93 protein-coding genes and 1 pseudogene (1 of these 94 cut by a window edge) are annotated in these 100,334 nt (G+C 71.1%); 38 read left to right on the forward strand and 56 right to left on the reverse strand.

Annotated features, from left to right (window positions below; translation table 11 throughout):
- Positions 1 to 174, forward strand: partial view of an amidohydrolase gene (locus ACYSUO_RS02270; RefSeq protein WP_461774262.1) — the end only. The gene continues 1,470 nt to the left of window position 1, outside the view; 174 of the gene's 1,644 nt are visible here — the last part of the coding sequence; the start codon falls outside the window, past its left edge; the stop codon is at positions 172 to 174.
- 82 nt (positions 175 to 256) lie between these two features.
- Here the strand turns inward: ACYSUO_RS02270 and ACYSUO_RS02275 are convergent, their stop codons facing one another.
- The 4 genes from ACYSUO_RS02275 to ACYSUO_RS02290 form a co-directional block, all read right to left on the reverse strand.
- On the reverse strand, positions 257 to 433 hold the full coding sequence (locus ACYSUO_RS02275; RefSeq protein WP_461774263.1) for a hypothetical protein: 177 nt from the start codon (positions 431 to 433) through the stop codon (positions 257 to 259).
- A gap of 468 nt (positions 434 to 901) precedes the next feature.
- Entirely contained in the window at positions 902 to 1,744 is an 843-nt protein-coding gene (locus ACYSUO_RS02280) for a cytochrome c biogenesis CcdA family protein (protein ID WP_461774264.1), read from the reverse strand.
- Positions 1,741 to 2,505 (reverse strand): DsbA family protein, encoded by a 765-nt coding sequence (locus tag ACYSUO_RS02285; protein ID WP_461774265.1) that lies wholly within the window; start codon positions 2,503 to 2,505, stop codon positions 1,741 to 1,743. Before ACYSUO_RS02285 ends, ACYSUO_RS02280 begins: the two co-directional genes overlap by 4 nt.
- Positions 2,506 to 2,564: 59 nt before the next feature.
- Positions 2,565 to 2,930, reverse strand: a complete 366-nt coding sequence (locus ACYSUO_RS02290) for a hypothetical protein (protein ID WP_461774266.1) — start codon at positions 2,928 to 2,930, stop codon at positions 2,565 to 2,567.
- A 128-nt stretch (positions 2,931 to 3,058) separates the two neighbouring features.
- Between ACYSUO_RS02290 and ACYSUO_RS02295 the strand changes: the two genes are divergently transcribed.
- On the forward strand, positions 3,059 to 3,640 hold the full coding sequence (locus ACYSUO_RS02295; protein WP_461774267.1) for an HD domain-containing protein: 582 nt from the start codon (positions 3,059 to 3,061) through the stop codon (positions 3,638 to 3,640).
- An 82-nt stretch (positions 3,641 to 3,722) separates the two neighbouring features.
- Entirely contained in the window at positions 3,723 to 4,571 is an 849-nt protein-coding gene (locus ACYSUO_RS02300) for an SDR family oxidoreductase (RefSeq protein ID WP_461774268.1), read from the forward strand.
- On the opposite strand, the gene ACYSUO_RS02305 is transcribed toward ACYSUO_RS02300, so the two are convergent.
- The 4 genes from ACYSUO_RS02305 to ACYSUO_RS02320 all read right to left on the reverse strand — a co-directional run bounded on the left by ACYSUO_RS02305 (position 4,550) and on the right by ACYSUO_RS02320 (position 12,890).
- The gene (locus ACYSUO_RS02305) at positions 4,550 to 6,064 is read right to left on the reverse strand and encodes an SDR family NAD(P)-dependent oxidoreductase (protein ID WP_461774269.1); all 1,515 of its coding nucleotides are present in this window, start codon (positions 6,062 to 6,064) and stop codon (positions 4,550 to 4,552) included. The two genes, ACYSUO_RS02300 and ACYSUO_RS02305, sit on opposite strands and share 22 nt — an antisense overlap.
- A gap of 162 nt (positions 6,065 to 6,226) precedes the next feature.
- Positions 6,227 to 7,591, reverse strand: a complete 1,365-nt coding sequence (locus ACYSUO_RS02310) for a wax ester/triacylglycerol synthase family O-acyltransferase (protein ID WP_461774375.1) — start codon at positions 7,589 to 7,591, stop codon at positions 6,227 to 6,229.
- Positions 7,592 to 7,768: 177 nt separating this feature from the next.
- Positions 7,769 to 10,117, reverse strand: a complete 2,349-nt coding sequence (locus ACYSUO_RS02315; RefSeq protein ID WP_461774270.1) for a GH92 family glycosyl hydrolase — start codon at positions 10,115 to 10,117, stop codon at positions 7,769 to 7,771.
- 154 nt (positions 10,118 to 10,271) lie between these two features.
- Positions 10,272 to 12,890 (reverse strand): PA14 domain-containing protein, encoded by a 2,619-nt coding sequence (locus tag ACYSUO_RS02320; protein WP_461774271.1) that lies wholly within the window; start codon positions 12,888 to 12,890, stop codon positions 10,272 to 10,274.
- A gap of 219 nt (positions 12,891 to 13,109) precedes the next feature.
- On the opposite strand from ACYSUO_RS02320, the gene ACYSUO_RS02325 reads away from it, so the two are divergent.
- Positions 13,110 to 14,087, forward strand: a complete 978-nt coding sequence (locus tag ACYSUO_RS02325; RefSeq protein ID WP_461774272.1) for an ATP-binding cassette domain-containing protein — start codon at positions 13,110 to 13,112, stop codon at positions 14,085 to 14,087.
- On the forward strand, positions 14,084 to 14,881 hold the full coding sequence (locus ACYSUO_RS02330) for an ABC transporter permease (RefSeq protein WP_461774273.1): 798 nt from the start codon (positions 14,084 to 14,086) through the stop codon (positions 14,879 to 14,881). The genes ACYSUO_RS02325 and ACYSUO_RS02330 overlap by 4 nt, the downstream gene beginning before the upstream one ends.
- Here the strand turns inward: ACYSUO_RS02330 and ACYSUO_RS02335 are convergent.
- The 5 genes from ACYSUO_RS02335 to ACYSUO_RS02355 form a co-directional block, all read right to left on the reverse strand.
- Positions 14,862 to 17,990, reverse strand: a complete 3,129-nt coding sequence (locus tag ACYSUO_RS02335) for an ATP-binding protein (RefSeq protein WP_461774274.1) — start codon at positions 17,988 to 17,990, stop codon at positions 14,862 to 14,864. The genes ACYSUO_RS02330 and ACYSUO_RS02335 overlap by 20 nt on opposite strands.
- 92 nt (positions 17,991 to 18,082) lie before the next feature.
- Complete coding sequence (locus ACYSUO_RS02340) at positions 18,083 to 19,540, reverse strand: MFS transporter (RefSeq protein WP_461774275.1); 1,458 nt, start codon at positions 19,538 to 19,540, stop codon at positions 18,083 to 18,085.
- Positions 19,537 to 20,757 (reverse strand): M20 metallopeptidase family protein, encoded by a 1,221-nt coding sequence (locus ACYSUO_RS02345; protein ID WP_461774276.1) that lies wholly within the window; start codon positions 20,755 to 20,757, stop codon positions 19,537 to 19,539. Before ACYSUO_RS02345 ends, ACYSUO_RS02340 begins: the two co-directional genes overlap by 4 nt.
- 66 nt (positions 20,758 to 20,823) lie before the next feature.
- Positions 20,824 to 22,023, reverse strand: coding sequence for an acyl-CoA dehydrogenase family protein (locus tag ACYSUO_RS02350; protein ID WP_461774277.1), 1,200 nt, complete (start codon positions 22,021 to 22,023; stop codon positions 20,824 to 20,826).
- Positions 22,024 to 22,046: 23 nt separating this feature from the next.
- Positions 22,047 to 23,597, reverse strand: coding sequence for an acyl-CoA synthetase (locus ACYSUO_RS02355; protein WP_461774278.1), 1,551 nt, complete (start codon positions 23,595 to 23,597; stop codon positions 22,047 to 22,049).
- Positions 23,598 to 23,744: 147 nt separating this feature from the next.
- Between ACYSUO_RS02355 and ACYSUO_RS02360 the strand changes: the two genes are divergently transcribed.
- Positions 23,745 to 24,368, forward strand: a complete 624-nt coding sequence (locus ACYSUO_RS02360) for a TetR/AcrR family transcriptional regulator (RefSeq protein ID WP_461774279.1) — start codon at positions 23,745 to 23,747, stop codon at positions 24,366 to 24,368.
- Between the two features lie 165 nt (positions 24,369 to 24,533).
- Here ACYSUO_RS02360 and glgC read toward each other — a convergent pair whose 3' ends face one another.
- Positions 24,534 to 25,751, reverse strand: a complete 1,218-nt coding sequence (gene glgC / locus ACYSUO_RS02365) for a glucose-1-phosphate adenylyltransferase (RefSeq protein WP_461774280.1) — start codon at positions 25,749 to 25,751, stop codon at positions 24,534 to 24,536.
- A gap of 17 nt (positions 25,752 to 25,768) precedes the next feature.
- A complete protein-coding gene (gene glgA / locus ACYSUO_RS02370; protein ID WP_461774376.1) occupies positions 25,769 to 26,926 on the reverse strand; it encodes a glycogen synthase in 1,158 nt (385 codons plus the stop codon).
- Between the two features lie 316 nt (positions 26,927 to 27,242).
- On the opposite strand from glgA, the gene ACYSUO_RS02375 reads away from it, so the two are divergent.
- The gene (locus ACYSUO_RS02375) at positions 27,243 to 28,247 is read left to right on the forward strand and encodes a DMT family transporter (protein WP_461774281.1); all 1,005 of its coding nucleotides are present in this window, start codon (positions 27,243 to 27,245) and stop codon (positions 28,245 to 28,247) included.
- A gap of 51 nt (positions 28,248 to 28,298) precedes the next feature.
- On the opposite strand, the gene ACYSUO_RS02380 is transcribed toward ACYSUO_RS02375, so the two are convergent.
- Both ACYSUO_RS02380 and ACYSUO_RS02385 read right to left on the reverse strand, forming a co-directional pair.
- Positions 28,299 to 29,399 carry a transglycosylase family protein gene (locus ACYSUO_RS02380; protein WP_461774282.1) on the reverse strand — a complete coding sequence of 367 codons (1,101 nt, stop codon included), beginning with the start codon at positions 29,397 to 29,399 and terminating at the stop codon, positions 28,299 to 28,301.
- A gap of 87 nt (positions 29,400 to 29,486) precedes the next feature.
- Positions 29,487 to 30,458 (reverse strand): acetylxylan esterase, encoded by a 972-nt coding sequence (locus tag ACYSUO_RS02385; RefSeq protein ID WP_461774283.1) that lies wholly within the window; start codon positions 30,456 to 30,458, stop codon positions 29,487 to 29,489.
- 146 nt (positions 30,459 to 30,604) lie between these two features.
- Between ACYSUO_RS02385 and gndA the strand changes: the two genes are divergently transcribed.
- Positions 30,605 to 32,044, forward strand: a complete 1,440-nt coding sequence (gene gndA, locus ACYSUO_RS02390) for an NADP-dependent phosphogluconate dehydrogenase (protein ID WP_461774284.1) — start codon at positions 30,605 to 30,607, stop codon at positions 32,042 to 32,044.
- A 9-nt stretch (positions 32,045 to 32,053) separates the two neighbouring features.
- On the opposite strand, the gene ACYSUO_RS02395 is transcribed toward gndA, so the two are convergent.
- The 3 genes from ACYSUO_RS02395 to ACYSUO_RS02405 all read right to left on the reverse strand — a co-directional run bounded on the left by ACYSUO_RS02395 (position 32,054) and on the right by ACYSUO_RS02405 (position 34,168).
- Positions 32,054 to 32,266 carry a hypothetical protein gene (locus ACYSUO_RS02395; RefSeq protein ID WP_461774285.1) on the reverse strand — a complete coding sequence of 71 codons (213 nt, stop codon included), beginning with the start codon at positions 32,264 to 32,266 and terminating at the stop codon, positions 32,054 to 32,056.
- Between the two features lie 78 nt (positions 32,267 to 32,344).
- Complete coding sequence (locus ACYSUO_RS02400; RefSeq protein WP_461774286.1) at positions 32,345 to 33,142, reverse strand: NAD(P)-binding domain-containing protein; 798 nt, start codon at positions 33,140 to 33,142, stop codon at positions 32,345 to 32,347.
- Between the two features lie 75 nt (positions 33,143 to 33,217).
- Positions 33,218 to 34,168 carry an alpha/beta hydrolase gene (locus ACYSUO_RS02405; protein WP_461774287.1) on the reverse strand — a complete coding sequence of 317 codons (951 nt, stop codon included), beginning with the start codon at positions 34,166 to 34,168 and terminating at the stop codon, positions 33,218 to 33,220.
- A gap of 191 nt (positions 34,169 to 34,359) precedes the next feature.
- On the opposite strand from ACYSUO_RS02405, the gene ACYSUO_RS02410 reads away from it, so the two are divergent.
- The gene (locus ACYSUO_RS02410; protein ID WP_266717285.1) at positions 34,360 to 35,013 is read left to right on the forward strand and encodes a TetR/AcrR family transcriptional regulator; all 654 of its coding nucleotides are present in this window, start codon (positions 34,360 to 34,362) and stop codon (positions 35,011 to 35,013) included.
- A gap of 40 nt (positions 35,014 to 35,053) precedes the next feature.
- On the opposite strand, the gene ACYSUO_RS02415 is transcribed toward ACYSUO_RS02410, so the two are convergent.
- From ACYSUO_RS02415 to ACYSUO_RS02445, 7 genes are all read right to left on the reverse strand, one after another.
- Positions 35,054 to 35,497, reverse strand: a complete 444-nt coding sequence (locus ACYSUO_RS02415) for a nitroreductase family deazaflavin-dependent oxidoreductase (RefSeq protein ID WP_461774288.1) — start codon at positions 35,495 to 35,497, stop codon at positions 35,054 to 35,056.
- A gap of 75 nt (positions 35,498 to 35,572) precedes the next feature.
- On the reverse strand, positions 35,573 to 36,223 hold the full coding sequence (locus ACYSUO_RS02420) for an aspartate/glutamate racemase family protein (RefSeq protein WP_461774289.1): 651 nt from the start codon (positions 36,221 to 36,223) through the stop codon (positions 35,573 to 35,575).
- A 44-nt stretch (positions 36,224 to 36,267) separates the two neighbouring features.
- The gene (locus ACYSUO_RS02425) at positions 36,268 to 36,612 is read right to left on the reverse strand and encodes a GNAT family N-acetyltransferase (protein WP_461774290.1); all 345 of its coding nucleotides are present in this window, start codon (positions 36,610 to 36,612) and stop codon (positions 36,268 to 36,270) included.
- A gap of 32 nt (positions 36,613 to 36,644) precedes the next feature.
- On the reverse strand, positions 36,645 to 37,067 hold the full coding sequence (panD, locus tag ACYSUO_RS02430; RefSeq protein ID WP_461774291.1) for an aspartate 1-decarboxylase: 423 nt from the start codon (positions 37,065 to 37,067) through the stop codon (positions 36,645 to 36,647).
- A gap of 187 nt (positions 37,068 to 37,254) precedes the next feature.
- Positions 37,255 to 37,914: a nucleotidyl transferase AbiEii/AbiGii toxin family protein gene (locus tag ACYSUO_RS02435; protein ID WP_461774292.1), complete on the reverse strand. Its 660-nt coding sequence runs from the start codon at positions 37,912 to 37,914 to the stop codon at positions 37,255 to 37,257.
- Positions 37,911 to 38,273: a hypothetical protein gene (locus tag ACYSUO_RS02440; protein WP_461774293.1), complete on the reverse strand. Its 363-nt coding sequence runs from the start codon at positions 38,271 to 38,273 to the stop codon at positions 37,911 to 37,913. The genes ACYSUO_RS02435 and ACYSUO_RS02440 overlap by 4 nt, the downstream gene beginning before the upstream one ends.
- A gap of 131 nt (positions 38,274 to 38,404) precedes the next feature.
- The gene (locus tag ACYSUO_RS02445; RefSeq protein ID WP_461774294.1) at positions 38,405 to 39,340 is read right to left on the reverse strand and encodes a LysR family transcriptional regulator; all 936 of its coding nucleotides are present in this window, start codon (positions 39,338 to 39,340) and stop codon (positions 38,405 to 38,407) included.
- A 72-nt stretch (positions 39,341 to 39,412) separates the two neighbouring features.
- Here ACYSUO_RS02445 and ACYSUO_RS02450 point away from each other — a divergent pair, with 72 nt between their 5' ends.
- The 3 genes from ACYSUO_RS02450 (at position 39,413) to ACYSUO_RS02460 (ending at position 42,825) form a co-directional block, all read left to right on the forward strand.
- The gene (locus ACYSUO_RS02450; RefSeq protein ID WP_461774295.1) at positions 39,413 to 39,979 is read left to right on the forward strand and encodes a hypothetical protein; all 567 of its coding nucleotides are present in this window, start codon (positions 39,413 to 39,415) and stop codon (positions 39,977 to 39,979) included.
- Positions 39,980 to 39,989: 10 nt separating this feature from the next.
- Complete coding sequence (locus ACYSUO_RS02455; protein WP_461774296.1) at positions 39,990 to 41,396, forward strand: MFS transporter; 1,407 nt, start codon at positions 39,990 to 39,992, stop codon at positions 41,394 to 41,396.
- 169 nt (positions 41,397 to 41,565) lie between these two features.
- On the forward strand, positions 41,566 to 42,825 hold the full coding sequence (locus ACYSUO_RS02460) for a hypothetical protein (protein WP_461774297.1): 1,260 nt from the start codon (positions 41,566 to 41,568) through the stop codon (positions 42,823 to 42,825).
- On the opposite strand, the gene ACYSUO_RS02465 is transcribed toward ACYSUO_RS02460, so the two are convergent.
- Positions 42,810 to 43,670, reverse strand: coding sequence for a fumarylacetoacetate hydrolase family protein (locus ACYSUO_RS02465; protein WP_461774298.1), 861 nt, complete (start codon positions 43,668 to 43,670; stop codon positions 42,810 to 42,812). The two genes, ACYSUO_RS02460 and ACYSUO_RS02465, sit on opposite strands and share 16 nt — an antisense overlap.
- A 71-nt stretch (positions 43,671 to 43,741) precedes the next feature.
- Here ACYSUO_RS02465 and ACYSUO_RS02470 point away from each other — a divergent pair, with 71 nt between their 5' ends.
- The 3 genes from ACYSUO_RS02470 to ACYSUO_RS02480 are packed head-to-tail and all read left to right on the forward strand — an operon-like array spanning position 43,742 to position 46,990.
- Positions 43,742 to 44,464, forward strand: coding sequence for a FadR/GntR family transcriptional regulator (locus ACYSUO_RS02470; protein ID WP_461774299.1), 723 nt, complete (start codon positions 43,742 to 43,744; stop codon positions 44,462 to 44,464).
- Positions 44,465 to 44,487: 23 nt separating this feature from the next.
- Positions 44,488 to 45,738: a DUF3500 domain-containing protein gene (locus ACYSUO_RS02475; protein WP_461774300.1), complete on the forward strand. Its 1,251-nt coding sequence runs from the start codon at positions 44,488 to 44,490 to the stop codon at positions 45,736 to 45,738.
- Between the two features lie 16 nt (positions 45,739 to 45,754).
- Positions 45,755 to 46,990: an MFS transporter gene (locus tag ACYSUO_RS02480; RefSeq protein ID WP_461774301.1), complete on the forward strand. Its 1,236-nt coding sequence runs from the start codon at positions 45,755 to 45,757 to the stop codon at positions 46,988 to 46,990.
- Here ACYSUO_RS02480 and ACYSUO_RS02485 read toward each other — a convergent pair.
- Positions 46,920 to 47,699 carry an IclR family transcriptional regulator gene (locus ACYSUO_RS02485; protein ID WP_461774302.1) on the reverse strand — a complete coding sequence of 260 codons (780 nt, stop codon included), beginning with the start codon at positions 47,697 to 47,699 and terminating at the stop codon, positions 46,920 to 46,922. The genes ACYSUO_RS02480 and ACYSUO_RS02485 overlap by 71 nt on opposite strands.
- A gap of 149 nt (positions 47,700 to 47,848) precedes the next feature.
- Here ACYSUO_RS02485 and ACYSUO_RS02490 point away from each other — a divergent pair, with 149 nt between their 5' ends.
- On the forward strand, positions 47,849 to 49,042 hold the full coding sequence (locus ACYSUO_RS02490) for an FAD-dependent monooxygenase (protein ID WP_461774303.1): 1,194 nt from the start codon (positions 47,849 to 47,851) through the stop codon (positions 49,040 to 49,042).
- Between the two features lie 232 nt (positions 49,043 to 49,274).
- Here the strand turns inward: ACYSUO_RS02490 and ACYSUO_RS02495 are convergent, their stop codons facing one another.
- Together ACYSUO_RS02495 and ACYSUO_RS02500 are read right to left on the reverse strand one after the other, a co-directional pair.
- The gene (locus tag ACYSUO_RS02495; RefSeq protein WP_461774304.1) at positions 49,275 to 52,037 is read right to left on the reverse strand and encodes a helix-turn-helix transcriptional regulator; all 2,763 of its coding nucleotides are present in this window, start codon (positions 52,035 to 52,037) and stop codon (positions 49,275 to 49,277) included.
- 147 nt (positions 52,038 to 52,184) lie between these two features.
- Entirely contained in the window at positions 52,185 to 54,074 is a 1,890-nt protein-coding gene (locus ACYSUO_RS02500) for an ABC transporter ATP-binding protein (RefSeq protein WP_461774305.1), read from the reverse strand.
- Positions 54,075 to 54,266: 192 nt separating this feature from the next.
- Between ACYSUO_RS02500 and ACYSUO_RS02505 the strand changes: the two genes are divergently transcribed.
- A complete protein-coding gene (locus tag ACYSUO_RS02505) occupies positions 54,267 to 56,549 on the forward strand; it encodes a glycoside hydrolase family 3 N-terminal domain-containing protein (protein ID WP_461774306.1) in 2,283 nt (760 codons plus the stop codon).
- A 22-nt stretch (positions 56,550 to 56,571) separates the two neighbouring features.
- Complete coding sequence (locus ACYSUO_RS02510; RefSeq protein WP_461774307.1) at positions 56,572 to 57,351, forward strand: crotonase/enoyl-CoA hydratase family protein; 780 nt, start codon at positions 56,572 to 56,574, stop codon at positions 57,349 to 57,351.
- A 74-nt stretch (positions 57,352 to 57,425) separates the two neighbouring features.
- On the opposite strand, the pseudogene ACYSUO_RS02515 reads toward ACYSUO_RS02510, so the two are convergent.
- Positions 57,426 to 57,923 (reverse strand): annotated as a pseudogene (locus ACYSUO_RS02515) (GNAT family N-acetyltransferase); the annotation flags it as partial.
- A gap of 153 nt (positions 57,924 to 58,076) precedes the next feature.
- On the opposite strand from ACYSUO_RS02515, the gene ACYSUO_RS02520 reads away from it, so the two are divergent.
- The 4 genes from ACYSUO_RS02520 (at position 58,077) to ACYSUO_RS02535 (ending at position 60,573) form a co-directional block, all read left to right on the forward strand.
- Positions 58,077 to 58,901, forward strand: a complete 825-nt coding sequence (locus tag ACYSUO_RS02520; RefSeq protein WP_461774308.1) for an SAM-dependent methyltransferase — start codon at positions 58,077 to 58,079, stop codon at positions 58,899 to 58,901.
- 134 nt (positions 58,902 to 59,035) lie between these two features.
- A complete protein-coding gene (locus ACYSUO_RS02525) occupies positions 59,036 to 59,212 on the forward strand; it encodes a hypothetical protein (RefSeq protein ID WP_461774309.1) in 177 nt (58 codons plus the stop codon).
- Positions 59,213 to 59,504: 292 nt separating this feature from the next.
- Positions 59,505 to 59,699, forward strand: coding sequence for a CsbD family protein (locus ACYSUO_RS02530; RefSeq protein WP_461774310.1), 195 nt, complete (start codon positions 59,505 to 59,507; stop codon positions 59,697 to 59,699).
- Positions 59,700 to 60,045: 346 nt separating this feature from the next.
- The gene (locus tag ACYSUO_RS02535) at positions 60,046 to 60,573 is read left to right on the forward strand and encodes an MmpS family transport accessory protein (protein ID WP_461774311.1); all 528 of its coding nucleotides are present in this window, start codon (positions 60,046 to 60,048) and stop codon (positions 60,571 to 60,573) included.
- Between the two features lie 93 nt (positions 60,574 to 60,666).
- Here the strand turns inward: ACYSUO_RS02535 and ACYSUO_RS02540 are convergent, their stop codons facing one another.
- The 3 genes from ACYSUO_RS02540 to ACYSUO_RS02550 all read right to left on the reverse strand — a co-directional run bounded on the left by ACYSUO_RS02540 (position 60,667) and on the right by ACYSUO_RS02550 (position 62,226).
- Positions 60,667 to 60,822 carry a hypothetical protein gene (locus ACYSUO_RS02540; protein ID WP_461774312.1) on the reverse strand — a complete coding sequence of 52 codons (156 nt, stop codon included), beginning with the start codon at positions 60,820 to 60,822 and terminating at the stop codon, positions 60,667 to 60,669.
- Entirely contained in the window at positions 60,819 to 61,127 is a 309-nt protein-coding gene (locus ACYSUO_RS02545) for a hypothetical protein (protein WP_461774313.1), read from the reverse strand. Before ACYSUO_RS02545 ends, ACYSUO_RS02540 begins: the two co-directional genes overlap by 4 nt.
- Positions 61,128 to 61,314: 187 nt before the next feature.
- Positions 61,315 to 62,226, reverse strand: coding sequence for a YceI family protein (locus tag ACYSUO_RS02550; RefSeq protein ID WP_461774314.1), 912 nt, complete (start codon positions 62,224 to 62,226; stop codon positions 61,315 to 61,317).
- Positions 62,227 to 62,505: 279 nt separating this feature from the next.
- Between ACYSUO_RS02550 and ACYSUO_RS02555 the strand changes: the two genes are divergently transcribed.
- The 8 genes from ACYSUO_RS02555 (at position 62,506) to ACYSUO_RS02590 (ending at position 71,378) form a co-directional block, all read left to right on the forward strand.
- Positions 62,506 to 63,723, forward strand: coding sequence for a hypothetical protein (locus ACYSUO_RS02555; RefSeq protein WP_461774315.1), 1,218 nt, complete (start codon positions 62,506 to 62,508; stop codon positions 63,721 to 63,723).
- A complete protein-coding gene (locus tag ACYSUO_RS02560) occupies positions 63,720 to 64,892 on the forward strand; it encodes a hypothetical protein (protein WP_461774316.1) in 1,173 nt (390 codons plus the stop codon). The genes ACYSUO_RS02555 and ACYSUO_RS02560 overlap by 4 nt, the downstream gene beginning before the upstream one ends.
- 147 nt (positions 64,893 to 65,039) lie before the next feature.
- Entirely contained in the window at positions 65,040 to 66,203 is a 1,164-nt protein-coding gene (locus tag ACYSUO_RS02565; RefSeq protein WP_461774317.1) for an ROK family protein, read from the forward strand.
- Positions 66,204 to 66,236: 33 nt separating this feature from the next.
- Positions 66,237 to 67,502 (forward strand): ABC transporter substrate-binding protein, encoded by a 1,266-nt coding sequence (locus tag ACYSUO_RS02570; RefSeq protein ID WP_461774318.1) that lies wholly within the window; start codon positions 66,237 to 66,239, stop codon positions 67,500 to 67,502.
- Positions 67,502 to 68,470, forward strand: a complete 969-nt coding sequence (locus ACYSUO_RS02575) for a carbohydrate ABC transporter permease (RefSeq protein WP_461774319.1) — start codon at positions 67,502 to 67,504, stop codon at positions 68,468 to 68,470. The genes ACYSUO_RS02570 and ACYSUO_RS02575 overlap by 1 nt, the downstream gene beginning before the upstream one ends.
- Positions 68,463 to 69,299 carry a carbohydrate ABC transporter permease gene (locus tag ACYSUO_RS02580; protein ID WP_461774320.1) on the forward strand — a complete coding sequence of 279 codons (837 nt, stop codon included), beginning with the start codon at positions 68,463 to 68,465 and terminating at the stop codon, positions 69,297 to 69,299. The genes ACYSUO_RS02575 and ACYSUO_RS02580 overlap by 8 nt, the downstream gene beginning before the upstream one ends.
- A gap of 37 nt (positions 69,300 to 69,336) precedes the next feature.
- Positions 69,337 to 70,353 (forward strand): Gfo/Idh/MocA family protein, encoded by a 1,017-nt coding sequence (locus ACYSUO_RS02585; RefSeq protein ID WP_461774321.1) that lies wholly within the window; start codon positions 69,337 to 69,339, stop codon positions 70,351 to 70,353.
- On the forward strand, positions 70,350 to 71,378 hold the full coding sequence (locus tag ACYSUO_RS02590) for a Gfo/Idh/MocA family protein (protein ID WP_461774322.1): 1,029 nt from the start codon (positions 70,350 to 70,352) through the stop codon (positions 71,376 to 71,378). The genes ACYSUO_RS02585 and ACYSUO_RS02590 overlap by 4 nt, the downstream gene beginning before the upstream one ends.
- Positions 71,379 to 71,410: 32 nt before the next feature.
- Here the strand turns inward: ACYSUO_RS02590 and ACYSUO_RS02595 are convergent, their stop codons facing one another.
- Both ACYSUO_RS02595 and ACYSUO_RS02600 read right to left on the reverse strand, forming a co-directional pair.
- Positions 71,411 to 71,839: a DUF4267 domain-containing protein gene (locus tag ACYSUO_RS02595; protein WP_461774323.1), complete on the reverse strand. Its 429-nt coding sequence runs from the start codon at positions 71,837 to 71,839 to the stop codon at positions 71,411 to 71,413.
- 83 nt (positions 71,840 to 71,922) lie between these two features.
- The gene (locus ACYSUO_RS02600) at positions 71,923 to 72,309 is read right to left on the reverse strand and encodes a VOC family protein (protein WP_461774324.1); all 387 of its coding nucleotides are present in this window, start codon (positions 72,307 to 72,309) and stop codon (positions 71,923 to 71,925) included.
- Positions 72,310 to 72,515: 206 nt separating this feature from the next.
- Between ACYSUO_RS02600 and ACYSUO_RS02605 the strand changes: the two genes are divergently transcribed.
- The gene (locus tag ACYSUO_RS02605) at positions 72,516 to 73,334 is read left to right on the forward strand and encodes an IclR family transcriptional regulator (RefSeq protein WP_461774325.1); all 819 of its coding nucleotides are present in this window, start codon (positions 72,516 to 72,518) and stop codon (positions 73,332 to 73,334) included.
- Here ACYSUO_RS02605 and ACYSUO_RS02610 read toward each other — a convergent pair.
- Positions 73,321 to 74,526 (reverse strand): cytochrome P450, encoded by a 1,206-nt coding sequence (locus ACYSUO_RS02610; RefSeq protein WP_461774326.1) that lies wholly within the window; start codon positions 74,524 to 74,526, stop codon positions 73,321 to 73,323. The genes ACYSUO_RS02605 and ACYSUO_RS02610 overlap by 14 nt on opposite strands.
- A gap of 159 nt (positions 74,527 to 74,685) precedes the next feature.
- On the opposite strand from ACYSUO_RS02610, the gene ACYSUO_RS02615 reads away from it, so the two are divergent.
- The gene (locus ACYSUO_RS02615) at positions 74,686 to 75,645 is read left to right on the forward strand and encodes a PDR/VanB family oxidoreductase (protein WP_461774327.1); all 960 of its coding nucleotides are present in this window, start codon (positions 74,686 to 74,688) and stop codon (positions 75,643 to 75,645) included.
- A 48-nt stretch (positions 75,646 to 75,693) separates the two neighbouring features.
- Here the strand turns inward: ACYSUO_RS02615 and ACYSUO_RS02620 are convergent, their stop codons facing one another.
- The 5 genes from ACYSUO_RS02620 to ACYSUO_RS02640 form a co-directional block, all read right to left on the reverse strand.
- Positions 75,694 to 77,358: an HAL/PAL/TAL family ammonia-lyase gene (locus tag ACYSUO_RS02620; protein ID WP_461774328.1), complete on the reverse strand. Its 1,665-nt coding sequence runs from the start codon at positions 77,356 to 77,358 to the stop codon at positions 75,694 to 75,696.
- Complete coding sequence (locus tag ACYSUO_RS02625) at positions 77,355 to 78,851, reverse strand: sodium:solute symporter family protein (RefSeq protein ID WP_461774329.1); 1,497 nt, start codon at positions 78,849 to 78,851, stop codon at positions 77,355 to 77,357. Before ACYSUO_RS02625 ends, ACYSUO_RS02620 begins: the two co-directional genes overlap by 4 nt.
- Positions 78,848 to 79,105, reverse strand: a complete 258-nt coding sequence (locus ACYSUO_RS02630) for a DUF3311 domain-containing protein (RefSeq protein WP_461774330.1) — start codon at positions 79,103 to 79,105, stop codon at positions 78,848 to 78,850. Before ACYSUO_RS02630 ends, ACYSUO_RS02625 begins: the two co-directional genes overlap by 4 nt.
- 149 nt (positions 79,106 to 79,254) lie before the next feature.
- Positions 79,255 to 82,911 (reverse strand): S8 family serine peptidase, encoded by a 3,657-nt coding sequence (locus ACYSUO_RS02635; protein ID WP_461774331.1) that lies wholly within the window; start codon positions 82,909 to 82,911, stop codon positions 79,255 to 79,257.
- Positions 82,912 to 83,059: 148 nt separating this feature from the next.
- Positions 83,060 to 83,530 carry a hypothetical protein gene (locus tag ACYSUO_RS02640; protein WP_461774332.1) on the reverse strand — a complete coding sequence of 157 codons (471 nt, stop codon included), beginning with the start codon at positions 83,528 to 83,530 and terminating at the stop codon, positions 83,060 to 83,062.
- 365 nt (positions 83,531 to 83,895) lie between these two features.
- Between ACYSUO_RS02640 and ACYSUO_RS02645 the strand changes: the two genes are divergently transcribed.
- Positions 83,896 to 84,294: a PPOX class F420-dependent oxidoreductase gene (locus ACYSUO_RS02645; protein ID WP_461774333.1), complete on the forward strand. Its 399-nt coding sequence runs from the start codon at positions 83,896 to 83,898 to the stop codon at positions 84,292 to 84,294.
- 46 nt (positions 84,295 to 84,340) lie between these two features.
- Here the strand turns inward: ACYSUO_RS02645 and ACYSUO_RS02650 are convergent, their stop codons facing one another.
- From ACYSUO_RS02650 to ACYSUO_RS02685, 8 genes are all read right to left on the reverse strand, one after another.
- Positions 84,341 to 85,621: an MFS transporter gene (locus ACYSUO_RS02650; RefSeq protein WP_461774334.1), complete on the reverse strand. Its 1,281-nt coding sequence runs from the start codon at positions 85,619 to 85,621 to the stop codon at positions 84,341 to 84,343.
- Positions 85,618 to 86,124, reverse strand: a complete 507-nt coding sequence (locus ACYSUO_RS02655) for a glycine-rich domain-containing protein (protein WP_461774377.1) — start codon at positions 86,122 to 86,124, stop codon at positions 85,618 to 85,620. Before ACYSUO_RS02655 ends, ACYSUO_RS02650 begins: the two co-directional genes overlap by 4 nt.
- Positions 86,125 to 86,294: 170 nt before the next feature.
- Entirely contained in the window at positions 86,295 to 87,590 is a 1,296-nt protein-coding gene (locus ACYSUO_RS02660) for a hypothetical protein (protein ID WP_461774335.1), read from the reverse strand.
- Positions 87,591 to 87,779: 189 nt separating this feature from the next.
- Positions 87,780 to 87,932 carry a hypothetical protein gene (locus ACYSUO_RS02665; protein WP_266717401.1) on the reverse strand — a complete coding sequence of 51 codons (153 nt, stop codon included), beginning with the start codon at positions 87,930 to 87,932 and terminating at the stop codon, positions 87,780 to 87,782.
- Between the two features lie 189 nt (positions 87,933 to 88,121).
- Positions 88,122 to 88,934, reverse strand: coding sequence for an alpha/beta fold hydrolase (locus tag ACYSUO_RS02670; RefSeq protein WP_461774336.1), 813 nt, complete (start codon positions 88,932 to 88,934; stop codon positions 88,122 to 88,124).
- Between the two features lie 117 nt (positions 88,935 to 89,051).
- Entirely contained in the window at positions 89,052 to 89,951 is a 900-nt protein-coding gene (locus ACYSUO_RS02675; RefSeq protein ID WP_461774337.1) for an NADP-dependent oxidoreductase, read from the reverse strand.
- Positions 89,948 to 90,415 (reverse strand): hypothetical protein, encoded by a 468-nt coding sequence (locus ACYSUO_RS02680; RefSeq protein ID WP_461774338.1) that lies wholly within the window; start codon positions 90,413 to 90,415, stop codon positions 89,948 to 89,950. Before ACYSUO_RS02680 ends, ACYSUO_RS02675 begins: the two co-directional genes overlap by 4 nt.
- Before the next feature lie 31 nt (positions 90,416 to 90,446).
- Positions 90,447 to 90,878 carry a winged helix-turn-helix transcriptional regulator gene (locus tag ACYSUO_RS02685; protein ID WP_461774339.1) on the reverse strand — a complete coding sequence of 144 codons (432 nt, stop codon included), beginning with the start codon at positions 90,876 to 90,878 and terminating at the stop codon, positions 90,447 to 90,449.
- 128 nt (positions 90,879 to 91,006) lie between these two features.
- On the opposite strand from ACYSUO_RS02685, the gene ACYSUO_RS02690 reads away from it, so the two are divergent.
- Entirely contained in the window at positions 91,007 to 91,915 is a 909-nt protein-coding gene (locus tag ACYSUO_RS02690) for an alpha/beta fold hydrolase (RefSeq protein ID WP_461774340.1), read from the forward strand.
- 5 nt (positions 91,916 to 91,920) lie between these two features.
- Here ACYSUO_RS02690 and ACYSUO_RS02695 read toward each other — a convergent pair whose 3' ends face one another.
- On the reverse strand, positions 91,921 to 92,808 hold the full coding sequence (locus ACYSUO_RS02695) for an NAD(P)-dependent oxidoreductase (RefSeq protein ID WP_461774341.1): 888 nt from the start codon (positions 92,806 to 92,808) through the stop codon (positions 91,921 to 91,923).
- Entirely contained in the window at positions 92,805 to 93,734 is a 930-nt protein-coding gene (locus ACYSUO_RS02700; RefSeq protein ID WP_461774342.1) for an NAD(P)-dependent oxidoreductase, read from the reverse strand. Before ACYSUO_RS02700 ends, ACYSUO_RS02695 begins: the two co-directional genes overlap by 4 nt.
- Before the next feature lie 100 nt (positions 93,735 to 93,834).
- Here ACYSUO_RS02700 and ACYSUO_RS02705 point away from each other — a divergent pair, with 100 nt between their 5' ends.
- Entirely contained in the window at positions 93,835 to 94,215 is a 381-nt protein-coding gene (locus ACYSUO_RS02705; RefSeq protein WP_461774343.1) for a winged helix-turn-helix transcriptional regulator, read from the forward strand.
- 43 nt (positions 94,216 to 94,258) lie between these two features.
- Here the strand turns inward: ACYSUO_RS02705 and ACYSUO_RS02710 are convergent, their stop codons facing one another.
- Positions 94,259 to 95,284, reverse strand: coding sequence for a GDP-mannose 4,6-dehydratase (locus ACYSUO_RS02710; RefSeq protein WP_461774344.1), 1,026 nt, complete (start codon positions 95,282 to 95,284; stop codon positions 94,259 to 94,261).
- A complete protein-coding gene (locus tag ACYSUO_RS02715) occupies positions 95,281 to 96,471 on the reverse strand; it encodes a UDP-N-acetylglucosamine--N-acetylmuramyl-(pentapeptide) pyrophosphoryl-undecaprenol N-acetylglucosamine transferase (protein WP_461774345.1) in 1,191 nt (396 codons plus the stop codon). The genes ACYSUO_RS02710 and ACYSUO_RS02715 overlap by 4 nt, the downstream gene beginning before the upstream one ends.
- Positions 96,472 to 96,534: 63 nt before the next feature.
- Here ACYSUO_RS02715 and ACYSUO_RS02720 point away from each other — a divergent pair, with 63 nt between their 5' ends.
- Complete coding sequence (locus tag ACYSUO_RS02720) at positions 96,535 to 97,242, forward strand: response regulator transcription factor (RefSeq protein WP_461774346.1); 708 nt, start codon at positions 96,535 to 96,537, stop codon at positions 97,240 to 97,242.
- A 71-nt stretch (positions 97,243 to 97,313) separates the two neighbouring features.
- Positions 97,314 to 98,678: a sensor histidine kinase gene (locus ACYSUO_RS02725; RefSeq protein WP_461774378.1), complete on the forward strand. Its 1,365-nt coding sequence runs from the start codon at positions 97,314 to 97,316 to the stop codon at positions 98,676 to 98,678.
- A gap of 36 nt (positions 98,679 to 98,714) precedes the next feature.
- On the opposite strand, the gene ACYSUO_RS02730 is transcribed toward ACYSUO_RS02725, so the two are convergent.
- Positions 98,715 to 99,584 (reverse strand): alpha/beta fold hydrolase, encoded by an 870-nt coding sequence (locus ACYSUO_RS02730; RefSeq protein WP_461774347.1) that lies wholly within the window; start codon positions 99,582 to 99,584, stop codon positions 98,715 to 98,717.
- Between the two features lie 132 nt (positions 99,585 to 99,716).
- On the opposite strand from ACYSUO_RS02730, the gene ACYSUO_RS02735 reads away from it, so the two are divergent.
- Positions 99,717 to 100,262: a CGNR zinc finger domain-containing protein gene (locus ACYSUO_RS02735; protein ID WP_461774348.1), complete on the forward strand. Its 546-nt coding sequence runs from the start codon at positions 99,717 to 99,719 to the stop codon at positions 100,260 to 100,262.
- Positions 100,263 to 100,334 lie beyond the last annotated feature (72 nt).

Below are 100,334 nucleotides of genomic sequence, written 5' to 3' on the forward strand. Positions count from 1 at the left end.
TCCGGTAGCGCGTACGTGAACCATCTGGACGCCGATACCGGGGTCATCGCGGGCGGGTGCCTCGCGGACCTCGTGGTCCTGGACCGGGACCCGTTTGCCGGGCCCGCGACGGAGATCGGCGCGACGCGTGTCGAGCAGACCTTCGTCGGGGGTCAGCGAGTGTTTGGCAGTTGACGCCCAACGGGGCTGGGGCCTCGGGGCTCTGCCCCGGACCCCGCGCCTCAATCGCCGGCGGGGCTATAGGTGCCCCACCGAACTAATCCACGCTGGGCAGAATGTGCGGCTCCGCCAGATCGTCCTCGTAGCCCGCGAGGCGAATCGGCGCCGACCTCGCCCAGACGTCGAGACTGCCAAGCTTCTCCGGCCTGCGCCGGCCGGCCCGCTCGGTTCGGTCCTTGAGGCTCTGTTCGCGATTCGTCTTCTCTGGTGTCACCGCGCACTCCTTGTGTGTCGGGTAACCCGCTTCGGCGGTCCGTCCCTGCGTCGCGCGGGGTCGGCGCCCGATCGGGCTGGTGTAGAGGGCCAGTTCGGGCGCGGTGGCGCCGGTTGTCGCTCGTTGGGCCGGCCGTGGTTCTCGGTCTGTCCCTGTACGGCCACCATGGGTCGAGGTGTCGGACCCACTTGCGGTAACCGTGCGGCTACAGCCTAACCATATGAGCGGGGGTCCGCTCACTGGGGCTGAAATCTCTGGGTCTTTCGGAGGTCGCCTGGCGTTCATTCAGCCATGGACTCCCGGCCCGGCGCGACGGGTTTTCGATCGTACGGGGGCACTTCAGGACATCGCGGCGTGTCGCCGCGCGGTGTTGACGCGGCCCCGGACGTCACCCGGGGCCGGCGAGGCGCGTGGGGCGGGGCGGCCGACGCCGGAGATTGGCGTCAACTCGCCCCTTGCCGCCGGGCGCTAATCGCTCTCGACCGGCACGTTCTCCGCGCGCCCACGCAGGGTCCGTACGAGGAAGAACGCGCCCACCAGCACGACGACCGCGACCAGGACGAGCAGATCCGGCACGCGGTCGCCCATGCCGCGCGCCCACTGCTCGGCGGCGAACGAGTTGTCGACGTCGAGGAGTCCGGGAAGCGCCGTCGTCCCGTCGAAGACCAGAAACAGCGTGCCGAGCGCCAGGAAGAACAGACCGGAAGCCAGCGACGTCGAGTGCACCTCGAATCGGCCGATGCGGACGGGGCGGCCGCGCAGCCACCGCTTCCCGCCAAGGTCGAACCGTTCCCACAACAGCGCGAGCAGGAACAGCGGAACGGCCATGCCCAGGGCGTACACCGCGAGCAGCGCTCCGCCGTACACCGGGTGACCGCCGAGCGCCGCGACCGTGAGGACGCTGCCGAGGATCGGTCCCGCGCAGAAACCGGCGAGGCCGTAGACCGCCCCGAGCGCGTACACCGACACCGCGTTGGTGGGGCGGATGCGGCCGGAGAGTTCCGACATCCGGCGGGAGGCGAAGCCGCGTCCCGCGATCTGCAGCACACCGAGCGCGATGATCAGCCAGCCGCCGACGGAGACGAGCAGGTCACGGTTGCCGTAGAAGAAGCGGCCCGCGTACGAGCCCGCGGCGCCGAGCGGGACCAGCGTCGTGGCGAGCCCGAGGTAGAAGACGCCGGTGCGCGCGACGAGCCGCGTCGGGCTGTCGATGGAGTACGCGAAGAACGCGGGCAGCAGCAACGCGCTGCACGGGCTGAGCAGGGCGAGCAGTCCGCCCAGGAACGCCGCGAAGTAGCCGATGTCGCTCACTTGCCGCCGCCGGACTTCGCGGACTGCGCCTTCGCCGCCTCGATGGCCTGCTCGAACGCCGCCTCGGGCTGCGCGCCCGCGATGGGCTGCCCGTTGATGAGGAAGGACGGCGTGGAGGTGGCGCCCAGCGCGTACGCCTCGTCGCTGTCCTGCTTCACCGCGGCCTGCGCCGCCTTGCCGGCGCGGTCGGTGCGGAACCGGTCGATGTCCTTCACCCCGGCCTCGCGGGCGAGCGCGTCGAGGCGGTCGGCGCCGAAGCCCTTGTCCTTGGCGCCGTCGGCGTACGCCGCCTTGTGGAACTGCCAGAAGCGGCCCTGCTGTCCCGCGGCCCACGCGGCGCGTGCGGCGGACTGCGAGTCGGCGCCGAAGATCGGGAAGTTGCGCCACTCGATGCGCAGCGTGCCGTCGTCGACGTACTTCTTCACCAGGTCGGGTTCGGTGTCGCGGGCGAACTTCCCGCAGTAGCCGCACTTGAAGTCGGCGTACTCGATGAGCACCACGGGCGCGTCGGCGCGGCCCTGCGCGAGCGGGTCCTTGGCGTCGCGCCGGGCGAGCTTCACGAGCTTGTCGGTCAGCTCGTCGTTGGCCTCGGTGGTGTCCGCCTGCTGCTGGTCGGCCACGTCGGTACGGGCCTCGGGCCTGGTCGCGGTGTACGAGACGGTGCCGAGGAGGATCGCGGCCACGGCGACGGCTGCGGCGATCGCGGCGGTGCGGCGCTGCTTGGTGCGGGTGGTGGTGGTCGTGGTGGTGTTCTTGGGCATGACGAAGTCGTCCTTGCGTGCGTGAGGAATGCGTGATGACGGGTGGGACGGGGCGTCATCTACACGCGCAGGACGGACAGTTCGACCGGTGAGGGCGGATCGTTGGGCGGTGGCGGGCCGCGGCCCGCCGGGGTCGGCGGCACGATGCCCGTGAGCGGCGCGGTGGCGCCGTGCCCGTGTGCGTACGCGAGCGGGGCGAGGAGTTCGTGGGCGCTCGTGCCGCGCGTGGGCACGCCCTGGCGGCTGTCGGGGGCGTGCTGTCCCTGCGGGGCGCAGTCCGGTGTGGCGGGCGACGCCAGTTGTTGTACGGACGCGAGGGCCGGGGCCGTTTGGACGGGCGGGCCGCCGAAGTCGCTGCCCCATGCCGTGCCCAGCACGGTGACCAGGAGGGTCACCAGCAGAGCGGGAACGGTGAGGCGGCGCATGCGGCAATTCTGCACCATGGGAGAAAGGGGACAGCGTTCACGTCCTGTTGACCGGTGGGTCGGCTCGGCCTCAGTTCGCCATGGTCTGCTTCCGGACAGGCTGCGGAAGAGCTTCGGGAGGAGTCTCAATGGCGAAGTCAACTGCCACGGAACGCGTCGAACTGCGCACCGTCGAGGAATTGATGGCCGCCCTGCATGCCTGCCGGGGCGCGTGGGACACCCCGGACCGCAGCGGCGACCCCGTCGATCTGCACGATCACGCGCTGCAGACGGCGGCGCTGCTGCGCCGTTCCCGGCCCAGCGACAAGGAGTTGCAGGTCGCGGGCCTCGTCCACGATCTCGGGCATCTGCTGTGCCCGGGCGACGACGCGGGGCACGCGGACCGGGCGGCGGACGCGGTGCGCGGGCTGCTCGGCGAGCGGGTGGCACAGCTCGTACGGCTGCATGTGCCGGCGAAGCGGTATCTGGCGACGACCGAGCCGGGGCGTGGCTTGTCCGCGCAGAGCGCGCTGACGTTGGGCGTTCAGGGCGGCGCGATGACGCCTCTGGAGGTGGCGGCGTTCGAGGCGGACCCGCATGCCGAGGACGCGGTGACGGTGCGGCAGGCGGACGACGCGGGCAAGGTGGTGGGCCTCGACGCGGGGGTCCTGGAGGACTGGCGTCCGGTGCTCGAACTCGTGGCGGCCACCCACGCCTCGTACGTCCGCTAGACGGCGGCCTCCACAAACGACCCACGAACCGTGCACGGCTGACACACCGTCACCCACCGGTCGCCCGTGAGACCGTACGCGCATGGCTGCGTCCTCGATGGCTCCCACGGATCACCCGCGTGTGCTCGACGGCAGGGCGGCCGTCGTGACCGGCGCCTCGCGCGGCATCGGCCGCGCGATCGCGGAGGAACTCGCCGACTGCGGTGCCCTGTTGTGCGTGACCGCGCGGGATCCGCACGGCGTGCGGGAGGCCGTCGCGGCGTTGCGGGCGCGGGGCGCGGAGGCGGTGGGTGTGCCGGGGTCCGTGGCCGATCCGGCGCACCTGTGGGAGGTGACGGAGCGGACGATGGCGGAGTTCGGGCGGGTCGACATCGTCGTGAACAACGCCGCGACCAACCAGCCGTACGGCCCGCTCATGGACGCCGACCCCGACGCGTGGCGTGAGGCCTTCACGATGAACGTGGAGGCGCCGCTGCGGCTGGTGCAGTGCGCGTGGCGGGCGTGGATGAGCGAGCACGGCGGCGCCGTCGTCAATGTGTGCACGGAGGGCGCGGGCCATGTCGGCCCGAACGTCGGCGCGTACGGCACCAGCAAGGCGGCACTGCTGCACCTGACCGCTCAACTGGCGGGCGAGATGGGCCCGTTGGTGCGCGTCAACTCCGTCTCCCCCGGCCTCGTCCGCACCGAGATGGCCCGCTTCGTGTGGGAGCGGGCCGAGGAGTCGGTGGCGGCGGGGCTTCCGGCAGGGCGGATCGGGGAGCCGGAGGACGTGGCGCGGGCGGTGCGCTGGCTGGTGTCGGACGAGGCGTCCTGGATCACCGGGGCGGAACTGCTGGTGGACGGCGGTACGCGGGTGCGCGCCGCCTCAGCGGGCGGCGCGTCGAACGACGCCGTCCACCAGCAGCTGCGTCACCACTTGCCGGGCTCGTAGTCCTTCAGGAAGACGCCGTACACGTCGTCGCCGGCCTCGCCGCGCACGACCGGGTCGTAGACGCGGGCGGCGCCGTCGACCAGGTCGAGCGGGGCGTGGAAGCCCTCCTCGGCGAGGCGCAGCTTGTCGTAGTGCGGGCGCTCGTCGGTGATCCAGCCGGTGTCGACGGAGGTCATCAGGATGCCGTCGGCCTGGAACATCTCCTGGGCACTGGTGCGCGTCACCATGTTCATCGCGGCCTTGGCCGCGTTGGTGTTCGGGTGGCCCGCGCCCTTGTAGCCGCGGCCGAAGACACCCTCCATCGCCGAGACGTTCACGACGTACGCGCGTCCGCTCTCCGCCTTCTTCGCGGCGTCGGCCATCGCCGGGCGCAGCGCGCTGATCAGGATGAACGGCGACGTGTAGTTGCAGAGCTGGGTCTCGAGGAGTTCGACCGGGGAGATCTGGTCGATGGTCTGCACCCACGTGTTGGACTCGACGACGTCCGGGACGAGGCCGCCCGCGTCGATCGCGGAGCCGTCGAGGTGTCGCTCGACGCTCGCGTTGCCCGCGACGAGCGCGAGGTCGGCGACCTTCTGGGCGTCGATGCCGCTGGTGCCGATGGGCAGAGCCTGAATGCCGTCGACGGAGCCCGAGTTGAAGGCACCGATGACGTGGTGCGGCGGCAGCTCTCCTGCGGGCAGCGGCGCGCTCTCGCCGTCGACGAGCGCGGCGTAGGCGGAGGGCAGCCGGCGCACGGTCTGCGTCGCGTTGTTGATGAGGATGTCGAGCGGACCGGCGGCGGCGACCTGCTCGGCGAGGGCGACAGCCTGACCCGGGTCGCGCAGGTCGATGCCGACGACCTCCAGGCGGTGGATCCAGTCCGCCGAGTCCTCCATCGCCTTGAAGCGGCGGATGGCGTCCTTCGGGAACCGCGTCGTGATCGTGGTGTGCGCGCCGTCGCGCAGCAGCCGCAGGGCGATGTACATGCCGATCTTGGCGCGGCCGCCGGTGAGCAGGGCGCGCTTGCCGCTGAGGTCGGCGCGGGCGTCGCGCTTGGTCCGGTTCAGGCGGGCACAGTCGGGACAGAGCTGGTGGTAGAAGTAGTCGACTTCCACGTACCGGGTCTTGCAGGTGTAGCAGGAGCGCGGGCGCTGGAGTATCCCCGCGAGCCGCCCCTCCTCGGTCTGCGAGGAGGGCAGGATGCCCTCGGTCTCGTCGTCGATGCGCTGCGCGGACCCGGTCGCCGTCGCCTCGGTGACCGCCTTGTCGTGCGCGGTCTTCGCGGCGCGGCGCTCCTGGCGACGGCGCTGCTTCACGGTCCGGTAGATGCCGGCGGTGGCCCTGCGGACGGTGATCGCGTCGGGGTGGTCGACGTCGATCTCGTCGAGCTCCTCCAGCACACTGAGGCAGACGGCGAGCCGCTCGGGGTCGATGCCGGGGCCGTAGACGACATCGCCGTTCTCGCCGGCCCCCGTGCCGTCGGCGGGCTTGTTGTCCTCTGTCACGGTCATCGCCGCTGCTGTTCCTCGCGTCGCTCGTGCCGCGAGGAATCCGGATGTGCCGCGCGGCTGCCAAAAGGCGGCACCTTACAGGTCCATCGGTTGATCCCGCCAGATCCGGAGGATACTGGCGGGAGCGGCGTCGACCCAAATGACGGCCGTCGGTACCAGCGGCTACGTCACCTTCTCGCACGCCGTCCCGAGCGCGGCCACTTCCTCCCGGATCGCCCGCGCCAGCACGTCGAGATCCTGCACGGCGCTCGCGTCGGCGACGAGCCCGTAGTGGACCCGCCCGCGGTACGTCGACACCGCCACGGCGAGGGACTGCCCCTGCGCCAGCGGCGCCAGCGGGAAGACCTCGGTGAGCGGGCAGCCGCCGAGTTTCAGGCCGAGGCTGGGCAGCGGGACGCTCGTGACCAGCAGGTCGAAGAGGAGGCGCGCGTTCTGGCCGACGACACCGCCGCCGAGCCGGAGGCCGAGCGCCGGCACATGGTCGGCGAGCAGGGCGACGGCGCCCGCGCCGCGCGTGGGCCCGGCGTCCTTGTGGCGGTTCATGGCGGCCCGTACGACCCGCAGCCGTTCCACCGGGTCCGGCTCGGCGACGGGCAGGCGCAGGAGGTAACCGGAGAGCCGGTTGCCCTGCGGGTGGGCGGTGCGCGGGCGGCGCCGGGAGACCGGGACGAGGGCGCGGGGCTCGACGCCCTCGCTGCCGTCGCCGCGCTCGTCGAGCCAGCGCCGCACGGCTCCGGCGACCACGGCGATCAGCACGTCGTTGACCGTTCCGCCGACCGTCTTGCGGATGCGGTGCACGTCGTCGAGGTCGAGCACGACACCGGCGGTGCTCCGGGTGCCGCTGGCCTTCGAGGTGAGCGCGGGCGACGTGCGTACGCCCCAGGTGGCCCGGGCGACGGACGCGCCGATGGACACGGCCTGGGTGGCGCTGGTCGCCAGCGCCCGCACATGGTCGGGGTAGCGGCGCGGGTCGAGGTCACCGAGGGTGATCTCGCGCAGGCCGGGGAACGGGAGGCGCAGTCCGCGGCGCGGGGCGGGCGCGTCCTTCGGGGTGCGCCCGGCGGGCAGGTCGATCGGGTCCATGACGCCGGCGGCGAGGGTCAGGGCGCGCAGCCCGTCGGCGAGGGCGTGGTGGAACTTGAAGAGCACGGCGAACGACGCGCCGTCGGCGGCCGGCAGCACATGCGCCTCCCACGGCGGGCGGCCGCGGTCGAGCGGGCGTTCCATGAGCGCGCCCGCGGCGGCGTGGAAGTCCTCGACGGGCCCGGCCATCCACACGTGGTCGAGCGGGTCGAAGTCGGCGGCGGGCACGCGGGCCGCGCCGCCGACCGGCACGAGCACGCCGGCGATCCGCATGCGCAGGCCCGCCACCCCCGCGGCGCGGGAGGCGAGCAGCTCGAAGGCGTGCCGGGCGGCTCCGGGGTCGTCGGCTTCGAAGACACCCAGCGCCCCGAGGTGCATGGGGTGTTCGGCGGTCTCGATGTTCCAGAAAGTCAGGTCGAGTGGAGCGAGCAAGTCCGAACTCAGAGAGGTCATGAAGGGCTCTCGCGTCGACGACGGTGAGCCCGCAGTCAACCGCCAGCAGTCGATTACGGTCAAGTACGATCATGCCACTCTGCGTTAACAACTGATGAAGACCCGCCCCTCTGGGAGAGGCGGGTCTCATGTGACTCAGAAGTGGACTCAAGTGGCGTGTCGTTTACGTCACTTGAGGGCGGGCGGCGCCGCGTCGGCACCGGTCCCCCACGCCGACGGCTCGCCGCCGACGGTGAAGGACAGGTTCCGCAGGCCCCGCAGGTCCTCCGTGGTCAGATACGTCTTGTCGTAGGCGGCGCCGTCCGTCCGCGCCGACTGGATGTACCGGTTGCCCTCCGAGGTGCCGGGCGCCCGGACGGTCAGCGCGCCCTTCGGGTAGTAGCGCCGGTCGAGCTTGACGTCGACCCGCTCGAAGACGGGCGTCGACAGGCTCCACGTGTCCGTGCCGGGCTGCACCGGGAAAATCCCGATCGACGACAGGACGTTCCAGGCGGACATCGTGCCCAGGTCGTCGTTGCCGGTCATGCCGGTCGGGGTGTCGGTGAACAGGGTCAGCGCGGCGTGCACCACGTCGGTGGTCTTCCACGGCTGGCCGGTGGAGAGGTAGGTGTAGGGCGCGATCAGGTCCGGCTCGTTCTGCGGGTTGTACTTGTCCGCGTTGTAGTAGTCGTACGGGCCGTTGACCCACACCTCGCGGGCGGTCTTCGCGGGGTCCTTCACCAGCTCGTCGTAGGCGAAGAACGAGTCGAGCCGCTTGTTCGCGGCGTCCTTTCCGCCGATCAGACCGACCATGCCGGGCAGGTCCTGCGGGACGAGCCACTGGTACTGCCAGGACGTGCCCTCGTGGAAGCCCTCGCTCTTGGCCGGGTCGGCGGGACCGGTGAAGGCGCCCGAAGCGTCCCGCGCGCGGAAGAATCCGGTCGAGCTGTCGAAGATCTTCCGGTAGTTCTGCGCCCGCTCGGCATACCGCTTCGCGTCGTCCTTGTGCCCGAGCTCCTTCGCCATCTGGCCGAGCATGGCGTCGGACAGCGCGTACTCCAGGGTGGCCGAGGCCCCGTGGTCGTAATCGGAGTCGCCGGGCTTCACGTGCGCGCGGTCCTTGATGTAGGGCGCGAAACCGTCGGCGAGGTACTCCTTGTTGGCCTCGCGGCCCACGGGGGCGGAGTCGGCCGGCGGCACGCCGTCGGCATTCTTCTTCAGCGCCCGGTAGGCGTCCTCCTCGTGCCCCTTGAGCAGTCCCTGCTGGTAGGCGTTGGTGAGGAACGGGGTGACCGGGTCGCCGGTCATGATGTTCGTCTCGACCGTGCCGTAGCCCCACTTGGGCAGCCAGCCGCTGTCCTTGTCGATGCGGATCACCGACAGCGCCATGTCCCGCGACTCGTGCGGGGCGAGCAGCGCGAGCAGCTGCGCCTGGGTGCGGTACGTGTCCCAGAGCGACCAGTTCTGGTAGTACGTGAAGCCCTTGGCACGGTGGATCTTCTGGTCCCAGCCGGTGTAGCGCCCGTCGACGTCGCTGCCGATGTTCGGCGCGAGGAACGAGCGGTACAGCGAGGAGTAGAAGGTGCGGCGCAGAGTCTCGCTGCCGCCCTGCGCCTTGACGTCGTCGAGCCGGTCCTCCCACGCGGACTGTGCCGCGGAGCGCACGGAATCGAAGGAACGGCCGCCCTCCGTACGGAGGTTGAGCGCGGCGCCGTGCGCGTCCACGTAGGAGATCGCGGTCGTCGCCTCGACGGTGCGGTCCTTGCTGGTGTCGAATCGGAGGTACGCGCCGTTGCGCTCGGCGTCCGCGGCCGAGGACTTGGAGCCCTCGGTGACGGTGTCGCCCTTCCAGGTGCCGGAGGTGGCGAAGGGCCGGTCGAACTTGGTGATCGTGTAGAGCGTGTACTGCTTGGTGTCCTGGCAGAAGCCGCTGCCCGTGATGGCGGTGCGCACGGTCCTGCTGTCGAGGATGTCGACCTTGGTGTGCACGGTCTTGTGCAGCGACTGGCCCGCGTTGATCATCACGTTGGCCTTGTCGGTGGCCGGGAACGTGTACTTCTGCACGCCGGTCCGCTTGGTGGCGCTCAGCTCGGCGTCGATGCCGGACTTCAGGCCCACCTTGTAGTAGCCGGGCGACGCCTTCTCGTCGTCGTGGCTGAACTCGGCGGCGTACTTCGCGTAGTCCGTGCTGCCGATGTCGCCGACGGTCGGCAGCACCGGCAGATCGCCGCCCAACCCGCAGCCCACGCCGGACAGATGGACGGTGGAGAAGCCGCGGATGTGGTTCTCCGAGTAGTCGTATCCGGTGTTGTGCCCCGTGTCGGGCGAGAACTGCACCATGCCGAAGGGGACGGCGGCGCCCGGATAGGTGTTGCCCTCGTTCTCCGTGCCGATGAACGGGTTGACGAGGTCGGTGAGTTGGCCGCCGGTGGCGGCGGCCGTGGCGGGCGCCGCGAGCCCCGTACCGAGCAGGGCCGCGGCAGCAGCCAGCACGCCCAGCGTGCGGCGGACGGGTCTTCCTGTGGTGCGTCTACGCATCCTGCATCCTTCGACAACGTTGTCGGCGTGAGCGATCATTCTTCGTGCGGCCCGACGGCCCGTCAAGACTTCGTGGACCGCCACGAGTCCCGGCGGACGCCACGGGAACGAGGGGCGGGCCCGTGTTCACGGGCCCGCCCCACGGGCGTACGGGTCAGGAGCAGTTCGCCACGGTGTCCTGCGAGGCGTCGCGGATCAGCGCCTTCTGGGCGTCGGAAACCCGCTTCACGTCCGGCTTGACGACCCGGCGGTCATAGGTGAGCAGACCGTTCAACTCGCCCTCGACGTCCGAGATCTGCGTGTAGACGGCGCCGTTGCCGCCCTTGCAGGCCAGCTTGTGCACCTCGTCCAGCTTCTCGAGGTAGCCGTCCGTGTACGTCGCCGGGTCCACGTCGACGTAGGACTGCTGGACCGACCAGGCATGGCCGGGAACCGCGAGGCCGAGGCCGCCGTACTCGCCCGCGACCAGGGCGCGTTCGCCGTCCGGCTTCGGTGGCAGGGCGGGGCTCGGGTAGCCGTGTTCATCCATGATGTCGCCGGTGCCGCCGTCCTTGCCGAGGTTGAGGCCCGACATGCCGTTGACGAGGCGGGTCGGGTCCCAGGACTTGGCCTGGGTGGCGAGGCGACCCTCGTCGTACTGGCCCCAGCCCTCGTTCAGGGTGACCCACATGATGACCGAGGGGTGGTTGATGTGCTGGTCGATCATGATCTTCATCTCGCGCTCGAACTCGGCGCGGGCGGCCGTCGACGGGTTCGTGCCGGCCTCCATGGAGGGCATGTCCTGCCAGACCAGCAGACCCAGCTTGTCGGCCCAGTAGAACCAGCGGTCGGGTTCGACCTTGATGTGCTTGCGGACCGAGTTGAAGCCCATCTTCTTGTGCATCTTCAGGTCGTACGCGAGCGCGTCGTCACTGGGCGCGGTGTGCAGGCCGTCGGGCCAGAAGCCCTGGTCGAGGGTGGCCATCATGAAGACCGGCTTGCCGTTGAGGATGGTGCGCGGCGTGCCGTTCACCTTCTCGACGGAGATGGAGCGCATCCCGAAGTAGCTGCCGACCCTGTCCTCGCCGACGCTCACCTTGAGGTCGTAGAGGAAGGGGTCGTCGGGCGACCACAGGTGCGGCTTGGCGATCTTCAGAGTGAGCGGTCCGCCGGAGGTGCCGGTGGCGGTGGCGACCTTCTTGCCGTCCGCGTACGCCGTCGCCGTGACGGGGACGCCGCCGCGAACTCCCGTTGCGGAGACGGACACTTCGCCCGTCTTCACATTCGGCGTCACCTTCAGGTCGGTGGCGTGGTCGGCGGCGACCGGCTCCATCCACACGGTCTGCCAGATGCCGGAGGACGGGGTGTACCAGATGCCGCTGGGGTCGAGGCGCTGCTTGCCCATGGGCGGGTTCTCGGCGTTGTCGGCGTCGGTCGGGTCGTAGACGCCGACGATGAGTTCCTGGGTGCTGCCCGGCTTGAGGGCGTCGGTGACATCGGCGCTGAACTTGTCGTAGCCACCCTTGTGATCGGCGACCTTCGTGCCGTTCACGTAGATCTCCGACTTCCAGTCCACGGCACCGAAGTTGAGGTTCAGCCGCTGCCCCTTGCCGACCTTCCAGTCGGCGGGCACGGTGAAGGTGCGCCGGTACCACATGCGGTCCTCGTGACGCTGGACGCCGGAGAGCCGGGACTCGACCGGATAGGGCACGAGGATCTTCTCGCCGAGCTTCTTGCCGACCGGCGGCTGCTCGCCCTCCTTCGCGGCGGCGAACTCCCAACTGCCGTTGAGGTTCTTCCACTTGTCGCGGGTGAGCTGCGGGCGCGGGTACTCGCGGTGGGCGTTGGCGGGGGTGACGTCGTCGCCCCACTTGGTGGTCAGCTCGTGCGTCGAGTGGTTGGGGCCGCTCGACCAGAAGGAGCCGACGGCCGTGCCGTCGCTGCCGGCCAGCCCGCCCTTGCCGTCGTACGTGACGTCGGCCTGACCGGGGGCGTCGCCGTCCTTGTTGCCGACGACCGGCTCGTCGAGGCCCACGAGCAGCGCGCGCGGGTCGTCGGGGTCCGCCTTCGCGGTGCCGAGCGGCCACTTGGCGCCGCCGATGACGGCCTTCAGGTGATCGTTGATGTCACCGGGGACGGCGCCCAGCTTCTGCGCGAAGTCCAGCTTCAGGGTGCGTCCGTCGCCGAGCACGGTGGTACCGATGGCGCCGTCGTACTTCCAGTCGTCGGGGATCCGGAACGCGGAGGACGGGATGGCCTCCTTCTTCTCACCGGGCTCGGTCCAGCGCAGGTGGAGATTGGAGCCGCCGTAGTGCTCGAAGTACTCGACCTTGATGTCGACCGCCTTGCCCGCGGTCAGGTCGACGGGCTGGGAGGTCTGTTCCTTGTCCCAGTCGTCGACCCAGTGGTCGATGACCAGCTTGTTGTCCACCCACAGCCGGAAGCCGTTGTCACCGATCATAGACAACGTTGTCGGACCGGACTTCTCCGGCACCAGCTTCCCGGTCCAGCGCACGCTCGCGTCGTCCGCCTTGCCCGTCGCGGACGACAGGCGGGACTCGAGGCTGTTGAAGTCGATCTGCGGGTCGAAGCCGGTGGCCTTGAGCTCGTCGAAGTCGAAGGCGCCGGCGGCGGACTGGGTGTAGTACTCGCCCTTCAGTCCGTGCGGCACGACGGGGTCGTCGTCCGCAGCGGTGGCGGACGGGGCCGCCAGGCTGAGCGTGCCGAGGCCCAGGGCCGCGGTGAGGAGCAGGGACAGACGTCTTGCGTGACGTCTGAAGTTTGTGGTGCGCACGGATCCTCCATTGCTGGACGCGTTGAGGAAGAGTGGCGGCTCGCCGCTCGGGTCTGTGCAACTGCGGTGTATTGCGTTGGACTTCGTTGAACATTGTTGAGAGGACGGGCAGTTGGCATCACAGCACGGGTGGGCGTCCCCGGCAAGACCGCGGGACGGGGATGGCGCTGAAACCACGCTGAAACCGGTCTGAGTGCGCCGTGCCGCAGCCTCTGCCGCATGACCACCACGACCACGACACCCCCTCCTCTCGCCATCGCGGCGAAGGGGCTCCGCAAGGCCTACGGCGACAGGACCGTGCTCGACGGCATCGATCTCGCGGTGCCGACCGGATCCGTGTTCTCGCTGCTCGGGCCGAACGGCGCGGGCAAGACCACCGCCGTCAAGATCCTCTCCACGCTCGTCACCGCCGACGCGGGCGAGCTCTCCGTCGGCGGCCACGATCTCGCCGCCGACCCCCAGGCCGTGCGCGCGGCGATCGGGGTGACCGGGCAGTTCTCGGCCGTCGACGGTCTGATCACCGGCGAGGAGAACATGCACCTCATGGCGGATCTGCACCATCTGCCCCGACGCGAGGGCCGTCGGCTGGCCGCCGGGCTCCTCGACCGCTTCGACCTCACCGAGGCGGCGAGGAAGCCCGCGTCGACGTACTCCGGTGGCATGACCCGCCGCCTCGACATCGCCATGACGTTGGTCGGCTCCCCGCGCATCCTCTTCCTCGACGAGCCGACGACCGGCCTCGACCCGCGCAGCCGCCACACGATGTGGCGCATGATCCGCGAACTCGTCGCCGACGGTGTCACCGTCTTCCTGACCACGCAGTACCTGGACGAAGCCGATGAACTCGCCGACCGCATCGCCGTGTTGAGCGAGGGCCGGATCGCCGCGACGGGCTCCGCCGAGGAGCTGAAGCGGCTCGTTCCGGGCGGCCATGTGCGGCTGCGGTTCACGGATCCGGCCGGCTACCGGGCCGCCATCGCCGCGCTCCGCGATGTCACCACGGACGACGACGCGCTGACGGTACGGATCCCCAGCGACGGCAGCCAGCGCGAACTGCGCTCCGTACTCGACTGGTTGGACGCGGCGGGCGTCGAGGCGGACGAGCTGTCCGTGCACACCCCCGACCTCGACGACGTGTTCTTCGCCCTGACCGGCGGCGCCGAGCAGACCTCCCGGCCCGAGGAGGCCCTCCGATGAGCAGCACCGCCCTGTCCCTCGCCGTGCGCGACTCGTCCACGATGCTGCGCCGCAACCTCCTGCACGCCCGCCGCTACCCGTCGCTCACCCTGAACATCCTGCTGACACCCATCGTTCTGCTGCTGCTCTTCGTGTACGTCTTCGGCGACGTGATGAGCGCCGGGATCGGTGGCGGCCCCGCCGACCGGAGCGCGTACATCGGCTATCTCGTGCCGGGGATCCTGCTGATGACCATCGGCGCCACTCCGGCCGGGACCGCGATCTCGGTCACGATGGACATGACGGAGGGGATCATGGCCCGTTTCCGTACGATGGCCATCCACCGCGGGTCCGTGCTGATCGGGCATGTCGTGGGCAGTGTGCTGCAGGCGGTCGCCGGGGTGCTGGTCGTCGGCGCCGTGGCCCTGGCCATCGGTTTCCGGTCGACGGACGCGACGGTCCTGGAGTGGCTTGCGGCGTTCGGCCTGACGGTGCTGGTGGCCGTGGCGTTGAGCTGGGTGGCCGTCGGGATGGGCCTGGCCAGTCCGAACGCCGAGGCGGCGAGCAACAACGCGATGCCGCTGATCATCCTCCCGTTCATCTCCAGCGCCTTCGTGCCGATCGACGCGATGCCCGGCTGGTTCCAGCCCGTCGCCGAGTACCAGCCGTTCACGCCCCTCATCGAGACGCTGCGCGGACTGCTGCTCGGCACGGAGATCGGTCACAACGGATGGCTCGCGGTCGCCTGGTGCCTGGGCCTGACCGCGCTCGGGTTCTTCTGGTCGAGGGCGCTGTTCAACCGCGACCCGGCTTAGCGAGGGCGCGGGCCGCGTCCCGCAGTTCGTCGCGCCCGAGGGCGGCGTATTCGGCCACCGCGTCGGTGTACGCCGCCCGGTCGGCGGTCTCGGCCGCCCGGCGTGCGCGGGCCGCCGCCATCGTGGGCTGGAAGTCCCGCAGCACCCACAGTCGTTCGGCCAGGGCGATGGTCCGTACGGCTTCGGGGGTACGGTCCGTGAGCCCGGCCGCGCCGAGTGCGTGCAGCACGGTGCCGAGGACGGGTAGCGCCAGCTGGTCGGCGGCCGGTCCCGCGAGCACGGCCCGCAGCCGGTCGACCGTGTCGGTGACCGGTGCGAGCCGGCCCGCGTACGCGTGCGCCGTCACGGCCGTCGCCTGGATCTGCAGGGCCCACGGGTCGTGCCACAGCTCTCCTTCGTGCTGTGGGCCGGCGGCGGGCAGCCGGGCGACGGCGCGGCGCCACAGCTCGAGTCCGGTTCCGGTGTCGCCGCGGGCGAGCGCGATCTCGGCGCGTACTCCCAGGTCCGGGCTGTAGAAGGGGTCCTTCTGCGCGGTGCCCTCGGCCTCGGCCCGCCGCTGCCAGGTCTCGGCCTCGTCCGGGTCCGCGCGTTGCAGGCAGGCGAGCGCGAACCCCCAGCGGATGCCGACGTAGTCGTTCTCGTCGCCGAACCGGGGCAGCGCCTCGCGGGCCGCCCCGAGGTAGCGGTACGCAGCGTCACCGTCCCCTGTCGTCAGGCACAGCTGGCTCAGCCGTGAGTAGCCCATGACCTCCAGGGGCGGGCTGTCGACCGCCGCCAGGATGTCGACGACCCGCCGCGCCGAGGCGAGCGTGCGGCCGATGTCGTGCTCGTACTCCCAGACGTACGTGGCGACGCTCTCGGCGACGGAGACGACCAACGGGTAGTCGCTGTCGCAGAGTTCGCGCAGCACGTCGTAGTCGGGAGGGAGCATCTCCGGTACGGCGACGAGTACGACCGCGATGGCGCGCAGCAGCGTGTCCGGCGGGGCCGGCGGCAGCCGGCGCAGGGTGGCGAGGTGACGCAGGACGCGCGGGGCGTGGTCCACGACGAGGCTCGCCGCGCACAACACCGCGGCGGCCCGGGCCACTTCGACGTAGTCGGGTTCGGGGCGGTAGTGCGAGAGCGGGCCGCCGGTGTCGGCCGCGAGGGCGAAGAGGCGGGCGAAGTCCGAGTCGGTGGACCACAGCGCGGCGAGCACGGCGGTGACGGCCGCGGTGGTGGATCCTTCGCCGCGGGCCAGGGCGTACCGGAGGGCGGTCACGAGGTTGTCCTGCTCGGACTTGATCAGCTCCCGGGTCTCGGGCGAGCGCGGGCCGAGGAGTGTGCCGTAATGGGTGACACCGAACTCGCGTGCCCAGGAGCAGAGTTGGCCGACGGCCCGTTCCTCCTCGCCGGATTCCGCGAGCCGGGCCGCGCTGAACTCGCGTACGGTCTCCAGCATCCGGAACCGGACCCCTGACGCGGTGTCGGCGACGGTCAGCAGTGACTGCTCGACGAGCTGCTCCAGTACGTCCAGCACGTCCGGCGCCTTCTTGCCGAGGACCCGCTCCGCCGCGTCGGCGGAGAATCCGCCGGGGAAGACGGACAGCGTGCACATGGCGGCGCGGGCCTCGTCCGCGAGCAGGTTCCAGCTCCACTCCACAACGGCGTGCAGGGTGCGGTGCCGCTCGGGGACGCCGCGTACGCCGCCGCGCAGCAGGGCGAAGCGGTCGCCGAGACGGCGCGCGATCTCGGACACGGACAGGGCCCGCACCCGCGCCGCGGCCAGCTCCACGGCGAGCGGCAGCCCGTCGAGGTGTCCGCACAGTTCGGCCACGGCGCCCGGCGGCAGGTCGACGCCGGGCCGGGCGGCCCTGGCCCGCTGGCCGAACAGTTCGGCGCAGGTGTCGGGGCCCAGCTCCGGCAGCGCGTACACCGCCTCCGACGTGAGCCCGAGCGGCGACCGGCTGGTGGCGAGCACGCGCAGGTCACGGGCGCGGGACAGCAGCGCCTGGACGAGGTCGGCGACCGCCCCGACGACGTGCTCGCAGTTGTCGAGGACCAGCAGCGCGGGCCCGGCACCGAGGGCCCGGACGATGCCGGACACCGGGTCGGCCGGGGCGTGCCCGGCGACGGCGCCGTGCCGTCCCTCACCCACGCCGAGCGCGGAGGCCACCTCCGCGGCGATGTCCGCGTCCGCGGTGACACCGGCCAACGGCACGGCATGCACGATGCGTTGCCCGGCCCGGCGGGTCACGGCGTAGGCGAGCCGGGTCTTGCCGAGTCCCCCGGGGCCGATGACGGTCACGGCACGTGCGTCGCGCAGCAGTCGCTCCACGGCGGCGATGTCCTGGTCGCGGCCGAGGAGTTGGTTCGGTTCGTGCGGTACTCCGTGCCGGACGACGGCCGGTTCATCGCGCAGCAACTCGGCCTGAATGTTGCGGAGTTGAGTACCGGGATCGGATCCCATTTCCTCCCGAAGCCCACGGCGGTACGTCTCGTAGCGGGTGAGCGCAGTGGAAGGACCGGCCGTGGCCGCCTCGGCGCGCAGCAGTTCGCCGAGTACCTCCTCGTCGCGCGGCAGTCGTACGGCCGTGTCCGCCAGTGGTCCCGCCGCCTCCGCGTACCGGCCGAGCCGGGCGAGCGCGAGAGCCCGTGCCCGGACGAGTTCCCGGCGGACCGGGGCGCGTTCGGCGCGCAGCGCGGCCACGGGATCGTCCGTGCCGCCGTCCTCCTCCGAAGCGCCCTCCCACAGGGCGAGCCCGGCCTCGGCCCCGGCCAGCGCACCTGCGTGGTCCCCGGCCCTGGCCCGCTCCGCGCACACGGCGGCGTACCGCAGCAGCGCGGAGCTGTCGACCTGGTCATCGGCGAGGCCGAGCCGGTAACCGGTAGGCGTGCTCACGATGACGTCGGCGCCCAGTTGGGCCCGCGCCCGCGCGACGAGGACCTGCACCGCCTTGCCCGGGTGCTGCGGCAGCTCCTCCGGCCACAGCCCCGCCACCAGCCGCTCCGTGCTGCACCCGGTGCGCGGCTCGCTCGCGAGGAGGGCGAGCAGGCCGCGCAGCCGGGGCGCGGTGACCTCCTGCCCCCGGTGGGCGACGCGGGGCAGGAGGGTCAGGTCGGTGGTCATCCGTGCAGGTTAGCCAAGGGGGTGCGGCACGTCGGCCCGGTGTGTCGAGGCCGACGCGGTCCGCACGTACCGCTTTGTCGGGCTGACACCGGTCAGCCGGACGACGGTGGTCCCGTCACCGCGGTGGCCGGGGCGGCGGGGGCGGGGTCCGTGGGCCGGGGCCCGCGGACGAGGAGTTGGGCGCCCACCGCCAGCACGCAGAGCGCGGCGGCGACCGCCCAGATCGTCACGTACGCGCCGAGCGTCGGGGTGTCCGTGCCCGCCAGGACCAGAGAGCCGAGGACGACGCCGAACGCGGCGCCGCCGCAGCTGCCGCCGAGTGTCTTGAAGTTGTTGTAGACGGCGGTGGCGCTGGCCGTGCGGTCCGCGGCGCTGCTCTCCACGATCACGGTGGGCAGCCCGCCGAGCGCGAGGCCGACACCGAAGCCCACCAGGGCGTTGGCGACGGTGAACGGCACCAGACCCGTGTGCAGCGCGATCAACCCGCCGTATCCGCAGGTGAGCAGCGTGAACGCGAGCAGGAGGAGGCGGCGGTAGCCGATCCGTCCCGCGAGGTTCGCGCACAGCGAGGAGCCGAGGAACGCCATGACGTGCGGGATGGTGCCGCACAGGCTGATCTGCCAGGCCGCGAGGTCGAAGCCGTAGCCCGTGTCCTTGGACGCCGTGGCCATGAAGCTGACCGCGACGGTCTGACCTCCCAGCAGTACGGCGCCGAGCACGAACCCGGAGCCGTAGTACGGGGCGCTCGCACGGCGGCCGAGGGTGCGGACGTCCACCAGGGCGTCGGGGCTGCGGAGTTGGAGGCGGGCCCAGACGTACAGCAGGGCCACCGCCAGGGCGAGGCCGCCGAGCGTGGGCGCCGACGTCCAGCCCCAGGTGGAGCCTCGGGAGGCCGTGCCGAGCAGCAGGACCAGGGCCACGGCGAGCAGGGCCGCCCCCGACCAGTCCATCCGGCCGCTCGCCCGGGTGCGGGTCTCGGGGATCGCGGTGAACGAGAGCGCGACGCACGCGACGGCCAGCGCGGCGAGGGCGAACAGGGTGGGCCGCAAGTCGCCCAGGAGCGCCAGCAGCGGTCCGACGAGGGCGTGGCCGAGGACGGAGCCGAGGGTGAGCGAGCCGACCAGCATGCCGACCGCTTTGCGCCCGCCGTCGACGCTGAGCCGGTCGCGCACCAGGCCGATCTCCAGCGGCAGCAGCGCGGCGAGCGGCCCCATCAGGGCGCGGCCGAGGAGCAGCACACCGAGGTTGGGCGCGCAGGCCACCAGTACGGCGCCGACCGCGATCGTGCCGAGTGCGACGCGGACCATGCGCCGGTGCCCGTACAGGTCGCCGAGCCGGCCGAAGGCCGGAACGCTGACGGCGGCGGCCAGGTACTGCACGGTGGTGATCCATTGGGCCTGTCCCGTGCCGATGCCCTGCCAGCGCTGGATCTCGGGGACCAGGGGCACGGCGGCGCCCTGGAGGAAGCCGCTGATCAGCTCGAAGGCGACGAGCAGGCCGACCACGGCGCGCACATTGCCGCCCGCAGGCGGTGCGCCGGTCGCGCTCATGCGCCGGCTCCCCGGGCGAGGCGTCCATCGGCGAGCGCGGCGAGCAGCGCGGCCTGGCGCGGCAGTACGCGGTCGTCGAAGACGGCGCGCGGCGAGTGGTTCACGGCGGTGCTCGCCGGGTCGGCGCCCTCGGGGGCGGCGCCGACGAGCAGCATGGCGCCGGGCACGCGCTGGAGGACGAAGGCGAAGTCCTCGGAGCCGTTGGCCGGTTTGGGCGACTCGTGGACCTGCTCTGCGCCGAACAGCTCTCGGGCGGTGTCCAGGGCGAAGGCGGTCTCGGTGGGCTCGTTGACGGTGACCGGGTAGGTGACGTCGTACGTCACCTCGGCCTCGACGCCGTGTGCCTCGGCGATGTGCCGCACCAGGCGGGGCAGTCCCTCGATGAGGCGTTCGTGGACGGGCTCGGAGTAGCTGCGCACGGTGGCCTCGAACGTCGCGGTGTCGGGGATGACGTTCTGTTGGGTGCCCGCGTGGAAGGTGCCGACGGTGACGACGGCCGGGTCGAAGATGTCGAAGCGGCGGGTCACCCAGGTCTGGATCGCGGTGACGATCTCGCAGGCCACGGGTATGGGGTCCTTGGCACCGTGCGGGGTCGAGCCGTGGCCGCCCTGGCCGCGCACGGTCACGGTCAGCACGTCGGAGGCGGAGGTGACGGTGCCGGCCCGGCTGGAGACCATGCCGCCGGGCAGCCGGTCGGCGGCGACGTGCAGCGCGTAGGCCGCGTCGAGGGGTTTTCCGGCCGCGTCCAGGAGGCCTTCGTCGATCATCACGCGGGCGCCGCCGAAGCCCTCCTCGCCGGGCTGGAACATGAACACGACGTCGCCCTGGAGGTGTTCGCGGCGCTCGGCCAGCAGCCGTGCGGCGCCGACGAGTCCGGCGGTGTGCAGGTCGTGGCCGCAGGCGTGCATCGTGCCGGGCAGCTCGGAGGCGTACGGGACGCCGCTGTTCTCGGTGATGGGCAGGGCGTCCATGTCGGCGCGCAGGAGCACGGCGCCGCCGGGCCGTCCGCCGCGCAGGACGGCGGTGACGGAGCTGAGCTCCTTGCCGGTGGTGATCTCCAGGGGCAGTCCGTCGAGTGCGGCGAGGATCTTCTCCTGGGTGCGGGGCAGTTGGAGGCCGATTTCGGGCTCGCGGTGCAGGGCCCGGCGCAGCGCGACGAGTTCGGGGTGCAGGTCGTGGGCGCGCTCGGTGTACGAGGGGGCGGTGGTGGGCGGCATGCGGAAGGAACCTCCTGGTGGAGAGAGCACAGCGGAACGTTCGGTGGCGTCGTGGTGCCGCGCCCGTCAGCCCGGCATCAGCAGTTGCCGGGCGATCCCGTTCTTCTGGATCTCGGACGAGCCGGTGAGCACGCGGAACATGCGCAACTTCCGGAAGATGGACTCGACTTCGGCGCCGCGCACGAGGCCCGCCTTGCCGTGGATCTGCACGGCCTCGTCGGCGATCCGGAAGGCGTTCTCGGCGACGAACAGCTTGCACATGAAGGCCTCGGTGCGCGGCTCCCTGCCCGCGTCGAGGTCGGCGAGCGCGTCGTACGTCATGCTGCGCGCCGCGTAGTACGAGGTGGCCATGTCGGCGAGCTTGTGCTGGATGGACTGGAGCGCGCCGAGCGGCGCCCCGAAGACCTGTCGGGTGCGGGCGAAGTCGACGGTGAGGGCGAGGGCGCGGCGGGCCTGGCCGAGGACGGTCGGGCAGTGCAGGAGCCGGTTGGTGGTGACGCGGCCGAGTCCGATACGCAGCCCGTCGCCGACCTTGCCGAGCAACTGCCGCGGTTCCACACGGCAGTTGTCGAGCACGATGTCGCTCTCGATGTGCTCGCCGGACATCGGTGTCTCGCCGGGCAGCACCGTGCAGCCGGGTGCGTCGAGGTCGACGAGGAACGCGGAGAACACCGGCTTGGCGTCCTCGGGTGCGTCCGGCTCGGGCGCCATCCGTGCGATGAGGACGGAGAAGTCGGCGAACGGTCCGGCGGAGGAGAACACCTTGTGCCCGGTGATCCGCCAGCCGTCCCCGTCGGGTGTGGCGACGGTCTTCATCGCCCGTACGTCGGACCCGGCATCGGTCTCGGTGAGCGAGAAGCAGCAGGCCCGCTCGCCCCGGATGACCGGCTCCAGATATGTCTCGATCTGGTGCTCGGTGGCGTACTGGAGGATCGACCCGGCGCGCAGCGGACCGCCCATGTCGCCAAGGACGCTGTGCTGAAGGAGCCGCCCGGAGGCACCCACCTCCTCCTTGAGGGCGGCGAGTTCGGTGTACGTGAGGTCCTGGCCGCCGTGTTCCTTCGGCAGGTGGATGCCGTAGAAGCCGAGTTCGCGGCTGCGCCGCCAGACGGGTTCGAGCTGGGCCCGGGTGTAGCCACTCTCGGGCTCGATCCCCAACTCTGCTTCATAAGCGGCGAGTTCCCCGCCGAGATAGTCACGCAGTCGCTCCACCAGGTCCTGGAGCCGCGGGTTGTCGTCGTACGTGGGGGTGAGGGTGAAGGTCATGGCGCTCTCCTGTGCAAGGGGCTTCAGTGGACGCGGCGCTCGGCGCCGGACCAGTGGCGCGCGCGGACGGCGCGGCGGTCGATCTTCCCGTTGCGATTGACGGGCAGCGCGTCCACGAACTCCACGGACCGCGGCTTCTTCACGCGGGCGAGGCGTTCGGCGCAGAAGTCGACGATGTCGTCCTCGGTGGCCTCGGCGCCGGGCCGGAGCACGACGACCGCCTTGACGGCCTCGCCCCACTTCTCGTCGGGCACACCGACGACGCAGGCCTCCGCGAGGGCGGGGTGGGCGTACAGGACGGCCTCGACCTCACTGCAGTACACGTTGTAGCCACCGGAGATGATCATGTCTTTCTTGCGGTCGACGATGAACAGGTAGCCGTCCTCGCGCAGATAGCCCAGGTCACCGGTGTGCACCCAACCGTCCTTGAACGTCTCGGCGGACAGCTCGGGTTCGTGCCAGTACGCGGTGACACAGTCCGGGCCGCGGGCGACGACCTCGCCGATGCTCCCTGCGGGCAGCGCGGTGCCCGCCTCGTCGACCACGCGTATCTCGGTGTCGAACACCGGCCGTCCGCAGGACAGCAGCAGGTCGGGGTCGGTGGTGGTGCCGGCGAGCACGTCCTCACGCGTCAGCACGGTGATGCCACTGGTCGTCTCGACCTGCCCGTACCCCTGCATGACGATCGGCCCGAACGCCTCGACGGCCTCGCGCAGCCGCTGTGGCGAGACGGGCGCGCCGCCCACGTGCAACGACCGGAGACTGGACAGGTCGGCGGTGGCGGTCTTCGGGTGGGCGAGCAGCATCCCGAGCATGGTCGGCACCAGGAACGTGGCGGAGATCCGCTCGGCCTCGACCGTGGCGAGGAACAACTCGGCGTCCCAGCGCGGCAGTACGACGACGGTGGCGCCGGAGGCGAGCAGGGCGAGGAGCGGCATGCCGGGCGCGTGCGTGATGGGTCCGGCGGCGAGGTAGCACTCGCGGGTCGAGGGTGAGGCGTCCGAACCCATCATCCGCTTGCGCATGTTGGCGAGCCGGTTGCCGTGGGTCTGCACGGCGGCCTTCAGCTTGCCGGTGGATCCGGAGGTGAAGTTGAGGACGGCGGCGTCGTGCTGGTCGACCTCGACGGCGACGGCCTCCTCGCCCCCTTCGGCGAGCAACTCCCCATAGCCGAGCGCCTCTTGATCCCCGTAGTCGACGAGCAGACAATCCACCGATGCGCGCTCCAGGGCGGCTCGGGCGGCTTCGATGCGCTCGCTGTCCACGAACAGGACGCGGACGTCCGCGTCATCGAGGATGTGCGCGACCTCCTCGACGGAGAGCCGCGGGCTGATCGGCACCCGCACGAGGCCGCTCTTGGACAGGGCCATCTCGGTCTCGACGGCCTGCGCGCAGTTACCCGCGTACGTCGCCACGGCCTGCCCCGGCGCGAGTCCGCGCCCGATGAGCGCGGAGGCCAGACGGTTGGTGATCCGCTCCAGCTCCCCGTACGTCAGCCTGCGTTCCCCGCAGATCAGGGCCTCGCGTTCCGGCCAGAAGGTGCTGCTTCGAGTGATGTACGTGCCCAGGTTCACGGATTGCTCCCACGCTCGACGGCTCAAATCATCATGGCGGCCAATAGTGGACAGCGTGTCTACAAACCTTCGAGGTGTCAATGATCCGGTGTACGCTTCCGGCACCGATCCGGGACCGACCGATCTGGGACGCGAGAGGAGCCGGACATGCCGCCGGAAGCGGGCGATCGCCGAGTACGCCGCACCCGACGCCTGTTGCGCGACGCCCTGGTGTCGCTGTCCCTGGAGCGGGGCTACGCGACCGTGACCGTGGAGGACATCACGGAGCGGGCCGACCTGGGCCGGGCCACGTTCTACAAGCACTACACGGACAAGGACGACCTGCTCGACCGCGTGGTGACCGACCTGCTCGACGAGCTGCAGGACCGGCTGCGCCCGCTCGTCCAGGGCTCAGAGGTGGGCTTCACCGGCAAACCGGCGCTGGAGATCTTCCGGCACGCCGAGGAGGAGCGGGACGCCTACCGGATGATCCTGCGCGGCGAGGGCGACGGCCGGGCCCTCCGCCAGTTCACTCGGGCGCAGGCGGAGGCGACGGCCGGGGTCTTCCGAGCCCGCGCCGAGCACGAGGGGGTCACACCCCGGATCAGCGTCGACGTCCTGGCACACGCCTGGGTCGGCGAACAACTCGCCGTACTCGGCTGGTGGTTGGAGGCCGACCCCCGCCCGATGCCCCCGGAGGAGGCCACCCGTATGCTGCTCGACCTCTCACTCCGCGGCCGCTACTGGGCCAACGGCTTCACGGGCGAACCACCGGTCCCCGCCCCTTCCTAGAAAACCCTCACCGGGGCCTCAGCACGCCGGGACCTTCGCTCGTCGTCCCATCAGCCACAGGCCGCACGTCGGCAGGGCGAACACCAAGAGCAGCACGGACAGCACCAGCAGCGCTTTCATGAGCCAAGTACAGCACCGGCCGTCGGCGCACCCTGCCTTTTCTCCTCAGTGCACCGACTGCCCCTTCCCGAGGGCGATCACTCCCGACTTCGACACGGTGTAGAGCTCCGCGTCCCGGCCCGGGTTGACGCCGATGGTCGCGCCGACCGGGACCTCCACGTTCTTGTCGAGGACGGCGCCGCGCACCACCGCTCCCCTGCCGACCCGTACGTTGTCGTGCAGGACCGAGCCCTGGACGACCGCGCCGTCCTCGACGACGACGCCCGGTGACAGGACGGAGCGGGTGACCTGGCCGCGGATGACGCAGCCGGGGCTGACGATGGACTCGGCCGCGATGCCGCCCGCGCAGAACTTGGCCGGCGGAAGCTGGCCGGGATGGGTGTAGATCGGCCAGCGGCGGTTGTCCAGGTTGAAGACCGGAGTGTCCGAGATGAGGTCCATATGGGCCTCGTAGTAGGCGTCGAGGGTGCCGACGTCACGCCAGTAGCCGTGGTCGCGGTCCGTCTCCCCCGGCACGTGGTTGCCGTCGAAATCGTAGAGCTGGGCGACGCCGCGCTCGGTGAGCATCGGCACGATCGAACCGCCCATGTCGTGCGCCGAGTTGGAGTCCTCCGCGTCGGTCGTCAGCGCGTCGACCAGGACCTTGGTGGTGAACAGGTAGTTGCCCATCGACGCGAACACCTGGTTCGGGGTGCCGGGCAGCGGCGGCGGGTCGGTGGGCTTCTCCAGGAACGCGTCGATGCGCGTGCCGTCGCGGGCCGGGGTGATGATCCCGAAGGACGACGCTTCCCCGCGCGGCACCCGGATGCCCGCCACAGTGACGCCCGCGCCCGACTCGATGTGCTGGGCGAGCATCTGCCGCGGATCCATCCGGTACACGTGGTCCGCGCCGAACACCGCGATGTAGTCGGGCTGTTCGTCGTGGACCAGGTTGAGGGACTGCAGGATCGCGTCGGCGCTGCCCGAGTACCAGCGCGGTCCGAGCCGCTGCTGGGCCGGGACCGGCGTGACGTAGTTGCCGAGCAGGCTCGACATCCGCCAGGTGGTCGTGACGTGCCGGTCCAGCGAATGCGACTTGTACTGCGTCAGGACGCAGATGCGCAGGATGTCGCCGTTGACCAGATTGGACAGGGCGAAGTCGACCAGGCGGTACGTACCGCCGAACGTCACCGCGGGCTTCGCCCTGTCCGCGGTGAGCGGCATCAGCCGCTTTCCCTCCCCGCCTGCCAGTACGATCCCGAGCACCGAAGGTCCGCCGCGCATCCCAACCCCCCTGTGATTCACGTACCGTTGAGAATCTCCTGGTACACGTCGACCGTGCGCCGGGCGATCGCGTCCCAGCCGAACTCGGCCGCCGCCCGCTCCCGGCCCGCCTCGCCCATCGCCCGCGCCGCTCCGGGATCGGCGACAACCCGGTTCAGGGCGTCCGCGAGCCCCGCCTCGAACGCCTCGGGCTCCGCGGCCGCGTACGGGACGAGCAGCCCCGTCTCGCCGTGCGCGACGACCTCGGGGATGCCGCCGACCTGCGAGGCGACCACCGGGGTGCCGCAGGCCATCGCCTCCAGGTTGACGATGCCGAGCGGCTCGTACACGGAGGGGCACACGAACACCGAGGCGTGCGTGAGCAGTTGGATGACCTCGGTGCGCGGCAGCATGGCGGGGATCCAGCGCACCCCGTCGCGCGTGGCCTTCAACTCGTCGACCAGCTCCCGGAACTCGCGCCCGATCTCCGGGGTGTCCGGCGCGCCCGCGCACAGCACGACCTGGACGTCCTTCGTCAGCCCCTTTGCCGCGCGCAGCAGATGGGGGACGCCCTTCTGCCGGGTTATGCGGCCGACGAAGAGGATGTAGGGGCGCTGCGGGTCGATGTCGTAGCGGCGCAGCACGTCCGTCCCGGCGTCCGCGTGGTAGAGCGAGACGTCGATGCCGTTGTGCACGACGCGGACCTTCTTCGGCTCCAGGGCCGGATAGCAGGCGAGGATGTCCTTGCGCATCGCGTGCGACACGGCGATCACGCCGTCCGCGGCCTCGATCGCGGTCCGCTCCGCCCACGCCGACAGCGCGTAGCCGCCGCCCAGCTGCTCGGCCTTCCAGGGGCGCAGCGGCTCCAGGGAGTGCGCGGTCATCACGTGCGGTATCCCGAGGTGCAGCGCCGCCAGGTGCCCCGCGAGGTTCGTGTACCAGGTGTGGGAGTGCGCGAGGTCGCGGCCTTCGAGGGCCGCGGCGATGGCCAGGTCCACGGAGAGCGTGCGCAGCGCGTCGTTCGCCCCGTCGAGCGCGGGCCAGGCCCGGTGCCGGCGCACCCCGTCGGCCGCTCCCTCGCCCCACGTGTGCACCTCGAGGTCCACGAGGGGGCGCAGCTCGCGCGCCAGGAACTCCACGTGCACTCCGGCGCCGCCGTAGACATCCGGCGGATACTCCCTTGTCAGCAGTCCCACACGCACGCGCGGCCCCCGTAGTCGTCGGTCGGCGACACTCGCTCCGGATCGCTACCCGCTCTGGATCGCTGTTTCGAAAGCGCACCTCATGGTCACCCATGGAGGGCCCGTGCGGAAGGGCGCGGACGGCAACGGGACCCGAGTCTCCCGGTGGTCCCTGGGGCACCCGCCCTGGGGATGAATCAGGATGCGGCCTACTCCAACGGGAGTAGGACCCAATGCGTGCTCAGGTCGGACGACAGGGAGAGGGGAAAAGCGCGATCGTAGAGAGTATGAGAAGCGACCGTGCGCCACGCCGCACCTCCAGGGGCGCCTCATGAGCGACCTGGTGCTTTCCGTGCTGCTCTCGCTCGTCTCCGCCGTCGCGTACGCGGGCGGGGCGATCGTGCAGGAGCGCGTGGCCGTGACGTCGCCCAAGGCGGCGTACGCCCCCCTGCGCCGGCCCGCCTGGTGGGGCGCCGGATGCCTGAACGGCCTGGGCGCGGTGCTGCACGTCGCGGCGCTCGCCTTCGGCCCCCTCAGCGTCGTACAGCCGCTGGGCGCCCTCACGATCGTGCTCGCGCTGCCGATGTCGGCGCTCCTGGTGGGGCGCAGGGCCGGAGCGACGGCCTGGCGCGGCGCGATCATGGCGACGGTCGGCCTCGCGGGGCTGCTCTCGCTGACCGGGTCCACGACCGAGCAGTCGCTGGACGGGACGCAGCGCCTGTTCGTCGGTCTGATCACCGTGGGCGGCGTACTGACCCTGATGTCGTCGGCCCGTGTGGCGCACCGGCACCCCGTGGTGCGCGCGGTGCTGCTCGCGGTGGCGGCCGGTGGCGCGTTCGGCATGGCGTCGGTGTTCACGAAGTCCGTGACCGAGGACTGGACCGGGCAGCCGCTGGAGCAGCTCGCCACGCTCCTCGCGATCGCGGGCCTGGCCGCGACCGGGATGCTGCTGTCGCAGGCCTCCTACCGGGGCGCAGGGCTCGCCGCGCCGCTGGCGACCGCGACGGTCGTGAACCCCGTGGTGGCGGCGACCATCGGCATCACCATGTTCGGCGAATCGTTCCGGTACGGCACGATCGGCACGGTGCTCGCGCTCACCTGCGGTGTCGTGGCGGCGGGCGGCCTGATCCTGCTGACGACGGAGCGCATCGGGCGCGGCCGCCGGGCGGGCTCCTCGGTCGTCGCGACCGTCCCGCACGGAGTGTCACCGGTGATCCCGCCGGTGGTGCCGGACAGCCCGGCCGGGCTCGACTCCGTGCCACTGCCGCCGCGCGCGCCTGGGCCCCGTCAGGAGCCGCCGTGCGGGGGCTGGACGGCCGAGGACATCCGATCGTGACACCGGCGCCGGGACCGCTCGGACACTCTGTCCCTGAGGCTTCTCGGGCGCTCAGATCCTGACGCCGCGGGCCCGCAGATACGCCAGCGGGTCCACGTCACTGCCGAAGCCGGGCCCCGTCCGCACCTCGAAGTGCAGATGCGGGCCCGTGCTGTTGCCCGTGGAGCCGGAGCGGGCGATGCGCTGGCCGGCCACCACGCGTTGGCCGCTCTTGACCGTCAGCGCCGACAGGTGTCCGTACTGGCTGTACTTGCCGTCGGCGTGCCGGATCACCACTTCGTAGCCGTACGAGCCGCCCCAGCCGGCCGAGACGACGTGCCCGGCGGTGATGGCCTTCACGGCCGTGCCCGTGGGCACCGCGAAGTCGACGCCCGTGTGGTAGCCCTTCGACCAGGAGGAACCGGCGGCGCGGTAGGGGGTGCCGAGGGAGGCGGCGACGGGGGCGACGGCGTTGTGCGTGGTGGCCTTCGCCGTGTCGGACTTCTTGGCGACGGGTTTCTCGGACCTCTTGGCGACGGGCTTCGGCGCCTTCTTCGCGGGCTGCGCCTGCGTCTTGCCCTTCCCCGGGATGCCGAGGCGCTGCCCCGGAGTGATCAGGTCCGGGTCGGAGCCGATCGTGGCGCGATTCGCCGCGTACAGCGCCCGCCAACCGCCCTTCACGGACCGCTCGGCGGCGATTCCGGAGAGGCTGTCCCCGCTGACGACGCGGTACATCTGGGCGCGTCCCGCCCGTGACTGCGGCGTGGCCTGCGGCCGCACGTCCGGCGTCGCGGTCGTGCGGGTGAGGTTCGCGCGCTGCGAGCACACCGGCCAGGCGCCGGGCCCCTGCCCCTTGAGCACCTTCTCCGCCACGGCGATCTGCTGGTCCCTGGTGGCGAGGTCGGCGCGCGGCGCGTAGGCGGTGCCGCCGTACGCGGCCCAGGTGGAGCGGGTGAACTGGAGTCCGCCGAAGAATCCGTTGCCGGTGTTGATGCTCCAGTTCCCGGAGGACTCGCACGCGGCGACCTTGTTCCACGTGTGCGCGTCCGCGGCCTGCGCCGAGCCCGCGCCGACGATCGGGATGGCCATGCCCACGCCGCCCACGGTCACTGTGAGCGACGCCCGGTTGACCCGGCTCGGCTGATACCGGCGGTGCCGGCCACGTAACGCCATGAAAGCCCCCTCAGCCACACGTAGGAGCGGCAAATTAGCCGCTCCTACGTAAGTGGACAAGAGTGCCGCGAGCCACCTTGGCGGGATTCAGTCCCTCAAGTGCCCAGGAATCCAACGAAGTTGCGCGGCCTGCTGGAAGGGGCCGCCGCCCTCGTGGTCGTTGAACGCGTACACCTCGATCGACTTCTCGGCGCCCGCCCAGTGGTTGTACGCGCCGAAGACCGTGGACGGCGGGCAGGTCAGGTCCTCCAGGGCTGCGGAGAACAGGGTCGGCGCCGTGGCGCGCGCCGCGAAGTTGATGCCGTCGAAGTAGGAGAGCGTGCGGAAGGCGCGCTCGTCCTCGCCGATGTGGGCCTTGAGGTAGAGGGCGATCTCGCGGTACGGGTGACGCTCGGTGAGCGTGGCCGCGCGCCGGAAGTCGCACAGGAACGGCACGTCGGGCGCGGCCGCCCGCAGGTCGGGCACGAGGCCCGCCACGGCGATGGTGATGCCGCCGCCCTGGCTGCCGCCGGTGACGGCGACCCGCGAGGCGTCCACGAGCGGGTGCGAGCGGGCGGCGTCGACAGCGCGCACGGCGTCCGTGTAGACGCGGCGGTAGTAGTACTCGTGCGGGTCCTGGATTCCGCGCGTCATGAAGCCCGGCTGGGCCGGCGTGGAGCCGACCGGGTCCGCGGTGTCGCCGACGCTGCCACCGCTGCCCTGCCCGCGGGTGTCCATCACGAAGTGCGCGAACCCGGCGGCCGCCCAGCGCAGGTGGGTGTGCGGGAGGCCGCGGCCGCCCCCGTAGCCGATGTACTCGACAACGGCCGGAAGCGGCTCGTTCGTGCCTGCCGGAAGGACCAGCCAGCCCTTCACGGGATGCCCGCCGAAGCCCGCGTACGTAACGTCGAATACGTCGACTGCCGTGTACGGGACATCGACGGGTTCGAAGCGTGCGTCCAGGTCGTGGTCCCTGGCCTCGACGAGGGTCTTCTCCCAGAAGGCGTCGAAGTCGTCGGGGGCAGTCAACTCCGGCTGGTACGTACGCAACGCATCGAGTGACAGGTCGAAATGAGGCACGCACGGCTCCAAATTCGTAGAGAGTCCACGGTGTAGAGAATCCACGGTGGGGTCGGATCGCCAACCTAACCCGACCACCACCAGAATTGAACAAGATCTTTCATCTTCCGTATGCACAAGCAACAGAAGCGACAGGAGCGGCAGGCATGAGCGACACAGCCCAGATCGGTGTCACAGGGCTCGCTGTGATGGGGCGCAATCTCGCCCGGAACTTCGCCCGCAACGGCTACACGGTCGCCCTTCACAACCGGACGGCGTCCCGCACGCACGCGCTGGTCGAGGAGTTCGGCGAGGAGGGCATCTTCGTCCCGACCGAGACGGCCGAGGAGTTCGTGGCCGCGCTCGAGCGGCCGCGTCGCCTGGTCATCATGGTGAAGGCGGGCGAGCCGACCGACGCGGTGATCAAGGAGTTCGCGCCGCTCATGGAGTCGGGCGACATGATCATCGATGGTGGCAACGCGCACTTCGCGGACACCCGGCGCCGCGAGAAGGAGCTGCGCGAGCAGGGCATCCACTTCGTCGGCACCGGCGTCTCCGGCGGCGAGGAGGGCGCGCTGCACGGGCCGAGCATCATGCCCGGCGGCAGCGTCGAGTCGTACGCCTCGCTCGGTCCGATGCTGGAGAAGATCTCCGCCAAGGCGAAGGACGGCGCGCCCTGTGTGACGCACGTCGGCCCCGACGGGGCGGGCCACTTCGTCAAGATGGTGCACAACGGCATCGAGTACGCCGACATGCAACTCATCGGCGAGGCCTACCAGTTGCTGCGCGACGTGGCCGGGTACTCCCCCGCGCAGATCGCCGACATCTTCCGCACCTGGAACACGGGCCGCCTCGACTCCTACCTGATCGAGATCACGGCCGAGGTCCTCTCGCACGTGGACGAGGCGACCGGCAAGCCCTTCGTGGACGTCGTCCAGGACCAGGCCGAGCAGAAGGGCACCGGACGCTGGACGGTGCAGATCGCGCTCGACCTGGGCGTGCCGGTGTCCGGCATCGCCGAGGCGGTGTTCGCGCGCTCCCTGTCCGGGCACGCGGAACTGCGCACCGCTTCCCGCGAGTTGGCGGGGCCGACGGCGGCGACGCTGAGCGAGTCGGAGGCCGCCGCCTTCGCGGACCGCGTCGAACAGGCCCTGTACGCCTCGAAGATCGTGTCGTACACGCAGGGCTTCCACGAGATCTCCGCGGGCAGCGAGGAGTACGACTGGAACATCGACTCCGGCGCGGTGGCCCGGATCTGGCGCGGCGGCTGCATCATCCGCGCCGCATTCCTGGACCGGATCACGGCGGCGTACGAGGCGGAGCCGAACCTGGTCTCGCTGCTGTCCGACAAGGGATTCGCCGACGAGATCGCCGCGGCTCAGGACGACTGGCGTTCCGTCCTGGTCGCGGCGACCACGCAGGGTGTGCCCACGCCGGGCTTCGCCGCCGCGCTCGCCTACTACGACGCGCTGCGCGCCGAGCGCCTGCCGGCCGCGCTCACACAGGGCCAGCGGGACTACTTCGGCGCGCACACGTACCGCAGGGTCGACCGGGAGGGCTCGTTCCACACACTGTGGGGCGGTGACCGCTCCGAGGTCGACGCGTAGCCGTTTCGGCTAGGCGGGTGACGGCTCGGGCTCCGGCGGATGCGGGTCGGGGTCCGGGTTCGGCCGCGGCGGCACCGGGTCCGGCGGCGAGGGCTGCGGCCCCGGTTCGGGCACCGGCGTCGGGAACGGGTCCGGCATCGGGCCGGGATCCGGCCGGTCCGGACCCGGCCCGGGTCCTGGCGTGGGGGTCGGCGGGACGGGATCGGGGAACGGTTGCGTCATCGTTGGTTCCTCCAACGGTTCGGAGGGGACCTTTCCACTCTCTCCCGGCTCGCGTGCCCACGCCCGCCGAGTCCACGCCTACGACCCGTCGAGTGGCCGACCGAGGTCGGCGAGCAGCTCGTCGAGCGCCTTCGTGAGGGCCTCGACGTTCGCCGGATCGAACCAGGTGGTGCGGATCCGTTCATTGTTCCCCTTCGGCGTCTCGTGGTCGGCCGCGAGCCGGTCGAGGGAGCGGGTCCCGTCGCCCAGCGAGCGGCCGACGCCCTGGAAGAGGCCGCGGACGTAGCGATCGGCGTCGTCGGGAGCGATGCCGTGGCCGACTGCCCATGTGGCGAGCGTCGCGAGATACGCGTAGTGGGTGGTCAACGTGCCGGTGAGCGCGGACAGGACGTTGAAGGCGGCCTCGTCCGCGACGGGCAGCGCGCCGCCCATCCGCGCGAAGAAGGCATCCACTTCCGGGTGCGAGGGGTGCACGACCGTCACGGAGCGGCGTTCGCGGATGGTCGGCAGGGGAATGGCGCGGACCAACGGGACGTCGGTGCCGAGCCTTCGGCGCAGTTCGTCGTTGCCGACGCCCGCCATCACGTTGACCACGACCCTGTCGCCGTCGATCCGTAGTCCGGCCACGGCGTCGTGCCAGTCCCGGCGGCGCACCGCGAGGAGCACCAACTCTGAGCGGTCCACCACCTCCTGGTTGTCGGCGCACACCGTGACACCCGCGTACTGCCTGGACAGCGCCGCGGCCGTGCGGGCTCCCCGCGGGGAGAGGAACACCTCCGGCGAAGCACCGCCCTCGTGGCGCAGGCCCTCGACGACGGCCCGGCCGATCTCGCCCACCCCGATGATGCCGACGCGTCGCACCGTCTCCTCCTCCAACTGTCTCCTCCTCCATAGGTCCGTGATCACGTTGAGGCGGGTGCTGCGCGACAGGCCCGTCGCGCAGCACCTCGTTCAGTCCGCCAGGGCCGCACCGAGGAACTCGCGGATCTCCGTGCGGGCGGCCTCGGCCTGCGGTTCCATGCCCGGCAGGGAGAGGAACGCATGCTTCGCCCCCGGGTATTCGGTGAGCCTCACGGGTGTCCCGGCCTCCCGCAGTCGTTCGGCGTAGCGACGGCCGTGGTCGGCCACCGCGTCCTGGGTCGGCACCACCACGAGCGCCGGCGCGAGTCCGCCCAGGTCGTCCGCGTACAGGGGCGAGTACGCGCGGGCGTCGATCCCCGGCGGGACGGACAGCCGCCTCAGGAACCGCAGTTGCGGCAGGGCGCGGGTCGGGCTGTACGCGTACTCGGCCGTCGAGGGGTGGTCCTCCATCGTGTCGGTCACGTCGACCGCGGGATTGACGAGCACCTGCGCCCTGAGCCCCAGACCGGCCTCGCGGGCCCGGATCGCGCTCAGGGCACTGATCAGCCCGCCGAAACTCTCGCCGAAGACGGCCGTGCGCGCCGGGTCGACGCCCCACTGCTCGTGGTGCCGCACCACGTCCCAGCCGTCTTCGGCGGCATGCGGGAGGGGGCTGTCCTGGGCGACGAGGCGGTGCTCGACCGAGACGACGACCGCGGGGAGCCGGGCGGCGAGGTGGCTGTTGACCCAGTCGCACTGCACCGCCGTGCCCACGAAGCCTCCTCCGTGCACATGGATCACGAGCGGCAGATCGACTCGGACGTCGGCCTCCGCGTCCCGCGTCGCCGCCGGCCGGTACACCCGGACGGGCAGGTCGCGGCCCGGCAGCGGCACGCTCCGCCAGTCGACGACCGCCCCGGGGTCCGACTCGCCGAGGACCGCCCGAGCCGTGCGGGACGCCCTGAAGCGGTTCTCCGCCTCGCGGTAGGCGACCAGTTCCTCGTTGGTGATCGCCGAGAAGTCCGGCTCCGGCGGCCGCTCCACAGCAGTGGTCCCACTCATGTCCCGTCTCCCCTTCGTCTGTTCGCTGCTCCCGATCGGGAGGCCCGACCGGGAGGCCCGGTCGGGCATGCGTCCTCAGTATGCACGCGGTGCGTGCACAACCAAGTGCATTGCTGAGAACTACGCTCAGTGCAGTGCCGGGTGCATGGCCATGTGCATGAGCTAGGCTCGGCCAGGACGAGAGGGGAAAAATGGCAGCCCGAAGGCGCTGGTCGACCGAGGAGATCCTGGACACGGCGGCGGAGCTGCTGCGCACGAGCGACGCCGAGTCGTTCAGTGTGCGCAAGCTCGCCGGCGCTCTCGGGACGGACTCCTCCAGCCTGTACCGGCACTTCCGCAACAAGACGGAGCTGCTGCGCGCGGTCGCCGACCGCATCCTCGCGGCCGCGATGGAGGGCTACCGCCCGGAGGGTGACTGGAAGCAGCGCATCACGGCGACGGCCCTGCGCCTGCGGGAGTCCTTCGGGGAGCACCCTCAACTCGCCGCGGTCTGGGGGCGCTACGCGTCCGGGGGTGCCGGCTCCCGACTGGTCATGGAAGAGGTACTACAGGCCTTGCGGACCTCGGGCCTGCCCGATGAGGAGATTCCGGCCCGCTACCACCGGATCGTGATCCTCGTCGCCTCGCTGATCGCCTCCGAGGCGGGCATCGGCAGCCTCACCCCCGGCGAGTACGAGCAGGGCATGGAGCAGTTCCGGGTCGCGGTGCTGGGTGCCGACCCCGAGCGCTTCCCCGCCCTGGCCCACTTCGCCCGCGAGATCCGCCCCCTCGGGGCCGACCGCGGTGCGGCGTTCGACGAGATCCTCGCCGCCCACCTCGCCCGGATCGAGGCGGCGATTCCCTGACGCGGGCGGGGTGGCGGCGAGTGAGGACCGGGGCCGGCCCTCAGCCGTCGGTGCGGCGCAGCCGTACGACGGGAATGTCGCGGCTCGTCTTCTTCTGGTAGTCCGCGTACTGCGGGAACAGTTCCACCAGCGAGTCCCACACGCGCGCCTTGTCCTGCGGCGACAGGGTCTCGGCGCGCGCCGTGAACCGCTCGGTCTCGACGCGCAGCCGTACATCGGGGTTGGCCTGAAGGTTCAGGTACCACTCCGGGTGCCGGTCCGAGCCGCCGTACGAGGCCACGATCAGGTAGTCGTCGCCGTCCCTGCCGTAGATCAGGACGGTGCGACGCCACTGGCCGCTCTTGCGGCCCTCGTAGTCGAGGAGCAGGCACGGCACACCCTGCATGGTGGTGCCCTTGGTGCCGCCGGACTCCTCGTAGGTGCGGGCCTGCTCGGCGACCCAGCCGGTGGGGCTGATGACGACGTCGGTGTCGGGGTCGGTCATGCGGACTGCCTCCTGGTTCGGGGAGCCGGCCGGTCGTCCCGGCGGGCTCCCGGGTTCCGGGTAACTCCCTTCAACCTAAGCGCTCTTGGCGCTCGCGCATTCCGTGGCGGCGGCGCCGAGTCCGGGGCGCGGGCTGGAGAGCACGGGCAGGGTGGTGTGGGAGCGCTCGGCGGCGTCGGTCAGGGAGGCCTGGGCGAGGACGATCACGTCGGCCCCGGCGATGCCGTCGATGGCGGTGGCGACGAGCGCGAGATACCCGTCCCGGTCCCCGGCGAGGAACAGGTCCCAGGCGCCCTCGACGAACACGGTCCGCACGTCCACCGCGCGCCCGGCCCGCCGGGCCTCCTCCTCGACCAGGTCCAGGGTCGGCCCGAAGGTGCTGCGCACCGTGGCGACCACGGCGATCCGCTCCCCCTCTGCGACGGCCCGCGCGGCCATCGGCCGGTCCACACGCAGCACGGGCACGCCGACGTCGGCGGCGAGATCCTCCGCGACGGCGCCGAGCGTGGAGCACGTGCACAGCACGGCGTCCGCCCCGTCGGCGACGGCCGCCGCCAGCAGCTCCCGGACCTCGTCGGTGACGGCCTCGGGCCCCTCGGCGCCGGCCCGCACGAGCAGTTCCTCGCGTACGACGTGACGCAGTTCCAGGCCCGGGTGGTCGGCGTCGCGCAGGGCGTCAAAGACCGGCACGTGGACGGGCGAGGTGTGCACGAGCGTCAGGTTCATGGCCGGCACCCTACGCGCGGATGATCACCGCGCGCAGGGCCGTCTCACCACTTGTCGGGGTCAACCTCGAGGGCGGCCTTCGCGGCGAGCAGCAGGTCGGCGGAGGCCTCGGGGGCCTCGCCGGGGTGCCGCTCGGCCCACCGGACGACGAACGGGCACAGCGGCGCCACGGCCATCGGCTCGGCGGCGGCGATGGCGTACAGCTCGCGGGTGAGCGAGCCCGCGATCCCCTTGCCCTCGTGCGCCGGCTCCACGACGGTGTGCACCGGGACGAGGGCCCGCTCGGGTTCGTCAAGGACGAAGTACTGGATGCGGCCGACGACTTCGCCGCCGGAGCGGGCCTGCAGCAGCCCGTGCTCGCGGTCGTCGCGGATCTCGATGTCGCTCATGGGCTCTCCTGCGTCGTGGGCGGAGCGGTGTCTCAGCCCGCGGGTACCGCGTGCGGGCCGCGTGTCACCTCGCCGCCGGGCAGTGGCGCGGAGGCGTCGGCGCCGAGCGCCACGATCCGGTTGTCCCGGTCGACGTGCACGATGTTCGGCCGCAGGGCACGCGCCTCGGCGTCCTCGACCTGACAGTAACCAATGATGATCACGAGGTCGCCGGGATGCACGAGGTGGGCGGCCGCCCCGTTGATCCCGATGACACCGGACCCGCGCTCGCCCTCGATGACGTACGTCTCCAGGCGGGCGCCGTTGTCGATGTCGACGATGTGCACGAGCTCGCCGGGCAGCAGATCGGCGGCGTCGAGCAGTTCGGCGTCGATGGTCACGGAGCCGACGTAGTGCAGGTCGGCGTGGGTGACAGTGGCGCGATGGATCTTGGACTTGAGCATGGTGCGCAGCATCAAGGCACTCCTCAACTTCGGCTCCCTGCCCGCGTTTTTGCAGGTCAAGGGCTGTCCGGACAGCTTACAACGCGTCGCGGATCCGGTAAGGCCTCACCAGGTTGTTCAGGACTCACAGCGACCAGTCGGCAACAGCCGAGCCGAGCCCACCGGTCGGCGAGCCGTTGAAGGGCGCGACGACTGCCTCTCAGGCGTTCTCATCATGGATCCGCGCGGCCAGATCCTCCGCCCACTCCAGCGCCCACGCCTTGAGTTCTTCGGTCTGCGCGGAGGTGAGGCCGTACGCGGTGTAGTCCTCGTCCTCGTACCAGTCCGCGCCGGTGAGCCGGTCCCGCAGGTCTTCTAGGCTGAACTCGTCGCGGGCGCGACGGCGGCCCAGGGACTCGAGGTCGGCTGTGGAGCGGTGGCGAGAGGCAGCCTGGACATCGATGAGGTCGCGGACGGTGCCGCGGTCGGCGAGGGCACGGACCTTCGTGCCGATCACGTCATCGAGCGAAAGAACGGGTCCGTAGGGGGTCTGGGCAGGCGGAGCCCAGAACGCCTCCTTCAGGACGTCGACCTCGCACTCCTCGCCGGTATCCCGATCGGTGACGAGAAACCGACCGCTGAGCGGGTCGGTCTGGACGTGCGTCGTCCGCCAGCCGCGCGCGCCGAGGCCCGCTGTGAGCGAGGCGACGATCTCCTGCATCGGAGCGGGGTTCTCGGTGGCGACGTCGAGGTCACGGCTGAAGCGTTCGACCAGGCCGTGGGCCTGCACTGCGTATCCGCCGGTGAGGACCAGGGGGTAGAGGGAGCCGAGGTCGAGGATGTCGGCGAGGAGTCGCTCGTGGAGCGGAGTGAGCTTCACGAAGCGGTCGTGTCGGCCGGAGCGGTGCGGAGCAGCTCGGGGAAGGCGTCCTCCCAGACCTCGCGGATGCAGGAACTGATCAAGCGCCGCAGCACGGGCCACTGATCGGTGAGCAGCCGGTGGTGCAGGAGGGTCACCAGGTCCTCATTCAGCCCTTCGGCGAGGACGGTTCGATAGAGCGTCATGCGGGACTTCGGACGGTCCAGGCTGTAGCTCGTCCGCCCGGACCAGACGATGTGGAGCGGCAGATCCACGTTCCCCTCGATGGGGCCGGCCAGCTCCTGCAAGCGCCCGGGCAGTCGGCTGCGGTAGCGGTCCCGCAGCACCTCGGCGCGGGGGGCGGTGGTCTCCCTGTCCATACATCCAGTATCGCTGCTGGGAGGCGGCGGCATGGCGGATACCGGGTTCCTGTCGTACGTACGAGTCGGCTACATCACCGGCAGGGCGACCGACCTGGTCGTCGCGGCGGGTTGCCGGACGCGTCCCGGGTTCACAAGGCGGCATTGTCGTGCGCGCCCGCCGGGACGAGCTGCGCCGCGGACGCCTTGATCAGGTCGAGGGCCTGTGCCACCACCGGGTGTCGGGCGCCGCCCTTGCGGGTGGCGGCGAGGATGCGGCGGGCGGGGGCGGGTTCGCCGGAGAGGGGGACGCGGGCCACGGGCCATTCGGTGTTGATGCGGGCGAGGCGCGGCACGAGGATCACGCCCAGACCGTGCGCCACCATCGCCGTGCCGGTGTCCCACTCGTCGGACTGGTGGCCCATGTCGGGCATGAACCCGGCGGCCATGCACGCGGTGACCAGCAGGTCGTGGTACGTGGTGCCGGGTGTGCCCACGATCCAGGTCTCGCGGGCCGCGTCCGCGAGGACGACACGCTCGCGCGCGGCCAGCGGATGGTCGGCCGGGACGACCAGGTCCAGCGGGTCGTCGAGGAGCGGCTGCTGCTCGAAGCGCTCGTCGGTCAGCGGCGGCGAGTCGGCCGTCACGACGACCAGGCCGAGGTCCGCCTCGCCGGTGAGCAGCAGCTCGAAGCAGCGCGCCGGCTCCGCCTCCACCAACCGCACGCGGAGCTGCGGATGCCGCTCGCGCAGGGTCGCGGCGGTGGACGGCAGCAGCCGCGTGGCGGCCGTCGAGAAGCCGCAGAGCGTGAACGAGCCGGTCTGCACGTCGGCCATCGCCGCGAGGTCGCTGCGCGCCCGCTCCCACTGCGCCTCGAGGACGGCCGCGTGCTGGAGCAGCGTACGGGCGGCGGCGGTCAGCTTGATACCCCGGCCAGCGGGCTCCAGGAGCGCCACGCCGACCTGCTCGGCCAGCTGCCTCAGCTGGTACGAGACCGTCGACGGCTTGAGCCCCGCGGCCTCCGCGGCCGCGGTCACGCCGCCGTGCGCCTCGACCAGCTGCAGCACCTTGAGCTTGGGATCGATCATTCGACCATCTTGCACGGTCCCATGCAAGATCGTGTAATTGTGTCGATGAGTTACCGGTGACACCCTGCGGTGGTGTTGTTCCGCTTCATCGCCCGGGCCACGGCAGGCCTGTTTCTCGCAGTCGTTCCCGCAGTCCTGATCGCTTCGGAGCAGAGCGCTCCGGCCGTCGTCTGCTGTATCCCGTTGTGCGTTCTCGTGTGCTCCGCGCTCGCGCGGCCGCTCGCCGCGGAGTGCGGCAGCCGCCCCGTCCAATTCGCGGGTCTGACCAGCCTGTTGGCGAGCCTTTCCGTGGTGTCGTTGACGGCCGGGCAGTGGTCGGCCGGGATGTCGGTCTGGCCGACCGTGGCCGCCTCCGTGTTCGCCGGATTCGGTCACGGTCTCGCCCGCGGCGTGCGCTCACCCGCCGCCTCCTACCTGAGCCTCGGCCTGCCGGTCGTCGCCACGGGGCTGCTCACGCTCGTGTGTTCGGCGGCGACGGCGACGGCCCTGGTGGCCTCGGTGATGGCGCTGCTCGTCTTTCCGGCGACCGGCGCAGCCCTCGGGACCGGCCACGCCGGGCGCCGCCCGGAGCGACGCATTCATTGGATCGACCTGAACCACCTGTGCGGGAATCCCACCCGCAGTACCGCGCAATTCTGAGGAGTAGTACGTGCCAGCCGCGCACACCGTTTCCGAGCTTCCCGACACCAAGGCGGGCCCGGCCGACGAGACATTGGTGACCGACCCCAAGGTGACCAGGCGGGCCGTCGGCGCCGCAGCCATCGGAAACATCACCGAGTGGTTCGACTTCGGCGTCTTCGCCAATCTGACCCCGGTACTCACCGCGGTGTTCTTCACGGGCGCGAGCCCGGCCGTCGGCACGATCGGAACCCTCGGCCTCTTCGCGGTCGCCTTCCTGGTGCGCCCGATCGGCGGCATGTTCTTCGGCCCGCTCGGCGACCGCATCGGCCGCACCAAGGTGCTGTCGATCACGGTCATCATGATGGCCGTCGGCACGTTCGTGATCGCGTTCATCCCCGGCTACGAGACATGGGGCCCCGCCGCCCCGCTGCTGATGCTGCTCGCCCGCCTCGTGCAGGGCTTCTCGACCGGCGGCGAGTACGGCGGCGCGATGACGTTCATCGCCGAGTACGCCCCCGACAAGAAGCGCGGGTTCCTCGGCAGCTGGCTGGAGTTCGGCACGCTGACCGGCTATCTCCTCGGCGGCGTCGCCGGCCTGGTCATCCAGCTGCCGGGCGTCATGTCGCACGAGGACCTGCTGTCCTGGGGCTGGCGCATTCCATTCCTGATCTCCGGGCCGATCGGCATCATCGGGCTCTACCTCCGCCTGAAGCTGGAGGACACCCCCGCGTTCAAGGCCGCCGTGGCCGAGCAGCAGGGCCGTGAGGGCAATCAGACCCTCAAGGAGATCCGCCGGGTCTTCACCGACCACTGGCGGCCCATGCTGATCTGCATGGGCCTGGTGCTCGTCTTCAACGTCACCAACTACATGCTCACGACGTACATGCTGGAGTACATCGACAAGTTCGCCCCGTCGGTGAGCCCGACCTGGGCGCAGCTCCTGGAGATCTCGGTCCTCGCCGTCGGCATGCTGCTCATCACCTTCGTCGGCCGGCTCTCGGACCGCATCGGTCGCAAGCCGGTGCTGTACTTCGGCTGCGGCATGCTGATCGTGCTCGGCATACCTTCCGTGCTGCTGATCCAGCAGAACACCCTGATGTCGGTCTTCTCCGGCCTGGTGCTGATGTCGCTGATGCTGCTCTGCTTCAACAGCACCATCCCCTCCACGCTCCCGGCGCTGTTCCCGACGGACATCCGCTACGGCGGTCTGTCGATCGCGTTCAACCTCTCGGTCTCGCTGTTCGGTGGCACGACCGCCGTCGTCAACGCCCTTCTGGTGGAGGCCACCGGCGACGTCAACGTGCCCGGCTACTACCTGATGGCGGCGGGCGCGATCGGCGCCGTCGCCGCCTACTTCGCGGCGGAGTCCGCGGGGCGGCCGCTGCCGGGTTCGGCCCCGGCGGTGGAGGCCCCAGCGGTCGAGGCCCGCGCCTGAGACACGTCGTGCTGTCACCACCCCGGTCACATCTGTTGAAACCTGTGTGACCGGGGTTTTGACGTTGTCCGGATGATGTCGCGGGGCTGTCACAGAGGAACAGTTCCGCGCATCGCTGTGCCTACGGTGTGGGTGTACCGGACAGCAATCCCCCACGGAATGGACAGCAGTGACTCGGCACACCACCTCCCGCCGCTTGCTCTTGGGCGTCTCCGCCTCCGCCCTCCTCACTGCCGCGTGCTCGCCGTCGTCCGACACCAAATCGTCGGGCTCGAAGACCTCGCCGTCGCAGTCGCCGTCGGTCGAGGGCAAGGCGGCCGCGGCCGAGGGCAAGGCACCGGGAGCCGCACCCGACGGCGCCCTCGGTGTGAACTTCAACGAGGACCCCGCGGGCCTCGGCGCCGCCCAACTGCAGGCGCTCTCGGCCACCTGGGTGCGCGGCTTCGTCCCGATCACGCCGGGCGATCTCGAAGGTGACGTCACGCAACAGCGCGCCATCAGGGCGCTCCTGACCGCGCACGGTGACGGCCGCAGGACGATCCTCTCGCTCAAGTTCCCCTACGCACTGGGACCCACGAAGGGCCCGCTCCCCGCGCCGGGCAGCACCGAGCTGAAGGAGCTGCTGGCTCTCGTGGACCGGGTACTGGCCGCCGTGCTCGGCAAGGTCGACATCCTCACGATCGGCAACGAGCCGTTCCTGGAGACACTGCCGGAAGAGCGCAACAAGACGCTCAACGTGTTCTACGAGACGCTGGCCCGCCACGTCATCGAGTACCGGGGGCAGCACGGCGGCGCGGGCTCCGGGACCAGCCTCTACATGGGCGCGCTCAACAACCTCGACGACCCGGCGGGCCGCACGCCCGCGACCGAGCGGTGGCTGCGGTTCGTCAACAAGACGCCCGAGCTCGCCGGCGTCGACATCCACCCGCACGTCACGTCGCTGCAGAACGCCGCCAAGTTCTTCAACTACGTGGTGCCGACCCTGCGTTCGGACCAGAAGTTCCTCGCCACGGAGTTCTCCCTGGTGCAGTTCTGGAAGGAGCACATGCACGACCCGGTGTCCCCGGCGTTCGCCAAGCGCTACGACGTGGACCCTGCCCGAAAGGTCTGGCAGGTGATCGGGGACGCCATCCAGCAGCCGTTCCCGCAGGCGAAGTGGGACGACTTCGTCTCCATGACCCAGTGGTTCGACAACAGCAGGAACTACCTCACCGAGCAGATGAAGGCGTTCCGCGACACCGGGAAACTGGCGGTGGCGACCTACGGGGGCCTGCAGATCGAGTCAATGGCCTCGGGCTGGGACGACAAGAAGACGCCGTGGATCCTCAACCCCCTGTACGCCAACCGGACCGTGCGGCCGGGCGAGGGCGGCACACTCGGCCGCAACGTCTGGTTCGACCAGTTCAAGGCCCTTCAGAAGCCCGCCTGACGCTGGTCGTTGGCCACCACCGTGTTGCGCAGCCGCCCGAGGCGTTCCACCTCCACCTCCACCACGTCGCCGGGGTGGAGCAGCCACGGGGGCGTGCGGGCGTAGCCGACACCGGAAGGCGTGCCGGTGGCCAGCAGGTCACCGGGTCGGAGGGTGAACGTCCGGGAGATGTGGGCGAGCGTGTCACCGACGCCGTACACCATCTCGTCGGTGCGGCCGTCCTGGACGATTTCCCCGTTCACCCGAGTGACCACGCGCAACCCTTCGCGCAGGTCGCCGACTTCGGCGGCCGGGACCATCGGGCCGAGGGGGCCCGAGTTGTCGCCGTTCTTGCCGAGGATCCACTGCGAGGTGAGCTTCTGGGCGCGGCGCGAGGTGAGGTCGTTGAACGTGGAGTAGCCGACGACCGCGGCCAGCGCCTCCTCGGGGGTGGCGTCCACGAGCGGCGCCCCGACCCACGCGACGACCTCGCCCTCCCAGTCCAGGCCGTCCTCGCCGGACGGGACGGGGACCTCGGCGCCGTCGACGGTCAGTGACTGCGTCCAGCGGGCGAACAGCGTGGGGTGCTCGGGCAGTTCCTGGTCGCGGAAGGTGCCCTCCGCCACGTGCTTCAGGTAGTTGAGCCCGATGCAGATGACGCGGGCGTCGGGGCGCACCGGAGGTACGAAGGTCACGGTCGAGGCCGCGAGCGTCGGTCCGTCGGCACCTGCGGCGAGGCTCCCGGAGGGGTCGGACCAGAACTCCTCCAGTGGGGCCAGCACGGTCACCTCCCGCCCGCTGTCGGAGAGTTGGGCCACGTCCGTGCCCCTGTCCGAGCCCGGCTGCCGGATACCCACTATGCGCATGCGCTGCTCCTACATCGGAGGAAACCTCCAATCCCTTTAAAGGTTCGGAGGTTTGTGCTTCGATGGCGACTATGCCTGACGAACCAGCGGCCCGACAAGCGGTCATCGGCGGCCTGGGCGCCGCGCCCCGCCGTACGCGCGCCGAGCAGCTCGCCGCCGACCTCGACGTCCGGATCCGCGCACTCGGCCTCGGCGCCGGCGAACCGGTGGGCACCCTCGACTCCCTGCGGGAGGAGACGGGTTACGCCTATTCGACGGTCAGCGAGGCGGTGCGGATCCTGCGGGATCGCGGGGTGATTCAGATCCGTCCCGGCCGGGGCGGCGGCCTCTTCGTCGCGGACCGGGGCCCGGTGGTGCGCCTGCGCCACACCCTGCTCGACGTACGGGACGAGCCGGAGACGGTCGCCGACGCCATCGAACTCCGCGACCACCTTGAGGTGTTGGTCGACATCGGCGCCGCCCGCTGCCGCACCGAAGCGGACGTCGCCGAGCTGCGTACGCTCCTGGACGGGATGCGCGCGGCGCCGGACTGGGACGCGTTCATGCGGGCCAACTGGGCGCTGCACGAACGGATCGCCGCGATCTGCCCCAACCGGATGGCCGCCGCCGTCTACACCGGCACGCTCGGCCACCTCAACGCCTCCGCCTCCTCCCGGCTCGACGACGACGCGGAGGCCTCGCAGCGGTACCGGGCCGAGCGGTGCGCGGCACACGAGGACCTCGTCGAGGCCATCGCCGCGGGCGACGAGTCCGCCGTACGCGCGGCCGTGGCCCGCCACAACACGACCAGCTAGGGCCCGTCCGGGAGGAACGCCTCATGTCATCCGCCGCGTACCGCGAGTACCTCTTTCCGCCGGACCACCCGCGCATCCAGGAGCTCAAGGGCCTCGGCCCGTACGCCTATCGGGAGGTCGCGCGGGCCGAGGGCACCTTCACGGGTGAGCTGATCCGCGGCTGGACGCCGCTCTACAAGAACGACTTCCGGGGCATCACGGAGGACGGCTCGCTGCGCGAGGGCCTCCACCCCCTCGAACCGGCGAAGCCGGGCGAAGAGGCACCTGTCGGCGACATGGTCTCCGCGGCAAGGGAGTTGCTCGACACACTGGATGCGGAGAGCCGGGACCGGATCTGCCACGCGGTGGACGCGGTGGAGTGGCAGACATGGGCCAACCCGGAGTTCATGCAGTTCGACACGGGTCTGCGGCTCGAGTTCCAGCCGCCCGAGGTGCGCCGCGCGGCGCTCGCCCTCGTACGGGAGTCCCTCAGCGCGGAGGGGTACGACGAGGTCCGCACGATGATGCGGATCAACGGCTTCCTCGGTGAGGTCGTCGACCTCGAGAACATCCTGGGCGAGTTCAGCTACAACATCGCCCTGTACGGCACTCCCGACGAGCACGCCCCGTGGGGCTGGCAGCTGTTCGGCCACCACTGCGCCGTCAACTGCCTTTTGGTGGAGGGCCGTTCGACCGTCGGCCCGGTCTTCCTCGGTGCGGAGCCCAACGAGATCGACGCCGGGCCGCACGCCGGGACGACCGCGTTCACCGAACGTATCTCGCTGGGCCTACAGGTCATGGCGGCACTCACCCCCGAACTGCGCGCCGCAGCCACCGTGTACGAGCGGATGGTCGATCCGGGGATGCCGGAGGGCCGGGTGCACCCCGGCGACGAGCGGCATCTGGCCGGCGCCTTCCAGGACAACCGCGTGATCCCTTTCGAGGGAGTCCGTGTGCGTGAAATGCCGTCCGCCGCACGCGAGTTGGCAATGGCGACTGTGGAGGAGTTCCTCAATCTCCTGCCGCCCGGGCCCCGCGCCGCGCGGCTACGGGAGGTGCGCGCGCACATTGACGACACTTGGTTCTCCTGGATCGGCGGCCACGGCCCCGACGACGTCTTCTACTACCGCGTCCAGTCCCCGGTGGTCATCGCCGAACTCGACCACCACTGCGGGGTGTTCCTCGACTACGACTCCCCCAAGCCGTTCCACGTCCACACCGTGCTGCGCACGCCGCACGGCAACGACTACGGCCGGAGTTGGGTGCGGCAGTGGCAACAGGGGCGTCACCGGTGACCGAGGAGGACGCGCGATGACACGCACCACTGGCGCACGTGCGGCCACGGCCCTCGGTCTGGCCATGCTCTGCATCGAGGGGTACGACCTCTTCATCCTCGGCGCGGTCGGTCCCTCCCTCCTCAACCACCCCGGCTGGGACGTCACCAAGTCCACGCTCGGCCTGCTGGGCAGCCTCACCGCGCTCGGCATGCCCATCGGTTCCGTCGCGGCGGGCTGGGCCGGGGACCTGTACGGGCGGCGGCTCCCGATGGTCATCAGTCTGGCCTGGCTCTCCGTCTGGATGCTGCTGAGCGCGGTCGCCGGGACGCTCGGCCTCTTCGCCGCGACCCGCTTCGCCACCGGCATCGGCCTGGGGGCGCTCATCCCGCTGGTCACCGCGTACGTGAGCGAATCGGCGACACCCGGGCGCCGCAACCTCCAAGTCGGCACCGCGCTGACCGGCCTCGCCTTCGGCGGCATCATCACGGGTGTCCTCGGCCGCGCGCTGCTGCCCGCGTGGGACTTCCACTCCCTGTTCCTGTTCGGTGTCTTCCCGCTCGTGCTCATACCGGTGGTGTGGCGGCTCGTCCCGGCATCGGCGCCGTCGGCGACCGGTGAGGGGCGGGCCGCCTCCGCCAACCGTCTGGGCGAGATCCTCGTCGCCGAACACCGCAGGGCCACCCTTCTCTTCTGGGCAGCCACCTTCACCGGCCTCGTCCTCGTCTACGGCGCGGGCACGTGGCTGCCGACCCTGATGGTCAAGAGCGGCTACGACCTCAGCTCGTCCCTGGAGTTCTCCATCGCGTTCAACGCTGGCGCGGTGCTGGGCACGCTGGCCGCCGTTCTGTTCGCCGACCGCGGTTTCCTCAAGGCCGCCACGGTGGCGAGTTTCGTCCTCGCCGCACTCGCGATGATCACGCTGAGCACTCCGCAACCCCGCCCCGTGCTGCTGGTCGCGTCCGCGGTCGCGGGGCTCGGCGCCCTGGGCACGCAGAACCTGGTCAACATAGCCGTCGCCCATTACTACCCGCCCCACCTGCGCGGCACCGGCCTCGGGTTCAGTCTCGGGGTCGGCCGCATCGGCGCCGTGGTGGGCCCCAGCTACCTGGGCGCGGTCACCGTCCTGTTCGCCTGGCCCAAGGCCGGCTTCTACGCGTTCGTGGTCCCGGCGCTGCTGGGGGCGGGGCTCGCGGCGATGTTCAAGGGCACCTCACGCCGTTCTGAGGCCGCCACCCCAGCCCGCGCGACACCGCGAGCCCGCTGGCGATGACCGCGGGCCGCACCGCCCGCAGATCCGCCGTGCCCGCTCGTACGACGACGCCGAGCGCGGCGACCACCGCACCGTCGGCGTCGAGGACGCGGGTGGCCACGGAGTCCACGCCGGGCGAGGTCTCCCCGTACACCGTGGCCGCCCCGCTCTCGCGCACCTCGGCGAGCTCGGCGCGCAGCCGTTCGGGCTCGGTGAGCGTCCGCGGAGTCGGCGCGGGGAGCCCGTCCCGTACCAGTACGTCGATGAGTTCGGGTGCCGCGTGGGCGAGCAGCACCTTGCCGACGCCCGAGCTGTGCAGGGGCAGCCGCCCGCCGGGCCGGAACTCGACGTCGACCGCGCGTTCCGCCGAGAGCCGCTCGACGAGCACCGCCGACGTACCGTCGAGGACCGCGATCTGCACGTGCTGACGCAACGCGGCGTGCAGATCCTCCATGTACGGCAGCGCGACCGTGCGCAGTGGCAGGCTCAGCGGCGCCAGCGTGCCCAGCTCCCACATCCGGATCCCCACCGTGAACGTGCCGTCCCGCGCCCGGTCGAGGGCGCCGGCCTCGACGAGCTCGAGGGCGAGCCGACGCACCGAGGCGTGCGGAAGTCCGGTGGCCCGGGTCAACTCGGCCAGCGTGAGCCGGGATCGGCCGGCACGGAAGGCGAAGAGGACGTCGAGCAGGCGCGCGCTCACGCTGCGCCCTGGCTGCCCGGTACGGGACATCCGCCCCCTCCTTCTCCTTCTGCGCATGGGTAGTTGACGCCGATGTTCGCTCAATGAACATAGCGGTTACGCAGGTTGGCGCGGAGGGCGAGGATCCCCAGGGTGCCGCGAGGACAACGACGTACGCGGCGGAGTCCAGGAGGAAGCCAGTGCGCAACAGGCAGCAGACAGGGCCTCGGATCGCGATCGTGGGCGGCGGCATCGGCGGCATGGCGGCCGCGGCGTTCCTCCATCGCGCGGGGCTGACCGTGACCGTCCACGAGCAGGCGGCCGCGCTCACCGAGGTCGGCGCGGGCCTGGTGCTCGCGCCGAACGCGGTGCGGCCGCTGCGCGCGCTGGGCGTGGCGGAGTCCGCGCTGCGCCGGGCCGTACCGCTGGACTGGGGCTGGGAGTTCCGCCGCTGGGAGGACGGCACGGTGCTGTCCGCGGAGCGCCTCGACGGGGTGTGCGAGCGCCTCTACGGGGAGCGCACGTACACCGCGCACCGCGCCCACCTGCTCGACGCCCTCAGGTCGGCGGTGCCGGACGATGCGGTGCGGCTCGGGGCGCGCTGCACGTCCGTCGAACCGCGTGCCGACGGCATACGCCTGACCTTCGCCGACGGCACCCGCACCGACGCCGACCTGGTGATCGGTGCGGACGGCATGCACTCCCTCGTCCGCGAGACGGTCGCGGAACCGGAACGCCCCCGCTTCTCGGGCCTGTGCGCGTTCCGCACGGTGGTCCCCGCCGCGGCGGCCCCCGAGTTCGCCCTGCGCCGCGCCCAGACTCTCTGGCTCGGGCCCGGCCGCCACTTCGTGCACTATCCGATCTCCGGCGGCGCGGGCGTGAACGTGGTTGCGTTCGCCCCGGCGACGGACGGGACGGAGGAGTCGTGGAGCGCGACGGCCACGGTCGAGGAGTTCCACGCGGAGTTCGCCGACTGGGACGAGCGGGTGACCACACTCATCAAGTCCGGTTCCGTTCCCGGTCGTTGGGCCCTGTACGACCGCCCGCCACTCCCCTCGTGGACCCTCGGCCGCATGACCCTGCTGGGTGACGCCGCGCATGCGATGTTCCCGTTCTACGGCCAGGGGGCCGCGCAGGCACTGGAGGACGCGGCGGTCCTGACCCGCTGCCTCGCCACCGACCCGGATGCCCCGGACCGGGCCCTCGCCCGCTACGAGTCGGAGCGCATCCCCCGCACCACCCGCCTCCAACAGGCGAGCCACTCCCGCGCCGACACCAACCACCTGCCGGACGGCCCGGAGCAGCGGGCGCGGGATACGGCGCTCGGGGAAGCGGATCCGTTGGTGGGAAGTGGGTGGATCTACGGGTACGACGCGTCGGTGGCCGCGGGCTGACCTGCGCTGTTGCCGCGTCTACACCGATCGGCGTAGGCCCGGATCCCCGATCCCAGGGTTTTCCCCGTGGCCCAGGGGTCCGGCCGGGTCCATCGTGGAGACACGAAAGCACACGGGGGCTTTCGACACGGGGGACCCTACGGGGGAACAACGGGGATCCCACGGGGGACAACGGGGGACTGGGGGTGTCCGGCGCGGGCACCCCCACTGTCTGTGTGCACATCAGGGGTTGTCAGGGGTGTGCCGATTCGCTGAGCAGGCGTACGAGTTGGGCCCGTCGGTGCACCCCGTCCAGTTTTCGGTAGATGTTGCCGAGGTGGAACTCGACCGTCTTGACGCTGAGGAAGAGCTGTTCCGCCGCTTCGTGGTTGGTGACTCCGCGGCCGACCGCCAGGGCCACGCGGAGTTCTTGGGGGGTCAGGCCGTCCAGTGGTGTGGGGCCCGAGTCGACGCGGTCGCCGCCCGCGGCGTGGAGTTCGGCGGCGGCGCGGCCCGCCCAGCCGGCCGCGCCGAGGCGTTCGAAGGTGGCGAGGGCGCGCTGCAGCCGGCGGCGGGCCTCGCTGCGGCGGCCGAGTCGGCGCAGGAGCTCGCCGCACGCGAAGTCGGTCCGGCCCCGCTCGAACGGGGCCTGGATGTCGCCGAGTTCGGCCAGGGCCCGGTCCATGTGCCGCTCGACGTAAGCCGGTTCGAGCATGCCCCGGCAGCGGGCAGCAGCAGCGGCGGTGATGGGGCGCCTGCCCCGGCCCGCCTCGTGGTCCAGGACACGAAGCACCTCGTACGCCTCGTCGGTGCGGTGCAGATGGACGTAGGCCTCGGCGAGGTCGGCGGCCCAGGAGAGATAGAGGCCGTCGCCGCGGCCGTTGGCGAGGGAGAAGGCGCGTACCTCTTCCAGGTGTCCCGCCGCGTCTTCGTAGCGCCCGAGGCCGAGTTCGAGAAGGCCGAGCGCGCCACGTGCGCGTGCCGCGTCCATGGGGAGTTCGGCGGCCGCGGCCAGGGAGCGGCACTGCGCCTCGTGACGGCGGCAGTCCGCCTCCCTGCCCAGGACCGCCTCGGTGCGGGCCTGCGCCGCCAGTGCGCGGCACACCTCGATGACCCGTCCTGTGTCCTCGCCGAGGCGTGCGGATTCGTCGGCGTGGGCGAGCGAGGCGTTCCACTCGCCGCGCCAGAACTCGATGACGGAGAGCGTGCCGAGGAGGTGGGCGAGGAGGCCGACCGTGCTGGAGGAGCGGGCCGCGTGCACCGCGCGGTCGAGGAGCGCGTGGCCCTGGTCCAGCTCCTCCGTGGCCAGGTAGCACAGGCCCCCGACGCCGGAGACCGGGTAGGGGAAGGACAGGTCCGGTACGGCCAGGGGCTTTTCGAGGTCGTGGAGCAGGGCGCGGCCGTCCGCCGCGTTGCCGCCCAGGAGTTCGACCAGCGCGTGCAGGAGGCGTACCGGCAGGGCCGCCGCCGCGTCACCGAAGGCGTCCGCGAGCTGCATCGATTCGGCGGACGTGGCACGGGCCGCCGTGAGGTCGCCGATGGCGAGTTCCGTGAGGGTGATGCCGCCGAGCATGACGGCGGCGAGCGCGGGGTCGACGCGGCGGGCCTCGTCGACGGCGGAACGCAGCTGCTCGCGCGCGCGGGCGGGGCGGCCGCGCTGGATGTCCACGTAGCAGAGCAGTTGGCGCAGTTCCAGGCGGGTGCGTTCGTGGGCGGCGTGGTCGAGGGCGTGGTCCAGGAGGTCGGCGGCCTCGTCGAGCGAACCCGCGGCCTGGGCGGCGCGGGCGGCGGCGAGCAGGCGGCGCGCCTTGCCCTCGTCGTCGGGGGTGAAGCGGGCGGCGTGGGCGTACAGGCGGGCGGCGAGCGGGAAGGTGAGGCTGGCCGGGCCGCCGGAGGCCGCCTTCGCGAGCGCGGCGGCGACCTCTTCGTCCGGGTCGGCGCCCGATTCGGACAGGTGCCAGGCGTAGCGTTCGAGCGCGGCGGGGGCGCGGGCACCCTGGAGGGCCCGCGCGACGGTGCGGTGGGCGCGCCAGCGGCGGACGGCGGTCGCGCCGTGGTAGACGCCGGAGCGGACGAGCGGGTGGCGGAAGACGTACGCGCCTCCCTCGACGGTCATCAGTCCGGCCCGCTCGGCCGGTTCGAGGTCCGCGTAGGTCAACTCGTGTGCGCGCAGCACCCGTTCGGTTCCGGCGAGCGGGCGGGGGCCGAGGACCGCGAGCAGCAGCATGGCGTCCCGGGTGGGGGCGGGGAGCCGGGTGATGGCGCTGTGGAAAGTGCGGGCGAGGATGTCGCCGATGGGCAGCGGGGCGCCGCTGTCGGGGCGGTGGCCGCCGTGGGCGATCAGGGCGGGGAGTTCGACGAGGGCGAGCGGGTTGCCGCGGGCCTCGGACAGCAGCCATTGGACGTCGTGCGGCGGCAGCGGCTCACCGGCCTCCTCGGCGACTAGTTCGCGGGCCGCCCCGGCATCGAGACCCCGGAGGCTGAGTGACTCCACGGGCGCGAGGCGGGAGGCGGTCTCGTCGGTGTCACGGGTGGCGAAGAGGGCGACCACGCCCTCGCGGCCCAGGCGGCGGGTCGCGAAGGCGAGGGCGTCCAGGGAGTACGGGTCGAGCCACTGGGTGTCGTCGACGACGACAAGGACAGGACCGGACTCGCTGATCGCGCCCAACAGGCTGAGCGTTCCGGCGGCGACCGCGAACCGGTCCTGCGCGACGGCGGGGCCCAGGGCGAGGGCGCCGGTGAGGGCCGCGGCCTGCCGTTCCGGGATGCGGTCGAGGTGGTCGGTGACCGGCCGGAACAGGTCCGCGAGCCCCACGTACGGCAGTTCGCTCTCCGACTCGATGCCCTGCGTGTGCAGCCGCGTGAGGTCACGGGCGACGGATTCGGCGTAGCCGAGCAGGCTGGTCTTCCCGATGCCCGCCTCGCCACGGACGACCAGGGCGGCGCTGTGACCGGTGCGCGCGCCGTCGACGAGGTCCGCGAGGCGCGCGCATTCCGCTGTGCGACCTACCAGCATGCGGTCAGGGTAACCCGCGGTCACGTTGCGGTGTGAGTGGTCAACTGGCCGTTGGCGCGGGTGGGTTGGGAACTTTCAGCCCCGCTCTGGGACGGGAGCCGGCGGAGCCCCGAGACCGCAACCACGGTGACCGTGGCACCCCCCCCCTCACGCCGCCTCCACAACCTCCGCTCCCCCGAACTGCGTCCGGTACAGCTCCTCGTACCGGCCACCCCGCACCACGAGCTCCTCGTGCGTCCCCCGCTCCACCACTCGCCCTTCCTCCACCACGAGGATCTGGTCGGCGGAGCGGATCGTCGAAAGCCGGTGGGCGATGACCACGGCCGTACGCCCCTCCAGCGCCTCGGCGAGAGCCTCCTGCACGGCCGCCTCCGACGTGTTGTCCAGGTGGGCGGTGGCCTCGTCGAGGATGACGACGCGCTGGCGGGCGAGGAGCAGCCGGGCGATGGTCATGCGCTGGCGTTCGCCGCCGGAGAGCCGGTAGCCGCGTTCGCCGACGACCGTGTCCAGGCCGTCCGGCAGGTCGCGGACGAGCGCGTCGAGGCGGGCGCGCGTCAGCACGTCCCACAGGTCGGCCTCGCTCGCCTCGGGGCGGGCGAGCAGCAGGTTCGCGCGGATGCTGTCGTGGAAGAGGTGTCCGTCCTGCGTGACCATGCCGAGCGTGGCGCGCAGCGAGACGGCGCTGGCGTCGCGTACGTCGAGGCCGCCGATGCGGACGGCCCCGCCATCGGTGTCGTAGAGCCGCGGCAGCAGCGACGCGATGGTCGACTTGCCGGCTCCGGAGGAGCCGACGAGCGCCACCGTCTGGCCGGGTTCGGCCCGGAAGGAGACGCCGTGCAGCACCTCGGCGCCGCCGCGTGTGTCGAGCGAGGCGACCTCTTCCAGCGAGGCCAGTGACACCTTGTCGGCGGACGGGTAGCCGAAGCGGACGTCGTCGAACTCGACGGCGACCGGGCCCTCCGGGATCGCGCGGGCGTCGGGCTTCTCGTCGATGAGCGGCTTGAGGTCGAGCACCTCGAAGACCCGCTCGAAGCTGACGAGCGCGCTCATCACCTCGACGCGGGCGCCGGCGAGCGAGGTGAGCGGCGCGTACAGGCGGGTCAGCAGCAGAGCCAGGGAGACGACCGCGCCGGCCTTCAGGCTGCCGGTCAGCGCGAAGTAGCCGCCGAGGCCGTACACGAGCGCCAGCGCGAGGGCGGAGACAAGGGTGAGCGCGGTGATGAACGCCGACTGCGCCATGGCGGTGCGGACGCCGATGTCGCGCACCCGGCGGGCGCGCTCCGCGAACTCGGCCGACTCGTCGCCTGGCCGTCCGAACAGCTTGATCAGCGTGGCGCCGGGCGCGGAGAACCGCTCGGTCATCCGCGTCCCCATGGCCGCGTTGTGCGCGGCGGCCTCGCGCTGGAGGCGGGCCATGCGGGAGCCCATGCGGCGCGCGGGCAGCACGAAGACCGGCAGGAGGAGAAGAGCGAGCAGTGTGATCTGCCAGGACAGCGTCAGCATGACGGCCAGGGTCAGGATCAGTGTGACCACGTTGCCGACCACACCCGACAGTGTGTTGCTGAAGGCGCGCTGCGCGCCGATGACGTCGTTGTTGAGGCGGCTGACCAGGGCTCCCGTGCGGGTCCTGGTGAAGAAGGCGACGGGCATGCGCTGTACGTGGTCGAAGACGGCCGTCCGCAGGTCGAGGATGAGGCTTTCGCCGAGGTTCGCCGAGAGCCAGCGGGCCAGCAGCCCGATACCCGCCTCTGCGACCGCGATGACCGCGATGAGGAGGGCGAGGCGAATGACGCGGCCCTCGTCGTGGCCGCCCACGATCGCGTTGACGACCGTGCCCGCGAGCATCGGCGTCGCCACGGCGAGCAGCGCGGTCAGGATGCTCAGGAACACGAACTGGACGATGCGCCGCCGGTGCGGCCGGGCGAATTCGGCGATCCTGCGAAGGGTCGCGCGGGCGAAGGGACGGCCCTTGGGCCCGCCGTCCTGGGCGTTCATGACGCTGTGCAGCTGCGTCCAGGCTGTGGTCTCCATGCTCATGTCGATGACGGTATGACCTCAACCAATCTTGAGGTCAAGAGCGGAGACCGCGAACGGGGCCGAACGTGGACCGACACCCCGGTCGCACCTCTTGACCCTCAGGTAACCGGAACGTAACTTCGCTTCAATTCTTGTGGCCATTACACGAGTTGTGGGCCCGTCACGGGGTCCGCTCTATCGGGAAGCGAAGGCATGCCGGAGCTACGCAGACGTACCCTGCTGTCCGCGATCGGTGTCACCGCGGCCGCGGGCACCGTCACCACCAGCCAGACCGCCACCGCATACGCGGCCACCACGGGCCCCACCGCCCCGCACACGAGCTACGAGGGCAAGATCCAGAGCCTCCTCGCCCGTATGACTCTCGAAGAGAAGCTGGGCCAGCTCCAGCAGCTCCCCTGGTCCTACGACCTCAATCCGGGCTCCGGCACGACGAAGGCGGTCGAGGACGCGGCGCGGGCCGGGCGGGTCGGCTCGGTGTTCAGCATCTTCGGCGCCAAGACCACCAACGAGCTGCAGCGCATCGCCGTGGAGGAGTCCCGGCTCGGCATCCCGCTGCTTCTCGGCCTCGACGTCATCCACGGCTTCTGGACCAACTTCCCGATCCCGCTCGCCCAGGCGTCCAGCTTCGACCCGGACGTGGCCCGCTCGGACGCCGAGGTGTCCGCCAAGGAGGCCCGCTCCAACGGCGTGCACTGGACGTTCGCGCCGATGATGGACGTCACGCACGAGCCGCGCTGGGGCCGGATCGCCGAGGGCAACGGCGAGGACCCGTATCTGACCGCGAAGTTCGCGGCGGCCAAGGTGAAGGGCTACCAGGGTTCGGGCTACGGCTCGAAGGACACCGTCGCGGCGTGCGCGAAGCACTTCGTGGCGTACGGCGGCGCGGAGGGCGGCCGCGACTACAACACGGTCGACGTGTCCGAGTCGCGCCTGCGCAACCTCTATCTCCCGCCGTTCAAGGCGGCGTTGGACGCCGGCGTGGCCACCGTGATGGCCTCCTTCAACACCATCAGCGGCGTCCCTGCGCACGGCAATCCGCACACGCTCACCGACATCCTCAAGAAGGAGTGGGGATTCGAGGGGCTTGTCGTCAGCGACTACACCGGCGTTCAGGAGTTGATCGCGCACGGCTTCGCCGAGGACGGCGCGGACGCGGCCCGGCTCGCCCTCAACTCCGGTGTCGACATGGAGATGACCAGCACCAACCTCCTCACCAACGGCAAGAAGCTGCTGCGCGCCGGGAAGATCAAGGAGCGGCGGATCGACGAGGCGGTGGCGAGCGTGCTCCGCCTCAAGTACGAACTCGGCCTGTTCGACGACCCGTACGTGGAGGAGTCGAAGGCGATCAGCGAGCCCTCGGCGGACGCCCGCAAGGCGGCGCGCACTGCGGCGTCCCGCTCGATGGTCCTGCTGAGGAACGAGCAGGGCGCGCTCCCGTTGAAGAAGTCGCTCAAGTCCCTTGCTGTGGTGGGGCCGTTCGGCGACTCCTCGGATCTGCTCGGTACGTGGGTGGTGCCCGCGTCGGCCGAGAAGTTCCCTTCGGTGAAGGTGCTCGACGCGGTGAAGAAGGCGGCGCCGGGCGCCAAGGTCACGTACGCGCGCGGCGTCGACCCGGAGGGCAAGGACACGGACGGCATCGCGGACGCGGTCACCGCCGCCAAGTCCGCCGACGTCACGATCGTGGTCGTCGGCGAGCCGCCGTCGATGAGCGGCGAGGCCGCGGCCCGCAGCGACATCTCGCTGCCGGGCGCGCAGGAGAAGCTGATCGCGGCGATCGCCGGGACCGGCAAGCCGTTCGTGGTGGTCCTGGTGGGCGGCCGGCCGTTCACCGTCGGCGACTGGCTGGAGAGCGCCCCGGCCGTACTTGAGGCCTGGCACCCCGGCATCGAGGCGGGCAACGCGATCGCGGACGTCCTGTTCGGCACGGTGAACCCCGGCGGCAAGCTGCCGGTGTCCTTCCCGCGCACGACCGGCCAGATCCCGATCCACTACAACCACGAGTCGACGGGCCGCCCGTACGACAAGGACAACAAGTACACGTCGAAGTACCTCGACCTGCCGCCCACCCCGCAGTTCCCGTTCGGCTACGGCCTCAGCTATACGTCGTTCGCCTTCGGCACACCGAAGCTGAGCCGCTCCTCGATCCCGGCGGGCGCCCTGCGCAAGGGGGACACCTTCGAGGTGTCGGTCGAGGTCCGCAACACCGGCTCGCGCTCCGGCGACGAGGTGGCGCAGCTGTACGTGCGCGATGTGGCGGCGTCCCTCACTCAACCGGTGCGCAGGTTGCGCGGGTTCAAGCGGGTCACGCTGGACGCGGGCGCGTCGACGACGGTCCGGTTCCAGCTCGGCGCGGAGGACCTCGGCTTCTGGACGAACGACCCCAGCGGCGAATTCCGGGTCGAGGAGGGCACGTTCGAGCTGTACGTGGGGAACAGCTCGACGGCGGATGCGAAGCTGAAGCTCACCGTCAGCTGACACCGTTGCCCCGGAGGTCCTCATGCCGGTCCGCGTCGAACGCGCAGGCCACGTCACCACGGTCGTCCTGTCCCGCCCCGAGGCCCGCAACGCGGTCGACGGGCCGACGGCGGACCGACTGGCCGACGCCTTCCGGGCGTTCGAGGCGGACGAGGCGGCGCGGGTCGCCGTGCTGTGGGGCGAGGGCGGCACGTTCTGCGCGGGCGCCGACCTCAAGGCGATCGGCACGGAGCGCGGCAACCGGGTGGCGGAGGACGGGGACGGGCCGATGGGCCCGACCCGCCTGCGCCTGACGAAGCCCGTCATCGCGGCCGTGGCCGGTCACGCGGTGGCGGGTGGCCTCGAACTCGCCCTCTGGTGCGATCTGCGGGTCGTCGAGGAGGACGCGGTGTTCGGTGTCTTCTGCCGCCGCTGGGGCGTCCCGCTCATCGACGGCGGCACGGTCCGCCTCCCCCGCCTCATCGGCGAGAGCCGCGCGAGCGACCTGATCCTCACCGGCCGCCCCGTCCCGGCACAGGAGGCGTACGAGATGGGCCTCGCGAACCGCCTCGTGCCGCCCGGGAGTTCGCGCGCGGCGGCGGAGGCGCTCGCCGCGCAGATCGCGGGCTTCCCACAGGACTGCCTGCGCAGCGACCGGGCGTCCCTGCGGGAGCAGCACGGCCGGGACGAGGCGGCGGCGATGGGTACCGAACTCCGTTACGGAATGGGCGTGTTGGGCGGAGCGCTCGAAGGGGCGGGCCGGTTCGCGGCGGGGGCGGGGCGGCACGGGGCCTTCGAAGACCAGGGGCCGGAGCGGGACTGAGCGGGAAGGAGGCCGACGGCAGCTGGCCTCACCGGAGCCGACCGAGCTGCGGAGCCCGACCTCAGGCCCTCACCTCACCCGAGCTCAAGAGTCGTCACGCCGAAAACCCGCTCCTCGGCGAACGCCCGGACCGGCCCGGTGTACATCCGGGCCGTCTCGAACCCCGGCACAAGCCCCCGCCCCTCTGCGAGAGCGACCGCCGCCGGGTTCGACGCGGGCACGTCGATGCCGACCGGCCGCCCCGCCGGAGCGAGCGCGCCGAACAGGCCCCGGGCATCGTCCGGCGCGTCCGCGAACAGCGGCCCGATCCGCGGCATGTCCTCCCCTTCGCGCAGCACGCCGTACCCGGTGACGCGACCGCGGACCACGTGCCCCTCTGTGGTCAGCCAGGAGTCGAGGAAACGGGGCCGGTCCGCCGGACAGCAGGCGCTGTCGTACGCGAGGAGTGGCGCAATATCGCCCCCGCCCGCGTGCGCGAGCCCCGCCTTCCAGGTGGCGATACCGTGACCGAGGCCGCGCAGGTCGGGACGGACGAGGTAGCAGCCCAGGAAGGCGTACGCGTCCCCGTAGTTGGGGGACGTCACTCACGCACGGTTTCTCCTGTCTCGGTTTCCACTCCTACCAGCCATCCTCCCCCATTGCACCCACACACTTCGCACACGTACGGCAGGATGCCCGTGCAGACGCTCGAATGTCCCCGGACGACAAGGGAGTTACAGCCACCCATGCCCTCGACGCCCGACACATCCCCCACTCCACCGCGCATCGACACCAGCAGGCCGCACCCGGCGCGGGTGTACGACTGGTACCTCGGCGGCAAGGACAACTATCCGGTGGACGAGGAACTCGGCCGGCAGATCACCACACTGGAGCCGACGGCCAAGTACGCGGCGCGGCACAACCGTTGGTTCATGCACCGCGCGACCCGAATGCTCGCGGCGCGCGGCGGCGTCACCCAGTTCCTCGACATCGGCACCGGCATCCCGACCGAGCCGAACCTGCACCGCATCGCCCAACTCGCGGCGCCCGAGGCGAGCGTGGTGTACGTGGACAACGACCCGATCGTGCTGCGGCACGCGGAGGCGCTGCTGCGCGGCACGCCGGAGGGCGTCACGCGTTACGTCCAGGCCGATGCCCGCGAGCCGGACAGGATCCTCGAACTGGCCAGGGAGATCCTGGACTTCGAGCGCCCGATAGCGGTGTCGTTGATCGCGCTGCTGCACTTCATCCCGGACGAGCAAGGCGCGTACGACATCGTGCGCACCTTCGTGGACGCACTGCCCTCGGGCAGCCACCTGGTCCTGTCGCACGTGGCCGCGGATTACGACCCGGCGCGCACCCAGCAGGCGATCGACATGTATGCGGCCGGCGGGGTCACACTGGCGCCGCGTACACACGAGGAGATGACGAAGTTCTTCACAGGGACCGGACTCGAGCTCGTGGACCCCGGCGTGGTCTGGCTCCCCGACTGGCACCCGGAGTTGGCCGTCGACGAGGACCGGGACGGTTCGCCGGTGCCGATGTACGGGGCGGTGGGCCGCAAAAGCTGAAGTGACCTGAGCCACCGGGCCACTTGAGAGCGACAGGACCCACCGCACCTATACGCATGACGAAACTCACACATGGCGATGCCCACGTGACGGACCGCAGCGAATAGGCGTACGGATCCCCTACGCTCTTTCACATGTCCGCCATCCCAGCCTCACGCACGATCCGGTCCGCCGACGTGGTCAACGAGCAGATTCGTGACCTGTGGGCGCGCACGGGCGGGCGCCTGAACCCCGAGGACCGCGCCGAGTACGAGTCGCTGGTCACCGAGTGGGCGTCCGCGATCGGCAGTGGGGTCGCGCAGCGCGCGTGACCCCACCCCGCGACCGCCGCCGCGGTCAGGACTGCGGACGGGAGCCGTGATTCGCCGCATGCTTGCGGCGGGCCTTCTTCTTCCGACGACGCTTCGAGGACATGGGACCTCCCGGTGCGGAATGGGACATTTCGCCTGTTAACGATTCCACAGGCCCCACGCACCCGCGAGCGGACACCCGACTCCACACCGCGTCACGAATCTCACGCAGCGCAACCGCTCCAGATGCGCCCCTCGCCGAGCCCTCATACCGTTGCGGCAATCCCCCAGCTCAACCACGCAAGGAGCGGTCATGGGCGACAACAGCGCCATGGACAAGGCCAAGGGCAAAGCCAAGGAGATGACCGGCAAGGTCACCGGCAACGACCGGATGAAGACCGAAGGCCAGGCCGACCAGGCCCGCGGCAAGGCCAAGGAAGGCGTCGAACGCGTCCGCGACAAGGCCGAAGGCGTCCGCGACTCCCTGCGGCGTGACGACGACCAGTAACCGGTCTCGTACCGCGCGAGCTTTTCGGGCCGGACGGCTGAGCTTCAGAGCACGTGGGGCAGCCCCGCTCTTCTATACAGAGGAGCGGGGCTGCATCATTCGCCCCCGACATCATCCGGTTGAAGCTTCACACTTTCGTCACAACTCCATCACCCGTCTACCATGACCGCTACATCCGCCCTTACCGTCATGTGTCACCGCACATCACTTGGGGGGCCTCATGTCGTACAACCAACCGCCGCCGCACCAGCCACCGTTCAATGGACCTGTGCCACCCGGTCCCGCAATGCCGGGGCCTGGCTTCCCGCCACCGGCGAACGGTCCGAAGTGGGCGAAGAAGCGGTTCGTGATCCCCGCCGCCTTCGTGATCCTGTTCATCGGTGTCGGCATCGGCGCATCCGGTGGCAGCAGCGAGAAGGCCGTCGCAAGCTCGAAGCCTGCTCCGGCGGTCACGGTGACGAAGACCCCCGCGGCCAAGGGCGAGAAGGCGAAGCCGGCGCCGACCGTGACGGTCACGAAGACGGCCGAGCCGAAGACCGCGGCCCCCGCCAAGAAGCCCGCAGAAAAGCCGGTCGAAGACGAGGCCCCGTCGGGGAAGGTCGTGTTCAAGGTGTGGGGGTCCGCTCCCGCGGGCGTCGACACGATGTACGGCAGCGACAGCGACAGCCGGGACGGCTCGGGCCTGCCGATGACGAAGACGCTGTCCGTCAACGACGATGCCCTGTACTTCCATGTGTCGGCGCAGTTGCAGGGTGGCGGGGACATCAACTGTTCCGTCACGGTCGACGGCCACACCAAGAAGGGGCACGCGTCCGGCAGCTACAACATCTGCACGGCGCAGGTGAACAGCAACTTCACGGGCGGCTGGGACTAGCGCCGGGCTTGACGAAGCGCCCCGCACCCTGCCCGCCGGGCCACCCCGCCCTGGGCGTGGTCCTGAGGGGGGCGAGTCGCTCGTTGGGGCTGGTCAGTCGGCGAGCGGGTCAGTGATCTCGACGACGGTGACCCGCTCGGGCTCGGTGGGGAGCCGGTCGAAGAGAGCGATGAGTTCGGCTTGGTCGCCCACCGGGAGCCCTGCGATCTGGCGCCGAATACTGGGTGGGATGACAAGCTCGTACGTCACGCTGCGTTGGTCTGTCGCTTCGCAACGTTGTCCCGCAGCTGGTTGAGGAAGTCCTCGGTACCCCCGTCGTCCTCGTACTCCGAGGACAGCTCACCGCCATGGTCGCGCGCGTACTCAAGAATGCTGTCGAGCCGCGGCACAGTCTCATCGCGCCACTGTTCGACGAAGCGCTGCCAGCGGGCGAGGACGTCGGGGAGATCGGGAAGCGGGGTGAGGTTGACCTCGCGGAGGAACGTCTGCCGGGTGTCGGCTGCGGGGATGGCGTGGGCGATGGCGTCAATGGTCCACGGCTGGTCGCTGCTCATCACTGCCTCCTCGCGCCGGCGCTCGTTGCGGTGCAATGAGTTATGCGTTACGAGCGTAGCGCTTGCCCGGCCAGGCGGGCGGCCGGGCGGCGGTTTCGTGCGTGACGGTCCGGATCCCGTCACGCACACTCGTGTCATGACGCCGGAGGCGGACGGCCGGGGCCGGGCGGCCCGCAGGCCGGCGCGCCTACTCCGGCGGCGTCGGCGTGTCCTCGCTGCGGTACATCGCCTGGAGGTCCATTTCGAGCTTGACCGTGGGGCCGACGACCGCGATGCCCTTGGCGAGCATGGTGCGCCAGTTCAGCGTGTAGTCCTCGCGGTGGAGTTCCGCCGTGGCGAGGGCCGCGCAGCGCAGTTCCTCGGCGTAGCCGCCGTTGACGACGCCGAGGTAGCCCGTTTCGAGGTCGACCGTGCGGCTCACGCCGTGCATGGTGAGCGCGCCCTGGACGGTCCACTTGGAGCCGCCCCGGTAGATGAAGCGGTCCGAGCTGAAGTGGATGTACGGGTAGTTCTCGACATCCAGGAAGTCGGCGGAGCGCAGGTGGTTGTCACGGGTGTTGTTGCCCGTGGTGATCGACGCGGCGTCGATGCGGACGTCGACCCGCGAGTCCGCCATGTCGGGCGCGATCTGGATGCCGCCCTCGAAGCGCGTGAAGCGACCGTGGACGTGGGCCATGCCGACGTGCTTCGCGATGAAGCGGATCGCGGTGTGCGGCGGGTCGAACATCCAGGTGCCGGGCTGCGGCAGCTCCGGCGAGCGGCCGACGTGCAGCTGGATCCCGGTGAGCGGCAGTGTCTCGCCCGCGACGACCTCGACCGTCTGCTGGAACGGCTCCAGACCCTCGGCGGCTATCAGGACGCTGTAGCGGCCGGGTTCCAGCGTGACGAAGAGCCGGCCGAAGGGGTCGGTCGTGGCCTTCACCGAGACGCGGCCGGTCTGCGACTGAGTCACCGTGACATCGGCGCCCGGCATGGGCTGACCGAACGGGTCGGTCACCTCGCAGTGCACGCCGCCCGCACCCTGCGGCATGGAGTGGACGGGTCCGCCACCCCGCCCTGCGGAACCGGCGCTCTTACGGCGGAACAATGCGAGGGGCATGAGGGGCCTTTCTTGGACATGTGACACGAGCGCGCCCACCTTGCCATGCGCCCCGCCTGCCCAAATGGGGCGGAGTCGCGTATTCCGGCAAGCGGGAACCCGCCAATTCACAAGACCCACACCTTTCCGACGCCACCCGCCCCCTGGACGTCACGCCCCTCCTCTCCCTCCCCGCGTGTGTTCACGGGTTCTCCGCAAAGCGTTGACGAAGCACGAAGCGCTCTGGCAGGGTCGCGACCCGGCGCCACCCCCACGTGGGACCGAGGAGATCCCCACCCGATGAAGTCAAGGCACACCCCCGCTCGCAGGACCGCGGCCCGCACGCCCGCCCTGCGGCGCTTCGCCGAGACACACTGGGCCAGGGAGCCGGTGGTCGTCCCCGACGCCCCGACGCCGGGCCTCGACCCGGCCGACGCCCACGCACTCCTCCTGGCGGCGGCCGCACAGCCGGATCCCGTACCCCTGCAACTGGCCACGGCCGACGGTGTGCTGTGCGAACCGGGTCCCCTGCTGCCCGGCCCCGCCGACCGGAACCTCGACGGCTACGTCGCCCGCCTCGCCTCCGCGCCCCAGCTCGGCGGCGACGGCTGGCTGCTGACCGCCGCCGATCCGCTGCACCGGGACTTCTCGGCGTGGTCACGGGTACGGGACGCGCTCGCCGGGCTCTGGCAGTACGTCGGGTGGCCCGCGGTCCCGGTGACCGCGGAGCTGGCCGTCGGCGACCGGCACCACTCCGCCACCGAGGCGGGCGACCCCGGCGCCGCGTCCCTCACCTGGGTCGTCGACGGCGAGCTGACCGTACGGGTGCGCCCCGAACACACCGGGACCGAGTACGAACTCCGGGCCAGTGCCGGTGACTTGGTGCACTGGCCCGCCGGGAGCCGACACCTCGATCACCGTACGGGACCGTGCACGACGCTCCGGGTGAGTGTGCCCGCCCGGACGGCCTCGGCCCTGCCGCCGGTCCTGGACACCGTCAGCGGGCTGATGCGAAGACGCAGTCCGCGCCCGGACACCCCCGTGACGCTCCCCCATCCGTTGCCCACGCGCGCCGACGGTCGACTGGCGGTACCGACCCGACTCACCGACTCCGCCCGCCTGTTCACGGACACCCTCGCCGATCCGGACACCGAGCGGGACCTGCTCGCCCACTGGGCCGGGCTGCGCTCCGCCGCGGGCCTGAACCCGGCGCCCGCGCCACGCCCCGCCGTGCCCCTCACCTCCCGCCACCGATTACTGCGCATCGGCGAGATCATCCGGGTCGCCACCGGGACGGACGACGCGCTGTGGGCGGCGAACGGACATGTCTGGCGGGTGCGGGGACGCGCGGCCGACCGCGTACTCGGCTGCCTGCGCACGACACACCAAGACACCACCGTGGCCGACCTGGCCCGCGCATCGGGGCTGTCCGACCGCTCCCCCCAGCTGCACGGTGTGCTCCGCGAGCTGTGCCGTTCGCGGGCCCTCGCGGTCACGTCCCCGGACCCGCACCGGTGACGGCGGGCGCCACCACCCCGATCGACGTCCTCGGACCCGTCGGCCGGTCGGTCGACTGGCAACGCCTCGCGGCGGACCACTGGGACCGCCGGCCCGCGCTGCTCCGCCCGGTCCGCACTCCAGAACGAACCGCGCCTTTCAACCCCCACGAGGTCTTCGAGAGCGCCGTCGCCGCCGCACACCACACCACGGCGGACACGGACGAACGGGTCCGGTTCGCGGTGGGTACGCGCCTCCTCAGCGACCCCGGTGATCTCCTGCCCCGGCCGGAGGACGGCTCCTTCGCGGCCTACGACCGCCGCCTGGCACGACAGTTGAGCGACACCCCCTTCGCCCTCGTCGTCCGGCAGCTGCACGCGGGACACCATCCGCTGTGGGCCAGGGAGCGGACCTTCCTCGCCGGCCTGTGGGACGCGGTCGGCCAGCCCCTGGCACCCATCGGCACGACGCTGTGCCACGGAACGCCCGAGCCGCCACCACGCCCCTCGCCCTCCCACCACCGCGCAGCAACGTTCCTCTACGTCCTCCACGGCCGCCCGCGGTTCCACCTCACAGGCCCCGGGGACCGACACTGGACGGCCACCACGGTCCCGGGCGACCTGCTCTACTGGCCCGCCGACCACGAGCACACCGTCCACGTGCCCCGCTCCCCCGCCACGACCGTGCGCATCTCCGTCCCGCGCGCCCCCTCGCCGCTCATCAGCCATTCCTCCCCGCACGGGACGTGGGGCGCCGTCGACACCCTCGTACCGCACGGCGAGACGCCCGACGACCTGCCCGACACCCTGCCCCCTGCCCTCGCCGCGGCGCTCGACCACCTCCGCCGAGAGGCCCGACCCGCGCCGCTCCAACGGCGCCTGGCCCACGAGGTGTTGCGGCACGCCACGGACGGCGGCCTGCGCCCGGCCCCTGCACCCACCCGGCCCGGCTACTTCACCGACGACGACGCGGTGCGGGCCACGGAGCGCGTGGTGTGGATGCCGGCCGGCGGGCACCGCCTGGTCGCGGCGTGCGGACACGTGACGCGGACCGGCATGACTGCGCGCGAACTGGGCGCGCTGATCGGCCGCTTGAACGGAGGCGAGACCCTCCCGGTGGGCGAACTGACACCCCCCGCACGCCGCTTACTGGCCCGCCTCTCCGCATTCCGCGCCGTGGAACGCCTGTAGCCCCCATCCCAACCCCACCCCAATCCGCAGGACTTCTGCAAAATTCTCGTACGCACGGGGTTCCCCGCCCTCCGCCCCTATGCAACAGTCCTGCACAACCGGACCGACGACATCGACGACACCGACGACGCGGCGGAGGCACAGTCCATGGCGGGGCACGACCGGGCGCGCGGGCACGACCTCGCGGCCCTTCGCGGACTCAACACCGCTGTGGTGCTGCGGGCGTTGCGCCAGGAGAGCCCGCAGACGGTCAGCCGGCTCACCGGCTCCACCGGCCTGTCCCGGCCCACGGTCGAGGCCCTGGTAGAGGAACTGACCGCACAGGGCTGGATCGCGGAGACGACCGCGCCGCCCGCCGTACGCTCCCCGGGGCGGCCCGCGCGCCGCCTCCGGTTCCGGGCCGAGGCAGGGCACGTCGTCGGCGTCGACATCGGCCTCAAGAAGCTGGTGCTGCTTCTGGCCCGCTTGGACGGCGAGATCGTCGCGCGCCACCGCGAGGACTTCCCCGCGGACCTGACCGGCGCGGAACGCATCGAGCTGCTGCGCACCAGGCTGCGCGCCTTCCTCGCCGACCACAGGCTCGGCCCGCACGACGTGTGGTCCGTCGGCATCGGCGTGCCGGGCATGGTCGACGACACCGGCCGGATCCGCTCGGTGATCGTCCCGGACTGGACCGACCTGGACCTGGCGCGCCGCCTCGCGGACGAACTCCCCTGCCCGGTCCTGGTCGAGAACGACGTAAACCTGGCGACGCTCGCCGAGCACTGGCAGGGCGCCGCGGAACTCGCGGACGACGTGGCGTGCGTGCTCGTGGGGCGGCGCATCTCGTGCGGCGTGATGATCGACGGGCGCCTGCACCGAGGGCGCCGCGGTGGCGCGGGCGAGCTGGGCATCCTGCCGCAACTCGGCCTGAACGAGGCCGGGGACGCGCTCGGCTGGGACGGCGACCGGCTGCCCGGCGAATCGGAGACCGACGCGCTCGCACGCGCCGTCCGCGCCGAGCACCCGAAGGCCCTCGCCGTCCTGGACCGCTACCTCGCCGGGGTCGCACCCGGCATCGCCGCCCTCGTCCTCGCCCTGGACCCCGAACTCCTCGTCCTGTCCGGCGCCCTGTCCCCGGTCGGCGACCCCCTGGGCCCCCTCCTCGCCGCCCACCTCTCCCCCCTGACCCTCCACGTCCCCCGCATCGCGGTCAGCGCCCTGGGCCGCGAGGGCGTGGCACTCGGCGCGGTCCGCCACGCCCTGGACGAGGCGGACACCCGTCTGCTCGACGGGGCGGGGGCTTCGCGCCCGTCGTCCCCCGCCCACTGACACCTCCCGCACACCTACCGACCGGAGGCGCGCATGCGCAGGAGAAGTCTTCTCGCCGGTGCCCTCGCGGCGACCCCGTTCGCCGCCGGCTGCAGCGCGAGCGGCGGCGATCCCACCGCCGCCACCGGCGCGGGCCGCACCGCGCTCTCGTACGGCATGTGGGACCCGGCCCAGGTCCCCGGCATGCGGCAGGTCATCCGGGCCTTCGAGCGCGCGAACCCGGACATCTCCGTGGAGATCCAGCTCACCCCGTGGAACTCCTACTGGACGACGCTGCGCACGGCGATGCGGGGCGGCACCGCGCCCGACGTGTTCTGGATGAACGCCGTGAACATCAAGCTGTACGCAGCCAATGGCACGCTCGTGCCGCTCGACGAGCACATCGCCCGTGCCCGCACGCCGGTCGGCAAGCATCCCGAGGCACTGGTCGACATCTACAAGTACGGCGGCAGGCAGTACGGGCTGCCGAAGGACTTCGACACGATCGGACTCTGGTACAACAAGGAGCTCTTCGACAAGGCCGGCGTGAAGTACCCGGATTCCTCCTGGACGTGGGACGACCTGCGCGACGCCGCGCGCGAGCTGACCGATCCGAAGCGGCGGGTCTACGGGATCGCCGCCGAGATGGACCGACAGATCAAGTTCTATCCGACGATCTTCGGCGCCGGCGGCTACGTGCTGCGCGACGGCCGCTCCGGGTTCGCCGATCCGCGCTCCATCGAAGGGCTGCGCTTCTGGACCGACCTGGTGGACCGCGGCTGGTCGCCGCCGCAGAGTGCCATGTCGGAGGTCCGGGCGCGCAATCTGTATCTGTCGGAGCAGGTGGCAATGAACTACGACCTGTCGTCGATGGCCTCGTTCATGTACGGGACGCCCGCCATCAAGGACCACGGCGGCGTCGCGGTGCTGCCGAAGGGGCGGGAGCGGGCGACCGTCATCCACGGCCTCGCGAACTGCATCAGCGCCAAGTCCCGCAAGCAGGAGGCGGCCTGGAAGTTCGTGGACTTCATGGCGCGGAGCCGGACGGGCGGGATCCAGGCCGAGGGCGGCGTGACCATCCCGTCGTACGCGGGGACGCAGGACGCCTGGCTGAAGTCGATGCCCGAGTTCGACCTGCGCTGCTTCCTCGACATGGTCGACTACGCGTCCCCGTATCCGAGTTCACGGAACACGGCCGTCTGGGAGGACCTCGAGTATCTGCTGCTCGGAGCGCCGTTCAGCGGCAAGGGCGGCATCGAGGGCGCAGCCCGCACGCTCGCGAAGCAGATGGACCGGGCGCTCGACGAGGAGGACAACTGATGGCCGTGTTCCCGTCGACGGCCGCCGCGGAGGCGGAGGGCTGCAGCAGGAAACCTCGTACGAAGGCGGGGCGCGAGGGCACCACGCGCGGGCCCAACTCCCGCACTCAGAAGGCCGCGTACGTCTTCATCGCGCCGATCGGGCTCGGCTTCCTGCTGTTCTACCTCTGGCCGATGCTTCAGACCTTCGGCTTCAGCTTCACCCACTTCGGACCGTTCGGCGGCAACACGTGGACCGGCGGAGAGAACTACGCGCGCGTGCTGCAGGACGTCACCGTGTGGCGGGCCATCGGCAACACGCTCCTGTACGGGGCGATCGGGCTGCTCACGCTGCCGCTGTCGATCGCCGTCGCGGCCCTGCTGAACCGGCGCGGTCTGCGCGGCGTCGCCGTCTACCGGGCCCTGTACTTCATCCCGTTCGTGACGCTCCCGGTCGCCGTCGGCCTGGTGTGGAACTGGCTCTACAACGGCAACTTCGGCCTGCTGAACGAGGTGTTGTCGTGGTTCGGTGTGTCGCGGCACTTCTGGGCCTCGGACCCGTCGACCGCGCTGTGGGCGATCGGGGTCGTCGCCGTGTGGCAGAGCGTCGGCTACTACTTGATCATCTTCATCGCGGGGATCAAGGGCATTCCGCAGGACTACTACGAGGCCGCCGAGCTGGACGGGGCGGGCCCGGTGCGCCGGTTCTTCACCATCACGATCCCGCTGCTGAGCCCGAGCATCTTCTTCGCCGCCGTCATCTGCGTGATCAACTCGCTCCAGATGTTCGACCTCATCTACGTGATGATGAGCCCCATGAACCCGGCGCTCGGGTCCACGCAGTCCGTCGTCAGCCTCTTCTACCAGTGGGCGTTCCAGCAGAACAACCAGGGCGCCGCGGCGGCCCTGGCCTTCCTTCTGATGCTGCTCACGGCGGCCCTGACGTTCCTCCAGTTCCGGCTCCAGAAGAAGTGGGTGCACTATGCGTGACTCGCTGCGCCGCGTGAACGGCGGCTCCGTCGCCACGCACGCGCTCCTCTCGCTCGGCGCGCTCGTGATGGTCTTCCCGTTCCTGTGGCAGCTGCTCACGGCGCTGAAGACGCTCCCGGAAGCCGTGCACGTACCGACGACGTTCCTGCCGCAGCAGTGGAACTGGGGCTCCTTCAAGGAGGTGTTCACGGCACTGCCCTACGGGGAGATGCTCGGCAACAGCCTCATCAACACGGTCGGCCGCACCGTGGGGCAGCTGGTGTTCTGCTCGCTCGCCGCGTACGCCTTCGCGCGGATGCGGTTCCGCGGCAAGAACGTGCTGTTCGCGCTGTTCCTGTCGGTACTGCTCGTCCCGTCCTCGCTGCTGATCCTGCCGCAGTACGACATCATCCAGCGGCTCGGCCTGCTGAACTCGCCGCCCGCGCTGTTCCTGCCCGGGATGTTCAGCGCCTTCGGCACGTTCATGCTGCGGCAGTTCTTCCTCTCCCTGCCCCGGGAGCTGGAGGAGGCGGCGCGCATCGACGGCGCTGGCCCCTTCCGCATCTTCTGGTCGATCATGCTGCCGCTGATCCGCCCCGCCCTGGCCGCGCTCGCGGTGATCACGGCGATGTGGTCGTGGAACGACCTGCTGTGGCCGCTCGTCGTGAACACGGATCCGGCGAAGATGCCGATCAGCGCCGGACTGACCTCCCTGGAGGGGCAGTTCGAGACCAACTATCCGGTGATGATGGCCGGTTCGCTGATCGCGAGCCTGCCGATGATCGTCCTCTATCTCTTCCTTCAGCGGCACTTCGTGCAGGGCATCGCCCAGAGCGGCACGAAGGGCTGACCAGAAGGACGAACCGCCCCCTCAGCAAAGGAGCTTCATGGCACGCCTCGACGTGGGCCTGATCGGCGCCGGCGGTATCGCCCGTGCCCATCTGCCCGCCTGGACCGCCCTGGGCGCGCGCGTCACGGTCCTGTCCACCGACGGACATGCGGAGCAACTTGCCGCCAAATACGCCGAGTTCGACGTGACGGCCGTGCAGAGCCTCCCCGAACTCCTCGACCGGTGCACCGTCGTCGACGTGTGCACCCCTACGTATACGCACCGGCAGCTCGTCCTCGACGCGGTCGCCGCGGGCAAGCACGTGGTGTGCGAGAAGCCGCTCTCGCTCGATGTCGCCGGGGCGCAAGAGATGGCCGACGCGGCGCGGGCGGCGGGGGTGTTGCTGTTTCCCGCTCACGTCGTGCGGTACTTCCCTGCGTACGCGGCGCTCGCCGGTGCGGTCGCGGCCGGGGAGATCGGGGTTCCGGCGGTGCTGCGGTTCACGCGGTCCGGGTGCTATCCCGCGTGGGCGCCGTGGTTCTCCGACCCCGCGCTGTCGGGCGGCATTCTCGTCGACCAGATGGTCCACGACCTGGACTTCGCGCGGCTGCTCGCCGGTGACCTCGTGCGGGTGCACGCGCAGGTGCGCGGCAAGCAGGACGCGGGCGCGGTCGCGGGGGACGTGGCGACCGGGACCGCGGTCCTCACGCACGCCTCCGGTGCGGTCAGTCATGTGCTGGGGGTGTGGGGGCAGCCCGATCTGCCGTTCCGGACGACGTTCCGGGTCGCGGGGCCCGGCGGGATCCTGGAGCACGATTCCACCGCGCACGTCGGCTTCCGGGTGCTGGCGCAGGGGGCGCGCCGGGCCGGTGAGGGGATTCCGGGCAGTCCGATGACCGAGAGCCCGTATCTGACGGAGCTGCGGGAGTTCGCCGCGGCCGTCGAGGGCGGTCCCGCGCCCCGCGTGACGGCGCGCGACGGCGTCGAGGCCGTGCGGATCGCGTGCGCCGCCGCCGAGTCCGCGCGTACGGGCGAGCCCGTCGAACTGAAGGTGACCGAGGAGGCCGGGCTGTGAAGGGTGTGCGGGGCTTGAAGGTGGGTGTGCTGTCGTTCGCGCATGTGCACGCGGGCGGGTTCGCGCGGCAGCTCGCCGCGATGGACGGGGTGGAGGTGCTCGCGGCCGACCCCGACACTGATCTCGCGGCGCCGGGCGAGGTGCGGGGGAAGGACTTCGCGTCCCGGATCGGCGTCAACTACGTCGATACGTATGAGGAGTTGTTCGCGTGGGGGCCCGACAAGGTCGTGGTCTGCTCGGAGAACGTGCGGCACAGGGCACTGGTCGAACGCGCGGCCGCGCACGGCGTCGATGTGCTGTGCGAGAAGCCGCTCGCCACGACGCCCGAGGACGGCGCGGCGATGGTCGAGGCGTGCCGGGCCGCCGGTGTGCGGCTCGCAGTGGCGCACCCGGTGCGGTTCAGCCCGGCCTATCTCGCGGTGCGCGAGGCGGTACGGGCGGGCACGACGGGTGAGGTGCTCACGGTGGCCGGCGCCAACAACGGCTACATGCCGGGCGCGCGGAGCCGCTGGTTCACCGATCCCGAACTCTCCGGCGGCGGCGCCGTGATGGACCACACCGTGCACGTCGCGGACCTCCTCGACGACCTCTTCGACGGCTCCCCCGCGCGCTCCGTCTACGCGCAGACGAACAACCTGTTGTACGAGGGCCGAGCGGCGGTCGAGACGGCGGGCCTGCTCACGGTGACGTACGCGAACGGGGCCGTCCTCACGCTCGACTGCAGTTGGAGTCAGCCGCAGCACCATCCGGCGTGGGGCGGGCTCTCGATGCAGATCGTGGGCGAGCGGGCGGCGCTGGAGATGGACGCCTTCGACCAGAAGGTGCACGGCTTCAGCGAGACGGCGCGGGCGCCCGTGGAACTCCCGTACGGCGTCGACCTGGACGCGCTGATGCTGCGGTCCTTCCTGTTCGGCGAGGGACCCACGTCTGTGACCGACGGCGAGGCCGGGCTGCGCGCGGTGCGGATCGTGGCGGCGGCGTACGAGTCGGCGCGGACGGGGCGGACGGTGACCATCGCGGGCTAGTCGCTGCAAGCCGCCCCTCGGAGGTGCGGCCGTCAGGCCGGTTGTGCGGCGGACGCCGGGGCGGGAACCTTGCGGGGCTTGCTGGTCTCGCGCAGGACCAGCAGGCCGGTGACCGCGATGAACGCCGCGGTCAGGCCGTGGATACCGACCGCGGCGGCCACGGTGCCGTGGTGGGTCAGGACGTTGATCATGTCGCCGAACGGGGCGACGGCCTCCATCAGTAGGACCCAGCCGAGGGCGCGGCGGTGGCCCGTCACCAGCAGGACGCCGAGGACCAGGCCCATCGCGAATTCGCGCAGGCCCTTCATGACGAGGAAACCGCCGCCGTCACCGGAGGGCCAGGTCGGCAGGCCGACGCCCGGAGCGGACGTCTCGGGGATCAGCATGAAGGACAGCCCGAGGTAGAGAACGAACAGGGTGATGACGGTGGTCAGGACGGTGTTGACGCGCTTCAGTGACATGGTTCCTCTCCTTGACGTTCGGTCTGGGGCGGTTGGCGTTCGGTCCGGGGTGGGGAATCGGCCGGAGTGGGCCGGCGTCGGTCTCACGATCCGGTGCCGCCCCGGGTGAGGATCTCCATGAGGTGCCCGTCGGGGTCGTGGAAGTAGGTGCCCCTGCGGCCTTCGGTGCGCTTGCTGCGATAGACCTGCCCGACCTCTTGGCACGCCGGATCGCCGTAGTGGGTGACCCCGCCGCGCCGGATGCGCGCGAGGGCGGCATCGAACTCCCGCTCACTGACCATGAACGCATAGTGGTGCGGCTCGAAGTCGTCCAACTGGTCGTAGTCCAGGCTGACTTCGTTGGCGAGCGCGACCGGCGTGAAGTGCGCCAACGGCGGGTCGACACGCAGGCCGAGGATGTTGGCCAAGAACTGCGCCGAGGCTTGCGGGTCACGGGAAGGAACGATGGTGTGATTCAGCTCCACGGTCATGGTGACTCCCCCTCAGGGCGCGGACCCCTATTAGGATCTAGCGCCGCTAGATGATGAAACAACGCTAGCTCTGCTGCCGCTCGATTGTCTAGCGCCGCTAGGATCGGTTTTTACGGGACCTGGTTCGAACGGGCCGCCTGATCTACGCTGGCGACGCCGCCGACCGGGCCCACCGACCGGCACACCGGTCCGAGGAGAGAAGGCAGTTGACCAGGGCTGTTCCGCGCAATTCCGCCGCGACGCCGCCACCCGCGCGCCCCGCGGCGTCCGGTGCAGGTGTGTCGTTCCAGCGTGGCCTGAAGGTGCTCATGAGCGTCGCCGAGTCCGGGGAGACCCGCGTCGAGCAGATCGCGGCCGACGCGGGGATACCGGTGAGCACGGTGTACCGATATCTGCGCACGTTGCGGGAGTTGGACCTGGTGGAGGAGCGTTCGGGCACGTACGCACCCGGCTGGCGGCTGCTGGAACTGTCGGGGCAGCATCTGACGCACACCCGGCTCGTGGAGCTCGGGCACCCGCTGTTGCAGGAGTTGACGGACGGCACCGGGGAGACTGCCGTACTCACCGTACGGGTCGGGTCGCAGGCGATGTGTCTGCGCCAGACCCAGTCACCGCACGAGTTCCGTATGGCGTTCCGGATCAACCAGCTGCTGCCGTTGTACGCGGGGGCGGGTCAGCGCATCCTGCTGGCCCACGCACCGCCCCCGGTGATCGACCGGGTCCTCGGCCGGCCGATGCGTACGATCACGGACCGCACGCCCGACCGGGCCCGCCTGGCACGGGAAATGGAGGGCATCCGGGCGAGCGGCTTCCTGATCTCGCAGGGCGAGCTGAACGAGGGCGCGGTCGCCGTCGCGGTGCCGGTGACCGCGATGGGCGAGGTGGTGTGCGCGCTGACCGTGGCCGGGCCCGAACCGCGGTGCGGGCCGACCTGGCGGCGTCAGGCCCGCGCCCAACTGCGGGCGGCGGGCGCGCGCCTCGCGGAGATCCTGGAGCGTGGGGCGGGCGCACTCACGCCGGAGTGACCCGTACCGGCAGGTGCTTCCAGCCGCGCAGCGTGTTGTGCAGGAACGGCACCGCGTCACCGGCCGGCTCCACCGTCCGCACCCGGCGGGCCAGTTCACCGATCAGGACCTCCGCCTCCAGCCGCGAGATGGGCTGGCCCACGCACTGGTGGATACCGAAGCCGAACGCCAGGTGCCCGGAGGCGTCCCGCTCGATCCGATAGGCGTCGGCGTCCTCGCCGAAGCGCCGCGGGTCGCGGTTGGCGGCCCCTGTGAACAGGGCCACCTTGGTGTCCTCGGGGATGCGGACACCGTGGAAGTCGACGTCGCGCGCGGTGGTGCGGAAGAAGGACTGGAACGGTGACTCGTGGCGCAGCGCCTCGTCCACGGCGAACCGGGTCAACTTCGGGTCGGCGTGCAGCAGTCCCCACTGGTCGGGGTTGGCGGACAGGCACCTCATGGTGTTACCGAGGGTGAGCACAGTGGTGTCGAGTCCCGCCGACAGCAGCGCGCGCACCAGGCGGGTCGCCTCGTCACCGGTGATCACGCCCTGGTCGGCGTACTCCCAGATCTGCGCGCCGAGCCCTTCGGGTGTCAGGTTCTCGCGGGCGCAGTTCTCCATGACCCAGTCGACGGTGTGCTCGCCGGCGGCGAAGTACTCGGCGTAGCGGGCGTCTTCGGGGCCGAAGGCGGAGAAGTTCATGGCTCCGTGCGGGAGCAGGTTCTCGGCGCGGCCCTCGCGCGGGATGCCGACGGCGTTGCCGAAGACCTCGATGGGGAACAGTTCCGCCATCTCGGTCACCGCGTCGAACTCCCGCTTGTCCAGGAGTTCGTCGACGAGTTTCTCGGCGTAGGCACGGAACGCGGGGCGCAGCGCACGCACGTTGCGCGGGGAGATGACCCCGGACATGGCGGTGCGCAGCGGCGTGTGCGTCGGCGGATCGGAGTCCAGGATGCCGGCCGGCTTCCACGGGGGTTCCTGGTGGTAGTTGCGCGGCCCGACCCCGGCACCCGAGAGGAACGTCTCGTGGTCGGTGAGGATCTCCCGGCACTGCGCGAACCGCGTGAAGGCATGCACCCCGTAGCGCTCCAGCCACACCGCGGGCCCCGCGTCGCGCATCCGCGTGAACAGCGGGTACGGGTCGGTGAGGTGGGCGTCGTCGTAGGGGTCGTCGGCGAGGTGTGCGACGGGGGTGTCGGCCGGGGCGGACATCTGGCCTCCTGATGCGGCTCGGTGGTGGCAGGCACGGTAGACCGGCGGGCCGTGCGCCGGACACGGGCGTTATCACCTGCTGAGAACCGCTGTTGCCGCGTGCGGCCGGGTTTTTGACGATGCGGTTCACACGGAGATAGAGGACGACATGGAGGAAGCATGCCTGCACAGGAGCACCTGACCGTGACCGTGAAGGAGACACGCTCCGAGGCCGCGGGGGTGCGCTCCCTGGTGCTGGCCGCGCGCGAGGGCGGGTCGCTTCCGGCGTGGACGCCCGGAGCGCATATCGATGTGGTCCTGTCCCGGGACCTGGTCCGGCAGTACTCACTTTCTTCGGGGACGGAGGAGGCCTGCTGGCGGATCGCCGTGCTGCGGGAGCCCGACGGCCGGGGCGGTTCGGCATATCTGCACGACCGGGTCGAGGCGGGCGACACCCTGCTGGTGAGCGCTCCCCGCAACAACTTCGCGCTGGACCTGGACCTGGACACACCACGGCTGGTGTTCGTCGCCGGTGGCATCGGCATCACGCCGATCCTGCCGATGCTCGCGGCGGCCGAACGAGCGGGTGCCGATTGGCAGTTGCTGTATCTGGGACGCAGCGCGGAGAGCATGGCGTTCACCGAGGAACTCACCCGGTACGGCGACCGGGTGCGCCTGCACCGCGATGATGTCTCGGGCATCGCGGACCTCGCCGCGGAGCTCGACGGCATGGGCGCGGCACACGCCCATGTGTACGCGTGCGGCCCGGCAGGGCTGCTCGCCGCGGTGCAGGAGTACGCCGACGCGCGCCCTCAGTCGCAGCTGACACTCGAACGCTTCACCGCGGCGCCGGAGGGCCCCGCACGGGGCGGCGACCGGCCGTTCACGGTGGAGACCGCCGACGGGCAGGAGATCGAGGTGGGCGCCGGGCAGTCCATCGTCGACGCCCTGACGCAGGCCGGCGTGCGCACGCTCACCTCGTGCCGCGAGGGTGTGTGCGGGACGTGCGAGACACCGGTGATCGGCGGCAAACCCGACCACCGCGACCAGCTCCTGAGCGAGGAGGAGCGGGCCGCGGGCGACGTCATGATGATCTGCGTATCGCGGTGCCAGGGGGAACGACTGGTCCTCGATGTGTGACGCCGAGGAACGCCCGGGTACGTACCGCCCGGGCAACCCCCGTACAGATCAGCCCACTTGGGTCACCGCGTCCACGACCGCCCCGGACCTGACGAGGTCGAGCGCCGCGTGCACCCTCGGGTACAGCACGACGTCACGGGTCAGGTGGTCGATCGGCCGCCCGTCGGTGGCCGGTGTGGCGCGCAGCCGGTCGAGGGCGGCGCGCGTGGCGGGGGCGAGGGCCTCCGGGCCACTCCCCTGCTCGGCGAGCCGCAGCTCAAGTGCTTGTCCGGCCATCAACAGTTCCGTGGCGACGACCCCCTCGACATTGGCGACGACCTGGCGGGCGTGTCGCCCCGCGTTGGACGCCATCGAGACATGGTCCTCCTGGTTGGAGCAGGTGGGGATGGAGTCGACGCTGTCCGGGTGCGCGAGTGTCTTGCAGTCGGACACCAGGGCGGCGGCCAGGTACTGCGGCAGCATGTAGCCGCAGTCCATGCCGACCTTCTCGCCGTCGACGAGCATGTCGGGCAGCCCGCGGTTGAGTGTGCCGTCGTTGAGCCGGAACAGGCGGCGCTCGGCGATCGACCCGATCTCGGTGACCGCGATGGACAGGAAGTCCGAGGCGAACGCCAGGTACTGGGCATGGAAGTTGCCGCCGGATACGGCCTTGAGGTCGCGCGGCAGACCGGGCACGACGAGCGGGTTGTCGGTGGCGGCGTTGAGTTCCGTCTCGACGATGCCGTGGACGAAGCCCAGGGTGTCCCGCACCGGCCCGAGCACCTGCGGCACACACCGCAGCGAGTACGCGTCCTGGGGTGGCTGACGTACGGGATCGGTGTCGGCGGCGCCGTCGACGAAGGCGCTGCCGTCGAGGAGTTGACGCAGCCGGGCCGCCGTCGCGATCTGCCCGGGGTGGCCGCGGGCCTCGTGCAGCTGCGGCAGGAAGGCGTCGCCGAAGCCGAGCAGCGCCTCGATGCTCATCGCGGCGGTCACCTCGGCGGTGGCGAGGAGGTTCTCCGCGTCGGCGAGGGCGAGTGCACACAGCGCGGTGGAGTACGAGGTGCCGTTGGTGAGGGCGAGGCCCTCCTTGGCGCCGAGGGCGAGCCGGTCGATCCCGGCGGTGGCCATCGCGGCGCGACCGCTGGTCAACTCGCCCTCGTAATGGGCGAGTCCGCTGTCCTCGTCGGGGTCGATGTCACCGGCAGGGCGGCTGAGGGCGAGGGCGAGGTGGGCGAGCGGGATGAGGTCGCCGCTGGCGCCGAGCGAACCGTACTCAGGGATCGCCGGGTGGACACCGGAGTTGAGCATGGCGAGCAGGGTGTGCACGACGTCGGGGCGTACGCCGGAGTAGCCGCGCGCCAGGCTGGAGGCGCGGATCAGCATGGTGGCGCGCACGACGTCCTCGCCGCAGTGCCGGCCGACGCCACAGGCGTTGGAGACGATGAGTCGGCGGGACAGTTCGACGGCGTCCTCCGCGGTCTCGAAGGCCTGCCGTCCGGCGAGCGAACCGAAGCCGGTGTTCACGCTGTAGACGGGCCGCGCGGCCTCGCCCTCGGTCATGTCGTCGGTGAGCCGCGCGATCCATGCGGCGCTCGGCCCCATGGCCTTCTCGGCTGCCGCGCCGAGTGCGACGGGCCGGTGGTGGCGGGCGACGGCGACGAGGTCGTCGAGGGTGAGCGGCCGGTCGCCGAGGACGAGGGGTGCGGTGGCCGTGGTGTCCGTGGTGGTCACAGGGCGGCTCCTTCCGGGACGGTGGCAGCGGCGGTGGCGGGGCGGGTGTCGTCCCGGTGTCCGGCGCGGTGCCGGGTGGCAGCGCTGACGACGGCGAGTACGAGAATGTTGGCGACCATGGCGACGACACCCACGTCGAGGTCCTGCACCGGCCGCGGCGCCCACGGCAGCAGGCTCGCGCTGGTGGCATCGGTGAGCGTCGTCCAGCTGACGATGGCGACGCCGGTGCACACACCGGCCCAGGCGCCGGCGGTGGTGACCGGATTGCGCCGCCACATCGACGTGACGAGTACCGGGAAGAGCTGGACCACGAACCCGTACGCCATGATCAGCAGCATCGCGATGGCCTCGCCGCCGCGAAAGGTGAGCACGGCGGCGACGAGCGCGAGCACCGGCACGAGGAGACGGCTGAGCCGCCCGACGGTCCGCTCGCTCGTGGCGGGGCGGGCCGTCTGGTAGATGTTCTTCGCGACCAGCATCGCGGCGGACTGCAGCAGCATGGCACCCGGGACGAGCGCGGCGAGCATGCCCGCGACCCCGACGAGCCCGACCAGCCACGGCGGCAGCGCGTCCTTGGCGAGCGACAGCAGCGCGAGGTCCCCGTCCTTGAGACCCGGCACCTTGAGCACGGCGGTGAACCCGATGACGAGGACCATGACCAGGACGATCTGGTACGCGGGTGTGATCACGGCGTTGCGGCGCAGCGCCTTGGCGCTGCGGGCCGCCAGGATGCCGGGCATCATGTGCGGCCACGTACAGATGCCGAGGGCGAACAGCAGGCTGGTGGAGATGTACCACCACACGCTGTACCCGTGGTCCGGGAGTGTCAGGAAGTGCGGGTGGGCGGCGGACAGCGCGTGGAACATGTCACCGAGCCCGCCGTAGTAGTGGATCGGCAGATACAGCCCGAGTCCCACGACAAGGACGAGCATCAGCGTGTCCTTGATGATGGCGTTCCAGGCGGTGCCGCGCAGCCCGGACACCGTGACGTACACGGCGATGACGGCGACCCCGATCCACACGGCGGCGCCCTGCGGGATCCGCCCGTACGAGCACTCGTGGACGATGATGCCGAGCCCCTTGAGCTGCAGCACCAGATAGGGCACGAGGGACACCACGCCGACGACGGCGGTGAGCACGCCGAACCCCTTCGAGCGGTACTTGTGCGCGTACAGGTCCGGGGCGGTGAGCAGCTTGTGGCGGCGGGCGTACGCCCAGATCGGCGGGGCCAGCCAGTAGAAGACGACGTAGCAGATCGACGAGAACATGTAGATCATCGGCCCGCCCATCGAGTAGGCGCCGCCACTGCCCCCGAGGAAGGTGTACGTGGTGAAGTTCTCGCCGGCGGCGAGGAGGAACACGAGCAGACTGCCGAGCCCGCGCCCGCCGACGGACCACTGTTCGAGGTCCATGGTGCGGCCGCGCCGGGCGAGCAGTCCGAGGACGAGTACGAGGACGAACGCGCTGCCGAGGATGGCGAGGGCGGTGTTCATCGGGCGACTCCTTCGGAGGCTACGTCACCGGTGAACTCGCCTGGTTCCGGGGCCTGTTGTTCATCGGGCTCGCGGTTCGCGGGATCGAGGGCGTACACGACGGCCATGACGACGGTGGTGAGCACCACCCACAGGGCGGCCCAGAACACCACCATCGGCAGACCCAGGACGTAGGGCCGCTCGGTATTGACGACGATCAACGACCCGGCGACCGGGACGGCGCTGAGCAGAACGAGGATCCAGCGGCGTGACACGAGACGCGCTCCCTTCCGGACGGACGGGGAATGCTTGCCCGGTGAACGGATCTTGGCAATGGCGGATTCTCACGGTGCAGGAACGGCGAAGCCCGGCACGGGGTGTCTCCGCACCGGGCCGCCGCTCTCCTTCCGCCGCGCTCAGCGGCCTACTTCACGGCCGCCGCCCGAACGAGCTCCTGCGACACCGAGCCGCCCTTGTCGTCCTTCGCCGTCGCGCGCAGCGACAGTGAGGTGGCATCGCGCGGCACGTTCAGCGTGCCCTTCCAGGAAGCGCCGCCGCCGGTGAGGGACACGGACTTCCAGGTCTTGCCGTCGTCGTACGACACCTTCAGGGTGCCGCCGCCGATGGTGCCCGTGCCGGCCGCGTCCTTGACGTACTCGGCGGACAGGCCGATGGGCAGGCGCTCGCCGGAACGGACCTTTCCGGCGACGTCCGTGTCGATGTCGTAGTTGAGGTTGATCAGCGGCAGGAACGTGTACGTGTCGTCCGGTGTGGTGCCCGAGCGGAACGTCCACTCGCTGTGCGAGGTGCTGCGGATGCCCCACACGGCGGGGTCGAGTTCCGTGTCGGTGACCAGCTTGAACGGCTGCTCGGAGCCGTCGGTGACACTGAACTGGGCGGTGCTGCCCGTGCGTCGGCCCGCGCTCTCACCGTTCACGAAGGCCTCGGTGGACTGCGTCATGCCGGCTTCCGGGCTGTACGGGTCGCCGAAGCCGGTGTGGTCGGGGCCCGAGTCCCCCCAGCCGGGGATGTTGAAGCGGAGCATGTCGCCGCTCCGCTGCTGGCCCCAGCCGAGACCGCTGCCGCCGTAGGGGTGCCAGACAGGCTTGAACCAGTTCAACTCGGTGTGCCTGCCAGGCCGGTAGGACACCAGGCCGCTGCGCTCCTCCAGGGAGCCGAGGTTCACGGACTCGTGCCACTTCTGGTCCGGCTCGACGGACACATGGTCGGTGCGGTGCCCCGGGAAGTCGTACCGCTCCTGGAAGCCGCCCGCGACCGCGAAGGACGGGTCGACCGAGTACCGGAACTCGCTGCCCGCGGCCTTCTTCGCACCGTAGAAGGTGGTGTCGACGGTGGCGAGGTCCTTGGAGTCCGGCGCGAAGAGCAGGCTCCGGTCCGGGATCGCACCCTTGTAGCCCTTCGACAGGTCGTAGGAGTACGTGGAGTTGGCGACGCCCGTCATCCTGATGCGCTCGCCGCGCTTCTGCTTGGCGAGCAGCCGCGCGAAGTCGACGTTGGTGACACTCGCGATCTGCAGCGGCCGGTCCGTGTTGTCGTCGTTATAGAAGAGGGTGTTCAGGCGGCCGGCCTCGTCGTCCGTGAGGAACAGCGCCTTGGCGCCCGCGTCCTGGGCGGCCTGCGCGATCTGCGCCGGGGTGCGGGTGCCGTCGATGTGCACGAGGACGCCCTTGCCGGTCACGTTCTTGCCCGTGTAGTCCGCGGGGGCACCGGCACCCGCGTTCACCAGCGCGAGCCTGCTGTCACCCTCGACGAGCGTGGAGCCGGGCTGCTCCCACACCTCGTCGACACCGTCGACGGTGATGCGCGGCTGGGCCTCGCGCCAGGTGGTGCGGTACGCGTAACTGCCGTCGCTCACAGGGCGGGTGGGCAGGGCGTACAGCGTGTCGTACTTGATGGGCAGCAGCACCATGCCGAACACGTCGGTGCCGCCCGCCTTGCGGTCGTACTGCACGAGTGTCTGGTGCGGGTCGGTGTCCTTGGGGACACGTGTGGCGACCTCACGCAGCTTGGTGCCGTCGAGGGTGATCTCACGGTCCCCGTCGACCTTCACCTCGGGGTCGGACAGATAGGCCTTGCCGAGGGAGTCCTTGCCGTGGCCTCCGCGGACGTCCAGGAACGAGTCCAGGTAGTACGTCCCTGGCTGCAGCCGCAGCTTGACCGTGCCGGACGCGTCGACCGTGGCCGACTGCGGCAGTGTGTCCTTGGCGAGCTGCTGGTACATGAGGTCGGCTGCGGCCGGCTTGCCGTCCCGGTCCTTCACATGGACGGTGAGCGTGTACCGCTCCTTCTCCTTGACCAGCCCGAAGGCGGTGTGCGCGACGGCCGTACCGCCCGAACTAGCCACGATCTGCCCGCTGTTGGTGCCGACGGCGGCCTTCGAGCCGTCGCCGGTGACGGTGGTGGAGGCGGTGCCGTGCGCGGGCACGGTCAGCTTGGAGTCGGCGAGCTTGGCGACGCCGTCGGCACTCCCCTGCACCGCCAGCTCCAAGTCCACAGCACTGTCGGAGGAGTTGGAGTACGTGAGGGTCCTGGTGACCGGCTTGTTGCTGTCGTACGGCCAGCGGTAGGAGCCGAGGTCGGCGCTGCCCGTCGCGGTGACCTTCGCGGCGATCGCGTCGGGGACGGAGACCCGGCCGGAGCCGATGGCGTACGCGGAGTCGGAGAGCTGCTTCGACGACGACATCAGCGCGTTCTTGAGCTGCGCCGCCGTCCAGTCGGGGTGGGCCTGCGCGAGGAGGGCGGCGACACCGGCGACGTGCGGTGTCGCCATCGACGTACCGCTCATGGTGGTGTAGCTGCCGGAGCCGTCCACCAGCGAGGAGCGAGCCGCGAGGATGTCCACGCCGGGGGCCGAGACGTCGGGCTTGAGGGCGTCGTCGCCGAGGCGCGGGCCCTGGCTGGAGAACGAGGCCCGCTCGTCGTCCACGTCGACCGCGCCGACGGTGAGCGCCGAGTCGGCGGCGCCGGGCGAGCCGATGGTGCCGGGACTGTAGGCGTTGCCCGCGGCGATGACGAAGAGCGCGCCGGTGTCGGCGGTGAGGGAGTTGACGGCCTGAGCCATCGGGTCGGTGCCGTCGCTGCCGGTGTCGGAGCCGAGGCTCATGGAGACGACCTTGGCCTTGATGTCCTTGGCCGCCCACTCCATGCCGGCGATGATCTCGGACTCGGTGCCGTAGCCCTCGTCGCTGAGCACCTTGCCGACGGCGAGCGTGGCGTCGGGCGCGACACCCTTCTCCTTGCCGTCGGACGCGGCGCCGGATCCGCCGACGGTCGACGTGACATGCGTGCCGTGACCTGCCCGGTCGGCGACCTCCTGCCCTTCGATGAAGGACTTCGAGTCACTCACGCGGGAGGCGAGGTCGGGGTGCGTGGTGTCGTACCCGGTGTCCAGGACGGCGACCTTCACGCCCTTGCCGGTGAGCCCCGCATCCCATGCCTTTGGCGTGCCGATCTGGGCGTTGGACTCCTCCATGGCGCCCTCGACCCGGCCGTCGAGCCACACCTTGCCGATGCCGTCGGTGTAACTGCCCTTGCTGGTCAGGTCGTTCCAGAAGGTGCGGCCCTTGTCGGCGTCGAGGGCCGCGCCGCCGATGCTGCCGAGTTTGCGGGTGCGGTCGGCGCCCTTGGGGGCGGCGGCGCTGCGCGCGCTCTTGCCTCCGTAGGTGACGATGAGCGGGGTGGCGTCGGCCTTGGTGTCCGCGAGGCCCTGCTCGATGAGCCCGCTCACGTCGAACAGCCGGGCGTCGAGCTTCCCCGAGGCGAGGTAGGGGGCGGCCTCGTCCGGCACGACACGTATCTTGCCGTCGGTGACCTGCGTACGGACGAGGCCGGTGGCGCCCTGGGGCCTCTTGACGTCGACGGTCCGCTGTCCGCCGCCGATGTCCGTCACGGTCACCTTGTCCCCGGTCACCAGTGTCACGGTGTGAGCGGCGCGGGCGGCCTTCGTGGACTGGGGTCTCACGTGGTCCGGCGCGGCGTGCGCGCCGTCGGCGGGCAGCAGCGCGAACGCCAACCCGGCCGACAGCAGGGCCGCGCCGCGTCGCGCGGTACCTCTTGCCATAGTTGCCTCTTCTCCTGGAACCATCGGGGGCGGGGGTGCGCTCCGAGAGCTGGGAAGAGTGTCAACTACTGTGCTTCGTGCGGTACTTGCTTTACGGTGGCGGGTTGGCGCCACGGCGCCTATCCGCCACGCAGCTCACGGTGTCAGGTCAGTTCTGCTTGACCGGCGGGCAGTAACCCGTCTCCTCGCCGATGGAGTTGATCTCCGCGTTGGGGCGCGAGTCACCTACATAGTTGATCTGGTCCGTGCACTTCGTGCCGGGGTCCTTCGGGGTACCGGACGGCTTGTCGGACTTCTGGGGCTCGGGGCAGGTGCCGGTGTCCGCGCCGATGGAGTTGATCTCGGCGTTGGAGCGCGGGTCACCCGCGTAGTTGATCTGGTCGGTGCACTTCGCGTCGGACTTGGCGGCGGGGGTGCCCGAGGACGTGCCCTGCGTCGCATCGGGCTGCGAGGAGGTCGCGGTCTCCGCCGAACTGCTCGCGGAGGAAGACGCGCTGGAAGACGCACCGGAGGGCGCGCTGGAGGAGGAATTGTCGGAGCCGCTGCCGTTGCAGGCCGTCAGCGACAGTCCGAGGGCCACTGCGGTCAGCGTCAGTGCCGAGATCTTCCGAGTGCGCATTCTGGTGTCCTCCGCGTGGGGCCATCGCTCCTGGTGAGCGACGGGCGATTGAACGGGGCGGGTGTTCGCCCGTGTTGCTTTCTATCCCTTCAGACAGCGGTGTGGTTGCCCCAGTTGCTTCATGATCGTGTTCAGGACACGTTCGTGACATGACAGTCGCCACTTGGTGAACTGCGCTCCCGGGCGTCCTCGGGACTAGGGTCGGTCTCCAGAAGCCTCAGCATCGCCTCCGTGGCGCTCGTGATACCGGAGACGGAACAGGTCTCGTCCGTGACGTGGGCCTGGTCCGGGTCGCCCGACCCGGATGCTCACCGGCTGCTGACTCCGAGGGGCACCTGGCACCCTCCTCCCGGTACCGTCCCCCTGTGACCTCACTCGACCCCGCCACACTCGCCGCGCTCCAGCGCGCCCGCTACGTCAGTCTCACCACGTACCGCAAGGAAGGCACACCGAGAGCCACTCCGGTCTGGCACGCCATGGACGGTGACCGGCTCTGTGTGCGCAGCGCGGCCGATGCCTGGAAGGTCAAGCGGCTGCGCCGTGACTCCCGGGCCGAGGTCGCCGTCTGCGATGTCCGCGGTCGCGTGGCCCCGGACGCCGTACGGGTCACGGGAACCGGTCGGGTGCTGGACAAGGAGGGGACGAAGAAGGCGGGTGCTCTGTTGCGTCAGAAGTACGTGATGGCGCGCATCGGCGACTGGTACTCCGCGATCTCGGGACGCCACCGCCGACATCCCGTCATCGGGCTCGAGATCACCTTCTAGCCGGGTCCGGCCTGCCTGATCCAGTCGACAGGCCCAGGTCCTGTCTTCACCCGGTGACACCTGACCCGCGGGCTCCGCGGTGCCGCAGCAGGGTCAGCGGGACGAGGAGTACGGCCAGGAGGCCACCGCACAGGCCCAGGGCGGGGAAGCCGGCGCCCGCCACCACCGCGCCGGAGGCCGCCCCGCCCGTGGCGCCCGCGAGGGAGATGCCGACGTCGACGAGGCCCTGGGTGCGGGCCCGGGTGGCCACGGGGAGCGCGTCCGTGATGAGGGCGGTGCCACTGACGAGGCCGAAGTTCCAGCCGAGGCCCAGCAGGACCAGGGCCGTGGCGAGCGCGGCGACGGAGTGCGGCGGCGCCAGGGCGGCGAGCGCACCCGCCGCGAGCAGCGTCGCCCCGGAAGCCGCGGCCAGCCACAGCCGTCCGATGCGGTCGACAAGCAGCCCCGTGAGCGGGGAGGGCAGATACATGGCGCCCACATGCAGGGCGATGACCAGGCCCGTGGCCTGGGTTCCGTGCCCGTGGGCCTGCATGTGGACCGGCGTCATCGTCATGACAGCGATCATCACGAGCTGGGTGAGGACCATGACGGCGGTGCCGGTGGCCAGGCCGCGGGCGGCGCCCGTACGTCCTGCGTTCTCGGTGGCCGAAATCCCTTCCGCCGCCGCCTCCTCGGCCGCTCGCTCGCGCGCGAGCAGCAGCGGGTCGGGGCGCAGGAGGACGGCCAGGGCCAGGGAGGCCGCACCGTACGCGGCCGTGGCGAGCAGGAAGGGGCCCGCGAGGCGCGGGATGCCCCAGGAGTGCGCCCAATTCCCCGTCACGTGGACGAGGTTGGGGCCGATGACAGCCCCCAACGTCGTCGCGAACAGGACGGTGCTGACTGCCCGGCCGCGCCGCGCGGGCGAGGCGAGGTCGGCCCCGGCGTACCGGGCGAGGAGGTTGGCGGCCGTGCCCGCGCCGTACACCAGCAGGGAGACGAACAGCAGCGGCACGCTGTCCGCGACCGCGGCGAGCACGACACCGAGGCTGCCGACCGCGCCGGTCCCGTACCCCAGGGCGAGCCCGGGGCGGCGGCCCCACCGCTGGCAGAGGCGTCCGATGCCCACCGAACCGAGCGCTGCGCCCCCGGTGAACAGCGCGCTGGGCAGCCCGGCGAGACCCGTGGAGCCCAGCATCTGCTCGGCGAGCAACGCGCCCACGGTGATGCCGGCGGCGAGGCCCGCCCCGCTCAGGGCCTGGCAGAGGACGAGGACGGTCAACACCCGCCGCTGCGCGGGGTGTTCGGGCGTCGACCGTACGGCCTGCGGGGGCCGTGTCGCAGAGGTCACGCCGCGCCGATCGGTTCGGCGGGGGCGCTCGGCACCATCGGTTCGAGCGCGGAGATCTCGTCCAGCGGCATGTCCATGTGCTCGTGGAGGTAGCGCACGATGGTCCAGTGCGGCAGCGCACCCTCGTCGAAGGGGCCGAACTCCTGGCAGTACAGCGGGATCCAGCGCAGCGCCTCCTCGGCGGCCTGCTCGCGACCCGGCTCGGCCTGGTAGTCCTCGTAGGCGATGCTGCGGTGGTGGATGAAGTACCGGCCCGGCAGGCGCTCCTCGCACAGGGCGACGTACTCGCGGGTCTGCAGGATCAGGTAGTGCCAGATCTCGTCGATGGCCTGCTCGACGGGGAGGAAGAGGCCACTGAGCCGCTCGCGGTACTTCGAGACGAGGTAGAGGTAGCGGAGGCACTCGGTGACCTGCCGCTCCACGTAGGCGCGTTCCTCGCCGGTCTCCTTCACGAAGTACGCGACCACCTCGTCGTGCAGGCCGTGGCCGAGCAGTTCGCGCAGGTCCTTGTCGGTGACGGTCGCGGCGGGCGCCTCGTGCGGGTCGTTCTGGTTGTCCGTGTGGTTCTGATTGCCCGTGTGGTTCTGGTCGTTCACGTCGTTCCCCTCAGGTGCTTCCCTCGGTGCTTCCCCGGTACGTCCCGGCCCGCGCTCTGCCGCCTGGCGGCCGCCCCTCAACTCCTCGCCAGCCAGGCGTACTTGCCGGAGGCGCCGATGGGGATGTGGTCCCGGTGTTCGACGCGGCAGGCGCGCCCGGTCAGCGCGGAGACGGAACGCCCCAGCGCTTCGGACTCGTCCGTACCGAGCGGCTTGCCGTCGAAGGTGGTGCAGCGGAGCACGGCCGCCTGCGGCCCGCACCCCTCCGACTCGCCCTCTGGCAGCACCAGTTGGTGCACGAAGACACGCGGTGAAGCGGCGGCGATCCGCTCGTCCAGGTCGCCCGCCGCGACGGGCCCGTCCGGCCCGTCGAGGAGCTCCTTCTCCCGTCCGCAGAACGAGACGATCTTCTCGGGGTCCGGTGAGCCGTCCAGCGTACGGGCGCAGTCGCCGGAGCGATAGCGGACCAGCGGCATGTGCGGGTTGCGGACGCTGGTGACGATGAGGGAGTAGAGGGCGCTGCCCGGGGCGACGGGGAGGAGCTCGACGCTCATCCCCTCCAGGTACGGGCGGTAGCTGCCGGTGCGGTCGCTGTAGAAGAGGTAGCCGAGCTCGGTGCTGCCGAAGAGGTCGACGACCGGGCAGTCGAACCGGCTCTCCAGGAAGCGGCGCACGTTCCGCGGCGTGTACTCGTACGCGGTGATGATGCTCGCCGGGCGCGGGAACGTCTCCGGGTTCTCCCACAGTCCGGCGTCCTCGGCGTGGCGCACGAGGTGTGCCAGGTGGTAGCCGGAGCAGTCCAGGTGGTAGCGGCCCTCGGGGTGCGAGGCGGCGATCGCGCGCAGCTCGCCGAGCATGCGCTCGACATCGGTACGCTCCCACAGGGCGGGGTCGAGCCGCAGGTTGAGGTAGACGGTGCGCTCGTCCAACTGCCGGTCCTCGAGGGAGGGTTCGGCGTCCGGGGCGCCCCCATCACCTCCCTCGCCAGCGTCCTGCCCGCCGCGCTTCTTCGCGTTGACGCGGGCCACGTGTTCGGTTGCCAGGACGGTGGTGAGGGAGGCGCGTCGGCAGCCGTCCCGCCAAGTGTGCGCGATGTCGGGGTGCTCGCTCCACAGCCGGTAGTAGGAGCGGAGCAGGAAGTACGGCGGGCGGATGAGCTGCATCCGCGCGTGGTTGGTGCCGGTGGACAGGACGTACTCCGCCTCGCCGGCCGCGAGGGCGGCCTCCAGCCGCGGCGTCATCCAGTTGTCCGGGAATCCGCGGGCGATCTCGGGCTTCTCCAGTACGGGGAAGTGACCGCGCGCGACGGAGTCGCGGTAGATCGGTATGTCCTTGACCTGCTCTATGACGTCGGCCGTCGGCTGACCGTCCATGGTCGTCCTCGGAGGGTCGGGAACGTGGGGGGGATGGGCGGGGGCGCGCCAGCTGTCGCCCGTACGCCGCCAGGAGGCGGGCCGGGCCGGCCCTGTCGGCCCGGCCGCGGCCCGCCCTGGGGACCGCCGCTGTCACCTGGGGTGGTGCTCAGCCGCAGTCCTCGATCATGCGACCGGGTGCGTCCCGCTTCAGGAAATGCAGCCGGTCTTCGGGGCGGCGCTGATGCAGCCCGCCTTGGGGGCGGCACTGATGCAGCCGTCCTTGGCGGCCGTCGCCGAGTTGGCGGCGACCCAGCCCTGCCAGTTGGCGTCCTGGGCCATCTTCTTGACGAGCTTCTCCATGTCGACCTCCGCAATTGGTGGGGACAGCGGCACGACCAAGATCCGTACCGCCCGGCCGAGCGTAAAAGCGTCCCCAAGGCAATGTCAAAGGTCGGTAAAGTGAACTGGTCGACGGCTGGGTGAAATTGGCTCGAACTGATCGTTAACGGGCCGACTCTCCAGGGCGTGCCACTGCTTCGACGGCAACTCCTAGGGCCTCAGGACCTCCCGCAGCCGCTCCGCGAACTCCTTGGGCTGTTCGATGAAGCCGCCGTGGTCGCCCGGGAATTCGACCGGAGCGGCTTCGAGGCGTGCGGCCAGTGCCCTGGAGGTACGGGCTGTGATCAGGCCCGCCGAGGCGGCGCCGATACCGACCACGACGCGGGTCCCAGGGGCCGTCAGCGCCGCGATGTCGGGCACGTGGCGGATGGTGCCCCGCAGCTCGTGGCCGAAGAAGTGGGCGCTGTTGGCGAGTTCCTGCTCCGAGGGCTCCCCTGGCGGCGGCTCCGGCGCCGCGTCCTCGCCGCCGACGTCGAACCCGGCGTTGGCCATGAACTTCATCCACGCCGCGCCCACCCCCTCCCGGTGAAAGGTCTCGACGATGTCGTCGGCCGCCGCGCGCTGCTCCGCGGCGTCGGGGAGCAGCTCCAGCAGCGGGGGCTCGTGCGCGACGAGCGTGCGCACCCGACCGGGGTGCCGTGCGACGAGGGCGAGCCCGGTGACCGCCCCGCCGCTGCTGCCGAACACGTCGGCGGAGTCCGCATCGAGGGCGTCCAGGAGCGCGGCGACGTCGTCCGCCCGCAGTTTGGGGGTGGAGTCCTGCTCGGGATCGTCGAGGGGGCTGCCGGAGATGCCCCGCGGGTCGTGGGTGACGACGGTGTGGTCGCTCGCGAGCGCGTCGGCCAGCGGCCCGAACGCCTCCGCGTCCATCGGCGATCCCATGACCAGCAACAGCGGTCCCGAGCCGCGGACTTCGTAGTGCAGGCGTGCGCCGGCGACGTCGAGGGTGTGGGTGGTAGTCACGGGTCGTCCTTCCCTGGGCGGTCGTCCCGCGATCGCGGTGACGCAGGTAGGACTCCGGCCGGGAGGGAACCTCATCGCCTGATCGCCCGAATGCCCGATTCGCCTGAACAGCGAACGTCAGACCAGGAGGACGAGCTTTCCGCGCACCCGGCCGGATTCCCCGACCCGGTGCGCCTCGGCGACGTCCGCCAACGGGAAGGTCCGGCCTACGGGGAGCGTGAACCGGCCCGCGGCGAGCAGCTCGGCCACCTGCCCCAGCGCGTAGACGGCGCGGCCGGTGTCTCCGCGGCTGAAGCGCACACCGTGCCGCTGCGCCCCCTCGAAGTCGGCGACGGTGATGACATGGTCCGCGCCGCCGGCGAGGTCGATCAGCTCGGGCAGGATCCCGCTTCCGGCGACATCCAGCGCCAGGTCGACGCCGTTCGGTGCGAGCGCCCGGACCCGGTCGGTCATGCCGTCCCCGTACGCGACGGGTTCCGCGCCGAGTTCGCGGAGCCGGTCATGGGTGGCCGGGCTGCCGGTGCCGATCACGTGCGTACCGCGTGCGACGGCGAGTTGGACGGCGGCGCTGCCGACGCTGCCCGACGCCCCGCTGATGAGAAGCGTGCCGCCGTCGCGGACGCCGAGCTGGTCGAGGGCTCTCGCCGCCGTCTCGACCGAGGAGGGCAGGGCCGCGGCGCCGGCGAAGTCGAGCGACGCGGGGACGGCCGCCCATGCCGACAGCACGGCCAGCTCCGCCTGGGCGGCGCCGTCACCGCCGAACCCGAACACCCGGTCCCCGACGGCGACATCCTCGACCCCGTCCCCGATTTCGTCGACGACCCCGGCGGCTTCGTACCCCATCGTCTGGGGCAACTCCTGGTCCATCAGACCCTGCCGCTTCTTCCAGTCACTGGCGTTCACACCGGCGGCGCGCACCGCGATCCGGATCTCCCCGGCTCCCGGATGCGGATCGGGGAGATCGACGATCTCCAGCACCTCGGGACCGCCGAACCGACTGAGCTGCGCTGCCTTCATCGGGTGTTCCGTTCCTGAACGTTGCGGGCGAGCCAAGGGCTGAGCGCACTGGGCAGGACCAGCTCCTTGTAGGTGTCGTCACCGGGCAGCGGCACGATCAGCCACACAGCGGGAGGGAACCGCCTTCGCCTTACGTGGGCCAGGCCGCCATAGACGGACCGCAGGAACGCCGGGACGGCGTCCCGGGGGATGTCGTCGAAGTCGACGTTCTCGACCGTGATCTTCGCGTCGTCGTCCGGGAAGATCCGGACGGACACGGCGGGAGAGCCCCCGAGGTCGATGTACGCCTCGTGCGGCAGCGTGCCGTCCGGGTCAAGGACGGTGAAGACACCGGCCGAGGTGCGGCGGGACGTGTGGTCGGCGCCGATGTCCTCGGTGACGGACACCTCGAGGTTGTACTCCCGGGCAACCTCGCGAACCGCCACCACGGCGGCCTCGGTACTCGCCAGATGCGGATGTCTCATGTCCCCGATCATGCCTCACGGGTGCCGGTGGCTAGTCGGGCGACGACTCGTCGGCGAGCTGGTTGTTGCGGTCGATCTCCGGCATGTGCGTCTCGGCCCAGACCCGCAGCGCGGAGAGCGGTCCTTCGAGGGACAGGCCGAGCTCGGTGAGCCGGTAGTGGACGGCAGGCGGCACGGTGGGTTCGACGCGGCGCGAGACCAGGCCGTCGCGGGCCAGGTTCTGCAGGGTGACGGAGAGCATCTTCTGCGAGATGCCGGGGGCGAGGCGCCGCAGTTCAGCAAAGCGGATCTCGCCCGGAGCCCGCTCGGCCAGCACCTTGACCACCATGGACGTCCACTTGGTGCCGATGCGGTCGAGCAGTCGGCGGGTCGGGCAGAGCGGATCCAGCAGGTCACCGCGCACGCCACGCTCACCGCGCTCACCGCGCAGCTGTTCACGTCCGCCGGATCTCGACGTGGTCACCTGGGGCTCACCACCTGAAGGGAAAGTGCCGTCTTGGGCGGATCAGGCTAGTTCCTTACCGTGAGGTTGTCACCATTCCTCACCGCCTCTCCCCTGGTCCTCATCGCACTCCCCCTTGGAGTCCCTCCATGCCCGAGCTCCGACGCATCTCCGTCAACGGTGTCGAACTCAACGTCGCCCTCGCCGGTTCGGGACCCGCCGTCCTGCTGCTGCACGGCTTCCCGCACACCTGGGAGGTGTGGACGGACGTCATGGCCGACCTGTCCGACCGCCACCGCGTCATCGCACCGGACCTGCGTGGATTCGGCGCGAGCAGCAGGGCCGAATCCGGGTACGACGCGGGCACCCTGGCCGAGGACGCCGCGGCGCTTCTCGGTGCGCTCGGTGTGTCCTCGGCCGCGGTGGTGGGCATCGACGCAGGCACCCCGCCGGCGTTTCTCCTCGCCCTGCGCCGCCCCGACCTCGTCCGCCGCCTGGTCGTCATGGAGTCCCTGCTGGGCGGGCTGCCCGGCGCCGAGGACTTCCTCGCCGGCGGGCCGCCGTGGTGGTTCGGCTTCCACTCTGCCGTGCCCGGCCTGGCCGAGACCGTGCTGGAGGGCCACGAAGCCGAATACGTCGACTGGTTCCTCCGCGCCGGCACCCTCGGCGAGGGGGTGCGCCCCGCCGTCCGGGACGCCTTCGTCCGCGCGTACACCGGCCGTGAGGCGTTGAGCCGCGCGTTCTCGTACTACCGGGCCATGCCCGAGAGCGCGGCACAGATCGAGGACGCGGTGGCCGCGGCCCGCCTGACGGTGCCGACGATGGCGCTGGGCGCGCAGCCGGTCGGCTCGGCCCTGGAACGCCAACTCCGCCCGGTCACCGACGAGCTCACCGGGCACCTCATCGAGGACTGCGGCCACATCATCCCGCTGCACCGGCCAGGCGCCCTGCTCTCCCTACTGCGTCCATTCCTGGCCGGTGGAGACCCCGGAACCGATCAACATGCTGCCGCGACACGGCCGCCGCGAGCGAACTCGCCTTTCATGTCCGGCCGTTGACTCGCCTAGGCGCTCGTCCGCGGGGCCCGGATCCCGTCGACGATGCGGGTCCAGTTCTCCTTCCCGTGGCCGTCGGCGATCGCGCGGCGGTAGTGCGCCTGGACGGCGCGGGGAAGGGCGAGGTCGACCCCGGCGGTCTCGCTGGTTTCGGTGATGTGGTCCGCGGTCGCACCCATCATCGTCACCGTGCTCAGGTGGCCCGGATGCTCGCCGGCGTCGATCTGCGCGCCGACGTCCCCGCCGGCCTCGATCATGGCCGGGATGCCGGTCAGCGTCGACATCAGCTCCGGGACCGCCTCCGCCGCGGGCATCCCGGCCGAGCCCAGCAGCGCGGTGGCGTGCAGCAGCGCCGACAGGCTCGTCAGGAACACGTCGAGGTGTGCCAGGTACATGAGCTGTGCCAGGCCCGCGTCCTCGCCGAGATGGCGCGGCGCCCCGATGCGGGCGAGCGCCGGGCGGTGCGCCTCGAGGACCTCGGTCGGTCCGCTGTAGTAGACGTACGCCGCCTCGGTCCCCACCATCTCCGCGGGCACCATCACCCCGCCGGTCAGGAACGTCGCCCCGTGCGACGCCGCCCAGGCCGCGGCCTCGCGGGCCCGGTCGGGGGTGTCCGAGCTCAGGTTGACGATCGTGCGGCCGGCCAGCTCCGCGGTCGCGCCGCCGAGGATGTCGTACATCGCCTGGTAGTCGGTGAGGCTGAGGACGACCAGTTCGCTCGCGGCGACCGCGTCGGCGGGCGAGGCGGCCAGGGTGGCGCCGTCGGACACGAGGCCGTCGGCGCGGGCCGCGGTGCGGTTCCAGACGGTCACGGGGTGGCCGGCCGCGAGCAGCGCCCGGACCATGGCCTGGCCCATCGGGCCGAGACCGATCAGGGTGACGGGGGTGGTACTCATGCTGCGGTTCCTTCCTGGGGGCGGGTGTTGGCGGGACGGGCGGCGGCGCGCAGGCTCTCGTAGATCCGCGCGAACCCCTCCGGGCCGTGACCCGCGTCGATCTGTCGGCTGATCAGCGCCTGGACCCCGGCGATCGGGGCGGCGTCGACGTTCTGCTCCTCGCTGGCCCGCACGATGTGCGACAGGTCGGAGAAGTCCAGGCTCTGCTGGCCGGGGACGGTGTAGTCGCCGCCGTCGACGACCTCCGCGAAGCCGGCGAGCCCGTGGGTCATGGCGGACAGGAACGGGGCCTGCCGGGCGGCGAATTCGGACGCGCTCATCCCCATGGGGGCGACCATCGCCGCACCGTGGATGAAGCCCGCGATCATCTGGTACATCCCCGACAGCATCGCCAGGTCCACCAGCGACGCCCGGCCGGCGTCCTCGCCGTGGAACTCGCTCGTGGCCCAGACATCGAGGGTCGGCAGGAGGGTGTCGTACGCGGCCCGCGAGCCGCTGTAGAAGATCTGCCCCTCGCGGGCGCCGATCATGGCGGGTACGGCCATGATGGCGCCGTCGAGGTAGGTGACACCGAACTCGGCGGCCCAGGCAGCGAGTTGGCGGGACTCGTTGGGTGTGGTGGTCGTGACGTTGAGCAGGGTGCGACCGCGCAGCGCGTCGGCGACCGGACCGAGGGCGTCCCGGACCGAGTCGTACTTGAGCAGGCAGGCGACGACGACCGGGCTCGCCGCCACGGCCTCGCGGACCGAGTCCGCGCCGCGGGCTCCGCGGGTCGTCAACTCTGCGGCACGGTCAGGGGTTCGGTTCCAGACGGTCACGGAACGGCCGGCGTCGAGCAGCGCGGCCGCCAGCGCGCTGCCCATCGCGCCGAGGCCGAGCATGCTGACGTCGGTCAACTGGACTGGGTTTCGGGTGGGTTCGGACACGACGACCATGCTGCGCAAGGCGGTATCGTCGCGGAAGTACCCACTATTTACTGCGGTACTTACCTTTTTGTAAGCAAGCAGAGACCGGAGGCTGCAGGACATGGCGAAGGCGCCCCGCAACGGCCCTTATATCTGCGGCATCGACGCCGCGCTCGACGTCGTCAGCGGAAAGTGGAAGGGCCTTGTCCTCTGGGAGCTGCACGCGCACGGCGTCCGGCGCTTCGCCGAACTGCGCCGTGCGCTGACGGGCGTGAGCGAGAAGATGCTGACCCAGCATCTGCGCCAGATGGAAGAGGACGGCCTCGTGCTCCGCACGGTGTACGCGGAGGTGCCTCCGAAGGTGGAGTACTCGCTGACCGAGTCGGGCGCGGCGCTCAACGAGGCGCTGCTGCCGCTCGGAGAGTGGGGCCGCGACCGGATCCGCCACCGTGGCCTCAGCGTCGTCCCGGACCCCGACTCGTCAGCGTCTGCTGCCTCCTGACCTTCCGGTCAGACCTGGTGTCGGCCGCCTATTGATCCATCGGTCAGATCTGGTAGCGGTCGGCCGCGAACAGGTGCAGGTTCTCCGCGACCCAGTCGGAGGTGCGGCGCAGCCCCTCGTCCAGCGGGACCTCCGGCTCCCACCCCGCCCAATCCCTGGCGCGGGAGTTGTCGGACAGCAGGCGGTGCACCTCGCTGCCCGAGGGGCGCAGCCGGCTCCGGTCGACGACGACCTCGGCGTCCCGGCCGGAGGCGTTGATCAGCGCCTTGGCGAGGTCCCCGATGGCGATCTCCTGGCCGGTGCCGAGGTTGACGCTGTGACCCAGCGCCTCGTCGCAGGCGGCCAGGGCCAGGAAGCCGCGCGCGGTGTCGGTGACGTAGGTGAAGTCGCGCGTGGGGGTGAGGGAGCCGAGCTTGATCTGGCGTCGCCCGGCGTGCAGTTGGGCGAGGATGGTGGGGATGACGGCGCGGGCCGACTGCCGGGGGCCGTACGTGTTGAACGGGCGCACCACCGTCACCGGCAGCTCGAAGGCGTGCCAGTGCGACAGGGCCATCATGTCCGCGCCGATCTTCGAGGCGGAGTACGGGGACTGCGGCTGGAGCGGGTGGGCCTCGCTGATCGGGGCGGTGAGGGCGGTGCCGTAGACCTCGCTCGTGGAGGTGTGGATCAGGCGGCGCACCTGGTGCCTGCGGCAGGCCTCGGCCACGTTCTCGGTGCCGACGACATTGGTCTGTACGTACGCGCCGGGCGAGTCGTAGCTGTAGGGGATGCCGATGAGCGCGGCGAGGTGGAAGACGGTGTCGCAGCCCTCGACGGCGTCCATGACCCGGCCCGCGTCCCGGACGTCACCGGCGATCATCTCGACGGGACCGTGGGTGGCGCCGAGGTAGGGGGCGAGGTTGCCCTTTTCGCCGTACGGCTTGTAGTGGACGAAGGCGCGGACCTTCGCCCCGCGGGCCACGAGGAGGTCGACGAGGGTGGAGCCGATGAACCCTTCGGCTCCGGTGACGAGCACGGTCCGGCCGGTCCAGTCGAAGTCGGCGGCAGCGGCGGGGGTGTTGGTGGTCATATGGCGATCTCCGTGTGAGGTGTGGGAAGGGTGGGGTGGGTGCTGGGGCGGCCGGCCAAGCGCAGGACGTGGGCTGCCAGCAGGTCGGCCGCCTGTCCGTGTCGGCCGGGGTGCGCGGCGGCCGACATGGCGGCCAGCCGGGACGGTTCGGCCAGCAGTGGCTCGACGAGAGCGGCCAGGGCGGCGGCGTCCGTGTCCGCGTCGGGCAGCAGGAGTCCCGCGCCGACGTCGGTGAGGACCCGCGCGTTGTGGGTCTGGTGGTCGCCCGGCGCGTAGGGGTAGGGCACCAGGACGGCGGGGGTGCGGGTGGCGGTGAGTTCGGCGACGGTCGCGGAGCCGGCGCGGCAGACGGCCAGGTCGGCGGCCGCGTACGCCAGGTCCATGCGGTCGAGGTAGGGCACGGCGGTCGCCACGCGGTCCGCGCCGGTCTCGACGAGCCGCCGGCGGACGTCCTCCAGAGCCGCGGGGCCGGTCTTGATCAGCAGGTGGACGCCGGTGCGGTCCCGCCAGCGGCGGGCGAGGTCGGCGGCGGCCGCGGTGAGCCGGGCGGCGCCGAGGCTGCCGCCGTTGACCAGCAGGAGCCGCCCGTGGGCAGGGACCCCCAGGGCCCGCCGTGCGTCGTCGCGCAGCCGGGGGCGGTCCAGCGCGGCGAGTTCCGAGGCGATCGGCATGCCCACGACGTCGGCGTGCCGACTGCCGGCGAGATGTGCCCGGCTCTCCTCGAAGGCCAGCGTGATCTGGTCGGTGAGCAGTGCGGCGAAGCGGTTGGCCCGCCCGGGCACCGCGTTGGACTCGTGGATGACGCTGGGCAGCCCGGCCATCCGTGCTCCGACAATCACGGGGGCGCTCGGGTACCCGCCCATGCCGACCGCGACCTGCGCACGCTGCGCACGCAGCACCGACTTGGCCTGGGCGCCGGACTTGACCAGTGCGGCGGGCAGCAGGAACCGCCGGGCACCGAGCGACGGATCGAAAGGGATCATGTCGACGGTGTGCAGGCGGTACCCGGCCTCCGGGATGAGCCGGGTCTCCAGGCCGCGCTCGGTGCCGACGAAGGAGATCTCGGCGTCGGGCACGGCCCGCCGCAGCGCGTCCGCCAGCGCGAGCCCCGGATAGATGTGTCCGCCCGTGCCGCCCGCGCCGATCACCACCGACAGCCGGCCATGGGATGTTCGCTGTGTCCTCATGGCCGACACACTGCTGACGCGCTCTAAGAACTTTCTAAGACCAGGTTTTGGCAGGCTGTTCCCATGAACGCGGCCGACGGGTGCACGAACGCACCGAAGGTTCTGGTGGTGGATGACGAGCCGGAGGTGCGGTACGCCGTCGAGGACGGACTCGCGGTCGAGGGCTACGAAGTACGCGGGGCAGAGGACGGCCTGGCGGCGCTATCGGCCCTCGCCGCCTGGGAGCCGGACGCCATGGTGCTCGATGTCATGCTCCCGGGCATGGACGGCCTCGCGGTCTGCCGCCGCCTGCGGGCGCTCGGCGATCGCACGCCGGTCCTAGTGCTCACGGCGCTGGGCTCGGTGAGCGAGCGGGTGGACGGCCTGGAGGCGGGGGCCGACGACTACCTGGTCAAGCCGTTCGCGCTTGACGAGCTGGTGGCACGGATCCGGGCCCTGCTGCGCCGCAGCGCCGCGCCCGATGAGTCGACGACGACGCTGGGCTTCGCGGACCTCGTCGTCGATCCGGCCAGCCGCAGCGGGCGGCGCGGCACACGGGTCATCGAGTTCAGCCGCACCGAGTTCTCCCTGCTTGAGCTGCTGCTGCGCCACCCCGGGCAGGTACTCCCCCGCGAGACGATCATGGAGCGGGTGTGGGGCCGCGACTTCGGCCCCGACTCCAACTCCCTCGCCGTCTACGTCGGGTACCTGCGCCGCAAACTGGAGGCCGACGGCGAACCACGGCTCGTCCACACGGCACACGGCGTCGGCTACCGGCTGGACCTGGCGTGAGCGCTGAAACGCAGAGCACTGAACCGCGGGCCCGGCCGCTGCCGAAGGGCGGGCGCAGACATGCCCGCTGGATGCGCCGTCGCCCCTTGCGCACCCGGCTGACCCTCGCCGCCTCGGCGGCGGTGGCCGCCGTGGCCGTCGGCCTGTGCGCCGGCAGCTTCGTGGTGATCCGTCATCAGCTGCTGCACCAGCTCGACCTGCACCTGACACAGTCCGCCCGGCTGGCCACCCAGCAGTACGGCCACGAACCCTCGGGTGTGGTGCAGGGCCAGTGCCGCTACCTCGCCGCCCCGGCCTGCGCGCAGCTGGTCCCCGCTCAGCCGGACGACGACCCGACGCAGCCGTACCTTCTGCCGGTCACCGACTCCACGCGCGAGGTGGCCTCCGGCGAACGGGGGCCGTACTACAGCGAGTTGAGGCTGGCAGGCCACCGAGCGAGGATGCTCACGACACCGCTGCCCGAAGGACGCGCCCTTCAAGTCGCCGTGCGGGCCGACACCGTGGACCGGGGTGTGCGTCAGGCCGCGGTGCTGCTCGGCGGCATGGGCGTGGCCGGTGTGCTGCTGGCCGGCGCGCTCGGTGCCTGGGTCTCGCGTACGGGACTCGCGCCCGTCAGCAGGCTCACTGCCACGGCCGAACGCATCGCCGCCACGCGCGATGCCCGGCACCGCATCGAGCTGCCGCCGGAACGCGCCGGCCAGGACGACGAGATCACCCGCCTCGCCGCCTCCTTCAACACCATGCTCGACGAGCTGGAGAAGTCCATCGGCGCGCAGCGGCGCCTGGTCGCCGACGCCTCCCACGAACTGCGCACCCCGCTGACCGCGCTGCGCACCAACGCCGAGCTGCTGACCAGGAGTTCACGCCTCAGCGACGCCCAGCGCGAGCGCGCGGCCGGCGCACTGAGCCGCCAGCTGCGCGAGGTCACCCTCCTGGTCAACGACCTGGTCGAACTGGCCCGGAACGAGGAACCGGACCCGCTGATCGAGGAGGTCCGTCTCGCGGACATCGTGACGCACACCGTCGAGACGGCACGCGGCCATTGGCCGGCCACCCCGCTCACCCTGTCGATCGCCCCCGAGGCACGCACCGCCACCGTCGCAGGTGTGCCGGCGCGGCTCTCCCGGCTGCTGTCGAGCCTGCTGGACAACGCGGCCAAGTTCAGCCCGCCGGGACGCCCCGTAGAGGTCACGCTCACCTCCGTGTCGGACACCCTGGAGCTGACCGTCCGCGACCACGGCCCCGGCATCTCCGAACAGGACCTGCCCTACGTCTTCGACCGCTTCTACCGCGCCCGCAGCGCCCGCGCGCTGCCCGGGTCCGGCCTCGGCCTCGCCATGGCCCGCCAGATCGCGCACGCGCACCACGCCGACCTCGTCGCCGAACCCGCGCCCGGTGGCGGCGCCCGGTTCCGTCTCACGATTCCGCACACCTAGGCAGTAGCGAGTGCGAGCCGCAGACCGTCGCGGGCGTCAGACCAGCACCCGGGCGAGGAACCCCCGGATGTGCTCCGTGACTTCCTCGAGGCGGCTTTCCAAGGCGAAGTGTCCCGCGTCGAGCAGATGGATCTCGGCGTCGGGCAGGTCACGGCCGAAGGCCCTGGCGCCGTCGGGTCCGAAGATCTCGTCGCCTGCGCCCCAGACCGCGAGCAGCGGGACCTGGGAGTCGCGGAAGTACTGGTGGACGGCCGGGTAGAGGTCGACGTTGGTGGGGTATTCGCGAAAGAGCTTGAGCTGGATCTCGGCGTTGCCGGGGCGGTCCAGGAGCGCCTGGTCGTGGACCCAGTTGTCGGGGCTGACCACGCTCGGATCGGCCACCCCGGTCACGTACTGCCAGCGGACGGCCTCCGGGGCCAGGGCGGCGCGCACGGGCTTTTCGGTGTCGGGCCCCGGCGCCGCGGCGTAGGCGAAAAGGCTGTCCCAGAACGGCCGGACGAAGCCCTCCTCGTAGGCGTTGCCGTTCTGCGTGATGACCGCGGTGATCCGCTCCGGGGCCTGCAGGGCGAGCCGCCAGCCGATCGGGGCGCCGTAGTCCTGTACGTAGACGGCGAACCTGTCGATGCCCAGGTGCTGGAGCAGGCCGGACGTGACGTCGGCGAGCGCGCCGAAGGTGTACGGGAAGTCCCGCAGCGCGGGCATCGCGGACTGCCCGAACCCGATGTGGTCGGGTGCGATCACGTGATAACGGTCGGCGAGCGCCGGGATCAGGTTGCGGAACATGTGCGAGCTGGTCGGGAAGCCGTGCAGGAGGACGACGGCGGGTGCCTTCGGATCGCCGGCCTCCCGGTAGAAGACGTCGAGACCGTTGATGGTGGCGGTGCGGTGGTGGACCGTGGAGGACATCGATCTAACCCTTCTTTCGAGTTTTACTGGTTATGGACACAGTCGAGCACGCTTGGGGTAACCAGTCAATACGCTTTAAGGGGTTAGGCTTAAGTGGGCGGCGAGGCCGCACCTTCGCGGCAAGTAATCTGCATGCGAACTCAACGCCGGACAGGAGGTACTGCAGTGATCGACCCCGAGCAGCAGGACACACTGCTGGAACTCCTCAACACCACACCGGTGACCAACGGAACGCCCACGGACGAGCTGGCCGACCGTGAAGCGGCCAAGGCGTGGCAGAAGGCGCACGGCGGCAGCGGCAGCACCCGGGAGCTGAGACACCTGGTGCAGGCGCGCGACGCCTTGCAGGAGGTGGTGCGCGGCGACCGGCCCGCCACGTCACTGGAACCGATCCTGGAGGGCGTGCGCTCCCGGCCGCACCTCTCCCCCGACGGCGTGACCTGGGAACTCGACGTGCCCGCGGAGCGCCGGCCGGCCGTGGAAGCGGTCCTGGCATGGAGCGCGCTGCAAAAGGCGAAGCCCGGCCGGCTGCGCCCGTGCGCCAACCCGGAGTGCCGCCTGTTCCTCCTCGACCGCAGCAAGACCAACCGCGCCCGCTGGTGCTCCATGGCCGTCTGCGGAAACCGGATGAAGGCGAGGCGCCACTACCAGCGCACCCGCGACGGGGTCGCCGAGTAGCGACCGGGTACTTCTTCTCCACCCCGTGGTAACTTCCGTATACAAGTTGTATGCGATTCGGAATCACGGTCC

This window comes from Streptomyces sp. UC4497 (assembly GCF_054871485.1).

Coding starts and splice junctions, on each gene's coding strand:
- ACYSUO_RS02285 (WP_461774265.1), bottom strand. CDS start 2,505: ATGCCCAAGAACACCACCACGACCACCACCACCCGCACCAAGCAGCGC.
- ACYSUO_RS02290 (WP_461774266.1), bottom strand. CDS start 2,930: ATGCGCCGCCTCACCGTTCCCGCTCTGCTGGTGACCCTCCTGGTCACC.
- ACYSUO_RS02295 (WP_461774267.1), top strand. CDS start 3,059: ATGGCGAAGTCAACTGCCACGGAACGCGTCGAACTGCGCACCGTCGAG.
- ACYSUO_RS02300 (WP_461774268.1), top strand. CDS start 3,723: ATGGCTGCGTCCTCGATGGCTCCCACGGATCACCCGCGTGTGCTCGAC.
- ACYSUO_RS02305 (WP_461774269.1), bottom strand. CDS start 6,064: ATGACCGTGACAGAGGACAACAAGCCCGCCGACGGCACGGGGGCCGGC.
- ACYSUO_RS02315 (WP_461774270.1), bottom strand. CDS start 10,117: ATGCGTAGACGCACCACAGGAAGACCCGTCCGCCGCACGCTGGGCGTG.
- ACYSUO_RS02325 (WP_461774272.1), top strand. CDS start 13,110: ATGACCACCACGACCACGACACCCCCTCCTCTCGCCATCGCGGCGAAG.
- ACYSUO_RS02330 (WP_461774273.1), top strand. CDS start 14,084: ATGAGCAGCACCGCCCTGTCCCTCGCCGTGCGCGACTCGTCCACGATG.
- ACYSUO_RS02335 (WP_461774274.1), bottom strand. CDS start 17,990: ATGACCACCGACCTGACCCTCCTGCCCCGCGTCGCCCACCGGGGGCAG.
- ACYSUO_RS02340 (WP_461774275.1), bottom strand. CDS start 19,540: ATGAGCGCGACCGGCGCACCGCCTGCGGGCGGCAATGTGCGCGCCGTG.
- ACYSUO_RS02345 (WP_461774276.1), bottom strand. CDS start 20,757: ATGCCGCCCACCACCGCCCCCTCGTACACCGAGCGCGCCCACGACCTG.
- ACYSUO_RS02350 (WP_461774277.1), bottom strand. CDS start 22,023: ATGACCTTCACCCTCACCCCCACGTACGACGACAACCCGCGGCTCCAG.
- ACYSUO_RS02360 (WP_461774279.1), top strand. CDS start 23,745: ATGCCGCCGGAAGCGGGCGATCGCCGAGTACGCCGCACCCGACGCCTG.
- glgC (WP_461774280.1), bottom strand. CDS start 25,751: ATGCGCGGCGGACCTTCGGTGCTCGGGATCGTACTGGCAGGCGGGGAG.
- ACYSUO_RS02375 (WP_461774281.1), top strand. CDS start 27,243: ATGAGCGACCTGGTGCTTTCCGTGCTGCTCTCGCTCGTCTCCGCCGTC.
- ACYSUO_RS02380 (WP_461774282.1), bottom strand. CDS start 29,399: ATGGCGTTACGTGGCCGGCACCGCCGGTATCAGCCGAGCCGGGTCAAC.
- gndA (WP_461774284.1), top strand. CDS start 30,605: ATGAGCGACACAGCCCAGATCGGTGTCACAGGGCTCGCTGTGATGGGG.
- ACYSUO_RS02395 (WP_461774285.1), bottom strand. CDS start 32,266: ATGACGCAACCGTTCCCCGATCCCGTCCCGCCGACCCCCACGCCAGGA.
- ACYSUO_RS02405 (WP_461774287.1), bottom strand. CDS start 34,168: ATGAGTGGGACCACTGCTGTGGAGCGGCCGCCGGAGCCGGACTTCTCG.
- ACYSUO_RS02410 (WP_266717285.1), top strand. CDS start 34,360: ATGGCAGCCCGAAGGCGCTGGTCGACCGAGGAGATCCTGGACACGGCG.
- ACYSUO_RS02415 (WP_461774288.1), bottom strand. CDS start 35,497: ATGACCGACCCCGACACCGACGTCGTCATCAGCCCCACCGGCTGGGTC.
- ACYSUO_RS02420 (WP_461774289.1), bottom strand. CDS start 36,223: ATGAACCTGACGCTCGTGCACACCTCGCCCGTCCACGTGCCGGTCTTT.
- ACYSUO_RS02425 (WP_461774290.1), bottom strand. CDS start 36,612: ATGAGCGACATCGAGATCCGCGACGACCGCGAGCACGGGCTGCTGCAG.
- panD (WP_461774291.1), bottom strand. CDS start 37,067: ATGCTGCGCACCATGCTCAAGTCCAAGATCCATCGCGCCACTGTCACC.
- ACYSUO_RS02440 (WP_461774293.1), bottom strand. CDS start 38,273: ATGGACAGGGAGACCACCGCCCCCCGCGCCGAGGTGCTGCGGGACCGC.
- ACYSUO_RS02445 (WP_461774294.1), bottom strand. CDS start 39,340: ATGATCGATCCCAAGCTCAAGGTGCTGCAGCTGGTCGAGGCGCACGGC.
- ACYSUO_RS02465 (WP_461774298.1), bottom strand. CDS start 43,670: ATGCGCATAGTGGGTATCCGGCAGCCGGGCTCGGACAGGGGCACGGAC.
- ACYSUO_RS02470 (WP_461774299.1), top strand. CDS start 43,742: ATGCCTGACGAACCAGCGGCCCGACAAGCGGTCATCGGCGGCCTGGGC.
- ACYSUO_RS02475 (WP_461774300.1), top strand. CDS start 44,488: ATGTCATCCGCCGCGTACCGCGAGTACCTCTTTCCGCCGGACCACCCG.
- ACYSUO_RS02480 (WP_461774301.1), top strand. CDS start 45,755: ATGACACGCACCACTGGCGCACGTGCGGCCACGGCCCTCGGTCTGGCC.
- ACYSUO_RS02485 (WP_461774302.1), bottom strand. CDS start 47,699: ATGTCCCGTACCGGGCAGCCAGGGCGCAGCGTGAGCGCGCGCCTGCTC.
- ACYSUO_RS02495 (WP_461774304.1), bottom strand. CDS start 52,037: ATGCTGGTAGGTCGCACAGCGGAATGCGCGCGCCTCGCGGACCTCGTC.
- ACYSUO_RS02500 (WP_461774305.1), bottom strand. CDS start 54,074: ATGAGCATGGAGACCACAGCCTGGACGCAGCTGCACAGCGTCATGAAC.
- ACYSUO_RS02505 (WP_461774306.1), top strand. CDS start 54,267: ATGCCGGAGCTACGCAGACGTACCCTGCTGTCCGCGATCGGTGTCACC.
- ACYSUO_RS02510 (WP_461774307.1), top strand. CDS start 56,572: ATGCCGGTCCGCGTCGAACGCGCAGGCCACGTCACCACGGTCGTCCTG.
- ACYSUO_RS02520 (WP_461774308.1), top strand. CDS start 58,077: ATGCCCTCGACGCCCGACACATCCCCCACTCCACCGCGCATCGACACC.
- ACYSUO_RS02525 (WP_461774309.1), top strand. CDS start 59,036: ATGTCCGCCATCCCAGCCTCACGCACGATCCGGTCCGCCGACGTGGTC.
- ACYSUO_RS02530 (WP_461774310.1), top strand. CDS start 59,505: ATGGGCGACAACAGCGCCATGGACAAGGCCAAGGGCAAAGCCAAGGAG.
- ACYSUO_RS02545 (WP_461774313.1), bottom strand. CDS start 61,127: ATGAGCAGCGACCAGCCGTGGACCATTGACGCCATCGCCCACGCCATC.
- ACYSUO_RS02550 (WP_461774314.1), bottom strand. CDS start 62,226: ATGCCCCTCGCATTGTTCCGCCGTAAGAGCGCCGGTTCCGCAGGGCGG.
- ACYSUO_RS02555 (WP_461774315.1), top strand. CDS start 62,506: ATGAAGTCAAGGCACACCCCCGCTCGCAGGACCGCGGCCCGCACGCCC.
- ACYSUO_RS02565 (WP_461774317.1), top strand. CDS start 65,040: ATGGCGGGGCACGACCGGGCGCGCGGGCACGACCTCGCGGCCCTTCGC.
- ACYSUO_RS02570 (WP_461774318.1), top strand. CDS start 66,237: ATGCGCAGGAGAAGTCTTCTCGCCGGTGCCCTCGCGGCGACCCCGTTC.
- ACYSUO_RS02575 (WP_461774319.1), top strand. CDS start 67,502: ATGGCCGTGTTCCCGTCGACGGCCGCCGCGGAGGCGGAGGGCTGCAGC.
- ACYSUO_RS02580 (WP_461774320.1), top strand. CDS start 68,463: ATGCGTGACTCGCTGCGCCGCGTGAACGGCGGCTCCGTCGCCACGCAC.
- ACYSUO_RS02585 (WP_461774321.1), top strand. CDS start 69,337: ATGGCACGCCTCGACGTGGGCCTGATCGGCGCCGGCGGTATCGCCCGT.
- ACYSUO_RS02595 (WP_461774323.1), bottom strand. CDS start 71,839: ATGTCACTGAAGCGCGTCAACACCGTCCTGACCACCGTCATCACCCTG.
- ACYSUO_RS02600 (WP_461774324.1), bottom strand. CDS start 72,309: ATGACCGTGGAGCTGAATCACACCATCGTTCCTTCCCGTGACCCGCAA.
- ACYSUO_RS02610 (WP_461774326.1), bottom strand. CDS start 74,526: ATGTCCGCCCCGGCCGACACCCCCGTCGCACACCTCGCCGACGACCCC.
- ACYSUO_RS02615 (WP_461774327.1), top strand. CDS start 74,686: ATGCCTGCACAGGAGCACCTGACCGTGACCGTGAAGGAGACACGCTCC.
- ACYSUO_RS02625 (WP_461774329.1), bottom strand. CDS start 78,851: ATGAACACCGCCCTCGCCATCCTCGGCAGCGCGTTCGTCCTCGTACTC.
- ACYSUO_RS02635 (WP_461774331.1), bottom strand. CDS start 82,911: ATGGCAAGAGGTACCGCGCGACGCGGCGCGGCCCTGCTGTCGGCCGGG.
- ACYSUO_RS02640 (WP_461774332.1), bottom strand. CDS start 83,530: ATGCGCACTCGGAAGATCTCGGCACTGACGCTGACCGCAGTGGCCCTC.
- ACYSUO_RS02660 (WP_461774335.1), bottom strand. CDS start 87,590: ATGGACGGTCAGCCGACGGCCGACGTCATAGAGCAGGTCAAGGACATA.
- ACYSUO_RS02665 (WP_266717401.1), bottom strand. CDS start 87,932: ATGGAGAAGCTCGTCAAGAAGATGGCCCAGGACGCCAACTGGCAGGGC.
- ACYSUO_RS02675 (WP_461774337.1), bottom strand. CDS start 89,951: ATGAAGGCAGCGCAGCTCAGTCGGTTCGGCGGTCCCGAGGTGCTGGAG.
- ACYSUO_RS02680 (WP_461774338.1), bottom strand. CDS start 90,415: ATGAGACATCCGCATCTGGCGAGTACCGAGGCCGCCGTGGTGGCGGTT.
- ACYSUO_RS02690 (WP_461774340.1), top strand. CDS start 91,007: ATGCCCGAGCTCCGACGCATCTCCGTCAACGGTGTCGAACTCAACGTC.
- ACYSUO_RS02695 (WP_461774341.1), bottom strand. CDS start 92,808: ATGAGTACCACCCCCGTCACCCTGATCGGTCTCGGCCCGATGGGCCAG.
- ACYSUO_RS02705 (WP_461774343.1), top strand. CDS start 93,835: ATGGCGAAGGCGCCCCGCAACGGCCCTTATATCTGCGGCATCGACGCC.
- ACYSUO_RS02710 (WP_461774344.1), bottom strand. CDS start 95,284: ATGACCACCAACACCCCCGCCGCTGCCGCCGACTTCGACTGGACCGGC.
- ACYSUO_RS02715 (WP_461774345.1), bottom strand. CDS start 96,471: ATGAGGACACAGCGAACATCCCATGGCCGGCTGTCGGTGGTGATCGGC.
- ACYSUO_RS02720 (WP_461774346.1), top strand. CDS start 96,535: ATGAACGCGGCCGACGGGTGCACGAACGCACCGAAGGTTCTGGTGGTG.
- ACYSUO_RS02725 (WP_461774378.1), top strand. CDS start 97,314: ATGCGCCGTCGCCCCTTGCGCACCCGGCTGACCCTCGCCGCCTCGGCG.
- ACYSUO_RS02730 (WP_461774347.1), bottom strand. CDS start 99,584: ATGTCCTCCACGGTCCACCACCGCACCGCCACCATCAACGGTCTCGAC.
- ACYSUO_RS02735 (WP_461774348.1), top strand. CDS start 99,717: ATGCGAACTCAACGCCGGACAGGAGGTACTGCAGTGATCGACCCCGAG.